General features: G+C 45.7%; 116 protein-coding genes, 1 tRNA gene, 1 other RNA gene and 12 pseudogenes (1 of these 130 cut by a window edge). 87 read left to right on the top strand and 43 right to left on the bottom strand.

What is annotated here, in order from left to right:
* The 5 genes from DXE33_RS01490 to DXE33_RS09575 form a co-directional block, all read left to right on the top strand.
* A protein-coding gene (locus DXE33_RS01490; protein ID WP_114638337.1) for a DMT family transporter crosses the window boundary here: on the top strand, nt 1-359 show its 3' end. Its footprint begins 556 nt before the window's first position; the window shows 359 of its 915 coding nt (coding positions 557-915); the start codon falls outside the window, past its left edge; its stop codon occupies nt 357-359.
* Nucleotides 360-424: 65 nt separating this feature from the next.
* Nucleotides 425-1,837 carry an FAD-dependent tricarballylate dehydrogenase TcuA gene (gene tcuA, locus DXE33_RS01495; protein ID WP_114638338.1) on the top strand — a complete coding sequence of 471 codons (1,413 nt, stop codon included), beginning with the start codon at nt 425-427 and terminating at the stop codon, nt 1,835-1,837.
* Complete coding sequence (gene tcuB, locus DXE33_RS01500) at nt 1,824-2,972, top strand: tricarballylate utilization 4Fe-4S protein TcuB (protein ID WP_114639684.1); 1,149 nt, start codon at nt 1,824-1,826, stop codon at nt 2,970-2,972. The genes tcuA and tcuB overlap by 14 nt, the downstream gene beginning before the upstream one ends.
* A gap of 121 nt (nt 2,973-3,093) precedes the next feature.
* Nucleotides 3,094-4,242: an aminotransferase class V-fold PLP-dependent enzyme gene (locus tag DXE33_RS01505; RefSeq protein WP_114638339.1), complete on the top strand. Its 1,149-nt coding sequence runs from the start codon at nt 3,094-3,096 to the stop codon at nt 4,240-4,242.
* A gap of 264 nt (nt 4,243-4,506) precedes the next feature.
* On the top strand, nt 4,507-4,758 hold the full coding sequence (locus DXE33_RS09575) for a protein tyrosine phosphatase (RefSeq protein WP_162785390.1): 252 nt from the start codon (nt 4,507-4,509) through the stop codon (nt 4,756-4,758).
* 24 nt (nt 4,759-4,782) lie between these two features.
* Here DXE33_RS09575 and DXE33_RS01510 read toward each other — a convergent pair whose 3' ends face one another.
* Both DXE33_RS01510 and DXE33_RS01515 read right to left on the bottom strand, forming a co-directional pair.
* Nucleotides 4,783-5,760, bottom strand: a complete 978-nt coding sequence (locus tag DXE33_RS01510) for a DMT family transporter (RefSeq protein WP_114638340.1) — start codon at nt 5,758-5,760, stop codon at nt 4,783-4,785.
* A gap of 6 nt (nt 5,761-5,766) precedes the next feature.
* Nucleotides 5,767-6,654: an NAD(P)H-hydrate dehydratase gene (locus DXE33_RS01515; protein WP_114638341.1), complete on the bottom strand. Its 888-nt coding sequence runs from the start codon at nt 6,652-6,654 to the stop codon at nt 5,767-5,769.
* 63 nt (nt 6,655-6,717) lie between these two features.
* Between DXE33_RS01515 and DXE33_RS01520 the strand changes: the two genes are divergently transcribed.
* Nucleotides 6,718-8,133, top strand: a complete 1,416-nt coding sequence (locus DXE33_RS01520; protein WP_114638342.1) for an MBL fold metallo-hydrolase RNA specificity domain-containing protein — start codon at nt 6,718-6,720, stop codon at nt 8,131-8,133.
* A gap of 18 nt (nt 8,134-8,151) precedes the next feature.
* Here DXE33_RS01520 and DXE33_RS01525 read toward each other — a convergent pair whose 3' ends face one another.
* Together DXE33_RS01525 and DXE33_RS01530 are read right to left on the bottom strand one after the other, a co-directional pair.
* Entirely contained in the window at nt 8,152-8,889 is a 738-nt protein-coding gene (locus DXE33_RS01525) for an ABC transporter substrate-binding protein (protein ID WP_231970301.1), read from the bottom strand.
* 126 nt (nt 8,890-9,015) lie between these two features.
* Nucleotides 9,016-9,201, bottom strand: coding sequence for a hypothetical protein (locus DXE33_RS01530; RefSeq protein ID WP_114638344.1), 186 nt, complete (start codon nt 9,199-9,201; stop codon nt 9,016-9,018).
* Between the two features lie 178 nt (nt 9,202-9,379).
* On the opposite strand from DXE33_RS01530, the gene DXE33_RS01535 reads away from it, so the two are divergent.
* The 3 genes and pseudogenes from DXE33_RS01535 to DXE33_RS01545 all read left to right on the top strand — a co-directional run bounded on the left by DXE33_RS01535 (nt 9,380) and on the right by DXE33_RS01545 (nt 12,007).
* A complete protein-coding gene (locus tag DXE33_RS01535; RefSeq protein ID WP_114638345.1) occupies nt 9,380-10,237 on the top strand; it encodes an LOG family protein in 858 nt (285 codons plus the stop codon).
* A gap of 34 nt (nt 10,238-10,271) precedes the next feature.
* Nucleotides 10,272-10,784: a hypothetical protein gene (locus DXE33_RS01540; protein WP_114639685.1), complete on the top strand. Its 513-nt coding sequence runs from the start codon at nt 10,272-10,274 to the stop codon at nt 10,782-10,784.
* Nucleotides 10,785-10,787: 3 nt separating this feature from the next.
* Nucleotides 10,788-12,007 (top strand): annotated as a pseudogene (locus tag DXE33_RS01545) (NAD(P)/FAD-dependent oxidoreductase).
* A gap of 9 nt (nt 12,008-12,016) precedes the next feature.
* Here the strand turns inward: DXE33_RS01545 and DXE33_RS01550 are convergent.
* The gene (locus DXE33_RS01550; protein ID WP_114638346.1) at nt 12,017-12,778 is read right to left on the bottom strand and encodes a TerC family protein; all 762 of its coding nucleotides are present in this window, start codon (nt 12,776-12,778) and stop codon (nt 12,017-12,019) included.
* A 101-nt stretch (nt 12,779-12,879) separates the two neighbouring features.
* Nucleotides 12,880-13,269: a group II truncated hemoglobin gene (locus DXE33_RS01555; RefSeq protein WP_114638347.1), complete on the bottom strand. Its 390-nt coding sequence runs from the start codon at nt 13,267-13,269 to the stop codon at nt 12,880-12,882.
* 118 nt (nt 13,270-13,387) lie between these two features.
* On the opposite strand from DXE33_RS01555, the gene DXE33_RS01560 reads away from it, so the two are divergent.
* A complete protein-coding gene (locus tag DXE33_RS01560; RefSeq protein WP_231970302.1) occupies nt 13,388-13,918 on the top strand; it encodes a phasin family protein in 531 nt (176 codons plus the stop codon).
* A 64-nt stretch (nt 13,919-13,982) separates the two neighbouring features.
* Here the strand turns inward: DXE33_RS01560 and DXE33_RS01565 are convergent, their stop codons facing one another.
* Entirely contained in the window at nt 13,983-14,204 is a 222-nt protein-coding gene (locus DXE33_RS01565; protein WP_114638349.1) for a TIGR02450 family Trp-rich protein, read from the bottom strand.
* Between the two features lie 616 nt (nt 14,205-14,820).
* On the opposite strand from DXE33_RS01565, the gene DXE33_RS09945 reads away from it, so the two are divergent.
* Nucleotides 14,821-15,039, top strand: a complete 219-nt coding sequence (locus DXE33_RS09945; RefSeq protein WP_231970303.1) for a hypothetical protein — start codon at nt 14,821-14,823, stop codon at nt 15,037-15,039.
* Complete coding sequence (locus tag DXE33_RS01575) at nt 15,029-15,730, top strand: fumarylacetoacetate hydrolase family protein (protein ID WP_231970304.1); 702 nt, start codon at nt 15,029-15,031, stop codon at nt 15,728-15,730. Before DXE33_RS09945 ends, DXE33_RS01575 begins: the two co-directional genes overlap by 11 nt.
* A 28-nt stretch (nt 15,731-15,758) precedes the next feature.
* Here DXE33_RS01575 and DXE33_RS01580 read toward each other — a convergent pair.
* The 3 genes and pseudogenes from DXE33_RS01580 to DXE33_RS01585 all read right to left on the bottom strand — a co-directional run bounded on the left by DXE33_RS01580 (nt 15,759) and on the right by DXE33_RS01585 (nt 18,383).
* Nucleotides 15,759-17,344 (bottom strand): annotated as a pseudogene (locus DXE33_RS01580) (rhodanese homology domain-containing protein).
* Between the two features lie 39 nt (nt 17,345-17,383).
* Nucleotides 17,384-17,554, bottom strand: coding sequence for a hypothetical protein (locus tag DXE33_RS09950; protein WP_231970305.1), 171 nt, complete (start codon nt 17,552-17,554; stop codon nt 17,384-17,386).
* Between the two features lie 4 nt (nt 17,555-17,558).
* Nucleotides 17,559-18,383: a Bug family tripartite tricarboxylate transporter substrate binding protein gene (locus DXE33_RS01585; protein WP_231970306.1), complete on the bottom strand. Its 825-nt coding sequence runs from the start codon at nt 18,381-18,383 to the stop codon at nt 17,559-17,561.
* A 152-nt stretch (nt 18,384-18,535) separates the two neighbouring features.
* On the opposite strand from DXE33_RS01585, the gene DXE33_RS01590 reads away from it, so the two are divergent.
* Nucleotides 18,536-18,724, top strand: a complete 189-nt coding sequence (locus DXE33_RS01590) for a hypothetical protein (RefSeq protein WP_114638351.1) — start codon at nt 18,536-18,538, stop codon at nt 18,722-18,724.
* A gap of 65 nt (nt 18,725-18,789) precedes the next feature.
* Here the strand turns inward: DXE33_RS01590 and DXE33_RS09955 are convergent, their stop codons facing one another.
* Nucleotides 18,790-18,912 carry a DUF1330 domain-containing protein gene (locus DXE33_RS09955; RefSeq protein ID WP_231970307.1) on the bottom strand — a complete coding sequence of 41 codons (123 nt, stop codon included), beginning with the start codon at nt 18,910-18,912 and terminating at the stop codon, nt 18,790-18,792.
* A 223-nt stretch (nt 18,913-19,135) separates the two neighbouring features.
* On the opposite strand from DXE33_RS09955, the gene DXE33_RS01600 reads away from it, so the two are divergent.
* Together DXE33_RS01600 and mmsB are read left to right on the top strand one after the other, a co-directional pair.
* Nucleotides 19,136-19,423: a cupin domain-containing protein gene (locus DXE33_RS01600; RefSeq protein WP_114638352.1), complete on the top strand. Its 288-nt coding sequence runs from the start codon at nt 19,136-19,138 to the stop codon at nt 19,421-19,423.
* A 26-nt stretch (nt 19,424-19,449) separates the two neighbouring features.
* On the top strand, nt 19,450-20,334 hold the full coding sequence (gene mmsB, locus DXE33_RS01605; RefSeq protein WP_174222280.1) for a 3-hydroxyisobutyrate dehydrogenase: 885 nt from the start codon (nt 19,450-19,452) through the stop codon (nt 20,332-20,334).
* 31 nt (nt 20,335-20,365) lie between these two features.
* Here mmsB and selD read toward each other — a convergent pair whose 3' ends face one another.
* The 8 genes and pseudogenes from selD to DXE33_RS09720 all read right to left on the bottom strand — a co-directional run bounded on the left by selD (nt 20,366) and on the right by DXE33_RS09720 (nt 26,034).
* Nucleotides 20,366-21,427, bottom strand: a complete 1,062-nt coding sequence (gene selD, locus DXE33_RS01610) for a selenide, water dikinase SelD (protein WP_114638354.1) — start codon at nt 21,425-21,427, stop codon at nt 20,366-20,368.
* Between the two features lies 1 nt (nt 21,428).
* A complete protein-coding gene (locus DXE33_RS01615; RefSeq protein WP_114638355.1) occupies nt 21,429-21,968 on the bottom strand; it encodes a TlpA family protein disulfide reductase in 540 nt (179 codons plus the stop codon).
* 17 nt (nt 21,969-21,985) lie between these two features.
* Nucleotides 21,986-23,086, bottom strand: a complete 1,101-nt coding sequence (locus DXE33_RS01620) for a transglutaminase-like domain-containing protein (RefSeq protein WP_114638356.1) — start codon at nt 23,084-23,086, stop codon at nt 21,986-21,988.
* 57 nt (nt 23,087-23,143) lie between these two features.
* On the bottom strand, nt 23,144-24,427 hold the full coding sequence (locus tag DXE33_RS01625; protein WP_114638357.1) for a DEAD/DEAH box helicase: 1,284 nt from the start codon (nt 24,425-24,427) through the stop codon (nt 23,144-23,146).
* 139 nt (nt 24,428-24,566) lie between these two features.
* Nucleotides 24,567-25,149, bottom strand: a pseudogene (locus DXE33_RS10625) (hypothetical protein).
* A gap of 17 nt (nt 25,150-25,166) precedes the next feature.
* Nucleotides 25,167-25,604, bottom strand: a complete 438-nt coding sequence (locus DXE33_RS01635) for a YbgC/FadM family acyl-CoA thioesterase (RefSeq protein WP_114638358.1) — start codon at nt 25,602-25,604, stop codon at nt 25,167-25,169.
* 5 nt (nt 25,605-25,609) lie between these two features.
* Nucleotides 25,610-25,735, bottom strand: coding sequence for a GNAT family N-acetyltransferase (locus DXE33_RS10630; protein ID WP_197711964.1), 126 nt, complete (start codon nt 25,733-25,735; stop codon nt 25,610-25,612).
* A 29-nt stretch (nt 25,736-25,764) separates the two neighbouring features.
* On the bottom strand, nt 25,765-26,034 hold the full coding sequence (locus tag DXE33_RS09720) for a GNAT family N-acetyltransferase (RefSeq protein ID WP_197711965.1): 270 nt from the start codon (nt 26,032-26,034) through the stop codon (nt 25,765-25,767).
* 164 nt (nt 26,035-26,198) lie between these two features.
* Between DXE33_RS09720 and DXE33_RS01645 the strand changes: the two genes are divergently transcribed.
* Nucleotides 26,199-26,780 carry a hypothetical protein gene (locus DXE33_RS01645; protein ID WP_114638359.1) on the top strand — a complete coding sequence of 194 codons (582 nt, stop codon included), beginning with the start codon at nt 26,199-26,201 and terminating at the stop codon, nt 26,778-26,780.
* A gap of 63 nt (nt 26,781-26,843) precedes the next feature.
* Here the strand turns inward: DXE33_RS01645 and DXE33_RS01650 are convergent, their stop codons facing one another.
* From DXE33_RS01650 to DXE33_RS01660, 3 genes are read right to left on the bottom strand one after another with little or no spacing between them, the layout of a single operon-like run.
* Nucleotides 26,844-27,068, bottom strand: coding sequence for a TOBE domain-containing protein (locus DXE33_RS01650; RefSeq protein WP_087909723.1), 225 nt, complete (start codon nt 27,066-27,068; stop codon nt 26,844-26,846).
* Between the two features lie 8 nt (nt 27,069-27,076).
* Complete coding sequence (locus tag DXE33_RS01655) at nt 27,077-27,907, bottom strand: substrate-binding domain-containing protein (RefSeq protein WP_197711966.1); 831 nt, start codon at nt 27,905-27,907, stop codon at nt 27,077-27,079.
* A 44-nt stretch (nt 27,908-27,951) separates the two neighbouring features.
* Complete coding sequence (locus DXE33_RS01660; RefSeq protein ID WP_114638361.1) at nt 27,952-28,725, bottom strand: substrate-binding domain-containing protein; 774 nt, start codon at nt 28,723-28,725, stop codon at nt 27,952-27,954.
* A gap of 130 nt (nt 28,726-28,855) precedes the next feature.
* Between DXE33_RS01660 and DXE33_RS09725 the strand changes: the two genes are divergently transcribed.
* The 4 genes and pseudogenes from DXE33_RS09725 to modA all read left to right on the top strand — a co-directional run bounded on the left by DXE33_RS09725 (nt 28,856) and on the right by modA (nt 32,536).
* A complete protein-coding gene (locus DXE33_RS09725) occupies nt 28,856-29,248 on the top strand; it encodes a hypothetical protein (RefSeq protein WP_197711968.1) in 393 nt (130 codons plus the stop codon).
* Nucleotides 29,232-29,887 (top strand): annotated as a pseudogene (locus tag DXE33_RS10505) (substrate-binding domain-containing protein). Before DXE33_RS09725 ends, DXE33_RS10505 begins: the two are co-directional and overlap by 17 nt.
* A 180-nt stretch (nt 29,888-30,067) precedes the next feature.
* Entirely contained in the window at nt 30,068-31,705 is a 1,638-nt protein-coding gene (locus DXE33_RS01670) for an OFA family MFS transporter (protein ID WP_114638362.1), read from the top strand.
* Between the two features lie 72 nt (nt 31,706-31,777).
* Nucleotides 31,778-32,536, top strand: coding sequence for a molybdate ABC transporter substrate-binding protein (gene modA, locus DXE33_RS01675; RefSeq protein WP_114638363.1), 759 nt, complete (start codon nt 31,778-31,780; stop codon nt 32,534-32,536).
* On the opposite strand, the gene DXE33_RS01680 is transcribed toward modA, so the two are convergent.
* Nucleotides 32,533-33,156 (bottom strand): FMN-binding negative transcriptional regulator, encoded by a 624-nt coding sequence (locus tag DXE33_RS01680; RefSeq protein WP_114638364.1) that lies wholly within the window; start codon nt 33,154-33,156, stop codon nt 32,533-32,535. The genes modA and DXE33_RS01680 overlap by 4 nt on opposite strands.
* Before the next feature lie 206 nt (nt 33,157-33,362).
* Between DXE33_RS01680 and DXE33_RS01685 the strand changes: the two genes are divergently transcribed.
* Genes DXE33_RS01685 through DXE33_RS01695 form a run of 3 tightly spaced genes read left to right on the top strand, consistent with a single transcriptional unit; the run spans nt 33,363 to nt 36,358 of the window.
* Nucleotides 33,363-33,608: a FeoA family protein gene (locus DXE33_RS01685; protein ID WP_114638365.1), complete on the top strand. Its 246-nt coding sequence runs from the start codon at nt 33,363-33,365 to the stop codon at nt 33,606-33,608.
* The gene (feoB, locus tag DXE33_RS01690) at nt 33,601-35,514 is read left to right on the top strand and encodes a ferrous iron transporter B (RefSeq protein ID WP_114638366.1); all 1,914 of its coding nucleotides are present in this window, start codon (nt 33,601-33,603) and stop codon (nt 35,512-35,514) included. Before DXE33_RS01685 ends, feoB begins: the two co-directional genes overlap by 8 nt.
* Before the next feature lie 46 nt (nt 35,515-35,560).
* Nucleotides 35,561-36,358 carry a hypothetical protein gene (locus DXE33_RS01695; protein WP_114638367.1) on the top strand — a complete coding sequence of 266 codons (798 nt, stop codon included), beginning with the start codon at nt 35,561-35,563 and terminating at the stop codon, nt 36,356-36,358.
* An 8-nt stretch (nt 36,359-36,366) separates the two neighbouring features.
* Here DXE33_RS01695 and DXE33_RS01700 read toward each other — a convergent pair whose 3' ends face one another.
* Genes DXE33_RS01700 through DXE33_RS01720 form a run of 5 tightly spaced genes read right to left on the bottom strand, consistent with a single transcriptional unit; the run spans nt 36,367 to nt 38,716 of the window.
* Nucleotides 36,367-36,816: a DUF6152 family protein gene (locus DXE33_RS01700; protein ID WP_114638368.1), complete on the bottom strand. Its 450-nt coding sequence runs from the start codon at nt 36,814-36,816 to the stop codon at nt 36,367-36,369.
* 33 nt (nt 36,817-36,849) lie between these two features.
* A complete protein-coding gene (locus DXE33_RS01705) occupies nt 36,850-37,095 on the bottom strand; it encodes a hypothetical protein (protein WP_162785391.1) in 246 nt (81 codons plus the stop codon).
* Nucleotides 37,064-37,678, bottom strand: a complete 615-nt coding sequence (locus DXE33_RS01710; RefSeq protein WP_114638370.1) for a hypothetical protein — start codon at nt 37,676-37,678, stop codon at nt 37,064-37,066. Before DXE33_RS01710 ends, DXE33_RS01705 begins: the two co-directional genes overlap by 32 nt.
* A gap of 15 nt (nt 37,679-37,693) precedes the next feature.
* On the bottom strand, nt 37,694-38,203 hold the full coding sequence (locus DXE33_RS01715) for a DUF6644 family protein (RefSeq protein ID WP_114638371.1): 510 nt from the start codon (nt 38,201-38,203) through the stop codon (nt 37,694-37,696).
* 27 nt (nt 38,204-38,230) lie between these two features.
* On the bottom strand, nt 38,231-38,716 hold the full coding sequence (locus DXE33_RS01720; protein WP_114638372.1) for a DUF6644 family protein: 486 nt from the start codon (nt 38,714-38,716) through the stop codon (nt 38,231-38,233).
* A 78-nt stretch (nt 38,717-38,794) separates the two neighbouring features.
* On the opposite strand from DXE33_RS01720, the gene DXE33_RS01725 reads away from it, so the two are divergent.
* Complete coding sequence (locus tag DXE33_RS01725) at nt 38,795-39,787, top strand: Bug family tripartite tricarboxylate transporter substrate binding protein (RefSeq protein ID WP_114638373.1); 993 nt, start codon at nt 38,795-38,797, stop codon at nt 39,785-39,787.
* On the top strand, nt 39,787-40,497 hold the full coding sequence (locus DXE33_RS01730; protein WP_114638374.1) for a haloacid dehalogenase type II: 711 nt from the start codon (nt 39,787-39,789) through the stop codon (nt 40,495-40,497). Before DXE33_RS01725 ends, DXE33_RS01730 begins: the two co-directional genes overlap by 1 nt.
* Here the strand turns inward: DXE33_RS01730 and DXE33_RS01735 are convergent.
* Nucleotides 40,494-41,492 carry a Bug family tripartite tricarboxylate transporter substrate binding protein gene (locus DXE33_RS01735; RefSeq protein WP_114638375.1) on the bottom strand — a complete coding sequence of 333 codons (999 nt, stop codon included), beginning with the start codon at nt 41,490-41,492 and terminating at the stop codon, nt 40,494-40,496. The two genes, DXE33_RS01730 and DXE33_RS01735, sit on opposite strands and share 4 nt — an antisense overlap.
* A gap of 107 nt (nt 41,493-41,599) precedes the next feature.
* Here DXE33_RS01735 and DXE33_RS01740 point away from each other — a divergent pair, with 107 nt between their 5' ends.
* Together DXE33_RS01740 and DXE33_RS01745 are read left to right on the top strand one after the other, a co-directional pair.
* On the top strand, nt 41,600-41,881 hold the full coding sequence (locus DXE33_RS01740; protein ID WP_114638376.1) for a SemiSWEET transporter: 282 nt from the start codon (nt 41,600-41,602) through the stop codon (nt 41,879-41,881).
* A 48-nt stretch (nt 41,882-41,929) separates the two neighbouring features.
* The gene (locus tag DXE33_RS01745; protein WP_114638377.1) at nt 41,930-42,622 is read left to right on the top strand and encodes a fumarylacetoacetate hydrolase family protein; all 693 of its coding nucleotides are present in this window, start codon (nt 41,930-41,932) and stop codon (nt 42,620-42,622) included.
* A gap of 34 nt (nt 42,623-42,656) precedes the next feature.
* On the opposite strand, the pseudogene DXE33_RS01750 reads toward DXE33_RS01745, so the two are convergent.
* Nucleotides 42,657-43,436, bottom strand: a pseudogene (locus DXE33_RS01750) (enoyl-CoA hydratase/isomerase family protein).
* A 112-nt stretch (nt 43,437-43,548) separates the two neighbouring features.
* Between DXE33_RS01750 and DXE33_RS09960 the strand changes: the two are divergent.
* From DXE33_RS09960 to DXE33_RS09970, 8 genes are all read left to right on the top strand, one after another.
* A complete protein-coding gene (locus DXE33_RS09960; protein ID WP_231970308.1) occupies nt 43,549-43,701 on the top strand; it encodes a DUF5993 family protein in 153 nt (50 codons plus the stop codon).
* Between the two features lie 6 nt (nt 43,702-43,707).
* On the top strand, nt 43,708-44,271 hold the full coding sequence (locus DXE33_RS01755; RefSeq protein WP_114638378.1) for a disulfide bond formation protein B: 564 nt from the start codon (nt 43,708-43,710) through the stop codon (nt 44,269-44,271).
* Between the two features lie 36 nt (nt 44,272-44,307).
* Complete coding sequence (locus DXE33_RS01760; RefSeq protein ID WP_114638379.1) at nt 44,308-45,312, top strand: tripartite tricarboxylate transporter substrate binding protein; 1,005 nt, start codon at nt 44,308-44,310, stop codon at nt 45,310-45,312.
* A gap of 190 nt (nt 45,313-45,502) precedes the next feature.
* Nucleotides 45,503-47,119, top strand: a complete 1,617-nt coding sequence (locus DXE33_RS01765) for a hypothetical protein (RefSeq protein ID WP_231970309.1) — start codon at nt 45,503-45,505, stop codon at nt 47,117-47,119.
* Nucleotides 47,116-47,472 carry a YcfL family protein gene (locus DXE33_RS01770; RefSeq protein WP_114638381.1) on the top strand — a complete coding sequence of 119 codons (357 nt, stop codon included), beginning with the start codon at nt 47,116-47,118 and terminating at the stop codon, nt 47,470-47,472. Before DXE33_RS01765 ends, DXE33_RS01770 begins: the two co-directional genes overlap by 4 nt.
* Nucleotides 47,473-47,486: 14 nt before the next feature.
* On the top strand, nt 47,487-48,077 hold the full coding sequence (gene lpoB, locus DXE33_RS01775) for a penicillin-binding protein activator LpoB (RefSeq protein ID WP_114638382.1): 591 nt from the start codon (nt 47,487-47,489) through the stop codon (nt 48,075-48,077).
* A 12-nt stretch (nt 48,078-48,089) separates the two neighbouring features.
* Complete coding sequence (locus DXE33_RS09965; RefSeq protein WP_231970310.1) at nt 48,090-48,698, top strand: hypothetical protein; 609 nt, start codon at nt 48,090-48,092, stop codon at nt 48,696-48,698.
* Between the two features lie 78 nt (nt 48,699-48,776).
* Nucleotides 48,777-49,139, top strand: coding sequence for a hypothetical protein (locus DXE33_RS09970; protein WP_231970311.1), 363 nt, complete (start codon nt 48,777-48,779; stop codon nt 49,137-49,139).
* 11 nt (nt 49,140-49,150) lie between these two features.
* Here DXE33_RS09970 and DXE33_RS01785 read toward each other — a convergent pair whose 3' ends face one another.
* From DXE33_RS01785 to trxA, 5 genes are all read right to left on the bottom strand, one after another.
* On the bottom strand, nt 49,151-50,542 hold the full coding sequence (locus DXE33_RS01785; RefSeq protein WP_114638383.1) for an MATE family efflux transporter: 1,392 nt from the start codon (nt 50,540-50,542) through the stop codon (nt 49,151-49,153).
* Nucleotides 50,543-50,545: 3 nt separating this feature from the next.
* On the bottom strand, nt 50,546-52,264 hold the full coding sequence (locus DXE33_RS01790) for an ArnT family glycosyltransferase (RefSeq protein WP_114638384.1): 1,719 nt from the start codon (nt 52,262-52,264) through the stop codon (nt 50,546-50,548).
* 100 nt (nt 52,265-52,364) lie between these two features.
* Nucleotides 52,365-52,709: a type B 50S ribosomal protein L31 gene (locus DXE33_RS01795; RefSeq protein ID WP_114638385.1), complete on the bottom strand. Its 345-nt coding sequence runs from the start codon at nt 52,707-52,709 to the stop codon at nt 52,365-52,367.
* A gap of 196 nt (nt 52,710-52,905) precedes the next feature.
* Entirely contained in the window at nt 52,906-54,168 is a 1,263-nt protein-coding gene (rho, locus tag DXE33_RS01800) for a transcription termination factor Rho (RefSeq protein ID WP_114638386.1), read from the bottom strand.
* Between the two features lie 265 nt (nt 54,169-54,433).
* The gene (gene trxA, locus DXE33_RS01805; protein WP_068948270.1) at nt 54,434-54,760 is read right to left on the bottom strand and encodes a thioredoxin TrxA; all 327 of its coding nucleotides are present in this window, start codon (nt 54,758-54,760) and stop codon (nt 54,434-54,436) included.
* 120 nt (nt 54,761-54,880) lie between these two features.
* Here trxA and DXE33_RS01810 point away from each other — a divergent pair, with 120 nt between their 5' ends.
* The 6 genes from DXE33_RS01810 (at nt 54,881) to DXE33_RS01835 (ending at nt 64,992) form a co-directional block, all read left to right on the top strand.
* Nucleotides 54,881-57,862, top strand: coding sequence for a PD-(D/E)XK nuclease family protein (locus DXE33_RS01810; RefSeq protein ID WP_114638387.1), 2,982 nt, complete (start codon nt 54,881-54,883; stop codon nt 57,860-57,862).
* An 8-nt stretch (nt 57,863-57,870) separates the two neighbouring features.
* Nucleotides 57,871-61,401 (top strand): UvrD-helicase domain-containing protein, encoded by a 3,531-nt coding sequence (locus DXE33_RS01815; RefSeq protein WP_114639687.1) that lies wholly within the window; start codon nt 57,871-57,873, stop codon nt 61,399-61,401.
* 130 nt (nt 61,402-61,531) lie between these two features.
* Entirely contained in the window at nt 61,532-62,353 is an 822-nt protein-coding gene (locus DXE33_RS01820) for a tetratricopeptide repeat protein (protein WP_114638388.1), read from the top strand.
* A 43-nt stretch (nt 62,354-62,396) separates the two neighbouring features.
* A complete protein-coding gene (locus DXE33_RS01825) occupies nt 62,397-62,900 on the top strand; it encodes a DUF1993 domain-containing protein (protein ID WP_114638389.1) in 504 nt (167 codons plus the stop codon).
* Between the two features lie 281 nt (nt 62,901-63,181).
* The gene (locus DXE33_RS01830; RefSeq protein ID WP_114638390.1) at nt 63,182-63,685 is read left to right on the top strand and encodes a LexA family protein; all 504 of its coding nucleotides are present in this window, start codon (nt 63,182-63,184) and stop codon (nt 63,683-63,685) included.
* Nucleotides 63,682-64,992 carry a Y-family DNA polymerase gene (locus DXE33_RS01835; protein ID WP_197711970.1) on the top strand — a complete coding sequence of 437 codons (1,311 nt, stop codon included), beginning with the start codon at nt 63,682-63,684 and terminating at the stop codon, nt 64,990-64,992. Before DXE33_RS01830 ends, DXE33_RS01835 begins: the two co-directional genes overlap by 4 nt.
* A gap of 423 nt (nt 64,993-65,415) precedes the next feature.
* Here the strand turns inward: DXE33_RS01835 and DXE33_RS09580 are convergent, their stop codons facing one another.
* Nucleotides 65,416-65,583 (bottom strand): hypothetical protein, encoded by a 168-nt coding sequence (locus DXE33_RS09580; protein ID WP_162785392.1) that lies wholly within the window; start codon nt 65,581-65,583, stop codon nt 65,416-65,418.
* A gap of 204 nt (nt 65,584-65,787) precedes the next feature.
* Here DXE33_RS09580 and DXE33_RS01840 point away from each other — a divergent pair, with 204 nt between their 5' ends.
* The 4 genes and pseudogenes from DXE33_RS01840 (at nt 65,788) to DXE33_RS01855 (ending at nt 67,991) form a co-directional block, all read left to right on the top strand.
* A complete protein-coding gene (locus tag DXE33_RS01840; RefSeq protein WP_114639688.1) occupies nt 65,788-66,231 on the top strand; it encodes a YkgJ family cysteine cluster protein in 444 nt (147 codons plus the stop codon).
* A pseudogene (locus tag DXE33_RS01845) lies at nt 66,218-67,172 on the top strand (Bug family tripartite tricarboxylate transporter substrate binding protein). Before DXE33_RS01840 ends, DXE33_RS01845 begins: the two are co-directional and overlap by 14 nt.
* Before the next feature lie 248 nt (nt 67,173-67,420).
* Nucleotides 67,421-67,720 carry a BrnT family toxin gene (locus tag DXE33_RS01850; RefSeq protein ID WP_231970313.1) on the top strand — a complete coding sequence of 100 codons (300 nt, stop codon included), beginning with the start codon at nt 67,421-67,423 and terminating at the stop codon, nt 67,718-67,720.
* Complete coding sequence (locus tag DXE33_RS01855; RefSeq protein ID WP_114638393.1) at nt 67,680-67,991, top strand: BrnA antitoxin family protein; 312 nt, start codon at nt 67,680-67,682, stop codon at nt 67,989-67,991. Before DXE33_RS01850 ends, DXE33_RS01855 begins: the two co-directional genes overlap by 41 nt.
* A gap of 26 nt (nt 67,992-68,017) precedes the next feature.
* On the opposite strand, the gene ffs is transcribed toward DXE33_RS01855, so the two are convergent.
* Nucleotides 68,018-68,116, bottom strand: an RNA gene (ffs, locus tag DXE33_RS01860) — signal recognition particle sRNA small type.
* A gap of 32 nt (nt 68,117-68,148) precedes the next feature.
* On the opposite strand from ffs, the gene dnaX reads away from it, so the two are divergent.
* The 19 genes and pseudogenes from dnaX to DXE33_RS01945 all read left to right on the top strand — a co-directional run bounded on the left by dnaX (nt 68,149) and on the right by DXE33_RS01945 (nt 84,979).
* A complete protein-coding gene (dnaX, locus tag DXE33_RS01865) occupies nt 68,149-69,828 on the top strand; it encodes a DNA polymerase III subunit gamma/tau (RefSeq protein ID WP_114638394.1) in 1,680 nt (559 codons plus the stop codon).
* Nucleotides 69,829-69,898: 70 nt separating this feature from the next.
* Nucleotides 69,899-70,222 (top strand): YbaB/EbfC family nucleoid-associated protein, encoded by a 324-nt coding sequence (locus DXE33_RS01870; RefSeq protein ID WP_114638395.1) that lies wholly within the window; start codon nt 69,899-69,901, stop codon nt 70,220-70,222.
* A gap of 30 nt (nt 70,223-70,252) precedes the next feature.
* The gene (gene recR / locus DXE33_RS01875; RefSeq protein ID WP_114638396.1) at nt 70,253-70,867 is read left to right on the top strand and encodes a recombination mediator RecR; all 615 of its coding nucleotides are present in this window, start codon (nt 70,253-70,255) and stop codon (nt 70,865-70,867) included.
* Nucleotides 70,868-70,974: 107 nt separating this feature from the next.
* Nucleotides 70,975-71,283, top strand: a complete 309-nt coding sequence (locus DXE33_RS09975; RefSeq protein WP_231970314.1) for a hypothetical protein — start codon at nt 70,975-70,977, stop codon at nt 71,281-71,283.
* Between the two features lies 1 nt (nt 71,284).
* Entirely contained in the window at nt 71,285-72,382 is a 1,098-nt protein-coding gene (locus DXE33_RS01880) for a carbohydrate porin (RefSeq protein WP_231970315.1), read from the top strand.
* 11 nt (nt 72,383-72,393) lie between these two features.
* Nucleotides 72,394-73,440, top strand: a complete 1,047-nt coding sequence (gene pstS / locus DXE33_RS01885) for a phosphate ABC transporter substrate-binding protein PstS (RefSeq protein ID WP_114638397.1) — start codon at nt 72,394-72,396, stop codon at nt 73,438-73,440.
* Nucleotides 73,440-73,856 (top strand): hypothetical protein, encoded by a 417-nt coding sequence (locus DXE33_RS01890; RefSeq protein ID WP_114638398.1) that lies wholly within the window; start codon nt 73,440-73,442, stop codon nt 73,854-73,856. The genes pstS and DXE33_RS01890 overlap by 1 nt, the downstream gene beginning before the upstream one ends.
* Nucleotides 73,857-74,294: 438 nt before the next feature.
* A complete protein-coding gene (locus tag DXE33_RS09980) occupies nt 74,295-74,999 on the top strand; it encodes a TolC family protein (protein WP_231970316.1) in 705 nt (234 codons plus the stop codon).
* 7 nt (nt 75,000-75,006) lie between these two features.
* Complete coding sequence (locus DXE33_RS09985) at nt 75,007-75,498, top strand: TolC family protein (protein WP_231970317.1); 492 nt, start codon at nt 75,007-75,009, stop codon at nt 75,496-75,498.
* 11 nt (nt 75,499-75,509) lie between these two features.
* Complete coding sequence (locus tag DXE33_RS01900; RefSeq protein ID WP_114638399.1) at nt 75,510-76,298, top strand: efflux RND transporter periplasmic adaptor subunit; 789 nt, start codon at nt 75,510-75,512, stop codon at nt 76,296-76,298.
* A gap of 28 nt (nt 76,299-76,326) precedes the next feature.
* Entirely contained in the window at nt 76,327-76,488 is a 162-nt protein-coding gene (locus DXE33_RS10635; protein WP_408634191.1) for a hypothetical protein, read from the top strand.
* Nucleotides 76,424-76,768: an efflux RND transporter periplasmic adaptor subunit gene (locus DXE33_RS01910; protein ID WP_162785373.1), complete on the top strand. Its 345-nt coding sequence runs from the start codon at nt 76,424-76,426 to the stop codon at nt 76,766-76,768. Before DXE33_RS10635 ends, DXE33_RS01910 begins: the two co-directional genes overlap by 65 nt.
* A gap of 8 nt (nt 76,769-76,776) precedes the next feature.
* Nucleotides 76,777-79,845 (top strand): annotated as a pseudogene (locus DXE33_RS01915) (efflux RND transporter permease subunit).
* Nucleotides 79,846-79,893: 48 nt separating this feature from the next.
* A pseudogene (gene surE, locus DXE33_RS01920) lies at nt 79,894-80,672 on the top strand (5'/3'-nucleotidase SurE).
* A 29-nt stretch (nt 80,673-80,701) separates the two neighbouring features.
* Nucleotides 80,702-81,326: pseudogene (locus DXE33_RS01925) on the top strand (protein-L-isoaspartate(D-aspartate) O-methyltransferase); the annotation flags it as partial.
* Between the two features lie 17 nt (nt 81,327-81,343).
* On the top strand, nt 81,344-82,117 hold the full coding sequence (locus DXE33_RS01930) for a peptidoglycan DD-metalloendopeptidase family protein (RefSeq protein WP_408634164.1): 774 nt from the start codon (nt 81,344-81,346) through the stop codon (nt 82,115-82,117).
* An 18-nt stretch (nt 82,118-82,135) separates the two neighbouring features.
* A complete protein-coding gene (locus tag DXE33_RS01935) occupies nt 82,136-82,957 on the top strand; it encodes a 3'-5' exonuclease (RefSeq protein WP_114638403.1) in 822 nt (273 codons plus the stop codon).
* A pseudogene (gene rlmD / locus DXE33_RS10640) lies at nt 82,950-84,368 on the top strand (23S rRNA (uracil(1939)-C(5))-methyltransferase RlmD). Before DXE33_RS01935 ends, rlmD begins: the two are co-directional and overlap by 8 nt.
* A gap of 53 nt (nt 84,369-84,421) precedes the next feature.
* A complete protein-coding gene (locus DXE33_RS01945; RefSeq protein WP_114638404.1) occupies nt 84,422-84,979 on the top strand; it encodes an outer membrane protein in 558 nt (185 codons plus the stop codon).
* Between the two features lie 336 nt (nt 84,980-85,315).
* Here the strand turns inward: DXE33_RS01945 and DXE33_RS01950 are convergent, their stop codons facing one another.
* Nucleotides 85,316-86,017: a Bax inhibitor-1 family protein gene (locus DXE33_RS01950; protein ID WP_114638405.1), complete on the bottom strand. Its 702-nt coding sequence runs from the start codon at nt 86,015-86,017 to the stop codon at nt 85,316-85,318.
* A gap of 278 nt (nt 86,018-86,295) precedes the next feature.
* On the opposite strand from DXE33_RS01950, the gene ndk reads away from it, so the two are divergent.
* The 16 genes and pseudogenes from ndk (at nt 86,296) to DXE33_RS02025 (ending at nt 102,680) form a co-directional block, all read left to right on the top strand.
* On the top strand, nt 86,296-86,721 hold the full coding sequence (ndk, locus tag DXE33_RS01955) for a nucleoside-diphosphate kinase (protein ID WP_114638406.1): 426 nt from the start codon (nt 86,296-86,298) through the stop codon (nt 86,719-86,721).
* 45 nt (nt 86,722-86,766) lie between these two features.
* A complete protein-coding gene (rlmN, locus tag DXE33_RS01960; protein WP_114638407.1) occupies nt 86,767-87,987 on the top strand; it encodes a 23S rRNA (adenine(2503)-C(2))-methyltransferase RlmN in 1,221 nt (406 codons plus the stop codon).
* A 97-nt stretch (nt 87,988-88,084) separates the two neighbouring features.
* Entirely contained in the window at nt 88,085-89,269 is a 1,185-nt protein-coding gene (ispG, locus tag DXE33_RS01965; protein ID WP_231970319.1) for a flavodoxin-dependent (E)-4-hydroxy-3-methylbut-2-enyl-diphosphate synthase, read from the top strand.
* Between the two features lie 16 nt (nt 89,270-89,285).
* Nucleotides 89,286-90,617, top strand: coding sequence for a histidine--tRNA ligase (hisS, locus tag DXE33_RS01970; RefSeq protein ID WP_114638409.1), 1,332 nt, complete (start codon nt 89,286-89,288; stop codon nt 90,615-90,617).
* A gap of 83 nt (nt 90,618-90,700) precedes the next feature.
* On the top strand, nt 90,701-91,360 hold the full coding sequence (locus DXE33_RS01975) for a YfgM family protein (protein ID WP_114638410.1): 660 nt from the start codon (nt 90,701-90,703) through the stop codon (nt 91,358-91,360).
* Nucleotides 91,360-92,517: an outer membrane protein assembly factor BamB gene (gene bamB / locus DXE33_RS01980; RefSeq protein ID WP_114638411.1), complete on the top strand. Its 1,158-nt coding sequence runs from the start codon at nt 91,360-91,362 to the stop codon at nt 92,515-92,517. The genes DXE33_RS01975 and bamB overlap by 1 nt, the downstream gene beginning before the upstream one ends.
* Nucleotides 92,514-93,878, top strand: coding sequence for a ribosome biogenesis GTPase Der (gene der, locus DXE33_RS01985; RefSeq protein WP_114638412.1), 1,365 nt, complete (start codon nt 92,514-92,516; stop codon nt 93,876-93,878). The genes bamB and der overlap by 4 nt, the downstream gene beginning before the upstream one ends.
* A 196-nt stretch (nt 93,879-94,074) precedes the next feature.
* On the top strand, nt 94,075-94,317 hold the full coding sequence (gene hfq / locus DXE33_RS01990; protein ID WP_114638413.1) for an RNA chaperone Hfq: 243 nt from the start codon (nt 94,075-94,077) through the stop codon (nt 94,315-94,317).
* Between the two features lie 70 nt (nt 94,318-94,387).
* Nucleotides 94,388-95,341 (top strand): annotated as a pseudogene (locus DXE33_RS01995) (HflX GTPase family protein).
* On the top strand, nt 95,331-95,843 hold the full coding sequence (locus DXE33_RS10645) for a hypothetical protein (RefSeq protein ID WP_408634165.1): 513 nt from the start codon (nt 95,331-95,333) through the stop codon (nt 95,841-95,843). The pseudogene DXE33_RS01995 and the gene DXE33_RS10645 overlap by 11 nt, the downstream one beginning before the upstream one ends.
* The gene (hflK, locus tag DXE33_RS10650; RefSeq protein ID WP_408634166.1) at nt 95,788-96,858 is read left to right on the top strand and encodes an FtsH protease activity modulator HflK; all 1,071 of its coding nucleotides are present in this window, start codon (nt 95,788-95,790) and stop codon (nt 96,856-96,858) included. Before DXE33_RS10645 ends, hflK begins: the two co-directional genes overlap by 56 nt.
* Nucleotides 96,848-97,720: a protease modulator HflC gene (gene hflC / locus DXE33_RS02005; RefSeq protein ID WP_114638414.1), complete on the top strand. Its 873-nt coding sequence runs from the start codon at nt 96,848-96,850 to the stop codon at nt 97,718-97,720. Before hflK ends, hflC begins: the two co-directional genes overlap by 11 nt.
* 16 nt (nt 97,721-97,736) lie before the next feature.
* Nucleotides 97,737-98,897, top strand: a complete 1,161-nt coding sequence (locus tag DXE33_RS02010) for an ATP phosphoribosyltransferase regulatory subunit (protein WP_114638415.1) — start codon at nt 97,737-97,739, stop codon at nt 98,895-98,897.
* 55 nt (nt 98,898-98,952) lie between these two features.
* Complete coding sequence (locus DXE33_RS02015) at nt 98,953-100,293, top strand: adenylosuccinate synthase (RefSeq protein WP_114638416.1); 1,341 nt, start codon at nt 98,953-98,955, stop codon at nt 100,291-100,293.
* 46 nt (nt 100,294-100,339) lie between these two features.
* A pseudogene (locus tag DXE33_RS02020) lies at nt 100,340-102,250 on the top strand (malate synthase G); the annotation flags it as partial.
* Between the two features lie 70 nt (nt 102,251-102,320).
* The gene (locus tag DXE33_RS02025; RefSeq protein ID WP_231970320.1) at nt 102,321-102,680 is read left to right on the top strand and encodes a hypothetical protein; all 360 of its coding nucleotides are present in this window, start codon (nt 102,321-102,323) and stop codon (nt 102,678-102,680) included.
* Nucleotides 102,681-102,782: 102 nt separating this feature from the next.
* Here the strand turns inward: DXE33_RS02025 and DXE33_RS02030 are convergent, their stop codons facing one another.
* Entirely contained in the window at nt 102,783-103,352 is a 570-nt protein-coding gene (locus tag DXE33_RS02030) for a hypothetical protein (RefSeq protein WP_231970321.1), read from the bottom strand.
* 27 nt (nt 103,353-103,379) lie between these two features.
* Here DXE33_RS02030 and DXE33_RS02035 point away from each other — a divergent pair, with 27 nt between their 5' ends.
* From DXE33_RS02035 to DXE33_RS02045, 3 genes are read left to right on the top strand one after another with little or no spacing between them, the layout of a single operon-like run.
* Complete coding sequence (locus DXE33_RS02035; RefSeq protein WP_114638417.1) at nt 103,380-104,627, top strand: MFS transporter; 1,248 nt, start codon at nt 103,380-103,382, stop codon at nt 104,625-104,627.
* 10 nt (nt 104,628-104,637) lie between these two features.
* Nucleotides 104,638-105,321 (top strand): dienelactone hydrolase family protein, encoded by a 684-nt coding sequence (locus DXE33_RS02040; protein WP_114638418.1) that lies wholly within the window; start codon nt 104,638-104,640, stop codon nt 105,319-105,321.
* A gap of 24 nt (nt 105,322-105,345) precedes the next feature.
* The gene (locus DXE33_RS02045) at nt 105,346-105,843 is read left to right on the top strand and encodes a hypothetical protein (RefSeq protein ID WP_114638419.1); all 498 of its coding nucleotides are present in this window, start codon (nt 105,346-105,348) and stop codon (nt 105,841-105,843) included.
* A 2-nt stretch (nt 105,844-105,845) separates the two neighbouring features.
* Here the strand turns inward: DXE33_RS02045 and DXE33_RS02050 are convergent, their stop codons facing one another.
* From DXE33_RS02050 to DXE33_RS02060, 3 genes are all read right to left on the bottom strand, one after another.
* Complete coding sequence (locus DXE33_RS02050; RefSeq protein ID WP_114638420.1) at nt 105,846-106,403, bottom strand: hypothetical protein; 558 nt, start codon at nt 106,401-106,403, stop codon at nt 105,846-105,848.
* On the bottom strand, nt 106,400-107,170 hold the full coding sequence (locus tag DXE33_RS02055; RefSeq protein WP_114638421.1) for an APC family permease: 771 nt from the start codon (nt 107,168-107,170) through the stop codon (nt 106,400-106,402). The genes DXE33_RS02050 and DXE33_RS02055 overlap by 4 nt, the downstream gene beginning before the upstream one ends.
* 69 nt (nt 107,171-107,239) lie before the next feature.
* A tRNA-Leu gene (locus DXE33_RS02060) sits at nt 107,240-107,325 on the bottom strand.
* Between the two features lie 156 nt (nt 107,326-107,481).
* Here DXE33_RS02060 and rnr point away from each other — a divergent pair.
* The 3 genes from rnr to DXE33_RS02075 are packed head-to-tail and all read left to right on the top strand — an operon-like array spanning nt 107,482 to nt 110,870.
* The gene (gene rnr / locus DXE33_RS02065; protein WP_114638422.1) at nt 107,482-109,857 is read left to right on the top strand and encodes a ribonuclease R; all 2,376 of its coding nucleotides are present in this window, start codon (nt 107,482-107,484) and stop codon (nt 109,855-109,857) included.
* Nucleotides 109,858-109,895: 38 nt separating this feature from the next.
* Nucleotides 109,896-110,651: a 23S rRNA (guanosine(2251)-2'-O)-methyltransferase RlmB gene (gene rlmB / locus DXE33_RS02070; protein ID WP_114638423.1), complete on the top strand. Its 756-nt coding sequence runs from the start codon at nt 109,896-109,898 to the stop codon at nt 110,649-110,651.
* 39 nt (nt 110,652-110,690) lie between these two features.
* Nucleotides 110,691-110,870, top strand: coding sequence for a YgaP family membrane protein (locus DXE33_RS02075; protein WP_114638424.1), 180 nt, complete (start codon nt 110,691-110,693; stop codon nt 110,868-110,870).
* A gap of 51 nt (nt 110,871-110,921) precedes the next feature.
* On the opposite strand, the gene tal is transcribed toward DXE33_RS02075, so the two are convergent.
* The gene (gene tal / locus DXE33_RS02080; RefSeq protein WP_114638425.1) at nt 110,922-111,899 is read right to left on the bottom strand and encodes a transaldolase; all 978 of its coding nucleotides are present in this window, start codon (nt 111,897-111,899) and stop codon (nt 110,922-110,924) included.
* A gap of 95 nt (nt 111,900-111,994) precedes the next feature.
* Here tal and rpiA point away from each other — a divergent pair, with 95 nt between their 5' ends.
* Entirely contained in the window at nt 111,995-112,705 is a 711-nt protein-coding gene (gene rpiA, locus DXE33_RS02085) for a ribose-5-phosphate isomerase RpiA (RefSeq protein WP_114638426.1), read from the top strand.
* The last annotated feature ends 205 nt before the right edge of the window (nt 112,706-112,910 follow it).

Raw genomic sequence — 112,910 nt, forward strand, 5'->3', positions numbered from 1 at the left:
CTTGGGCACATTTTTTAATGGCGCAGGTGTTAGTTGGCCTGCTATGGACCGGATTTTTTGATAGCTTTGAGATTGCTACTGGTAATGCTTTCTTGGACCTTAATCTATGGACAGGCTCTTTGATTCTGTTCGTGGCGGTAGGGCCATCTTTAATTGCTTACCGCTGCTGGGGCTTGGGTGTAAATGGTGCAGGCCCTACAGTAGCCGCGTTTTTCGCCAACTTCATTCCGTTATTTACCGCGCTTTTATCTGCAGCGATGCTGGGTGAGCCACCACAGTTATTTCATGTGTTGGCCTTTGCTCTCATTGTTGTCGGAATTTGGGTGTCCTCGAGTCAAAGTCGCTCAAGTACAGCTTGATCGGTCTCTCGGTAAAAAAGCTCAAAAAACAGTAAAGTATTTTCTTTTTCTACGAAGCTCTAGCCATGGTCGACGTTTTAGTAATTGGTGGTGGAAATGCCGCCTTATGTGCTGCCTTAATGGCTAGAGAGGCTGGCGCTAGCGTTTTACTGTTAGAGGCCGCCCCCAAAGACTGGCGCGGGGGCAACTCTTCTCACACTCGTAATATTCGGGCGATGCATGATGAGCCTCAAGATGTGATGCTCGGCACCTATCCCGAAGAAGAATATTGGCAAGACGTTCTGAAAGTCACTAGCGGTATTACAGATGAGTTCTTGGCCAGATTAGTTATTCGTGAAACTTCCCAGTGTCGCGATTGGATGCGTCAACATGGAGTGCACTTTCAGCCACCATTGTCTGGCACATTAAATCTCTCAAGGACTAATGCATTTTTTATGGGTGGCGGTAAAGCGCTTGTGAATGCCTATTATCGAGGCGCTGAAAAGCTGGGTGTACAGATACGCTATGACTCGCCAGTATCTTCAGTAGAGATCCGCGATGGCAAATTTGTTGTTGCCTATGTTGGTAACGAACGGATTGAGGCAGCAACTTGCGTTATGGCTGCCGGGGGATTTGAGTCTAATCGCGAATGGCTTAAAGAGGCTTGGGGTATTAATGAGTTTGGTGAATCTCCTGCAGATAACTTCTTGATTCGTGGAACACGATACAACAATGGTGTGCTACTCAAGCAGTTGATTAGAATGGGCGCAGATTCAGTCAGTGATCCCACCCAAGCCCACATGGTTGCCGTGGATGCAAGAGCTCCTTTATACGATGGGGGTATCTGTACTCGTATTGATGCCGTTTCTTTTGGAATTGTGGTGAATAAGAACGCGCAACGTTTTTCTGATGAAGGTGAAGATTTCTGGCCCAAGCGTTATGCATTTTGGGGTCGATTAGTAGCAGGGCAACCTGGCCAGATTGGTTATTCGATTATTGACTCAAAAGTATTGGGTCGTTTCATGCCTCCAGTGTTTCCTGGTGAAAAAGCCGACACTCTGGATGAGCTAGCCCCCAAGCTTGGGCTAGATCCGAATGCCTTGATGGAAACCATCAAAACCTATAACGCAGCTTGTCGTGTGGGAACTTTCGATCACACTATTTTGGATGACTGTTATACCGAGGGCTTAGTGCCAGCCAAAACTCACTGGGCGCTACCTATTGATACTGGGCCGTTTTATGGTTACACCGTTAGACCAGGAGTCACTTTTACTTATTTGGGTTTAAAGACTGATGAGACTGCAGCAGTGCGATTTAATGGCCAGCCGAGTGAAAACTTATTTGTTGCGGGAGAGATGATGGCGGGTAATGTTCTTGGCAAAGGATATGCTGCTGGTATCGGCATGGCAATTGGCACTGTCTTTGGAAGAATTGCAGGCACCCAAGCTGCGCGCGCAGCGAAAAATCAATTACAGAATGCTCAGCATGCAAGAACTTAAGTTACTCATTCAAGAAGCCAAAGTACTTTCTACTCCGACACCAGTATCGGAAGCAGATCGCATGTTACAAATCTGTAACGCCTGTCGCTATTGCGAAGGATTTTGTGCAGTCTTTCCAGCAATGACGCGCCGAATTGAATTTACGCCTACCGTTGTTGTTAATTACTTAGCTAACCTGTGCCACAACTGCGGTGCATGTCTGCATGCTTGTCAATACGCTCCTCCTCATGAATTTGGCGTCAATATTCCTAAGGTGATGGCCCAGATTCGCAAAGAGACTTACGTCAATTACGCTTGGCCTCAATCCTTTGGCGGCCTGTATCAACAGAATGGCTTGGTAGTAGCGATGGCAACATCTCTCTCCCTCGCATTCTTTTTGATTCTGAGCGCATATTTAAACGGCTCGCTTTTCTTGGGTCAGTTAAGTGGTAACTTTTACGCCATTTTTTCGCACAATACGCTTGCCCTCATGTTTGGCATCGTATTCGCTTATGCGGCCCTCTCCTTGGCTATCGGCTTTACTCGTTTTTGGAAGGGAATTGATGCAGGAGTGATCACGACAAGTGCTGCAGCAGAAGCAACTCATGATGCGCTCACTTTGAAATACTTAGGCGGCGGACATGGCGAAGGTTGTAATAACGAGGACGATGCTTTTTCTCTTTGGAGAAAGCGTCTGCATCATTTCATGTTTTATGGATTTATGCTTTGTTTTGCGGCTACGAGTGTTGCTACGATCTACCATTATTTCTTGAATTTACATGCACCGTATGCCCTTACTAGCTTGCCTGTTGTATTAGGGACGCTAGGCGGCATAGGTTTGCTAATTGGCCCTGCTGGACTTTTCTATCTCAATCTACAAAGAAACTCAGCTCATGGCGATGTGGCTCAAAGACCAATGGATAGAGCATTTATTGCACTCTTATTTTTGATTAGCCTCTCGGGTCTGTTGTTGTTGATCTACCGAGATAGCAGTGCTATGCCACTTTTGCTATCTATTCACCTTGGTTTTGTGATGGGATTGTTCCTGACAATGCCCTACGGAAAGTTTGCTCATGGCTTTTATCGCACCGCAGCATTACTAAAGAACGCTATCGAGAAACGTCAAAAAAATTCAGCCCAATTTGGTTCTGACTAGACGTGACCCTCTATCACCCCTCAAATTGGGTGATAGAGGGTCAATTTAGTAACTCAAGTACAAAAATTGCCCTAAATCGGTATCATTTAGGGCTAATCACAGAAACCCCTAGGAAATTACTATGCCAGGCTTACTTCCAAATGTTGATCCAGATGGATTGCTAGAGTTCTCGGTTGTTTATACCGACCGCTCCTTAAATCACATGTCCGAGGAATTTAAGCGCGTGATGGTCGATATCTCTAGCGTATTAAAAGATGCTTACAACGCGAGCTCTGCAGTCATTGTTCCGGGTAGCGGCACTTTTGGCATGGAAGCAGTTGCTCGCCAATTTGCTAATAAGCAAAAATGTTTAGTTTTGCGTAACGGTTGGTTTAGCTATCGCTGGACCCAGATTTTTGACTTAGACCATATTTCTGATGATGTGACGGTGATCAAAGGCCGTCAGCTAGAAGATTCTGCACAAGGAGTATTTGCTCCTGCGCCAATCGAAGAAGTGGTGGCTTTTATCAAGAAAGAAAAGCCAGCAGTAGTGTTTGCTCCTCATGTTGAAACTTCGGCTGGCATTATCTTGCCCGATGACTATCTCAAGGCAGTAGGTGAAGCAGTTCGCTCTGTCAATGGATTATTTGTTTTGGATTGCATTGCCTCTGGCGCAATGTGGGTAGACATGAAGGCCTGCAATGTAGATGTATTAATTACGGCGCCTCAAAAAGGTTGGAGTAGTTCGCCTTGCTGTGCTTTGATTGCCTTAGGCGATAGAGCGCGTGAGCGTATTGACACAACTCAAAGCTCCAGCTTTTCTATGGATTTGAAAAAATGGTTGCAGATCATGGAAGCATATGAAAAGGGCGGCCATGTCTATCACACGACGATGCCTACTGATGCGCTTAAGATCTTGCGCAATGTGATGAAAGAAACTCAATCTCTTGGCTTCGCTGCTTTAAAGGCTAAGCAAGTGGAGTTAGGTGGCAAAGTTCGCGAATTGTTGGTCTCCAAAGGCTACCACTCGGTTTCCGCTAAAGGCTTTCAGGCTCCTGGCGTAGTAGTCAGTTACACCAAGGATCCAGATATTCAGTCAGGCAAAAAGTTTATTGCGCTAGGTTTGCAAACAGCTGCTGGTGTTCCATTGCAATGTGATGAGCGTCCAGACTTCCGCACCTTCCGCATCGGTTTGTTTGGCCTTGAAAAATTAGGTCATGTTGATCGTACGGTTGGCCATTTAGCTGCTGCTCTGGAAAAAATTACCGAGGCAGAAGCTCAGCCTGCATAAAGCAGTACTGGCAATCAAAAAAGGCCATCAATTGATGGCCTTTTTACTGAGCGGTTCTTTGCGAGCCAAACCACGTACTCCCTCATAGGTACCTGCCATGCCAGTCAATCAGTCCAGATGATTTAGGGCATCCACTGGGTAGCCTTTGGGTTCGATAAAAATGCCACTAGGGAAATCATTCATGATGGTTCTTCTAAAAATAGGGCATTTATGACAAATTTTTGAGTATTATTAAATTACCCTCAAACCCTATTGGAGATTTGCATGATTTCTCATATCGCCCGCTTAAGCCTGGCAACTCTTATTTCAGCAGCAATTGGTATTGCGCCGATCTCGGTGATGGCTGCTGATCCAGCCCCAGCTCCTGCGCCTGCAGCAGCGCCAGCTTCCGCACCGGCAACTGCTCCAGCGGATCAAGCGGCTGAGAAAAAGGCCAAGAAAGAAAAGAAAGCTGAGAAAAAAGCAAAGAAAAAATCTAAGAAAAAAGCTAAAGCGGCAGACGCAGCGGCTCAGTAATTCTAGAGTTTATAAAACTCCCGATTAATTGAGAGTTTCTGTTTTATCGAGGTCATCAGATTTTTCTAAGTCTGATGACTTTTTTGTTGGCGCATCGTTGCGTACCAATAGCCACATTGCGGCAATCACAAGCATCATGCCGGCAATCTGCATCCACGTGATTGGTTCTCCCAAAATACAGTAGCCGAAAAAAATAGTCGATACTGGTCCCAGTATTCCAGCTTGGGCAACTAATGGTGAGCCAATACGATTGATCGAAATCATGATCAAGAGCATGGGGATCACGGTGCATAAGCTGGCATTTAGCAGACTAAGCCAGTAGATTTGCGGGATCTGGTCAAGAATTGCATTTGGGTTGTGAATGGATGATTGCAGAACACTCAGTACAGCAGATGCTGAGCTAGCAAAGACGACCAAGCGAACGCTCCCTATTCGTCTGACCATTTCACCGGAGCCAATCATATACATGGCATAGCTACAAGCACTGCTAAATACTAAGATCATTCCGAGCCACGCATGAATTCCGGCAGAGCTTGCATCTTGAATAAAGACAACAAATACGCCAAGGTAGCCGACGATGAGCGCATACCACTGCATTTTTGCAATCGGCTTATGCAGGGCAAAGTAGGAGATGAGCAAAACAATCGTTGGCGTGAGATACAAGACAATGCGCTCAAGGCCAACAGATATATATTGCAGTCCCAAGAAGTCGATATAGCTGGATAAAAAATATCCCAAGAAGCCCAGAAAAAATAACTTGCCTCGATCAAGCCAAGTAATTGGCTCCATGGGCTTTCTGCGGCATTCCCACCAATAGATACTCCAGAACATCGGTAATGCCATCAGCATGCGAAGCGCTAAGAGTGTTTCGGCATTAGCGCCATAGGCAAAGGCTAATTTGACGACGATAGCTTTGCCTGAGAAGAGCATAGCACCGACGCCGGCCATGAGAATGCCGTAAAGGTAGCGTCGATGATGATGGGCTGCACTTGCTGATTGCATAGGGTCTTATAGCAGCTGATTGAGCAAGCTTCTCATCTCCAGGATGGTTTCTGATGGAGTGAGCCCTAGAGGGCCAACGCCCTTGGTAACTAAGCTATCGGCTGCTAGGGCGTGTAGTTGAACTGCAATACCAGTGGACTCCCAAAGATTGAGGTGATGACGAATGCCTTGCGCAGCAATGGCAGCAATGCTTCCTGTTAAAACATCTCCCATGCCACCAGTGCCCATGCCGGGATTGCCGGCCTCGCACTGCGTAGTCACATAGTGTGGTGCGCTTATTAAAGTGTGCTGACCCTTGAGGACCACAATCGATTGAGTCAGAGCGGCTAATTCTTGGACAGATTCCAGGCGCGCAGACTGAATATCTGCAGCTGAGCAATGTAACAATCTCGACGCTTCGCCAGGGTGTGGTGTCAAAACAGTCTTCTCAGGATGTTGCTGGTTACGCATCTTCAACAGATTGAGTAAGTCAGAAGAGTCACTCAATAGGTTAAGTGCATCTGCATCCAAGATTAAGGGGGTTGTTTGTGGGTAAGTAAGGCAAGCCTCTAACCATTCGATTGCTAGGCTTGAGTTTCCAAGTCCCGGGCCAATGGCGAGAACATCGGCTTGAGTCTCTTGTAATACATTTTGCGCTTGATTCTGTGCAAGACGAATCATCAATTTTGGTTGATTGGTATCGGCGTGTGCTGATGCTGGGTCGAGCATTTGCAGGATGGTCCATCCTGCCCCAAGATGAAGGCAAGCATTACCAGCTAAGAGTAGGGCACCCGCCATGCCTGGTGCGCCGCCGATTAATAAGACTTTGCCGGCATCACCTTTGTGCTCGGCAGGACCACGCTTTAAGCGTGGCGCAAAAGCCAGGGCATTTAGTGGGGTCGGTAAAGAAGTCATATCAATAGTATTGCTTAAAAGATTGGGGTTTTAGCCCATTGTAAGAGAGAGCATGCTGGGAGGATGAAGATTCAATTTCTTGGTGCCGCTGGAGAAGTAACAGGGTCACGACATTCGGTAGAGGTGCTGTTGGCCGGAAGAATGAGGTATTTCCTAGTGGACTATGGAATGTTTCAAGGAGGTCGTGAGGCTAGCAATAAGAATCTTGAGCCGTTTCCATTTGCTCCTAAAGACCTTGAGTTTGTTGTGCTCACGCACGCACACATCGATCACAGTGGTTTGCTGCCACGCTTATGTGCGCAGGGCTTCAATGGCCCTATTTACTGCACATCTGCCACTTACGAATTACTCAAGATTCTACTGCCCGATAGTGCGCATTTACAGTTCGCTGACCTTGAGCGTGCACAAAGAAAAATGAAGCAAGGTAAGTGGCGGGGAGAGATGCCGGTTGCCCTTTATTCTAGAGAAGAAGTCGAAATGACGCTCAAGCAATTTGAAATTCTCGAATATGGCCAGAGTAAAGAGATTGCGCCAGGGGTGCAATTGGAGTTTCATAATGCTGGTCATATTTTGGGTTCTGCCATTGCTGTCTTAGATATTGCCGAGGATGGCTTACCCAAAAAGCGTTGTGTGTTTTCTGGTGATATTGGCATGAAGGGTAGGGTACTGATGCCCGATCCTGAATTGATTTCTTCTGCCGACGTATTGGTGGTGGAGTCTACTTATGGTGATCGTTTGCATCGTGGTCTACCTGAAACTGAGGCTGAGTTGGTGGAGGTGATTGGTACGACGATGGCTGCTGGAGGCAATGTCGTTATCCCCGCATTTGCAGTGGGTCGCACCCAAGAGATCTTATTTTTATTAATTGATTTGGTCAGAAAGGGGCGTTTGCCTCATTTGGCCATTTGGGTAGACTCACCGATGGCTACTGCAGCAACTCAATTGACCCAACATTTTTTTGATCAATTGGATCAACAGTCGCAAGAAACTTTTGCTTGGTTCAAAAAGAACCCAGGCGTTGTTGATCTGCGCTTCATTGCGGATGTAGAAGAATCAAAGTCGCTTAACAAAATCAAAGGTGGGGCAATCATCATTTCAGCAAGTGGTATGTGCGATGCGGGGCGTATTGTTCATCATTTGGCAAATAACTTACCGCGTGAACAAAACGCCATCATCATTACCGGCTTTCAGGCTTATGGAAGCTTGGGTCGACGCTTAGTAGATAAAGTCGATAAGGTTCGTTTATTTGGTGAAGAGATCTTGGTAAAGGCCTCCATTCATACTATAGGTGGCCTATCTGCCCATGCAGACCAGGCAGGTCTATTAAATTGGTTAAGTGGCTTTGAAAAACCACCTCAGTCCTGTTTTGTTGTCCATGGCGAACCTGAGTCAGCCTCCGTGTTTGCTAAATGCATTCGTGATGAGCTCAGTTGGTCTAATGTCATTATTCCTGAACGCATGCGTATCTATGAGTGCTAAGTAGTCGCATTCATCAAATTATTCAGCAACTTTAGCTCCTTGAATATTATGGCGTTGCATCGCTTGCGCTACAAATCCAGATTGCTTGAGATTGGTGATGAGCCCGCTTAGGTAAACGGTGGTTTTCTCATACTGTGGCCTCGCCTTGGGAGTGCCAATCGCCTGATTAATCACCATAAATCGGCCTGGTAACATTCGCAAACCTGCATATCTTTTGGCATCACTTTCTAGTTGTTGCTTAACACCTGCTGCAACATTTCCTTTGCCAGACATAAAGTCATCAATCACCGCCTGAGAGCTTGCCGCTCTGAGAATCGTGGCATTCTGAATTTCTCGAGTGAGGTAAAGGTCATAAGCACTACCTTTGCTCACGACAATTTCATTGCTACTAACATCTACTTGCTCATTGGCAGTAATTGGTGATTTTTCTTTGACCATATAAGCCCCTTCAATTTGAATATACGCCGGGGTGTAACTGATATCGGCACCACGAATAGGATCAATCGCAACAAAGACTAGATCAATTTCACCAGTCTTAATTGCATCCACGGTATTGCCTGCAGTTTTAAATGGAATCAGCTTGACAGGAAGGCCAGAGCATTGACCGATCTCATGAGCAATGTCAATTGTCACGCCACGTAACTCGTGCGTGGCTGGATCTTCATTTGCGAGTATGGGGTTCCCTAAATTGATACCAACTCGAAGGGTGCCTGTAGGAGCGAAAGAGGAAGTGATGGTGGGGTCAATATTTGTCATAGTGCAGATGGATTGGCCATAGCTTGCTTGATAAATCCAGCAAGTGGTCAAACACAATAGAATTTTTTTCATGGGTAGAAGGTAAAAAACCGCGGCGAACCGCGGTTTTTATTTGTTGATGCTAGATTACTTTTTTGCGTCAGCCGCAGGAGCTGCTGCAGGAGCATCTTTCTTAGCTTCTTCAACGTGAGTTGCTTCAGCACCATGTTTTTCGCCGCTCATATCAACGTTACCGTCGCCTTTGAGGAGTAGGTAGGCGGTGGCGCCAATTATTAATACCAGCACCATAATGATGATTGAACGATTGCTCATGGAGTTTCCTTCTGTTTGGTTGAAATTAAGGCAATATTAACGCTAGTTGGCTTGCTGGTAAATCCTTGGTAGACCTTAGTAATCCATAGCCTTATGCAAATCGGGGTGAACTAGGTATTAATACTGACTATTTCCTTATACGAGGTAAGATTGGGTAACTCGTTTTTAAGGTGACAATATGAGTCCCAAGCTTCCCATTAATAATGCTCAAACAATCACTGAGTATCTCAATCTTCATAAGCTACATCCATCTAAAGAAGACCTCGATTCCTCCTATAAATTTGCTTTTGATGATGAAGCTTTTTTGTCTCGTCGTGAAACGATCGGCATTCGATTTGAGTTGGAATTACTCAAGCCAGAAATACTTCTGAAGGAGCAAGGCATTGAGCACACCATTACTGTGTTCGGTTCTACCCGTTTTGTCAGTCAACAGCACGCACTAGAATTAGAAAAGAGCGCTAAAACTGAGCAAGAAAAGGCGCAGGCTAAGCAAGCCATGCTGCACAGTCGCTATTACGAGTCAGCCAGAGAGTTTGGTTCTCTTGTAGCTAGGTACAACACTAGCCAAAAGGAGAATGCCAATAAGTTGCACATCTGCACTGGAGGTGGTCCTGGAATTATGGAGGCCGCCAATCGAGGCGCATTTGAAGCAGGTGATCAAACGATTGGTTTTAATATCAGCCTTCCCAGAGAGCAACATCCCAATCCCTATATCAGTCCCGGTCTAGGTTTTCGGTTTCATTATTTTGCATTGCGCAAGATGCACTTCATGTTGAGGGCAAGAGCGATCGTCGCTTATCCCGGGGGTTTCGGATCTTTTGATGAGCTCTTTGAAGTACTCACCTTGATGCAGACTAAAAAAGTAGTGCCCATTCCGGTCATTTTGGTTGGCCAAAGTTTCTGGAATGAAATGGTGAACTTTAAGCAGATGATTGAGTTTGGAGTGATAGACCAAGAAGATATGCAGGCGATTCACTTTGCTGAGACTGCGCAAGATGCTTGGAACATTATTCGGGACTGGTATCAGTTGGCCTAAATGACTAGACTGTAAAATGGGTAAAGGTATTAATATGAATCCATCCCAAATGAGTATTGCAACCTCTTTTGATCTTCCTGGCTATCTATTTGGCGGGGTAATGCTATTACTTGTGATGGTTTTTCATGGGATGCTATTACTCCAAATTGCCAAGCGTTATGAAGTCAAAACCTTTCTTTATTTAGCAGAGAAAAAATATTCTTCTGTGGCACTATCCTTTTACCTGAGCGTTTTTGGCTTATTTCTGGTCCATATTGCAGAGATATTACTGTGGGGGTTGGCGCTATACAGCTTTCATTTAATCTCTGGTTTAGGTCAGAGCATTTTATTTAGCGGCAGTACCTACACAGCCATGGGCTTTATGGAAGATATTCTTCCTAATGGCTGGAAAATGTTGGCAGTCATTATTGCGTTTTTAGGTATGTTCTCTTTTGCCTGGACTGCTTCGGTCATGATTTCTATGACGAAAAACTTTCGACAAGCCTATACCAAATTGCACATGAGAAAGCTCAATATCGCCGCTGATATCGCTGATCGTTTTGAGTAAAACATGAGCAAAATATGGGATGCCATCATTATTGGTGGCGGTGCTGCTGGCTTATTTTGTGCGGGAGTGGCTGGCCAGCGAGGCAAGCGGGTATTAGTTTTGGACCATGCTCCAGTGTTGGGTGAGAAGATACGCATTAGTGGTGGCGGTCGTTGTAACTTTACGAATTTACATAGTAGCCCTGCTAACTTTTTGTCGCTAAACCCTCATTTTGTAAAAAGTGCTTTAGCGAGATATCCCTCTTTAGAATTTATTAAGCTCGTTTCCTCTCACGGCATTGCTTATCACGAGAAGCATCAAGGACAACTTTTTTGCGATGATTCTGCAAAACAAATTATCGACATGCTTTTTGCGGAGTGTGCAAAAGGAGGGGTGACTATCCGCAATCCTGTTACGGTCAAATCATTAGAGCAGGGTCCGCAGGATTGGCTAATTTATACATCTGAAGGTATAGAAAAATCAAAGTCAGTAGTCATGGCAACTGGAGGCCCTGCCAGTTCCAGCAATTGGCGCAACAGCCTTTTCATTGGATATTGCCAAGCAATTTGGCTTAGAAGTAGTTGAGCCAAGACCTGCTTTGGTGCCACTCTCATTTACAGCTGAAACTTTTGGAAACCTCAATGAATTAGCAGGCTTGAGCCTTCCCGTCAGAATTGCTTCGGGTTCGAAGGGTCGCCGCTATGGAGCATGCCGCTTTAACGAAGATTTACTATTAACCCACAAGGGCTTATCCGGGCCCGCAGTACTGCAGGCCAGTAGTTATTGGATAGAAGGCGAGCCGATTCATATTGATTGGTTGGGTGCACTAGAGCAGCCCGGTGGCTTTCAATTGCGATACGCTGTTTAATAATGAAGAGAATCGCTTAAAGTCGTCAGATACTATTCTGGCCTCGGTGTTGCCCCAACGTCTTGCAAAAGCTTTCGCTGAACAGAGAAACTTGATAGGTCGTAAGTGGGCTGAAGTCTCCAAAAAAGATCGTCAGTCACTCAAAGAGCTCATCACAAATTGGTCGGTCAAGCCTGCGGGTACTTTAGGCTGGAAAAAAGCAGAGGTGATGTTGGGCGGTGTCGATACTCAGCGGCTAGATAGTCAGACCATGATGTCACGAAAACATCTAGGTTTGTACTTCATTGGTGAATGCGTTGATGTGACCGGGCACTTAGGCGGCCATAACTTTCAATGGGCCTGGGCAAGCGGCTTTGCTTGTGCCAACGCTCTTTAAGTGAACCATTTAGCGAGCGGCTTTTTTCTTCTCGCGGGAGCGGATATTGAGTAATTCGACTCCCAGCGAGAATCCCATAGCAACATAAACATAGCCTTTCGGGATATGCATCCCCATACCCTCGGCAATGAGCACTACACCAACGACGGTAAGAAATGATAGTGCCAGCACTTTGATGGAGGGGTGGTGGTGCACAAAGTCTCCAATAGCTTTTGCAGCCATGAGCATGATGAGAATGGATGTAATGACCGCCGCAATCATGACGCTAATTTGATCCACCATGCCGACGGCAGTAATCACGCTATCGAGTGAGAAGATGATGTCGAGCAAGCCAATTTGAAGAACAGACCCAATGAATAAAGTAAGCATGGATTTGTTGGCGCTCTGGCTATGAGGGTTTTCATCAACAGAAGACTGCTCGCCAACCTCAACCTCAATGTAGATTTCTTTCGAAGCTTTCCAAATCAGAAAAAATCCACCCAGTAAAAGTATGAGATCTCTGCCGCTGATAGGGTGTTCAAAAATAGACAGGATGGGATTCGTTAATCCCATCACCCAGGATAGGCTGAGTAATAAAAGTACACGGGTTAGTAATGCAAAAATTAAACCTAAGCGGCGCACCTTCTCTCTGATTTCTGGCGGAAGTCGATTGGCGATGACACTAATGAAAATGATGTTATCGATACCCAAAATAATTTCTAGGGCAGAGAGGGTAAAAAAAGCGATCCAAGCATTTGGGTCGCTGACAAGCTGCAAGACGCTATCGATCATTCTCTATTTCGCTAAAGTGGCTTTACTGCTAAGTGTAGCCAACTCAGAGGTAAGGAAAAAAATCTAAACCCCATTCATTAGAGGGGGATAGCTTGTATGGATTAAATGGGCTGATTTCTCATCCAGTCAGCGGTATTAAAAAGGGATTCTTCCAGTTGGCTGACAATATTACCTTCAATGCCGCATTCCTCTAGCGCGCGGTACATGCAGGCGAGCCATTGGTTGCGTTCATGAATGCCGATTTTGAAGGGTAGATGCCGGGCGCGGAGCATGGGGTGCCCATATTTGGGGGAGTAAATATCCGGCCCACCCATCCAGCCCATCAGGAAGAATTTCAATTTTTCGCGTGAGCTCGATAAATCTTGGGGGTGCATAGCCCGTAAATCAGAAAAAATGGGCTCAAGTGCCATTAAATCGTAGAAACGATTCACTAACTCATCAATTTTATCGATGCCGCCGATGGATTCATAAATACTTTTTCTTTCAGTCATATTGTCATTTTAATGCCTTAAATTCGAGGGAATTGGCAGACTGCCAATTTGGGTATAGAGTTATCTTAAGAAGTAATTAAAAACATCGAGTTATCAAATCTACCAAGATAGGAGCAAAATGATGGAAGCAAAAGATTTGCAAAAATGGCAGCGTGAAAAAGCAAAAGAGTTGTTTGATTATTCACACACTCTTTTAGATGCAGCAAAAAAACTCAGCGATCACCATCTGGCTGAAATTGAGTGGGGCATGAAAAATGCGCTTGATAGCGCAAAGTCAGCTGCCAAGAATGATTTGAGCAAATTAAAAGATTTGCAAGAAGAGGCGGCTAAAGAGGCGGCTAAACGAGCTACGGCTTATCAGAAGAAAGTCAAAGCTGTTTTGAAAGAGCTAGGCGAAGGCGCTGCGGATGAGACCGAGAAGCATTTGGAAAAAGTGCGCAGCTCCTTAGTGTCTTGGTTGGGAGAGGCGGAAGCTAAGGTACCAGTCCAGGCGGATAAATTATCTCGGGTAGTCAACGAGATGTCTGAGGCAGGTCAGAAAATGTTCAAAGAAGGTCGTCGTATTGTTAATCAGGTTGCTGAAGCTGCTGAAAAGAATCTTGATGGTGTTGCGAAGAAAACACCTGCAGCAAAAAAGAAAGCGGAGTAAGCAATCTATAGATCAGTATTTATTTGCTACTGAAAAAACCGCCTGCAAGCTTGGGGCGGTTTTTTTATTTCCAACCCTGTATCCATAATGAGCTATCGCTTAGATCGCGCCAATGAATTTGCATTACTTTTTTACTGTAGACAGCCTCAATTTCAATAAGATCAAGCTTCTCATTTGGAAGCTCTGGTTCAATCACTTTACTAACTAAAAAGTGCTTTTGTTTAGCGATAGGCTTTACGGCTGTCCACTTGCTCAGTAGTAATTTTTTGGGGCTTAATCGATTCATCGGTTCTGGTCTTTATAAAGCCGTGCACTGATATTCTTGGTCAACGCTTTGGAGGGCTCCTGAGGTAGGAATAAAGATCGTGCGAGATTGGTCAGTTTGGTTGGGGCACTTGGTGTCAAAAAAGCTTTTATTCCCAAGACTACCGCAATAGTTGAGCTTCTCGTCTTTAAACTCCATTTGGGCTTTGCGCAAAACCATGGGAAGTTTGGATGCACTTGGGGATGAGCAGCTCCAGCTAGTGTAAGAGTCGCGCTCACAGGCGCATAGACACAGTAGCAAGACGATTCCTGCAATCTGGCGGAATAGGGCAGACTGATTGAAATGGGGCATATGTTTAAGCATAGCCAACTTTTGGATATCTTGCCTAGGATTGGCTATAGATCTGGATTGGCATTAATATTTAAGACAGATTATTTGGTAAACCAAATAAGACCAAGATAAGACTAAACAATAATATTCAATAAAGGAGATGATGTGGATACAAATCGAAGAGATGCTCTCAAGTTAGGGGCGTCAGCAGCCCTAAGTAGTATGTTGATTTCAAATGCGGTTGCCGCGTCCGAAAATCAACCACCAATCGTAGTTGAGCTGCTGTCGGGCAAAGCAGGCTTTCGTATTGCGAATTATTTGCCAAGGATGGGGTGCTACATCTCGATTAGGTTTAGTCACCAACGATGGCATGGTGATCGATATCCCTGCTGAGGCTGCCCGTCAGAAGGTCCAACTGTCATTTGATCCAACATCAATGATTTCATTGGCAGGCTCTGGGAATAAAGGCCTTTCCGAATTAGCGGCTTTATTTAAAAACCCGCAGTGCAAACCTAATGAATGTTAATCAAGTCATTTTGTTATCGCCCATTCCAAAACCACAAGCTAATATTTATTGCGTAGGCTGGAACTATTTAGACCATTTTGAAGAGGGTCTAAAGCATCGCGCTGATACTGCTGTAAAAGAGTATCCCAAGGTTCCTGTGTTCTTCTCTAAGGGAACTCAGACGATGAATGGCCCTTTTGACAACATTCCTTATGATGCTGGCGTGTCCTCCATGATTGACTGGGAAGCCGAGCTTGCAGTCGTGATTGGCAAAAAGGGGAAGAATATCTCCGAAGAAAACGCGATGGATTACGTATTTGGCTATTCAGCCTATAACGACACTACTGCGCGAGATATTCAGCAAAAGCGACATTCTGGTCAGTGGTTGAAGGGCAAGAGTCTCGATGGTCATGGTCCCATGGGGCCATGGGTGGTGACAGCGGGCGGCGTTAATTTGGAGGACACCAGAATCATCTGCCGCGTCAATGGTGTTGAAAAACAAAACGCTAGTTACAAGCAAATGTATTTCAAAATTCCAGTGATTATTTCTGAGCTCTCACGGGGTCTAACCTTATTGCCGGGTGACATTATTGCTACTGGTACTCCATCAGGCGTGGGTGCAGGCAGGACGCCGCAAGAGTTTATGAAACCCGGTGACATCATGGAAACTAATATCACGGGTATTGGCATTTTGCGCAATAAGATTACCTAGAGTCATTTCATCAAAACAACAGCAAGGATTAAAGCACCCAGAAGTGGTGGGTTCCATCCTTGCCTAGTTGTTCTACTAAACCAAATTCCCAATCTAAGTACGCTTGCATTGCAGCGGGATCTACGCTAGTGCCTTCATAAGGGCGTTTATAGCGATCTAGAGGAGGGGAGGCTAAGTGACTCGGCTCTTTCTCTAACTCTAAGCCAGCCTTACTCCAAGCTGCATTTCCACCAGATAGCACCATTACCTCAGCTTTGCTTAGCGTTGCAAACTCTTGCGCTACAAAAAGTGCCAACTCTGCAGGTGTGCTTGTGAGTACGTAGCGATCCACTCTGGGAATCTGTTTAAGTGCTTCTGCTAGCTGTGAGCGAAGGGCGTACCAACTGCCAGGTATATGACCTTTCATGTAATGAGCATGAGTGCTGAAATCTACCACAATCGTATTGCTATCAGTTTTGATCCATCCTGAGAGAGTGAGTGCGTCTACGCTGGCAATGATGGGCAAAGTTGGAAGAGGCGCCTTCCAAGGTCCCTTCTCAGATAAGTCTACGATCCGTATGCCATCCAGAACATAAACTTCCCAGGCCATTTGAGCTAGCCAAGAGGCAGGCATATCGGCTCTGACACCTGAGCTTGGATCAACTAACACGATCCTTGCGCCACGAACGGGGGCAACCATTTCTGTTTCTTGAACCAGTTGGCCACCAGGAACAGAACGAAAGCCAGGGAGGTGGCCTGCTTCATATTCTTCTGGAGTGCGGGTATCAAAAAATACGTAGTTCGATCGGCTTGAGATTTCCAGCGCTGCACATCTTGCAAGGTTGCGCGTTTAACACCGGCACGATCGGCTACTGAGCGTGCACGCATTGCCGCTTGGGTAGCGGTGGAATCGCTCACTTCTTTAAATTTCCGAGTTTGACCTTTGTCGAGTTCTTGGCCCGCAAGAGTCCAGCCAATGGTGCCATTGCGCAGTGCATTGACCTCATTTGGGATACCCGCATTAATGAGTGATTGGGTGCCAATGATGCTACGTGTTCTGCCAGCACAATTAACAGTAATTTTGGTTTGGGGATTAGGGGCAAGTTCCGGTAGACGCAGCACTAACTCGGCACCAGGAACACTAGTACCAGTTGGAATACTCATGGTGTTGTACTCATCAAAGCGGCGGACATCTACAACTACAACATCTGCTTGCTGATCAATCAGTTGTTTGACTTCTTGTGCAGATAAAGATGGAGTATGACGCTTGGATTCAACTAACTCACCAAATGATTTGCTGGGCACGTTGACATCTTTAAATAGCTCTCCGCCAGCGGCCTTCCAGCCCTGAATGCCGCCTTCAAAAACGGACACATCGCTAAACCCTAAATCGATCAAGCGTGTTGCCGCAAGCTCAGCATAGCCTTCGCCATCATCTAGAGTCACAATCGGAACATCCTTCTTGGGAAGTTTTCCGTAGGCATCAATCTCAATGCGAGATAAGGGAAGATTGGCAGCAAAAAGCGGATGCTCGCGCGCATGAGGATCTTCTTCACGAACATCTAAAAATGCAATTCCTTCTTTGTTTAGTAACTGGTTGCGAACAAAGGCATAGTTTTTGTTTGGAATACTCATGTTGTCTCTTTTTGCTATTTTTCTTAGAAATGATTTTGCTTAATCCAATTTTGCGCCAGACTTCTTAACGACTTCACGCCAGCGTGTGACTTCTTGATTGATGTAGTTATTTAATTCTGCTCTTGTCATCTTGGGTACGGTTGCGCCCATGGCGGCCCAGCGCTCTTTGATATCTGGAGAGGCTAAAGCAATTTGAGTTTCCGCACTCATTTTGTCAATAATGTCTTTTGGGTGTGCCTTTAATTGCCCACATGGCATACCAGCTTGAGACGATAAAGTTATTAATACCCAATTCTTGTGCAGTAGGAACATTCGGAAATGCTTCGCTACGCTTGGAGCTAGCTACGGCAACAGCTACTAGTTGACCGCTTTTAATAAAGGGCGCCGCTCCTGCGAGAGTGTCAAACATCATATCTACTTGTCCCGCAACGACATCCTGCAAGGCTGGGCCAGTGCCTCGATAGGGAATATGAGTAATAAATAATTTATTTTGCATCTTAAAGAGCTCGCCAGTTAAATGCTGCGAGGTACCGTTGCCGGTTGATGCATAGTTATATTTGCCTGGGTTTTTACGAATCTCCTCAATGATGGATTTCAAATCATTTTTAGGAAACTTATTTGGGTTAACAACGATGACATGTGGCACGCTTCCAATGATTGCGATTGGCTCAAAGTCTTTGGTGATGTCGTAAGGTAGGTTGGCGTACATACTTGGTGCAATGGAGTGATGCACTGCACCAAGAAGCCAGGTGTAACCATCGGGTGCCATTTTTGCTGCAGCTGCAGCACCAAGAGTTCCACCAGCCCCTCCACGGTTATCAACCACGATGGAATCATTTAGCTGGATTGATAATTGCTTGGCAAGAGGGCGCCCAAAAGCATCGACTGCCCCACCTGGGGGAAAGGGGTTAAGAAAGGGGTTAATAAAGGTGATTGGCTTATTTGATGCAGGCCAAGAGCTTCCTTGGGCAGCTACTGACCAGGAGAGAAGGCTTGCAAGTACAAAAAGTAGGATATTTCTGAGTATTTTGAACATCATGACTTGAACTGGGTTGGTTTGCTCTATTTTTTTTGGCTTAAGCAGAGTTTCTAAGAGTTATCCCTGATTTCAGGGGCGATTTTCTAGCGTTTTTATGGGGATATACTGACCTCGTAGTTGGTATGAATACTTTTTGATTAATGGGAGACGAGATGTCACAACACGATACATTGTTAGCTGCTTTTGAAACATATAAAGCTGAAAACGAAAAGTTTATTGAAAAAGGCATTAAGGCATCTGCAGCACGTGCTCGTAAGGCCTTACAAGAAATCGCTGGTGCATGTAAAGAGCGCCGTAAAGAAATTACAGCCGCAAAAGAAGCAATGGAAGCTAAGAGGTAATTCTTACCCCCAATGATCTAAAAGCCTAGCGTTGATCCGCTGGGCTTTTTCTTTATGTGGCCTAGTTAAACGGTAATACTGAAGAGGGTTAGCTTCATTGCTTGATTGCGTATCGCAACCAAAGACTGATATTCAGGGCTATAAACCCACAGATCTGCATCTGCTTGCGTGGGGAAGTGAAGTTCCACAAAAGCACTAAAGGCTTTGCAATCGAGTTCCAGTAGAACTGGGTCACCTGACCGCGAGCCTGGATGTTGCCTTTGTATAGCTCAACCGTTTGACCAACCTTGTCGCGGTATTGCTCAAAAGCATTTTGATCACGTAATTCAATTAATCCAATCACTTTGACTGCCATATATCCTCGCTAGATAGGTCTATGAAAACAGTGTATATCCGCGCTATAGTAAGAGCATGAATTCTGAGCAATTTCTACAGATGCTAGAGCAGGAGGGTTTCCCAAAGCCCGTGGAAGTGCATCAGCCTGCCAACAGCCATTTAGATGAGCATAGACATCCATTCGAAGTGAAAGCTCTTGTGACGAGTGGTCACATTGAGTTATTGGTTGACGGTCAGAAACAGCAGTTTGATGCAGGCGATGTATTTCATTTGGGGTATGAGCAAGCACATTGCGAAACTTATGGGCCGCAAGGCGTTTCTTACTTGGCCTCTCGAAAACAATCGAGCTCAACAAAAAACTAAACGGAACAAAATAAAACAGGATCATCATGAAAATCGGATTTATTGGTTTGGGTAATATGGGTTTGCCAATGGCACTCAATTTAATTAAAGCAGGACATTCGGTAATTGGATTTGATTTAGTCCAGAGTCAACTAGATGCTTTTGCAAGTGCTGGTGGTAAGGTTGCTGCTAGTGCAACTGCAGCAGCAAAAGAGCTTGATGTATTAATCACCATGTTGCCTGCTTCTAAACATGTTGAGGGCTTGTGTTTAGGTGACGCAGGTCTGCTAGCCAATGCTGACCCCAAAACCCTCCTGATTGATTGCTCAACGATTTCTCCTAAGGTGGCACAAGCCGTAGCTAATGTGGCCAAAGAAAAAGGCTTTGCCATGATAGACGCACCTGTTTCGGGTGGCACTGCAGGAGCACAAGCGGGAACGCTGACCTTTATGGTGGGTGGAGATGCCCAAGCTGTTGAATGCGCTCGTCCTGTACTCGAGAAAATGGGGAAGAATATTTTTCATGCAGGCGCTAATGGTGCTGGGCAGACCGTTAAAGTTTGTAACAACATGCTCTTGGGTATTCAGATGCTGGGCACTTGCGAGGTATTGCGTTTAGGCATTGCAAATGGCCTAGATCCTAAAGTGCTCTCAGACATCATGTCAAAAAGCTCTGGGCGAAATTGGGCGTTAGAGTTATACAATCCTTGTCCTGGTGTCATGGAAAACGTACCCGCCTCTAAAGGCTATGCTGGAGGCTTTGGCGTTGATTTGATGCTCAAAGATATGGGCTTGGCAACAGAAAATGCGCAAGCTTTAGAAACGAGCGTACCTTTGGCTCAATTAGCGCAACAATTGTACGAGGCTCACAGTAAAGCAGGTAATGGTCAACTGGATTTCTCAAGCGTCTTTAAAATGAAAGACACTCGGTAAAGAATTCAAAAACCAATCAATAAATAGGGTATTAAGAGACAACTAACGGTTTTTCTTGGCGCTTGCTCATTTGACCAATCACCCTTGCGCCTAAAAAGTGATGTTGGTTGAAGATATCCAATACTTCTCTAACGCAATCAGGGCTACACGAGACAAGTAAGCCACCGCTAGTTTGAGGATCGGTTAGTAGGGCGCGTTGGGCTGCGGTAAATTGAGCCGATAGACCAACATCATCACCATAACTTTGCCAATTGCGATCTGAAGCTCCCGTAATAATTCCTTCGTCAGCTAAGGTTTGCACATTAGAGAGTAGGGGGACTTGACTCCAGTCAATGTGTGCTGTGCAGTTTGATCCTCTGGCGAGTTCTAAAGTGTGACCAGCCAAACCAAAACCGGTGACATCAGTTAAAGCATGTACACCTGACAGCTTTGCTAAATCTGGACCTGCAGAATTGAGTTTAGTGGTATTCGAAATCATTTCCCGATAACCATCAGGGCCGAGTATGTCTTTTTTCAAAGCCGCAGATAGAATGCCGACACCTAATGGCTTGCCCAGAATCAGAACATCACCCGGTTTGGCGCTGGCGTTGCTTTTGACACGTTTCGGATCAACGATACCAATAGCTACCAATCCATAAATTGGTTCTACAGAATCAATCGTGTGGCCGCCTGCAATCGGAATGCCGGCGCCACGACAAGCCTCTGCACCACCTTCCAGGATACGTGCAATAGTTTTATTTGATAAGACTTTAATCGGCATCCCAACTAGGGCAAGTGCAAATAGAGGAGTGCCACCCATGGCATAGATATCGCTGATGGCGTTCGTAGCGGCAATCTTTCCAAAATCAAACGGATCATCTACGATGGGCATAAAAAAATCAGTGGTAGCCACAATCGCTTGTGAGTCATTAATTTGGTACACCGCTGCATCATCAGAGGTTTCAATGCCGATGAGCAATTCTTTTGGAAAGGGTAGTTGCGGTACGTTTTTCAGAATCTCAGAAAGCACGCCCGGAGCAATTTTGCAACCGCAACCTCCGCCATGGGATAGGGAAGTGAGGCGTGGTTCAGTCATGATCGGTTCTGTATTCATATTATTGGCGTAAAAGTGCTTCTACTTTACCTTTAACTTCATCGCTATCCACATTATCGATCGCCCCAATCCAGACACCCTCAATTTTTCCAGTTTTACCAACCAGGAAGGTCGTGGGGATGCCGCGAGCATGCCAGGTTTTATAAGTAATACTGTTGCGATCGAGCAGAATTTCAATGCCATTTTCAGGCAGACCATTACCTCTGAGAAATTGAATGATGCGCGGCTTCATTTCCGCAAGATTGACTGCTAGAACAATAAGCCCTTTGCTACGATAGTTTTCTTGGAGTTGGGTGAGCTCTTCAAATTCTTCACGACAGGGTTCGCACCAGCTAGCCCAAAAATTAACAACGATGACTTTGCCTTTAAAGTCGGTAATGTTCACGGTTTTGCCAGATAGGTTCTGAAGCTGCAGAGTGGGGGCCTGAGTTAACCCCACTTGCGTCGCTGGTCGCCATTGTGCAAAAGCGCTTTGATTGCCAAGTAGAGCAAAGACAAAAGCCAGCGCTAGAAAATTATTAAGAGCTGGCTTAATCCGCATCAGAGTCAATTTATCGATTAGCCGATAAGGCGGCTGGTAATTTTGTACTTGAAATGATCGGGATCTAATGCATCAAAACGTCCTTCGGCATTCTCAGCTTGTGGGTACATCAAGAAAGGAATGTCACCTTTCTTGCCTAGCTTAGATCCTGGTAGGGCAATATCGTGATCATAGTTATAAGCCATCCAGTTCATTTCCCAATTGCCAAATAGGTAATCACGAATCGCTAACACTTTAGGATCGTTGACTGCCAGGCCACCAGTTTCTTCTAGGATGACCTTGCGAACGTCGGCGGGATCTACTGGAACCCAGCCAAAACCAGAGGCATAAAACTCGGCACGGCAGTGCTGCGCCTTAGTGATATCACCAGATTTACCTAAGCTCTTATAGCCGCGGGCAGAATCGGCGATTCGAATACCGTAGACATCCCGCGCTGGAATACCAGCAGATCTGGCTAATGCTACAAATACCGCATTGATATCCGCGCATTTACCACCAAGATTATTCGTCTCAAGCATCAACTTCACGTCACCTTGCCCACATCCGCGCGTCTTAGGGTCGCGGTGAGTGTTACCCACCACCCAGTTGTAGATAGCTTTTGCTTTTTCTACATCGCTTGCATTCGCAGGAAGATTAGCAAGACACTCTTGTGCTTTGGTTTTCACAATGCCATCAGTTGGTAGATACTGGGTTGCACGAGTCCAAAATTGTTGCTCTTGCTTAGATAGTTTCAAGGCAGGATTTGGGCTGGACATCTCTAGATTGCGATTTTGTGTGCTCACTAACATTGATACTTTGACGGTATGGTTAGTGGCTGACTTGTCCCATTTTGTCCAGAGCATGCGCGCTTGTTTATCGGGCGTTTCATAGATTTGATTCACCGCTTTGGGATCGCTTGCTTCTGGTCTGATTGCTAATGTGCGGAAATAATCGGTATTTAAAATGAGTGGTAACGGAATCCAAGTTTCAGCAGCACCGTTTGGGGAATCTAAATTAATCTCCGTCACGATTTCATAGGTAGTCCAGTTGGGTGCTGATTGTGCAAATACAGGGCCAAAAGCTGGCAATGCAAAAGCACCGGCAATCGTTTTCAGGGCGGAGCGTCGTGATGTAGTCATAACTAAGAAAAATGAGATGGGAAAGTGGGTTAATAGAGCCCCATTTTAACGAATCGGTTAGTGCTTGAAGCTTCTTTTAGGTGGGTTTAAACGTTTGGCGGGCGCCTTTTTTGGTGCACCACTAGAGTGAGATCCATTAGGACGAGGCTTTCTCGCTTGTTGATGTTGCTGGCTGCGCAGTTGAATCGGTTGGGCAACGGCGTTCGGATCTGGCTCAAATCCAGCAATGACTTCTTGCGGTAATTTTTGCTTAATGAGTTTTTCGATATCTCTGAGCATTTGGTGTTCATCCACGCAAACTAGAGAGACAGCAACCCCATTAGACCCGGCGCGGCCAGTGCGTCCAATGCGATGCACGTAATCCTCGGGCACATTCGGTAAGTCATAGTTCACGACATGCGGTAACTGATCAATATCAATGCCACGTGCTGCAATATCAGTTGCTACGAGTGCAGTGAGTATGCCGGCTTTAAAATCTGCCAGGGCTTTAGTGCGTGCGGTCTGACTCTTATTACCATGAATAGCCATGCTAGTAATGCCATCTTTTTCTAATTGGGTCACTAGCTTATTGGCACCATGCTTGGTGCGAGTAAAGACGAGTACTTGCTTCCAGTTATTACTCTGAATCAGGCGGGCCAAGAGAGGATGTTTCTTATTTCTATCGACCGGGTGGATTAATTGGGCAATGGCCTCATTGGTGCTATTGCTGCGGGCGACTTCAATAAGTTCAGGAGTGTTGAGAAGCCCATCTGCCAAAGCCTTTATCTCAGTAGAAAAAGTTGCTGAGAATAATAAGTTTTGCCTTTGCTGAGGCAGGGCAGCCAAAATCTTTTTGATATCACGCAAGAAACCCATGTCGAGCATTCGATCGGCTTCATCAAGGACGAGTATTTCAATATCGTTGAGTGAAACGCATTTTTGTGACATCAAATCGAGTAAGCGTCCTGGTGTGGCAACCAAAATATCTAAGCCGGCAGTAATTGCTTTGATCTGTGGATTAGCGCCGACACCGCCAAAAATAACGGCGGATTTAAGGTCTGTGTATTTTCCATAGGTGACAACGGATTCTTGCACTTGCGCAGCAAGCTCTCTGGTCGGAGTCAGAATCAAGACGCGCAATACACGTTTGCTGTGATGGGATTTGGTGCTGCTCAAACGCTGCAAGATCGGTAGGGTAAAGCCTGCAGTTTTGCCAGTTCCAGTTTGTGCGGCAGCTAATAAATCACCCCCTTTTAATACGGCGGGAATTGACTTTGCCTGAATGGGTGTGGGGCTGGTATAGCCCTCTTCAGCAATGGCGCGAAGAATGGGTTCTGATAAACCAAGATCTGTAAATAACATAGGGGCCAATAAAAGTATTGACCCGTATTCAATGTATTTAAAAAATCGACTATCCCGGTCAATGGGGTAAGCTGCTTTGCAGATGCAATTGCAGTAAGAGGTTCTATTTTAAGTCATCCACTAATCAGAACCTAACTTATTAGCCTATGGTGCTCCACAGGTTGGGCACAACGGTATTGGCATAGCCTGAGATAAATGATTTTTCTGCGCCGGTGACGGGATCAAAGACAGATCGGGAGATTCTGCCGATATTGCCACCATAGACATGAATGCTAATTGAAGTCTGATCGCTTAAGTTGTTCTGAACCACATGAATATCGTGAGTATTGGGTGATACCGTATCGACATGACCGGGAGGGCAGATGCATGAGTGGCCTGCGCTAAAGCTGCCATCATCTTGTCGATAGAAGGGGATACCTTTTTCTTCACCACGTAATTGACCAACCATCCCCCAGACAGTGTGATTGTGAATTGGAGTTTTTTTGACCAGGACCCCAAACAAAACTCACGACCGAAAAGCAATCCAAGGGGTCGGCATAAAGAAGGTATTGTTGGTAGTACTGTGGGTGTGGTTTGGTAAATTCTGCAGGGAGCCAATCATCGACGGCGATTAAATTTTCTAGAAGCTGCTTGCTTTTGGTGAAAATAATTGCTTCGCTTGGGTTTTGAGCCAGCAAAAGACTCAGCTCTTTGACAAAGGTCAGTAATTTCCCATCAGACATGCTGTGCTCCATTGTATCTACTCTTCTGTTGTAAAAATCCCGTCAGGCCAAGCCTTTGGTTTGAGTGTGACGGTATCAACGCACACAATGTGCAATAGTGCACTAGCAATGACTTGTAGTTCATCACTATCGGGTGCTTTGCGCTGAGCAGTTTGTTTTACGGAAACTTGTGTGCGGCCCCGATGTTCAATGATTTGATCAATATGCAAAATGTCATCTAGACGACCGGGCTTATAGAAGTTCATGGTGAGCTCGCGCACCGGCATCACAATACCCAGTTCATTAATCAGCTTGGTGGGGCTCAAACCTCTCTGAGCAAGCCACTCTGCGCGACTACGCTCAAATATCTCTAGGTAACGTCCGTGATAAACGAATCCAGCAGCATCAGTATCTGAATAGCAGACACGATGAATATAAGGGTGCTTCAGGTGAGCTTGAGCGGGGCTAGTGGTCATAACATTCAGTTTTGTGGTGGCAATATGAGCATCATATTACGATGGGCAATACCAGCCTCATCATAAGTAGGTCCATTAGTGATAAAGCCCTGTTTTTCATAAAAGGGAATGGCGGTAATCTGGGAGTGCAAGATTAAACGCCGTATTTCTTTCTGCTGGGCTAAATCAAACTCAAAAGAATGCGCGTGCCAACTCCGCGGCCTCTAAAAGAGGGCAATATAGCCATTCGCCCAATTTGGCCTTCATCAGATCCCAGTAAAACTAGTCTGCCCGTTCCAATAGCTTTGTCACCTTGGTAGGCAAGCGCATGCCAAGCCAAGTCATCAAATTGATCAATTTCCATATCCTCGGGCACATCCTGCTCTTGGATAAAGACCTTCTCGCGAATGCGAAAGGCATCATGGTGAGCATGCTCCCAAGAATTAATCAAGATCTCTATGTTTTTCAATGGCTTAGAGTGGACTCGTGGGTTAATCAATATATATCGCCTTAATTTACCAAATTAGCGATCGTAATTAAATCTGTCGTGGTTACAATAAAACTGACGCTCCTCTTTGGGGTGCCGTCTCAACCATTATTCATTTAGGAGTTATCTTGAAGAAATCTTTACTAGCTAGTTTATTTGTTGCAGTTGGCATTACCTGCGCAAGTTCTGTTTTTGCTCAAGCCCCTGCAAAAATGTTGCCATTGGCAGCTGATGTAGTTGTGCTTACAGCAACAGTGGATTCTGTGGATGTGAAGAATCGCATTGTTGTATTGAAAGATGCTAATGGTAATTTGGCGCAAATGAATGTTGCTAAGTCAGTAAATGATTTAGATAAAGTTAAAAAGGGCGATGTGTTTGCTATTGAGCATGCACAGGCGATTGCCGTTGGTTTAACTGCTGCTTCAAAGGGTGCTAAGCCAGGCGTGTCTGGGGTCCGTTCTGTGACTATCGCTGGTAAAGGTTCTGCTAAGCCATTTGAAGAGACTACAGACACTATTTATGCGACAGTAAAAATTGGAACTATTGATCAAAAAACGCGTATTGTGACTTTCACATTGCCAAGTGGTGAAAAACAAAAAGTGAAGGTTGATCAATCTGTTCTCGGCCTTGAGAAATTCAAAGCAGGTGACGATGTTATTGTTGAATTCGTTGACGATACAGCTATTGGCTTCGTTACACCGAAGAAATAGGTTTTACTGATTTGATAAAAAAGCCCGCAAATGCGGGCTTTTTTGTTGAGCATTCAATGAATGCTAGGCGCTTTTAGCCACCATCACATCAGAGGCTTTAATTACTGCCCAAGCCTGATCGCCAACTTTCAGGTTAAGTTCATCTACCGCTTCGTTGGTGATAGAGGCAGTCACAATGTGTCCCCCACCGATATCGAGTTTTACATGAGAGGTGGTTTGACCCATCTTGAGTTCAACAACTTTTCCGCTCAAGGTGTTACGAGCGCTTAATTTCACTTTGAGCTCCATGGCTTCTCCTAGTAGGTATATTGCTTAGCGTATGCAGCATCATTATAAAGAGGCTCTGGATACGTCGACTTTCCATAGTTTCTAATTATGCTCTGACCCTCGCTAGAGGCTACAAACTGAATAAATTTCACAGCAAGCTCTCGATTTGCGCTTGCGCCGGCAGGGGCAGCAAGAGCATCGTAGGTATTGACTAAGAATTTATCGCCTCGATACAGAATTTGTAGCTTGGGCGCAATATTCTTCTCTGCAACCCAAGTGCTGCTGTCCGTCATGAAATAGGCATTTTCGGAATTAACCCTTTTTAGAGATGCGGTCATAAAGTCATTGGTGACTATGTACCAATTGCCAGTGGGTGTAATCCCGGCTTTTTTCCAGAGATCCATTTCTTTTTGATGTGTACCAGATTTATCGCCCCTCGATATGAATTTTGCTTCTGACTTTGCAATCTTGGTATAGGCATCGACTCCGCTGCCGGAGGAGCTGACATGCGCTGGGTCGCTCTTGGGTCCGACAATATAAAACTCATTTGAGCCAATTAAAGTTCTATTGCTTGCCCAACCTTCGACAACGGCTTTATTAACGGCATCGGGAGCATGAACCATGATCATATCCACCTGCTCACTTTTCAGAAGATTGAGTGAGGCGCCACTCCCAGCCTTAATCCAAATTAGGCGAGCACCTTCCTGTTGATCAAAAGCCTCACCTAGTGCCTGCAGGAGGCCGAGCTCGCCAGGGCTACCTGTCGCTAAGGTGAAACTTTGTTTACCTTTGCCATAGATTGCCTCGGGTGTTATCGGATTATTTTGTGCCATCACCACTTGGGTTCCAATGCTTGTCATTAGACCGAACAGTAGGGTGCGAAACACTTGAATTGACGACATGATTATTTTTTGGCATTTGGGAAGAAGAGTTGCTCGCCACCAATTTGATAGCTGGCAATTACATCCTGACCATTCTTAGAGATGAGCCAGTCAATAAATGCCTGTCCTTCAGCCCTTTTAACACTTGGAAATTTAGCTGGGTTCACAAGCATTACACCGTACTGATTGAAAAGTTTGGGATCGCCTTGCACCAAGATCGTAAGGTCGCCTCTATTTTTAAAGCTTAGCCAGGTAGCGCGATCAGCCAGAATATATGCATTCATGGCAGAAGCTGTGTTTAGGGCTGGACCCATTCCAGATCCTGTTTCTTTGTACCATGGCTGGCTTGGTGAAACCGCAATACCAGCGTCTTTCCAATAGCGTAATTCGGCTGCATGAGTGCCACTCTTGTCGCCGCGAGATATAAATGGTGATTGTGTTGTTGCAATCTTTTGTAGTGCAGCTTGAATATCTTTGCCGCCACCAATTTTCGCTGGATCAGATTTGGGGCCAATTAAAACAAAGTCGTTGTACATCACTTCATTGCGCTTAGTGGAATAACCTTCTTGAACAAAGAGTTCCTCGGCTGGCTTATCGTGAACAAAAACGACGTCAGCATCTCCGCGACGGCCAATATCCAAGGCCTGACCAGTGCCCACAGCAACCACTTTCACATCAATGCCAGTTTTCATTTTGAAAATTGGCAGGATGTAGCCAAACAGGCCAGATTGCTCTGTAGAAGTAGTGGAGGACACCACAATACTTTTCTCTTGTGCTGCTGCGGGTGATAAGTGCATCAGCAACGACAGGAAGAGGGCGCTTAAAAAGGGTTTCAGTAAGTATTTTTTCATATTGGTGCACCAAGTAAAGAATTAAGTTACTATCATCGCATATATTAAAACTATTTGAATATGCAAATATTTACATATGCAAATTGAGATTAGACCAACTCTGATTTTCGAGAATCGGGGCGAACGACCCCCTCCAATTGATTTGGTGTGGGTCTGTCATGTTTTAAAAGATATTGGTCGCGGCAGCTCATTAGTATCGGCAAGCAAAAAATCAGGGGCATCCTATAGAAGAAGCGTATGGGGCAAGATGAATGATGTTGAAGCTGCGCTAGGGGCACCGTTAATCACCAGAACTAAGGGACATGGTTCTAAGCTAACTGAGTTCGGCGAGTTTTTAATTCAATTTGTTGACGAAATGCAGTCAGCCTTTACAAAGTACGGTGACTCTTATCAGGAAGTTCTATCTAAAGAGATCAAGAAGATACAAAAATCCGAGAGCGTGAAGTGGAAGTTTGCATCTTGCATCTAGTAGCGATTCGATTATTCAGAGAGCTGCTGGAGAAATTAAAGGTTTTGATTTAAAGATTGCAGGATCTGGTGAATCTTTAGAAAGACTACTTAATTATGAGGCTCACGTTGCTGGATATCACGTATCTGACGAGAGGAGTTCTAGGGCAATTCATCATCGCTTATCAAAAAACGATATACAGATTTATCCAGTAATGAAGCGCACTCAAGGCTTTATTGTTAAAAAAGCAATCCTTTGCAGATTAAATCGATTGAGGATTTGCTCAATCGAAAAATCCGTTTCATTAACCGTCAAATTGGATCCGGCACTAGGCTTTTGTTTAATACTTTATTAATTGATGAGGGTATTGATCCCTCTGAAATAAGCGGTTATCTCCATGAAGAATTTACACATACTGCTATAGCTAACGCCATACTGGCCGGCAAGGCTGATGTTGGGCTGGGTGTAAAAAATATTGCTATAGAAAATGGTCTTGGTTTTGTGCCATTAAAAGACGAAGTCTTTTTTATTGCCATGCATAAGGAGATGACTGCTCAGGCAGAAGCTGCCAAATTAATTCGAAAAATACGAAGCTATTCTGGGGACACGCCTGGCTATAAGGCAGTTAGTTTAAATAGGCAAATTGAGGGTTGGCTTTAATTTCGCCTGGCGTTGATTAGGAGTGATGCTACCAACTTTTTATTTTTTACTACTTAAGTAGAGTTCATTCCCATGTGTATCTTTTGGTAAATTTTGGTAAGTTGTGGTGCAAGTGAAGTTTGAATTAATAATTATTAAAAACGTTGAAGATAAAAACGTTGAAGACAAAAGGGAGACAGAATGTTTCATTTATTAGATAAAGAAAGAACTATTGCGGGTCCAGGCTTTAATCGCTGGCTCGTACCACCGGCGGCATTGGCTATTCACCTCTGTATTGGTATGGCTTATGGCTTTTCAGTTTTCTGGTTGCCGCTATCCAAAGCTCTGGGGGTATCCCAAGGTGGGACTGAAGCGATTAAATGTGCGGCAGATGTTGGTTTCTTTGCGCAGTTATTCACCACCACTTGTGATTGGCAAATATCTACACTTGGCTGGATGTACACCATGTTCTTCGTATTACTCGGTTCATCTGCTGCTCTCTGGGGTGGTTGGTTGGAGCGTGCAGGCCCCCGTAAAGCTGGTGTAGTTGCCGCGTTTTGTTGGTGTGGCGGCATGCTCTTCTCAGCGCTAGGTGTCTATCTTCACCAATTTTGGATGATGATTCTGGGCTCTGGTGTAATTGGCGGCATTGGCTTGGGTCTTGGTTATATCTCGCCAGTTTCTACTTTGATTAAGTGGTTCCCCGATCGTCGCGGTATGGCGACGGGTATGGCGATTATGGGTTTTGGTGGTGGCGCGATGATTGGCTCACCATTGGCTGCAATTCTCATGAAATACTTTGCCACTCCAACGAGCGTTGGTGTTGCACAAACCTTTGTTGTGATGGCTCTTGGCTACTTTGTTTATATGATGGCTGGTGCCTTTGGTTATCGCATTCCTGCGAGTGACTGGAAACCAGCTGGCTGGACTCCACCCGCAAACCAAACTAATAATGCCATGATCACTACACGTAGTGTGAATGTCAAAAAAGTATGGGGTATCCCACAGTTCTGGTTGGTGTGGATGGTTCTGTGTATGAACGTTTCTGCTGGCATTGGTGTGATCGGCATGGCTTCTCCAATGCTACAAGAGGTGTTTGCAGGTAGCTTAATTGGCGTTCAACAAACATTCACAGAGTTGGATAAGACCCAGCTCACTGCCATTGCGGGCGTTGCTGCTGGCTTTACTGCGCTGTTAAGTCTCTTTAATATTGGTGGCCGCTTCTTTTGGGCCAGCTTGTCTGATAAGTTAGGCCGCAAGATGACATACATTGTCTTCTTTGTTTTAGGTGGTGCTCTGTATTTCAGTATTCCAAGTAGTGCTGCCGCGGGTAATTTGCACTTATTCGTTGGCGCTTTTTGCATCATCTTGAGTATGTATGGCGGTGGCTTTGCCACTGTTCCTGCATATTTAGCTGACCTATTTGGAACGCAGATGGTGGGCGCGATTCATGGTCGTTTATTAACTGCTTGGGCTACAGCTGGTATCTTGGGTCCAGTTGTCGTTAACTACATGCGCGACTATCAATTGAGTTTAGGTCTGCCGCGTGCTCAGGTTTACAACCAAACAATGTATATCTTGGTTGGTATGCTGGCAATTGGGCTGGTTTGTAATTTGATGGTTCGTCCAGTGGCTGATAAGTGGTTTATGACCGATGAAGAGTTGGCGCAAGAGAAGAAGCTGGCCCATGAAAAAGCCCTGAGCGCGATTGTTAAGGGTGAGGCAGGCCATGAGCATACTTCTGTAGCAACCGTTTACTTGGCTTGGGCTGCAGTAGGTGTTCCTCTTGCTTGGGGCGTCTATAAAACCTTCTTAAGTGCCTTGAAGTTGCTGGGATAACAAGCGATCTTTGTAGTTATTGACGACCCTTTTTTGGGGTCGTTTTTTATTTCCATCGGCTAGAATGAATTGATGAGATTGATTCGTTTTCCTCTATTGTTTTTACTGTTCATCCTTTGCGCAAACCTTGCAATTGCGCAAACGACAACAGTTGCAGTTGCCGCGAACATGAAGGATGCTTTTACTGAAGTTGTCTCTGCTTTTAAAGAAGGCGGAAAAGCTGAGATGCGTGTTGTTTATGGCTCATCAGGGAACTTTGCCACCCAGATCATGAATGGTGCGCCTTTTAATCTATTTATTGCAGCAGATGAGCGTTTTCCTTTAGAGCTTTACAAGAATGGCAAGGCGGTAAATGAGGGTGTTGTCTACGCGATTGGCAAGCTGGCTATCATCTCCAAGACCTCATCAGGTATTGCGCTTGTAGAGAGCAAAGTGGATATAGCTAAGGCTATCGCCAGGGCTAATAAGGTTGCCATTGCCAAGCCTGAATTAGCGCCATATGGTAAGGCGGCCGTTGAATATCTCAAGGCAGAAGGTCTCTGGGATCAAGCGAAGGATAGGTTGGTCTATGGAGATAACATTGGTGTGGCGACCACTTACGTGGTGACAGGCGCAGCGGATATTGGTTTTACTGCTTTGTCCTTAGCAAAATCCCCAGATGTTTCCAAAGAGACTAGTTTTATAGTCTTGAACAGTAATTCGTATGAACCAATTAAGCAAAGGATGGTACTGATTAAAGGTGCGCCAGCAGAGGCGGTAGATTTATATCAATTTATGCAAAGTGCACAAGCTAAATCAATACTGCGTAAATATGGTTACACCACGCCTTAATCTTTTTTCATGTACTCACGCATGGCTTGCAAGATCTCTTGTGGCGACTGCTCTAGTTTTTCTACCACTGCGTCATAGTCTTCGGGTGGGTGGTTTTGGCTGAGCTTAAACTTGCCTATCAGACTTTGAATATCAATCTCAATACCGATGATGGCTTTGAGCATCATCTGAACATACTCTTCAGGAGCGTCATCGAGCTTCCAGTCGGATCGGTAGGTTGGCTCATGAATATTAGTCATCTGCGCTACGTGACTTCGTAACCATTGCGCATCATCAATGAGTTTAATTTGGCCTTGAGCATGTACCACTGCGTAATTCCAAGTTGGCACTACCTTGCCTGTTTCTTTTTTAGAGGGGTACCATGTTGGTGTAATGTAGGCATTAGGGCCATTAAATATCGCTGTGACTGCAGTAGCGCCGCTGCCAGCAATTTTAATGAGGGGGTTGACCCTGGCAATGTGTCCATAGAGTTTACTGTTGTCGCTGCTTAACATAAGCGGGAGATGATTAATTTCAAGTTGACCATCTAAATTGCCTACTATCGTAGCTAGAGGATATTCAGCAATGAGTTGCGCTAGTAGTGTAGGGTCGTCAACCGAGAAGTGTTTTGGTAGGTACATAAGAAGGCTCTATAGCTCTATTGGATTGCATCTGCACATCTTACATCTCAATATGGGCTCTGAGACCATGGAAATTGACTGCGATGCATCCTCTGTATTCGCGGGATTAATGTTTGGCACTGATGCATTGTAAATGAGAACTATTCTCAATAATAAGGTATATAATGAGAATGGTTCCTATTAATTGATAAAAGTGACAAGCCTCCATGCAGCTGGATCAGGTAGAAATTGATCTTACCTACCGCGTGAACGCGGTAAACGCACCCAAGGGTGCCCCTCAAATTAAGGGGCAGTTGGAGGATATTGGCTTTTTGCCTGGCGAGCAGGTAACACTTTTACGCAAGGGGCTGCTCAAAAGAGGTCCGTATTTAGTGAGGGTTGGAGCATCAACTTTTGCCTTGCGTCAATCAGAGGCGCGAATGATTGAAGTTGAATTGTTAGTGCATGCCTGAATCCACCATCCATTTTTATCCAAGTGAGCCACTAGTAGCGCTATTGGGAAACCCCAACTGTGGCAAAACTGCTTTATTTAACCTGCTTACAGGTAGTCGCCAGAAGGTAGCTAATTACTCTGGCGTGACAGTTGAGCGCAAAGAAGGTCGACTTTCTCTGTCTTCCGGAAAAAATATTCGTATCCTCGATTTACCCGGTGCCTACAGCTTATATCCCCGATCTTTAGATGAGCGCGTAACTTGTAATGTATTGCTCGGGCGCGCAGAAGGGGAGAAGCGTCCTGATTTAGTATTGTGTGTCTTAAGTGCCATGAATCTACGCCGTAATCTGCGCTTAGTCTTGGCTGCTAAGCGTCTGGGTTTACCATGTATCGTCGTCTTAAATATGCTCGATATTGCTAAGCGTCATGGTTTGCGGATTGATACGGAAAAACTCTCCCAAGAATTAGGCTTGCCGGTTCTGACCAGTGTTGGCATCCAGAGCGACGGTGCCGATGAGATTAAATCATTTTTATCTCAATTAGATTGGCGCGATTTGAACTCATTGCGCACTGGTACCAGTGACGCTACCCTTGAAAACGTCGCCTCTCACATTGCGCATACCGAGTCTGATAACGTACAGGTTCAGCGTATTTTGCAAAATATGGGCTTGGATCAAATTATTCCAGATCAATTAAGCGATCGCCTTGATTCGGTATTGCTCCATCCTGTATTTGGACCCATCATTTTGGTAGTCTTATTGTTCTGTATCTTCCAAGCGGTTTTTAGTTGGGCGGTGCTACCGATGGAGTTGATTAAAAACGCCGTTGAATATTTGGGCGGTCAAATCGTAGAGCTCTTGCCGAATAATTGGTTACGCAGCCTGTTGATTAACGGTATCTTGGCTGGTCTCGGTGGAGTAGTTATTTTCTTGCCCCAAATTTTGATTTTGTTTTTCTTTATTTTGTTGCTTGAAGAATCTGGATACCTTCCAAGAGCTGCGTATTTATTAGATCGAGTCATGGGCTCGGTGGGTTTATCGGGGCGCTCGTTCATACCGCTTCTATCGAGCTTTGCTTGTGCGATTCCCGGTATTATGGCTACGCGAAGTATTTCAAATGCACGAGATCGATTGGTAACGATTTTAATTGCACCGATGATGACGTGCTCCGCTCGACTTCCGGTGTATGCCTTGTTAATTTCCGCGTTTATTCCCCAACAAAAATTAGGGGGAAATATCGACCTGCAGGGCTTAGTCTTATTTTTGCTTTATCTCGCCGGTATCTTGGGTGCTATGGCAGTAGCCTGGATCCTCAAGCGCTTTACTAGTGAGCAATTGAGGATGAATGCCTTAATGATGGAGTTGCCTAGTTATCACATGCCACGTTTCGGCAACCTTGCTATTAGTTTGTGGCAACGAGCTGAAATATTCTTGCGTCGAGTGGGCGGCATTATTTTGATAATGACTATTGGACTTTGGGTCTTATCGAGTTTTCCACTACCACCAGCGGGGGCTACAGAGGCGCCGATTCAGTATAGCTTTGCTGGAATGTTAGGTCAGGCCTTAAGCCATCTCTTTTCGCCAATCGGATTTAATTGGCAGATCAGTATTGCATTAGTGCCCGGTATGGCCGCGCGTGAAGTGGTGGTGAGCTCGCTGGCAACAGTCTATGCTTTATCTAGTTCTAGTGCTGATGCTGCAGAAGCACTTATACCCTTAATTTCTGGTGACTGGTCATTGGCGACTGCTTTATCGCTCCTGGCTTGGTTTGTTTTTGCGCCTCAGTGCCTCTCTACCATTGCCACTGTTAAGCGAGAGACTGGTGGCTGGAAAATCCCAGTCATTATGCTGACTTACCTTTTTGTCTTGGCATACATAGCCTCATTCATTACTTATCAAATTGCTCTGTATTTTGGTCTTGGATAGCTGGGCGCCAAACATAAATTCCCAACTCTAGTTAAACTCTTGCATCATGAAGATGCCAGCGACCTCCATTACTCGATTTATTTCCAAGCTCTCATTTTTGCTTGCGATTGCAGCCGCTCCCTCGGTCTCTATGGCTGTTTTACAGGACGAGATTCAGGTCTACGACGATGAAATCAATGCCAAGGGCGAGTCTAGCTTAGAGCTTCACGTTAACAGCACGCCGCGCGGATTACAGACGCCAACATATCCTGGTGAAGTTATGAATAACAATGGCGTGCGTATTACTCCAGAATTAGCTTATGGCCTTGGCCACGATCTAGAAGCAGGTCTATATATCTCATACGTTAATTACAACAATCAATTTCAGTATGCAGCTACAAAGGCTCGTTTAAAGTGGTTGCCGATTCGAGAAGATAAGGGCGACGATTTTTTTGCTGGCGTGAACTTTGAAGTTGCTAATGTGCAACCCCAGTTTGAAGAGTCCCGATATAACGGTGAAGCCCGCTTTATTATCGGTAAGCATTTTGATGAGTGGTTATTCTCATTTAACCCCATTATTGATATGCCGCTTTCACAGCCGTATGTACATCAAGCGCCTTATTTTTCGACGGCGACTCGCCTATCGCGAGAAGTGATTCCTGACTTGGCGCTAGGGGTGGAGTATTACTCGAACTTGAGGCAAATTAATCAGCCGATTGTTTACCCCAATACTCAGCAGTTGGGATTTCTGATGATGTACTACGACGGTAAGCCAATCGCCTTTCAGGCGGGGGTGGGGAAGGGGTTTACTAATAGCACTGACTCGTTAACGCTGAAAGCTATCTTCTCAATCCCGCTTCCCTGATCAATGTATTACTTCTGATCACGCTCCTCTAGGTTGGCACTTTCTTGAGCGCGGATATCGGCTGTATAGAACTTCCCGCTATCTGTCAGGGTGACTTTCTTCAAGTAGCCGCCTTTATTGCCATTGCGCAATGGATAGAAGTCCACAGATACTTTGTCACCAGCTTTTACAGAGTTTCTGGTCCAGCCGCCAGCGCGAGTCAGATTGCCTGGGCTAGAGACTTCCATAATCCACAGTGCTGGGGTATCGCCAGCCTTTGGGGTATCGCCAGCCTTGAGTGTGCCCTCAACAAAGATTCCAACGTGTGGATTAGTCCACTGTACTTCTTTAACAACACCAGTGATGGTCACGATCTTATCGCGATCAAACATAGTGGTGGCATGGTGAGCAATCGCTAAAGCCGATAGGGATACAGTAATTGCAAATGCCGCTAATTTGCTAATGAGAGGTAATTTCAAGATAGTTTCTCCTGGTAAGGTATTTGCAAAGAATTATTGCGGAGGAATGCGATTTCCGCCAACATCATATTGAACGGGCACAAAAATATCATTACCACGCGCATCTTTGCCTGGGGCAAATGAGCCTTCTAAGCACACACCCTCAACGATGTCGTATTTACGCGCGCGCTGACGAAAGTAAATGCGTGTAGTTTTCCAAGGCTTGGTAAGCACATTGGGGGCAATGATTTCAATATCATCATGCAACTCATCTTTGCCCACCAAGTGAATGCCGCTCAATGATGCGCATATCGCCATTGTTTGGAACGCCAGCTGCTTCACTGATTGCTATATAAGCTTGAGGTACAACACCAATGGTATCAACCACTAGGGTATCGCCATCCCATTTACCAATCGAGTGACCATGAAAGGTTGGATCCGGATCATCCGGATGGGGGCGTCCATCGGTGTAAATGCGACGTAAACGATTGCCATCAGACTCGCCAAGCAAAGTCACTCTGCCGGGTGTAAAGAGGATTTCCATTGCATTGTGGGTCACTAGCATCCAAGCTGGCATAGCTTCAGGCAAGCAATTGACGAATAGTGGAGGAGGTCTACCAGCCTTTTCTTCAGCAAGCTGAAATTGAATTAATTCATTGGCAGCAGGAGTCCAGGGCGGCATATTGGTTTTGGCCTGGCGATCTTGATCGGTAATTTTGGGATTCCAGACCCCGCTCCAGTCTGGAAGCTTAGCTAAGTTAGCCCAGTCCTTGGCTGTTGGCGGTGGATTAATAATGGGTTTAGTTGACTGCGCAGATGCGCTCTGAATGAAGCCGATACTTAAGCTGGATGCCATCATTAGGTAAAGCAATGTTTTTTTCATCATCCCCTCTTTTGATTATGAAACTGTAAAAAAAACTGGCTCTAAAGTGAAGCCGATCCAGCGACCGCAGACAATGATGCTGATCCAAAGCGCAAGCGAGAGCGCACCAGAAATGCGTGCAGGTAAAGGTAGTTGCTGATAGTGATTCCAGCTATCAAGATTTTTTCCAATGATGAACTGAAAGCACATCATGTTGATACCAGCCAGTCCAAGCAAAATAATCTTGGAAATGAAATACCAATTTTGGCTATAACTTAATGCATTGGATGTAAACAGAATTGCTCCAGTTACAGCGGCTACTAAAAAAGCCATCCAGGTAATGGGCAGCAATTCTTTGCTGATATTACTAATGGGGCGATTAATAGCGCGCACGCCAATGAGACGCAGGTCAACCAAGGCGATTGAGCCTAGAACAAGTGTTACTGCTAAGACATGCAAACTCTCAATCCAGGGAAAGAGTAATTCATTTTCACGAATGGTTTGGGCAATTGGATTGCCATGAATCAAAATCAGAATGTTATTCATAAGGTTGTAGTTTGTAGAGGTGGCTATTTAGGCGTAAGCGATCCAGCGTCCAGCCGCTACTATTCCAACCCACAAGGCAAGTGAGATCACTGCGAGAAGGCGAGTGGTGATATCGGCAGGTTGATCAGAAGTGTTATCGCGCCATTTTCTTTGTAGCCCAACAGTTATCGCAATCACTACGACCAACATCAACATTTTTTGCTGAAATGCAAGATTGGTTAAAGAGCGGGCTGGTTCGCCCACAATCATGATGCTGCCAGAGATAAGTAATACCGGCAGAGCGTACCAAATGAGATGTGAATAGCGATTGACTACTGTACTAATTGGCTCACGTTGACCATGAAGCCCTAAGGCTCGCAAGTTAATCATGAGAACGGTAATTAAGAGAGTGGCAATCGCCAATATATGAATCGATTGCAACGTTGGCACTATCCAAAAATAGTTTTGTATCGCCTCATTCAAGGTGGTGTGTTCTAGTGCAGTGCAAAAGGCGAGTAATTCAGATTGGGCCATGGTCTCTAATAATTTATTTATTATTTAGAAGATCAGTTTATATTACCTAAACAATTAAAAAATTGACTGGAGACAACTATGATTAGCATCCGAAAACCCTTGGGCAAATCCTTGGCAATTTTTGCTGCAGTTGCAGCATTTTTATCGCACCCGCTTAGTAGCTTGGCAGCAGATCCTTTTCCTAATAAACCTATTAAGATTATTGTGACAGCCTCTCCAGGTGGCACCACTGACATTTCTGCTCGCGCTTTATCCGATGTGTTGGGTAAGGAGCTTGGGCAAAGCGTCATCATTGAGAACAAAGCTGGTGGCGCAGGCATTATTGGTATCCAGGCACTCTTAGCAGCTCCTCCTGATGGTTACACGATTGCTATGGGCAATATTGGACCGAATGCCATCAATTACAGTCTCTACAAAAATCTGCCATATAAGATGGAGGATATGGAGCCCATCACCATTGTGATTGCCAACCCCAATGTCTTGGTTGTTAATCCAGAGGTGCCTGCAAAAACCGTTGCGGAGTTAGTTGCCCTAGCTAAAGCTAATCCAGGTAAATACTCTTTTGCATCTTCTGGACGTGGTCAGTCTATTCATATGTCTGGTGAGTTATTTAAGACTCAGGCTGGTATCGACATCATCCACGTTCCCTATAAAGGTGCTGGCCCAGCCTTAGCCGATCTTTTGGCGGGTCAGACTACGATGATGATTGATAACCTGCCCAGTTCCATGCAATACATCAAGTCTGGAAAGTTGCGCGCCTTAGCAGTGACCAGCAAGAATCGTGTAGCTGAGTTGCCAGATGTTCCAACGATGATTCAGTCGGGCTATCCGAATTTTGAAGTGACTGCTTGGTTTGGATTATTTGCTCCTGCTGGAACACCAAAGCCAGTGATTAATAAACTCTATGCCGCAGTTAAAAAAGCACTTGAGACCCCTGAGATTAAGCAGCGCTGGAAAGATTTGGGTGGATGGGCTGTTGGTGATACTCCTGCAAATACCAAGATTTTTATCGCTGCAGAAAAGAAAAAATGGGAGCAGGTTGCGCAGCAAGCCAAAATTGAGGCGGAATAATGTTGAAGGGGTCTAAGCCATTGCCCAAGGTTTTGGCCTTTGATGTCTTTGGCACGGTGGTAGATTGGCATGGCTCTATTGCGGCTGAGGCGGCTCGCCTTCAGTTACCAGTTGACCCGAATGCATTTGCTAGCGCATGGCGAGATGGCTATAAGCCGGCGATGGCTAGAGTGCGCTCCGGAGAATTGGGGTGGATCAAGATTGATGATCTACATCGTATGATTTTGGATCAAGTGCTGCTCGAGTTTGGGATTCATTTTTTAACCGAGCAGCAAAAGCATGATCTCAATTTGATCTGGCATCGCCTACGTCCTTGGGCTGATTCGGTAGAAGGGCTAAATCGCCTGAAAGAGCAATTCACGATCGTGACTTTATCAAACGGCAATCTCAGTCTCCTAACCAATATGGCCAAGAATGCGAGCTTGCCTTGGGATCTGATCTTGTCGGCCGAGGTCTTTCGACATTACAAGCCCGATCCAGAGACTTATTTGGGGGTTGCTGCGATTTTTGATGTTAAGCCAGAGGAGGTAATGCTGGTTGCAGCACATAAAGATGATTTAGCGGCTGCACATCGACATGGTTTGCAAACCGCTTTTATAGAGCGCCCCGCTGAATTTGGACCCACCCATCAGCGCGATGATTTAGACCCAGAAGAATGGGTGGACTATCATGCAAAAGACTTTAATGCGCTAGCAGATATTCTGGGTTAATCAGCTTTAACATTCGCATCTTTAATTACCTTGCTCCACATATTAAGTTCTCGGGTGATGCGTTTACTCGAGTCTGCTGGAGAAAGATAGTTCACGTAAACACCTGCTGCTAGCATACGCTCTTGCACATCAGGTCGCTGCAAGATGGTTTTGATATCAGCACTCAATTTATCAATGATGGGCTTAGGTGTTCCTGCTGGCGCTTGAATGCCAAACATGCTGACCACATCAAAATTAGGTAAGCCTGTGGCTTCGGTCACTGTTGGTGCATCCGGTAACTGACTAATACGTTTGGCGGTAGTCACCGCAAGAGGGCGTAATTGTCCGGCCTGAATAAACTGCAAAGCAGCTGGCACAGTCTCTGACATGCAGAGCACTTGACCGCCAACCAAGTCTGTCATGGCAGGACCGCTTCCCTTGTAAGGAACATGGAGCAAATCTAGGCCTAGCTGAAAGCGAAACATTTCCATAGCTAGTCGTTGTGGGGCGCCAGCGCCTGAGGAGGCGAAGGTGAGTTTTCCGGGATTGGCTTTAGCGTACGCAATGAACTCTTTCATATTCTTGACGGGAACTGAAGGGTTCACCACAAACACCAACGGCACAACGCCAACAACAGCAACCGGTGTGAAATCTTTTTCTAAGTTGTATTTAATGCGATCTTTATCTAGGTTGGCATTAATCGCATGGGAGGTTAATGCGCCCATCAATAGGGTATAGCCATCTGCCGGTGATTTGGCGACCATATCAGCGCCAATATTGCCGCTATCCCCGGCGCGGTTATCTGGAACCATTTGTTGCCCTAATGTTTTTGAGAGCTCTTGCGCCATGATGCGTCCAATGACATCAGTAGCTCCACCTGGGGGATAAGGAATGACTAATCGTATGGGCTTATCCGGATAATTTTTGCTGGACAAGTTGCTTTGGGCAAAGATCGGGCTTGTTAGAAATAGGGTGCAGAGAGCTGCGCCAAACCATATTGCTTGTGACTGTCTCATGATATCTTTTTCAGTATAGGGTTGAACTGCTTGCTGTCATTATCTACAGAAATGGAGTTTCTGCGCTAGGTCAATGAAATGCCGTGAACCCTAGATACAATCAAAACATGATCCTAGAGCCACACCATATTGAAATTATTGGCTACTGTGCGGCCTTTTTAACCACAGTGGCCTTTTTACCCCAGGCGATTCAATCCTGGCGCACTCGTGATTTATCTGGCATTTCCTTGGGAATGTATTCTTTATTTACGGCAGGGGTTGGTCTATGGCTGGTTTACGGTCTCATTATTGAAAAATGGCCCCTGATTTTGGCAAATAGTCTGACCTTTACGTTGGCGCTGAGCATTCTTCTTCTCAAATTACGTCATACTGCTAAACAAGAAAAATAAATTTAATCAGCAATAAATTTAATCAGTATTTCATAGAAAGGTTTTTTCATGAGTTCCGCTTACGTTATCGAACCACCGTCACAGATATCTTTGCCAGTGACTGGCGACACCCGTCGTTTTGCTGTCAATCGCATTTATTGTGTGGGCCGTAATTATGCTGATCATGCTCGTGAGATGGGTCATGATCCAGATCGAGAGCCACCATTCTTTTTTATGAAGCCTGCCAACTCGATAGTGGCTGATGGTAAAGATATGGCTTATCCCAAGCTATCAAATGATGTACATCATGAAATTGAGATGGTGGTTGCTATCGGTAAAGGCGGCGCCAATATTCCTGCAGATCATGCGCTTGATCACGTGTACGGATATGGTGTTGGTCTGGATATGACTAGACGTGATCTACAGGGTGAGGCAAAGAAGATGGGCCGTCCATGGGATACCGGCAAAGCTTTTGATCAATTTGCACCCTGTGGCGAGATTACGCCTGCAAGTCAATATGGCCATCCAAGCCAAGGAGAGATTAAGTTGTTGGTCAATGGCGAGGAGCGTCAGTCAGGTGATCTCAATCAATTGATTTGGAATGTTCCTGACACCATTGCTTATTTATCCACGCTATTTACTTTGGAGCCAGGCGATTTAATTTTCTCTGGCACACCAGCAGGTGTAGGTCCTGTGAAAAAAGGTGATGTATTAGAGGGAAGTGTTGCAGGATTGAAAAATCTCACAACCAAAATTGTCTAATAAATCCGTCGACCATCTGAGAACAATCAGTCGACTACTTGCCTACCCATTTGGGTGGGCGACCTTCGAGGAAGGCATTCACACCTTCTTTAAAGTCTTGGCTGTTATAAGTCTCACGCATGAGATCTGTGCAGTCAGGTAAGTTGTTCTGTAAAATGCGCGCCAAAACAATCTTGCTTGCTTTCTGGGTAATGGGAGCCAGGCTTGCTAACTTCTGCGCCAAAGTGTCTACGGCCCGATTGATTTCCTGCGCTTCACAAGTAGCATAGAGATAACCTAATGCCAATAATTCTGGTGCTTTAATCAGTTCGCTGGTTAAAAGCATTTTCTTGACCATCGGTATGCCAAGATGAGCGCTAATTCAAGCGAGGTTGCTTGGTGATAGACAATTTCCTAAGGTGCGCGCTACCGGAATGCCAAAGCGAGCCTCTGTTGTGGAGATGCGAAAATCACATGCGGTTGCAATTAATAGGCCACTGCCTACAGCAAGGCCCTCGATTAATGCAATTGTTGGTATTGGTAACTCTTGTAGTGATTTAAAAATATGATCAACGGCGACTTCATAAGCCTCATCTTTTGGTAAATCAATAAACTGTTGGATATCACTGCCAGAAACAAAAGCTTTATCACCAGCCCCTCTAAAAATAGCCACCCGAATTTCTGGTTTAGACGCCAAGGAGTCGCAGATATTTTTGAGCTCCTCGTACATCGGCCAGGTCATGGCATTGCGTGCTGCAGGATTGTTAAAGGTGATTCGCGCGATTGGCCCATCAATACTCAGGTCTAGGCAAGGAGGAGTGGGGCTGGTAGTCATGAGCCCATTCTAAACAAAAGCTTGCTTGCTCTAAAGAGACCCCTTTGGGGCTACAGATTTAGAGTTTTAACCGAGTTTCATATGTCCTGCGCTAGAATTTTGTTCTATGTACATGTTTCTACCATTTCTGACTGCTTTTATCGGACTTGTCTTTGTCTGGTTTGAGAAGCGCCTTGCCGGCCTTACGTTGTTGGCGATTACGGTCGCAATTCTGATGATTTGGTTCCGCTTTCATGCAACCTCACATCTCAACATTAGCCTGTAGGATCTCGTGAGTAAGCATTATTTCCCTTCACTAGCTGCGCTCGGTAATCAACTTGCTTTAATTGCGGTTATTGGCACTTTGTCTTATGCATTTGTGGATCAGCTCTATTTTGGTGAGCTGCCTTGTCCCCTTTGCTTGATGCAACGGGTGGGTTTTGTCATTATTGGTTTCGCCCTCGTTCTCAATATCCGTTTTGGGGCTCATTCCGCTCACTATGGTTGGGGCATTCTCGGCGGCCTAGTCGGTATGACGGTTTCTCTGCGCCAAGTACTGTTACACATTCTGCTGGGCGATAAAGGCTTTGGCGCAACTTTCTTAGAGCTTCATTTTTATACCTGGGCATTTGTTGGGTATATGGGTCTACTGGCAGGGCAGGCTATTTTATTGATGCTGCCTAATCGTGAAGTGCGCTCACGCTCTTGGTTTGCTAATGCCTTAATCCTAATTTTTATTTTGATCGTCCTTGCTAATCTGATTTCGACTCTGCTTGAGTGCGGTGTTGGTCCTTGCGCTGACGATCCCGTGAAGTATGACGGATGGCTTTGGTTGCGCGCTCGACTTGGATTTTAAGACTGTTCATCCGACCCAGTTTTGGGTAGACACATAATGTTTTTATCTCGCCTGGCCAAGGCTCTTGGCCTTTTTCTGTTTTTATGTTTCTGGGTAACGATTACTCATGCGCAAACGAGCGCTCCTACAAGTCCAAAGAATGTTTGGCCTAAACAAACCATTCGCATCGTTGTGAGCTTTACTCCTGGGGGTGCGCCAGATATCTTGGCGCGCGTTTTGGCAGAAAGTTGGCAGAAAAATTTAGGCGTTCCAGTCGTAGTAGAAAATCGGCCAGGTTATGGTGGCAATATTGGTGCTGACCTAGTGGCTAAGAGTGATCCTGATGGTTATACCTTGCTAATTGGTACAGTTGGTATTCATGCAATTAATGGCGCCTTGTATGAAAAGATGTCTTTTGATCCTGTAAAGGATTTCACGCCAATTAGTTTTTTAGCCAGCACGCCCAATGTGCTGATCGTGAATAAGAAATTGGGCGTAAATAATTTGCACGAATTAATTGAGTTAGCAAAGTCCAAGCCCAATGAATTAACCTTTGGATCCTCGGGTGTTGGCACTTCTTTGCATATGTCAGGTGAGCTCTTTAAAGAAATGGCTGGTATTCAGATTCGACACATTCCCTATAAAGGGCGCGCACAATCTTTGCCAGATTTAGTCAGCGGTCGGATTTCGATGCTATTTGATAACTTGTCATCTTCACTACCCCTAATCAAAGCAGGGGAGGTGCAGGCATTGGGTGTGACAACATTAAAGCGCTCCCATGCTGCACCTGATATTCCCACCTTTGCTGAGCAAGGACTTTCTGGTTTTGAGGCAGTGTCTTGGTTTTCTTTGATGGGGCCTGCACATTTGCCCCCCACCATTCAGAAGCACCTTAACCAGCTAACACGCAGAACATTCAATGACCCAGAGATCAGGGCTCGTCTATTGGCGGGCGGCTTAGAGCCCGCTCCTGGGAGTCCAGCAGATCTCTCTAAGTTGATTTCCCAAGAATCCACTAAGTGGAGTCGGGTGGTTCAGCAATCAGGCGCAAAGTTAGAGTAGTAAAGTAGATATAAGTCTGATAATCCTGTCAGCTTTGATTCTCAGTAAGCGTTGAATTGGTATGCGCGGCACCCTTTCCAGAAAACGACTTCATTTGCCTAAATTTTTAGCACATCATTTATTTCAATTTAGCCTCTTATTGGCTGTTTGCTTTTTAACTGGGTGCGCAACCCAAACCCAGCAATTGAAGATGAATGAAGCTAAAGAGCAGTTTAAAAATGGTGATCTACAAAATACCAATGCTGCGATTGCCAGCGCCTTTAAGGATAAGAACACGCTTTACTACCTAGAGATTGGAGAGGTACAGCGTCTGCAGGGGCCTTTACAAATACCAAACAGTACTGAAAATTTACTATTGGCCGACAGAAATGTAGAGCAGTGGAGTATTGATGTTAGCGACAAAATGAAGCGCTCCTTTTTTAATACCAGCGCTTATGTCTTATCTGAAGGATTTAGTAGTACCTATGATCCTAAGCCCTACGAGATCAGCTTGCTGAGTCAGACCTTAGCCCTGAACCACATTTCCCAAGGTCATTGGAACGATGCAATGGTTGAGGCTAAAAAAATGGCGCAACGTGAAAAAATTATTGAGCAACTGATTGAAACCAAGGTAGCTGCCGTTGCTAAAACTCAGCAAGATCAACAAGCTAACTTCAATACACGTGCTGCTACTAGTCATATTGAGGATATCAATGGCTATCCTGTCAATCTGCTGGATGATGAAGAAACTCGCAGTCTCAAAAATTCATATCAGAACCCCGCTGCATATTACCTATCGGGCTTTATTCATGAATCGCAAGGAGAGGCAAGTTTGGCTGCTCCAGGCTATCGCTTGGCAATTGAGTTGTGCCCCCAGGTCAGATTCTTTAAAACAAGCATTGCTAAATTAGATTCCAATATTGCTAATCAAGCGAAGAAAAATTTTGCTGATACCTTGATTATTGTAGATACAGGTTATATGCCTAAGATTAGCCCCTACAGAATTAGTCAGTCGATTCCTGTTGGCGCAAGTTCAAGGCTGGTAACCCTGACTTTCCCTGTTATTGAAAGATCGACCGAGCGCTACACCCCCAGCATGGTTCAGTTGGGTGATAAACCAGCTAATTTAGAGCTGGTCGCTAGCATTGATTCTATGGCCAGAAGAAATCTCAAAGATGAAATGCCTGGCTATGTATTAAGAGCGACAACGCGTGCCTTGGTATCTTTGGCGGCGCAATATGCAGCTGATCAGGCGGCACAACAGGCGGCCAATAAAAATAATCGTAATAATCAAAACAATAATGGCACTGCCGCAATTATTGGTGCCATTGCTTCTATGGTGACAGGCTATGGATTGCAGGCGATTAATGTGACTGATGTGCGTCATTGGTCGACCTTGCCAGCACAAACCTATATGGCCAGAATGGGCTTACCCATTGGCCCAGTGCAGTTGAGGTATGTCTTGCCATCGGGAGTTATGCAAACCCAGACAGTCAATCTAGTTGGTGGTTATAACGTCGTGTATATCCGCATGTTCCGCAATCGGGCAACAGTCCTGACCTCAAATGATCCATTTGCTCTACCGCAAAAGCACGTAGTCGTTCCGGCGACACTTTCAAACCCGGTATCAGTCTTGCCAGCAGTACATGAAACGCCACAGTCAGCGCCAACATCAACCCCAACTCCAGCTCCGGCTCCAGTAGTGCCTGCTGAAGATTCGACCTCAAAGCCTACAGGCGGTAGTATGGATAGGGCGAAAGAAACTTATGATCCGCCAAGCCTAGTGGATAGTATTGAGCAGTTATTTAAACAGAGAGACCTTGTATGAATAAGTATCTTGCAATCATTTTTACCTCATGGGCGCTATTTGCCTGCAGTTCTACGCCATCGATGAAAGACATGACAGTACGTATGGGTGATACAGACAGCATTCAGATTACCGATATGCGTAGTTTGATGCGAAATGGGGTATTGACAGCGCAAGTCACGATTCAAAACGACAGCAAATCGAATTTAGTAGCTTATCGCTTCAAATGGATAGGCAAGAATGGCATGACCGTAACCGATGAAGAGGCATGGAAGCCGGTGACAATAGGCAAGGGTCAATCGACCGTTATTATGGGCATCGCCCCAACACCAGATGCCACAGATTTTCGTTTTGAATTAAACCAATACAAATAATCTAAAGACTGATCATGAAACTACATACCAAAACTATCAACTTAAGTGCTCTCATACTTGCCGCAGCTTTATTGGCAGCTTGCTCTGGTCCACAGGTGCGATATGGCGACGCTAAAGAGGTTGAAACCATCAATGCTAATTACGGCTCTACCGATCTGCAAATGATTGCAGAGGCAATGACAAGATCCTTGCTCCAGTCAAAGGCGATTTCCGGCAGCAAAGATGCCCCGATTGTGACTTTGGCTGATGTCAAGAATAAAACCTCGGAATATATTGATACGCGTGTGATCACCGATAAAATTCGCACTCAATTGGTTAAGAGTGGACAGGTGCGTTTTGCAGTAAGCGTATCGGAAATGCAAAATCAAACCGATGAGCTTAAGCGTCAAAACCAGTCTGGTCTATACAAGAACAGTACGATAGCTAAAACTGGCAATATGCAAGGCGCTCAATACCGTATTGAAGGGTCGATTGCCTCTATTGTCAAAACCAATAAAGATGTTAAAGATGTTTATTACGTCTTTAACTTAAATCTCATCAACAATGAATCTGGTTTGCTTGAGTGGGCTGATGAAAAAGAGATTCGTAAGACGGCCACCCGTTAATAGCTGCTCAAGATGATTAAAGAGGTAAGCTCAATGCGTTTGAATAAATTCATTCTCCTGTGGTGTGTTGGTGCAAGCTTGCTTGTGCTTTCTGGTTGTGCTTCTAAAGCCCCCTTGGCAAAAGCAGAGCCTGAAGTGGTTGGCCAAGTTCCGGCTGACTCACCCAAAAACCCAGTCATCAGTGCTGATACCCTCAAGGCAGAATCAAAGTCGATTGCGGTAACCGATATCTACTTTAAGAAAGAGGGTAAAAACCTCACCTATATCGAAGAAACCAAGACTACCTCAGATAGCTCTAGTTCATCAGCAAGCTCTCCAAAAATGGTAGAAGTTGCTCAAGACAAAGCAAACGCATCCGCTCTGACTGGTGGCCCGAATTCTTCTGCGTTTCCAGTGAAATTCACCAACTTAGCCGATCAAAAATCCAATAGCTCTGATGTATCTGCAAATAACGCAGGTAGTGCAAATACGCAAAATACTCAAACACAGAAAAAATCTGGGTATCAGAGTAGCGTGGAGTATGGCGAGCTACGCTACCTTGCAAATCCAATTCGAGGTCTATTAATCAAGTCTGGCTATAAGGTAGTGCAAGCTAAATCATCGCTGCCTGCCGCAAATTAGGGTGATGAGTACTTTGATATCGTCAAACGTATTCAGGCGGGTGATTTTGGTGATGCCGGTTATGTACTCTATGGCGTTTTGACAGAAATTTCGATCACTGACAATGTAGACGATATTCCTGGAACCAAATCAAGCACTCAACAGATCGCCTTAGAAGTCACGGTTGACTTTAATCTGGTGGATACGCAAACCAATCAAATCGTTACCTCTTTTGTGGCTTCTGGTGAGGGAAAGGAAGTCAGAATTGATGGCAAGGACAATGGATTTAAAGCAAGTATGGCTAAGCTGATGAAGTTGGCTGCCAATGATTTGGCCGAAGATGTGCGTAAGAACTTAGCTGCGCAAAACTTTGTGACCAACCATCCTGGATCAGATGGTGAGAGGCGCAATCTCAAAAGACGTCTCGATGATGATGCCTCTACTCTAAAAGTCTATAAGTAAAAGTATTCGTTTTATAGCTCTATCGGCGGATGCGTTTTTTCATAGTGCTCCGCCGTTCTTCTAAATAGGTAGAGTAATAAAAGAGCGGCCAATCCAAGGCTAATGCTGTTCCCAGCCCAAAAGCCATTTGCGCCTTGTAGGAAGGTGGGCACATTCCCAAATACATTGAATCCCATCAAGTAGCCACCGCCAAGACCGACACCCCAAAGAGAGCCTGCATAGATCACCATAGGCCAAAAAGCGATCCGATACGCTCGCAGGATGAACGCTGCAGTCACTTGGAGTGCATCAAAGACTTGATAAAAAGCGATAAACAAAAAGAGGGGAATAGAAAATACTTTAACAGTTTGAGGTGGATCGTAAAGGTCGAGAAGTTGAGCTCTAAAAATCCACACTCCTATGCCTATCGTAATGCACAGAGTGGTTGTAAAAAAGACAGACGACCAGCCAATCTCTTCTGCGCGCTCTAGTTTGTTGGCGCCAATCGATTGAGAGACTAACGTCATGGTGGCGATAGACAGTGAGAGCGGAACCATATAAATCACTGTACCCATATTGGCCACAATCTGATGACCGGCTAACGCAGTAGTACCAAGACGCGCAATGAACAAGGACATGAAAGTGAATGAGGTTACTTCAATCAGATAGCTAAAGCCAATTGGTGTGCCTAGTTTCAGTAGAGTCCAAATACGGTGCCAGTCCGGAAGGCTAAAGCGTGCAAAGAGATGAAAGGGTTTATAAAAGCGATCAAATAATACAAACCCCAAAGTCATAAGAAGCCATGACCAGTTAATGATGACAGTGGCAACTGCACAACCAGGGCCGCCCATACCTTCAATCCCGAAGCCACCATAAATAAAAAGTAAGTTGAGTGGTAATTTGAGTGCTAAGCCAATTAACTGAATCACAGTAATCACGGCAGGGCGTGACACTGCATTATGCAGTGCCATTAATACACGCATACCCATGCTGGCAGGCAAGCCTAAGGCCAATATATTGAGATAGAGCTTAGCCTTGTTCTCAATGTCGTCGCTAACATGAGAAATCGCCAGTAAGTGATCGGCGTTGACCAAAATAAAGCACCCCAAAATGGTTAGGCCAAAAGCTAACCAAGTGGCTTGCCTGACTTCTTCGCCGATTTCATCGTGACGTTTGGCGCCAAAAAGTTGACCTGCAATAGGAGCGAGTGCTGATACCACGCCAGTTAAGCCAACATAGATGCTGATATAGATAGCAGAGGCCATGGCTAGCGCGGCAAGATCATCAGCAGAGTAGCGTGCCGTCATGGCAGTATCTAAAACACCAAATGCAATGACAGCTAATTGACCAATTAGCAAAGGGCCGGCTAGTTTGAGTATGGCGGGGACGTTCTCGCGCAAGCGCGATAACTTAAAGTGCAACACGTATTACTCCGGAATGACTTCGTAAAGACGCAGGCGTTCATCACGGTCAGCCGCACGACGGTCCTCCCAGAGGAGGTGCAGTTTTTTGTTATTGAGTTGTGCGTATGCCTTCGCTTCAGATTGATTGTGGGTAATCATCCAGGGGCAATCGGGATCGTCACGTAAGCTCAGCTTCGTGAAGTAATCAAAAGAGGCAAGTTGCGCCGCCCCAATATTACTAGTATTGATGCAGCCCGCCCTCGGAGGCACCACTTGCGATAAACGCGCAGCTACGTGTCGGTAAGTTTTTGCATAATTAATTGTTGGTAGCCATAAGGTCATCAACAATACCCACATCAAGGTAGTGCCAGAAGCTGAGATGATCAAGCAACGCCAGATTTCTTTGGGTGCCCGAGAAGTTCTCCAGCGCACGATCGCTAGCCATATGCCAGTAATGATGAGTGCCACCACAAATGCGAGAGCATTAAATTGACTTTCAAAGCCGGGAAGAAGGCGTGCAATATTAGCTGCGGTAGATTCTGGATAACCAGTCACCATGGCTAGCCAAATAATCCAAATCGCTAAGGCAATGAGCGTAAAGCTGAACATCGCGAACCAGTCAATAAAACTAATCATGCTGCGCTTGAGAATCGGAAGGCTAAAGGCGGCGATGATGGAAAGACTTGGAATCAGAATCATTAGGTCATGTTCATTTGATTCCTGGCGAAACAGAAGATAAATGAGGCTACCAATAAAAAGGCTGAGCGGAATACAAAGATGGGGCGCGCGCCATGCACCAGCCTCTTTGTTTCTACCCCAATGCGCAAGAGAAATCATGGCGAGCGGCCAAACTGGCCATGCATAGGCCCAAAAGTTGACCGTTAAAAAGCCGAGTGATTCGATCGATGGCCTAGCTTGCATTTCGGGGGCATCACGCCAACCAGTTTGTGCAATGTGACGCCACTCTGGAGAGAGGTCAAACACATACCAAAGTACTGGCCAAATCGCAAAACCGATTAATCCTAAAACCGTGCTTGTTAGTGTCCAGCGAAAACGCAATTTTGCATTGCTGGCAAGCACCGCCATGATGGTGGAGGCAACGATAATGAGGCTTAAGGCGAGGTTACTCGAGAGCGCCACAATCGCAATCCCTAGGCCAGTCCACAAACCACCTTGCCAAGGCTTGTCTAGGCCTCGTACAGTTCCATAAAGCGCGATACTGATGCCCATGAGTTGCGCCATCATCGGCGTAGTCTCATGAGCGCGTTGCGCAAGACCGACGCAAGCTAGAAAAATCAGTAAGGCCCCATCTGCCAGTGTCATGCCATAGCTCTTGAGATCTGGCTGACCACCAACAGCAAGTTTCATTGGCTGTACTTCGCGCCGACGACCTAGTAAGTAGGTGGCGTACCAAATAGCTAATGCAGCTGCGAAAAAGCAAATGGCTGAATACAAACGAGCCGCATTGGCTGCGCCAATAAAGCGACCAAATAATTCAATGAGAGTGGCGCCCATCCAGTAAGGTAGTGGCGTACCCAGTGAGATATTGCGTCCATCAAGATGGGGGACGATCCAGTCAATCGAATTACCGCGAAATAAAGTCCACATGCCACCAAAACCAATGGCGTCTTCATTTTTCCATGGGTCACGAAAAAAGAGACCAGCAAAACCATAAATGAGTGTCAGCGCAAAAATAATAATGCGCGGAATCGATTTAGTGGCAGCGGCGGTAAGTTTGACCATGAATTCTATTTAAAAAAACAATCAATAAAAAAGGCAGCTAACGCTGCCTTGATTATCTCGCAGAGAAGGGTATTGCCACACCCTGCGAATCAGAAATGATTTACTTCTTCTTAGCTGGCTTTTCGGCAGCTTTAGCTTCTGCAGCTGCCGCTTTTTTCTCGGCAGTTTTTGCAGCGCCATCACCAGTAGCTTTAGCAACAGCCTTGCTACCGAATTTCTGACGGAATTTCTCAACACGACCAGCGGTATCCATAATTTTTTGGGTGCCAGTGTAGAAAGGATGTGATTCAGAAGAAGTCTCGATCTTGGCCAATGGATATTCATTGCCGTCTTCCCACTTAATGGTCTCTTTAGTAGCCATAGTGGAGCGAGTCTTGAAGCTGAAGTTGTTTGAAACGTCTACGAAGACGATTTCACGATATTCGGGGTGAATGCCAGGTTTCATGTTGAGTCCTATAAGCGGGTAGCCGTTTAAGTTAAATCAGATTCTTAACCTAAATACTTTCCCAGGTTTTAAAAGCAGCTACAGAAGTAGCAAAAATGAAATTATGCCATGAAATCAATAACAAAGCGCTCTCTAGAGAAGCAAAAGGGGCAAAAAGCCCCTTTAATGTTTAAAAACGACCCCTATGGGGTCAAAATTAGCCTCCGCGACGCATTAGGTCGAAGAATTCACCATTATTTTTGGTGGATTTGAGTTTATCGACGATGAAGTTCATCGCTTCGATATCGTCCATATCGGCCAACAATTTACGTAACACCCAGATCTTCTGAAGGTTCTCAGCCTTAACCAAGAGCTCTTCACGGCGGGTTCCAGATTTATTGAGATTGATCGATGGGTAAACACGACGTTCAGCCAAGCGACGCTCCAGGTGAACCTCCATATTGCCGGTACCTTTGAACTCTTCATAAATCAGATCGTCCATACGACTACCAGTTTCGATGAGGGCGGTAGCGATGATGGTCAATGAGCCGCCTTCTTCAATGTTACGAGCTGCACCAAAGAAGCGTTTTGGACGTTGCAATGCATTGGCATCCACACCGCCAGAGAGCACCTTGCCTGATGAAGGAACTACGGTGTTGTATGCGCGTGCTAAGCGAGTAATCGAGTCGAGTAGGATGATCACATCTTTGCCCATCTCTACTAAACGCTTGGCTTTTTCAATGACCATTTCGGCAACTTGAACGTGACGCACAGCGGGTTCATCAAAAGTAGAGGCAACCACTTCACCGCGAACGGAGCGTTGCATCTCGGTAACTTCCTCAGGGCGCTCATCAACGAGCAAGACGATCAAAATAGCATCAGGATTGTTTGCAGAAATCGCATGGGCAATGTGCTGCATCATCACCGTCTTACCCGACTTAGGTGATGCCACAACCAAGCCACGCTGACCGTAACCAATTGGAGAGATCATGTCGATTATTCGACCAGTGAGATTTTCTTCAGCCTTGATATCACGCTCAAGCTGGATAACGCGATTGGGGTGTAAAGGCGTTAAGTTTTCAAACATGATGCGGTTCTTTAGGGCCTCAGGAGCCAAACCGTTGATCTTGTCTACCTTAACTAAAGCGAAGTAACGCTCACCATCTTTCGGGGTGCGCACTTCACCTTCTACGCTATCACCAGTGTGCAAGTTAAAACGACGAATCTGCGCGGGAGAGATATAAATGTCATCTGGTGAAGCCATGTACGAGGCTTCAGGAGAGCGCAAGAAACCAAAGCCGTCAGGTAACACTTCTAAGGTGCCATCGCCGAAAACAGTTTCACCAGCCTTCGCACGTTTTTTCAGAATCGCGAACATTAATTCTTGTTTGCGCATCCGTTGAGTATTTTCAATCTCTAAGCTAGCTGCCATCTCGAGTAGAGCGGATACATGGAGGCCTTTGAGTTCAGTTAATTGCATGTGGTTCTCGGGTATTGATAAAGATGAATGAGGGAAAGATGTTTTGGGGGATCACTGCGTTGATAGACATCACGCAGAAGTGGAAAACAGATTTTTGGGAAACTTGCTAAAAAATGGGAGAGGTAAATTGCTCGAAAGGGCGCGTACCGTGAAACATTCTCAGAAGCGCTGAACTGCTATTAGACTACACTAAAAGAGGTCTGACAAGTACTAGGAATTGAGAATAACCACAGGGTCAGCTGGTGATCCTGTGGTCTGAGACGATTTACAGATGACTATCAATAAATGCAGTCAACTGAGATTTAGCCAATGCGCCTACTTTTTGAGCAGCCACAGTGCCATTTTTAAACAGAATTAGAGTCGGAATGCCGCGAATATTGAACTGGGCAGGTACACCTTGGTTCTCATCCACATTCATTTTTGCGATTTGCAACTTATCCCCATACTCTCCAGAGAGTTCTTCGAGGATGGGGCCAATCATTTTGCAAGGACCACACCACTCAGCCCAGAAGTCGAGCAGAACAGGTTTATCAGACTTGAGGACGTCTTGTTCGAAAGAGGCGTCAGTTACATATTTAATGCCGGCACTCATGAAAATTCCTTATTTGGGCGTTTTTTAGTTTGTTTTGTTATAGCGTTACTACGCTTATATTAGCAATAAGCGAAACATCCTGCTCAAAAAAGATAATTTACTTCACTATCTACACCATTCATGCCCCAATCTTTTCCGACCATTTCCAAGCATAAGCAGGTGCAGTCTTGGGCAATTACGCCTGATGCTAGCGCGCTAGAGCAGTTAGCAAAAGGGATTTGGGATTGTGCACTGCAAACTGGGCAACGCCCATTAGTGGTGCTTAGTACTGCCGGCCCCTTGATTGGAGTGAGAGCGGCTCTCGAGAAATATCAACCCAAAGACAAAGACCTTCCCCCAGAAATTGCATTTTTGCCGCAAGTCATGAGTTTTGCTGATTGGTTGGAATCAGCGCCAGGCGCATGGAAGTTTCCAAAAAAGCAAAGTGATTTAGAGAGATGGTTAGGCGTTTATTCCACCTTGCGTAATCACAAAGAATTGCAGGCATGGTTTAAAGCTGAGAGTGAAACTGGTGCATGGGGTTTAGCACAAGCGATTGTGCAAGCATGCGATACCTTATCTAAAGCAGTGAGTCCACAAATACAAAAACAAATTCACAAAGTTATCAGCGAAGGTCAGCCTAAGCAGGGCAGCATTGGCGAGGTATCACTTGCTCAGGCGCAATCCTTGTTAGATGCGTCCGTAGCTCAAGTTTATTCAGGTATGGCGCGTAAGGTGGTAGATCAAGAGACTAAGGTCTTGTTGACCTTCTGGCGATATACCGCCAGCCTCAGTGATCCAGTATTTCGTGATCAATTTGCGATCGCGGCACATTTGAATGCCGTTGAAGTTGCTAGCAAGGCTAATCAAGCTAGGCCGCTGATATGGGTTGAGACTTCCGATCCCACGCCAATCGATCAAGAAATCATCGCTCCCTTACTGAATGAATATGTTCAGCAAGCCCCAGTAGTAGAGGTCAAGATGGATTGGCGCGATGTGGGCTTATGGGCAGAAGCAATAGGGGGCGAGGATGCACAAACTCAAGCGCTCGTAAATGCCAAGCAGGCTAAATGCAAGAATTGGCGCTTAATTTCAGCCAAACGTTTTGAGGAGCTCGCTTGGGCTGCGGCCAAAACGATTGAGCAGCATCTCATTGATCACAAAACCAATGTAGCGCTCGTTGCGCAAGATCGTTTAGTAGCAAGAAGGACGCGAGCTCTCCTCGCAAGGTTGGGTCCTGGCCTCAATATTCGAGATGAGACTGGTTGGAAGTTATCTACTACCCGTGCAGCTGCCGCATTTAATAGTTGGTTAGAAATCATTCGGGCACCAAAGGATGGTCCGAGCGCAAAAGCATTGCTTGAGTTTTTGCACAATCCCTTTTTAGATCTTGGAAAAGTTCTCCAGCGTGATCCTCAGGCTTGTATCAGACTGATTGCAGAGCTTGAGGATATTTTGCTAGCTAGTAAGGCAGAGTCTGGGTGGAAAACTTTTTACTTGGCTATTGAGGGTGCGCAAGATAATGCAGCCAGGACCTCTAGTAACTTACCAAGCACTGCTTTATTGGAGCTCTTACAGTTTGTCAGAGAGCGTCATCATGAGTGGCTAACATTAAAAGTGGATTGCAAAAAGGCTTATGCACTGCTGATTCACAATCTAGAAGTCACAGGCATGGCGCAAAACCTCGAACAGGATTCTGCGGGCAAGCAGTTACTGCAGGTGCTCAAGACATTTGATTTGAGTAAGACGGAATACAAAGAGGTGCCGATACGTCTGAGTGAGTGGCTTAGTTTGTTAAAAACGGTGATTGAAGGCGCAAGCTATCAAGAGGCCGGCAAGGAGGCAAAGGCGACGCTTAGCATCTTGCCGTTAAGCTCAACACGTTTGCGTGACTTTGATGCGGTTATCGTAGTTGGTTGTGATGAGCAACAGTTGCCGGCATATTCAGAGCCACCACTATTTTTCTCGGACGCATTAAACCAACTTCTTAAAACCTCTACTATTGCGACGCAATTTGTGCAGCAAGCAAGAGACTTATCGCAACTATTAGTGTCTTGCCCCAGTGTAGATTTGCTTTGGCAAAGCAAGAGCAATAATGGCGAGCCATTGAGGCCGTCGGCATGGATCCAGCGTTTGCAAAACCAAATTGGCTGGGAAGCAATACCAACGCAGTTGAAAAAACGCGCCTTCGAATCTCAACCTATGGATATGGCGGTTGCGCAATTTGAAGAAGACTTGCCGTTGCCTTTGTCGATGAGTCCAAGTGCCTATAAGGCTTTGCGGGATTGCCCATATCGTTATTACGTCCGCAGTCTGTTGGGTCTGCGCAAACACAAAGGCTTTGATGAGGGCTTTGATGCTTCATTGGCAGGGCAGACCTTGCATAAACTATTAAAAAGTTTTTATCAAGCACTCAAAACTCTGGAGCATATCAATCCAGCCATCAAAACCGATCCAGACCAAAGGCGCGCTTGGATGGAAAAGAGCCTATCGATTCTTTCAGAGCAAGAGTTCGCTAGTTTGATTGAGGGCGATGCTAGGGTGATGGGTACCTTGAGGGACTGGCAAAAGCAAATCCCGAGTTTTATAGATTGGCAACTGCAACGGGAACAAGCCGGGTGGGAATATTTTGATGGCGAGGTCAAAGTGGGCTTTGATCTGTCGTTTGAAGATTCACAGGGCGAGCAAAAAACGATTCGTATTGAGGGGTTTGCAGATCGCTATGACGTTAACCTACATCAAGAAAAGTTGGCTTCAGTCATTGATTACAAAAATCAACGTTTTGAGCGAGTAAAAGTACGCGCTGAGCATCTATTAGATGATCCGCAGTTATTGATATACGCTCGTGCGGCAAATGAGGCGCAAGAAAACCATAAACTTGCTGGCCATCAGGTTAAGCAGGCCGAGTGGGTAGCCTTGAAAGCAGATCTGTCCAAGGGAGTGCAAAAAGCTCAGCGCGGTCAAGAGGTGGTGGATATGCGTGCCATGATGCAGCAGTTCTCTGAGCAAATTACAGAAGACGTGGGGCAACTCTGGGCCAAGAAACCCATGCATGCATTTGCGCCTGAGGGTGTGTGTCAATATTGTGAAGCGCGCGGTATATGTAGAAAGGGGATTTGGTGAGCAATCCAATGAACCCGCTTATAGAAAAGCATCCCTATTCAGAAAAGCTTGCGTGTGATCCACGGCGATCAGTGATTGTTTCTGCTTGTGCGGGTAGCGGCAAGACTTGGTTGCTTGTTGCACGTATGGTGCGACTCTTGCTGGATGGCGTTAAGCCACAAGAAATCCTTGCCTTAACCTTTACTCGCAAAGCGGCGCAAGAAATGCGTGATCGCCTCTATGGTTTGCTGGAGCAATTTTCTAAAAGTGACGATGCCACGTTAATAAAAGAACTGATTTCAAGAGGCATGGAGGAGAAGCAGGTCGAGCAATATTTACCTAAAGCTAAGGGGCTCTATGAACAGGTACTAGCAAATCCGCAGCCGATTGTGATTGATACTTTCCATGGATGGTTTGGCAGGCTATTGGGTGCAGCACCAGTCTCTATGGGAATTCAGCCTGGGTTTATGTTGCGTGAAGACGCGAAACGTCTGCAAGAAGAATGTCTTGATGACTGGTGGGGCGATCTCACGCCAGAACTCAAGGCGCATTACGATGTTTTATTGAAGCATCTTGGTTCACACGAGACCCAAAAACTCCTCATGGGTAGAAGCAGTCTCTTTAAGCAAAGAGGCGCTTGGACATTTTTTGCAAAAGAGTGCAAACAAACTGGTATTAGTCCGATAGAGCGTCTCCAGAAAACATTGCACAAGCTTAATTTACCTAATCCATTGCTGGCGCAGTGGAATGCGCCCAATGCATTAGTTGACCTGGAGTTTTTAGAAAGATGTTTTGCAAATAGCAGCGCTAACGATCAAAAGCTTTTGCCAAATCTATTGCCAGCCATTGCATGTAAGAAGCGTGGTGGCGACGTAATGGATATCGCCGCTAGTTTGCAAAATGTCTTTTTAACAAAGGACCCAGTGCAATATAGAGCGGGGAACGATAGCGCTTTAGGTGCATTGCAAACGTTCTTAAAAAATGAAGGCATGGCAGACCGTATTCAGGAGTACATCGCCATCAAGCAGGCTTGGGGACACGCTTTTAATGACTATCTGCTTTGGCAAGCAGAACATGATGTCTTTGCAATCAACGAAGCTTGGTTTGTTTTGAATCAATCTATGATGGCTCATGCCAGTGCAGCAAAAGAGAGCATGCGTGTGCGGGATTTTGATGATCTAGAGATAGGTGTCAGTACGTTGATGAGTGATACCGCTAATGCAGCCTACCTTCAGTCACGCTTAGATGCTAAATACAAACAAATACTTATTGATGAGTTTCAGGATACTAATCCGTTGCAATGGCAAATCTTGCGTGCATGGTTAGCAGGCTATAGCGAGGGTGACGAAAAGCCTAGAGTCTTTATTGTGGGCGACCCCAAGCAATCCATTTACCGTTTCCGCCGCGCTGACCCAAGATTGTTTGTTAGTGCTAAGCAGTTTTTGCATGAAAACTTAGGCGCTAGTTACATTGAGCAAGATAAAACACGCCGCAATGCTGAGCAAATTAATCGAGCGGTTAATCAAATCTTTCAGGGCGAACAGATTCCTACGGAATATCCCTATACCGAGCAAGAAACCCTGTGGACGGGACCTGCATACCAAAAGCTCGCAGAGGCCTACGCTAATGAGGGAGAAATTTATTTGCTTCCCCTGATTCCGTATGCAGAAAAAGCAGAAGAAGTGCGAGAGGGTAGCGCTTTTGATAAGGCGATTGCAGACTCTAGCGAGACGGTTTCGGCAATTCAGCGAAAACAAGAAGGTGAATTAGTTGCGCGCCTGATTCAAGAAGTGATTGCTACACGAAAAGTGGCCGATAAAGAAGGTGGCAAAGAAATTTGGCGAGAGGCCAGGGCAAGTGATTTCTTATTGCTAGTGAAGCGTCGAAAATATTTACCTCAATATGAAAGAGCGCTGCGTGAAGCAGACCTTGCGTATGAGAGTTCACGATTAGGCGGGTTATTAAACACCTTAGAGATTGACGACTTAATTGCTTTATTAACGGTATTAGTCACGCCGCGTCATGATCTGCCATTGGCACAAGTGTTACGCAGCCCCATTTTTAGTTTTTCTGAAAAACAGATGCAGCGCTTAGCTATCGCCATGACTTCAGGGCGGTATCGGTCTTGGTGGGATGCGCTACAAGACAGCCAGGATGCAGGATTGCAGGTGGCCGCACGCTATCTCAAACACTGGCACCTCCTAGGCGAACGCTTGCCAGTACACGACTTACTGGATCGCATTTATCAAGAGGGTGATGTGCGCCTGAAATACGCCGCCATTTGCCAGGATATTGATCGCCCCCAAGTATTGGCAAACTTAGATGCATTTTTAGAGGTAGCCTTGAATCAAGATGGCGGTCAATACCCAAGCCTGAGCCGCTTTATTCAAGAAATTAATGCTCAGCGGCGCGGCGATGATGATGAGACTCCTGATGAAGGGGATGTGGATGCCGCGAGCGATGACAATCTTGTCAACGTTGATGAAGAAAATGAAATGTCGGAAGAGGAGCGTCATAAACGGGTGCGCTTGATGACGATTCACGGCGCAAAAGGACTGGAATCACCGTTTGTCATTATGTTAGATGCGAACAATACCGATACCAACGTTGATCACAGCGGAGTTTTAATTGATTGGTCGCCAGAGGCAGAAAGCCCTTCGCACCTCTCTTTATTTACTTCCAGAACATTGACCAACCCACGCGTTGAGATCAATGAAGAAGAGAAGCGTATTGGTGAAAATGAAAATTGGAACTTGTTGTATGTAGCCATGACCCGTGCTCGCCAAGGTCTCTGGATTAGTGGTGATGCCCAGAAGCCCACGAAGAACAATCCTGATGGCCTAGATAAAGCTTCTTGGTACGGTAAAGCCAGTGCTGCTCAGATAGCTGTTTATTCAGTGGCGCAAGAAAAAGCTAATAAATCCAAAGATAGTAAAGCTCAGTTAAAAAATACTTCAGATAGCGCGGTTGAGGATTTTGTCTTAGAGTGGAATCCCGCACAAGAAAGTCATGCTCAATTGCTGCGTGATATCGAAAGTGGCATCACGGTGGAGGTATTTGCTGGTGAGACTGAAAATGCAGCAGAACCTGATCCTGAGATTTTGGATGAGGGTACACATTTTCATAAATTGCTCGAGTTCTTGGTTCCAGATTCGGTCAACAAAGAAAAGCCGTCGATGCCAAATGAGCAAGAGGTAATGAATTGGCTTGGTGTTGATCATGCGCATGCTCAAAAGTTAATTGAGCGCGTCACTAAAGTATTGGAAGCCCCAGCTCTAGAGATTTACCTCAAGCCTGATCGGTGGATTGCTGCTTGGAATGAATTGGATATCGTTAGCGAAGCAGGCAAGAGCTACCGCATGGATCGTTTAGTAGAGTTGAGTGATTACTTGGCTATCATCGATTACAAACTGACCATTCCAGAAGTGGGTAGCGAGAAGTATGAAAAGTACCGTGCACAACTCAAGGCCTATCAGGTAGAGCTTGCTCGTATCCGCAAAGATAAGCCGAATAAGGCTTATCTAATCTCCTCAGAGGGCAAAATCCACGAACTCGGCTGAGCTCATGAACTCAGCCCCACTCTTGAATTTCTCCTAAAAGCCCCCATATAACTGGGGAATAGTAAAAATACCTAAACTAGCGATAATCAAAATTGAAGTAATACTTCCTACAGGGATTTAAGGAGCCATGATGAAGATCCGTAATGTACAAAAGTTATTAGTCGGTCTATTTGCAAGCGCGTTATTGCTCACCAGCAATCTAGCTTTTGCAGAGGCGACCCTACCTGAGGTTGCTCAAGCTATTCAGTCAGGGCAGTTGGCAAAAGCTGACGCCATGATGCAAGAAGTTTTAAGAAATCACCCCAATAGCGGGAAGGCACATTACATTGCTGCCGAACTCTATTTAAGAGAGGGTAAGTTAGACGCTGCTCGCCAAGCATTTGTACAAGCAGAAAATTTAGCGCCTGGCTTGCCTTTTGCTCAACCTGAGTCAGTGCAAAAATTACAAGCTGAGTTGCGTGCGGGCACAGTACCCGCTCACACGAATGCTGGAGCAGGTTCAATCTTTACCAGCACCATCTTTTGGATCTTGATGGCTATCTTGATCGCAGGCGTAGTGTTCTTTATGAGAAATCGCAATCGTCCAGAGCCAGTTCAGGTCTATAACGCACCAACAGCTAATGGGCCGTATCCAGGTATGCCAGGAGCGCCTGGCAGCTATCCTCCTGGATATCCTGGCGCACCAGCGTCTGGTATGGGTAGCGGTCTAATGGGTAGCTTGGCAACGGGCGCAGCCTTGGGCGCTGGTATGGTTGCTGGTGAAGCCTTGGCTAGTCACTTAATGGGCGGCAATCAACACGCCAATCCAAATATCAATAATGACTTTAATCAAGTTGGCGGTATTGCACCTGATGCCCCTAACTTCGGGGTCAATGATGCAAGCTCTTGGGATGATGGCGGCTCAAGCTCTTGGGATGACAGCGGTGGCGGCGACTTCATGAGTGACGTTTAAGCTGTTTCAATAACAATCAATAATACCTATAGAAAGAATCACGATGGCAATGTCAATGTACCAAATATCGATTCCTCAACTAACCAAGATGCTGGGCAATCTTTCCAACATTTTAAAGAAGGGTGAAGAGTTCGCCAAAGCTAAGAATATTGATAGTGCAGTATTGGTAGGTAGTCGTCTCGCCCCGGATATGTTCCCGCTTGCAAAGCAAGTACAGATTGCCTGTGATCAAGTCAAAAACGGGATGGCTCGCTTAGCTGGTGTAGAGCCACCGAAGTTTGATGACAATGCAACTACTTTTGCACAGTTGCAAGAGCGTATTGCGAAAACGATTGCTTTTGCTAATAGCATCAAGCCTGAGCAACTCGATGGTAGCGAGACGAAAGAGATTCAGTTCTCGATTAAAGAGTGGAACTTTGAGTTTGTGGGCGATCAATATTTGCTCACTTGGATTATTCCGAATTTTTACTTCCACGTAACGACTGCGTACAACATCTTGCGTCACAACGGTGTCGAAATCGGTAAGTCGGATTACTTGGGAGGCTAGGGGTCTATTACAATAGATCTATGGAATATTTTTCTGAAATCATTGAGGTGGTAAATCCCTGGCTCTTTCGAGCCAGTGTGTATCTCTCCAATGCTTTTTTAGATGACCCCGCTATTTTGGCGTTCGCTTTTTGTTGATCCTTTAATTAACGAAACTGCAGTCATCAAGCCACCTTCGGGTGGTTTTTTATTGCCTAAAATTGAAGCAATAATCTCAAAAACAACAAAAAGAGTTTCATTTTTGTAGTTTTTATATATACTGTATAAACATACAGTATATTAATGACTATGACGCAATACATGAACTCCCTAGAGGCAACCCTTAGTCAGGCGCCACAAGCCTTGGCAGGTCATTTTGCTGCTTATGAGCTCAAGCTTTTAAGCTACCGGATTTCAGCGGGATTTCCGAGTCCAGCAGCAGATTACGCCGAAGATGGCCTGGATCTAAACCATTACCTCGTCCAAAACAAGCCAGCCACTTTCATGTTCACTGTGAAGGGCGATTCTATGTTGGGCGCTGGCATTTGCGATGGCGATAAGGTGGTGGTCGATAAGGCGCTCAAGCCAAAACATCAAGACATTGTGGCGGCTGTAGTCGATGGTGAGTACACCATCAAACGTCTTTATCAATCCCGTGGCCGCATTGAGCTTCAACCAGAAAACCCGAATTACGAACCAATCACCTTCAGTGAAGGTAGTGAATTGCAAATCTGGGGTGTAGTAGTCGGTGTAGTGCGTAAGTACAGCAATGCCAGCTCAAGATATAGCAAAGGTGGAAAGCAATGAGTATGTATTCGTCATCCAATTCTCTATTCGCTTTGGTAGATGTGAACAACTTCTACGTTTCTTGTGAGCGCGTATTTCAGCCGAAGTTAGAGGCGGTACCGATGGTGGTGCTCTCCAATAACGACGGCTGTGCAGTAGCGAGAAGCGCTGAAGTTAAAGCTTTGGGCGTGAAGATGGGAACGCCTTGGTTCAAGATGCAAGATTTAGCAAAGAAGCATGGTATTGAAGCGTATTCATCAAACTACACCCTGTATGGTGATATGAGCAGCCGGGTAGTTCAGGTATTGCGTAGCTTTACACCTAACCTGGAGATCTACAGCATTGATGAAAGTTTCTTGCAAATTGAAACTGTCTTAAAACAATATCAAGACACGATTGAGTTAGGTCAAGGTATTAAACAGAAGGTCAAAGAGACTACTGGTTTGCCAGTATGTGTTGGTATTGGAGCCAGCAAGACCTTAGCCAAGTTTGCCAATCACCTCGCCAAGAAACACCAGCAATTTGCTGGGGTGTGCGACGTCAACGCCATGCCCAAAGAAGCGCTCTATCAATGGATGAGCGAGACCGAAGTATCGGAGGTCTGGGGGATTGGCAGGCAGTTGGCTAAAAAACTCAAGGCACAAGATATTCACAGCGTGTTTGATTTATTACAAGCTCCTCCACAAGTGATGCGCCAACAGTATGGCGTTGTGATGGAGCGCCTTTGCTATGAGTTGCGCGGAGTTTCTTGTCTTAAACTTGAGGAAGTGGCGCCAGCCAAACAGCAAATTATTGCTTCACGTAGTTTTGGTAAGCTGGTAACTAGCCAAGTAGAACTAGCCGAGTCTGTTGCAACTCACGCTGCAAGGGCGGCAGAGAAACTGCGCGGGCAGGCAAGTGTGACGGGCGCGCTGACAGTGTTTATTCAGACAAACCCTTTTAAACAAAACGAGCCACAGCATCATCAAAGTGTGACGATCCCGCTCGCTGATCCAACAGATAACACGCTGGCATTAACCAATGCGGCATTAGCAGGCTTGAAGCAAATCTATCAGCCCAATTTTCGTTACAAAAAAGCAGGCGTCATTCTGAATTTAATTGGCGATAAGCCAACGATGCAGCAATCCTTATTTGAGGATATGGAGTGCAAAGGGAAGTCAGCTAGTTTGATGAAGGCGGTAGATGCCATCAATACTCGCTTTGGGAATGCGGTGATTCGATCCGCGGCTACCGGAACGAATGGCACTAAACAAGCATGGCAAATGCGCTCAAGCAATAAATCCCCGAACTACACCACCAAGTGGGATGAGTTGCCAGTCGCTAGATAAGGAAAAAGCATGGAAAAAAACAACAAAACCCAACATTTTTTACTGGCTCAATTTGTGAGCTTTTCACCCACCATCTTTAAGAAATAGTAGTAAATCACACCCCTAAACCAGCAGAAGGAGCACATCAATGGACTTATTAAACAACTTTAACGGCATTTCATTGGCGATTGTCATGATTCTGTCTTATTGCGCCGTGTTGAAAAACACTAAGCGTCATGAAAGTGCCACATAAGAGGCATTAAATCGCAATTCCCATTAAGGGAATAGTTGAAAAAACAATAGTTGTAGCAGGTTTTTTTGAGGGAATAAGGAAATCACGGACTCCTTATTCCCTAATTCTTTTGTGCTTTGAATGCAGCGGTGTAGAAAGAATGTAGGTAATGCAGAACCACGGCTCTAGAAATAGAGAGCATGATGGTTACGTCAGAAATCAAAGTCGCAATCATCATCATAAAATCGATATTCCAATTGAATGTCTTTGCGTGCTTTATGTTGCCAATGTAGGCGGTCTTTTAACAGATCGTGTTTAACGGTATCGGCGTACTCGTTAAAGTAGTCATCTTCTTCGCTAAAGTAGTGGTGAAGTCGCATCATTACCTCCTAGGTGAATTAGGTTTTTGACCCAAAGACTGAGGAGTGATTCAAAAACAAGGGGTAACCAAGTTAGTGTTTCGCCCCGCAGAACAAATGCTTGAGCGAAGTGTGAGTAAACTGAGATGACATGTCTATCAAAAATGAAATTAATTTAAATAAACATTAAATTCATTGTTAAAAAACTACAGTAGTAAATACAAGATGGCTATTAAAAACGACCTAACTAAAAGTGCGAATCCGTGTTTTGAATGTGGCCAGTGTTGTCAACACTTTCGTGTGAGTTTTTATCATGGCGAAATCGAAGGGAATGGCGCAGGGATAGTACCCGCGCAGCTTACTAGTAAAGTGAATGCTCATCTTGCTTGTATGAAGGGTACCGAGAAGGGTGGCGCACCCTGTATAGCCCTCAAGTACAGTGAAGCAGAAGGTTGGCGCTGCTCAATCTATGAACGGCGTCCCAGCCCCTGTCGAGAATTTAATATCCTCAGCAAGGATGGAACGCCAAATCCTAAGTGTCAAAAATTACAAGAAAAGGCTAAGGCTACTCGTCAGGCAGCGTCAGCAGGAAAAACTAGTCCTTTGCAGCTAGGTGGGATTAATATGTTCATTAATCACTATTTGAATGAGAAAAATGAAGATATCTAAATCCTTATGGGCAGTGTTGCTAGCCTTGGTAGCACAGTTGGCATTTGCTGCAGATCCTTGGCCTAATCATCCCATCAAGTTTGTAGTGGGCTTTGGTCCAGGTGGCGCAAATGACTTGGTGGCTCGTGCGGTTGCAGAAGGAGTCAGTAAGCAATTAGGTCAGCCAGTCATTGTGGAGAACAAACCGGGTGCTGGTTCAGTGCTAGGTGCAGACTATGTGGCAAAGAGTACGCCTGATGGCTATACCTTTTATGTTTCTGCGGCCGGTGGGGTGGTAACTATTCCCATGCTTCGCAGCAATATGCCCTATAAGACTGATGATTTGGTGCCTGTCGGCATGATGGCGGTAAGCCCATCGATCATCGTGGTTAATGCTGATTCACCTATCAAGGACTTTAAAGAGTTACTGGCAAAAGCAAAAAACAAGCCAGGCGTAACATTTGCAACTGCAGGCTCTGGTAGTACGCCACACTTCGTCGCAGAAATGCTAAAGACTGATGCGGGGGGCGGCAATTATGAAATTATTCCTTATAAGTCTGGGTCAGAGGGTGTATTTGCAGTGGTCTCTAAACAAGTGGATGCCACATCAGAGGCTAGTGTGGTCGTGCTTCCACAAATTGAAGGTGGCAAACTCAGGCCTTTGGCATCTACTTGGAATAAACGTATTACCCGCTTACCCAATGTGCTGACAACAAAAGAGCTTGGCTACCCCAATATTTTCATTGGTCACTGGGCAGGTCTCTTTGCGCCCAAGGGTACTTCACCTGAAGTGGTCAAGAAGATGAATGGGGCGATTCAGGCGGCCTTAGATAAAATCTAGGCTGATCCCACAAGGCATTGAACCAGCACCAGGTTCACAAGCTGACTTCGTCAAATTCTTAAACGATGAAAGAAAGCGTTTACAACCAATTGTGAAGAGCGCCAATATGAAAGATGAGTAATGGCAGACCTTCAATTCATCTTTGGCTGATTTGATAAGACTATTTATATTGCTACGCTAAATCCTTCTGCATAGGAGGATTTAGTTTGAGACTGTCTATTGAGTGTTCCCATAAGCAGCTGCAGTTATTCAGAATCTCGCTAGACGCCCGAACTGTTCTGGTTCTGGTAATTATTTGGATAATTTGGGGAATTCTGCGCATCCTCCGCATTCTTTAATTGTTTGTAATTGCAAATAATTACTGGATTGTTGAATAATTTGTTACTACAATTAAATGAATTAATTGAGTTTGATCCGCAGAAGCGTCTTCAAACTCTGTTGCTGCGTGATCTCGATTTTGCACGAGCCGGTGAAATCTTTGCGGATGCTACGGCAACTTTTGTGGATGTCCGTTCACATTATGGCGAGTGTCGTTATGTTACCTACGGATTTTTAGATGATCGTCTTACTGTGCTTGTTTGGACTAGACGTGAAAAGAAAATTAGAGTGATCTCGATGAGGAGAGCAAATGAACGTGAAAATAAAAAATATTCCCAGCGAGTGGGTTGATCCAGACGATGCTCCCGAATTATCCGACGAAGATCTAGCGCGTGCGGTATGGAGAGTAGGGGGAGTAGCAGTTTCTGAAAAGGAAGGCCGAGAAGTATTTGCTAAGAGATTGCGAGGTAGGCCTGTTGGCAGTGTCAGTAAGTCACCCAAAAAACTGACCACGATTCGTTTGTCTGCTGAAGTGATAGAGCAATTCAAAGCAGCGGGCGCGGGTTGGCAAACAAAAATTGATTTAGCGCTTAAAGATTGGCTATTAACTCATCGACCCTAACTGAGTGATGGTTGAGATGGGTAAGGGTGGATGAGCCAAACCCCCGGCACTGACAGAAATTGGGTTTGGCTGCTTCGTTCCCGACCTGACCAGGTTATCCAACCCACCATGCGGGGAGGCCCATCCAATTCTATTTTAGCTTGTTAGAATGTAAGACATGACAGCATTGGCTTTAGCCCGTTCGTGGCGCCCTAAAACATTCTCCCAATTGGTAGGACAAGACCATGTGGTTAAGGCTTTAACCCTTGCCTTGGATCAGGGTCGTTTACACCATGCATGGCTCTTTACTGGTACTCGCGGGGTAGGTAAGACCACGATTTCCCGCATTATGGCCAAAGCCCTCAATTGCACGGGAGCTGACGGTTCAGGCAAGATGACTTCAGAGCCTTGCGGAAAATGTCCAGCCTGTATGGAAATTGATGCTGGCCGTTTTGTTGACTACATCGAAATGGATGCCGCTAGTAATCGTGGTGTTGACGATATCGCTGCTCTACTAGAAAAAGCAGCGTATGCACCTAGTTCTGGCCGTTATAAGGTCTACATGATTGACGAGGTGCATATGCTCACCAATCATGCTTTTAATGCCATGCTCAAAACATTAGAGGAGCCGCCAGAGCATGTCAAATTTATTCTAGCTACTACAGATCCACAAAAGATTCCGGTAACCATTTTGTCTCGTTGCTTGCAGTTCAATCTCAAGCAAATGCCGGTACCACTCATCGTGGAACATCTAGAAAAAGTACTCGCAGCAGAAACAGTGGAATATGAAGTCAATGCATTGCGCGTTCTGGCTAAAGCTGCCCAGGGCTCTATGCGTGATGCTTTGTCGCTTACCGATCAAGCCATTGCCTATGCAGCTGGCAAAGTGACTGAAGAGTCAGTGCGTGGCATGCTCGGCACATTAGATGATGCTTACCTGATTCGTATTCTGGATTGCTTGATTGCCAAAGATGGTGCAAATCTCTTGGCGGTTGCCAATGAGATGGGTGAGCGTAGCATGTCTTTCTCATTAGCATTGCAAGATTTATCTAGTCTGTTGCAAAAGATTGCTGCAGCCCAAGTGGTACCAGAATCGGTTTTAGATGATTGGCCTGAAGCAGTTGAGATTCGTCGTTTAGCTGGTCAACTCTCCAAAGAAGAGGCGCAACTCTTCTACCAAATCACCATTACTAGTCGTCCAGATTTATCGCTCGCACCAGATGAGCAAACTGGCTTTGCCATGACGCTATTGCGCATGCTTGCTTTTCGTCCGGGGAATGGTGGTGTCGGTGGCGGCGGAGGGAGCCTAGGTTCTGCAACACCTTCCACACCTTCAGTAGCTACTGCTCGTTCAGCTGCTATGCCAGCAAATCGATCTGCAGCGCCAATTCCAATGGCGGCTCCGGCAGCTACTCAAAGTACCACTCAAACCGCTAGTCCTGCTGCAGCCCCAGCACCAGCAGTAAGCTCTGCTGATCGTCCAGATTGGCATGCATTAATGCGTCAGTTACCAGTTCGTGGACTTGTGCAACAGTTAGCGTTTCAGACAGAGCTACAAGATTGGAATGATTCTGCTGCTGGTGTGCGCGCCACGATCGTGACACCAATGCCGCAGCTTGCCTCTGAAGCCTCTGTTGCTCGCCTAGCCGATGCATTGACTGCACACTTTGGTAAGCCGGTTAAGATCGTGATCGAGAAGGGTGAAGTGGAAGGTAAAACCGTTGCTAAGGTAGAAGCTCAAATTCATCAAGAGAAAAGAGTGAATGCCGAGCAAATGATTGCAACTGACCCTTTTATTCAGCAACTAGAGAAAGAGTTCGGTGCCAAAGTGGTCAGCGGTTCAGTAAAACCACTTTAATGTTCCTATTAGTACCCATTAATCAATTTAGTAATTCATAAGCACTCAGAATATTGAAGGAAAAAAAGAGATGATGAAAGGTGGACTTGCTGGCCTCATGAAACAGGCCCAGCAGATGCAAGAGAAAATGAAGCAAGCGCAAGAGCAATTAGCTGCGCTTGAGGTAACCGGTCAAGCCGCAGGTGGCTTAGTCAAGGTCACCATCTCAGGTAAGTACGAGCTCAAGCGCGTGCAAATTGATCCGGGTGCGATGGATGACCGTGAGATGTTGGAAGATTTGATCGTGACTGCCTATACAGAAGCCTTGAAACAAGTGGAGGCTGCTAGCGGTCAGTTAATGTCTGGCGCAACTGCGGGCATGCCAATGCCTCCGGGCTTTAAGTTGCCTTTCTAATGCATTCACCAGAAAAGTTCTGAAGACTGCATGGCGCGTCATGAAGCACCTCAAGATGCGCTCGGTCGCTTGATCGAGGCATTGCGTGTATTGCCTGGAGTGGGCCCTAAATCTGCTCAGCGCATGGCATTCTATTTATTGCAACATGATCGTAATGGCGCTGCAGTGCTTGCTCAATCCTTAGGTGAGGCGGTTGAGACCGTTGGTCACTGTGCTCGTTGTAATACCTTCTCAGAAACCCAGATTTGCAGTACTTGCTCTGATGATCGTCGCGATCCTTCTGTGCTTTGTATTGTGGAAACCCCAGCAGACCAGGTGATGGTGGAGCAAACGCTCAGTTTCAAAGGGAATTATTTTGTATTGATGGGCCGCATCTCCCCTTTAGATGGTATGGGTCCGAACGAAATTCATTTTGACCGCTTACTGGCTCGTATTGAAAGTCCCGATACTGACGTATCTATTCGAGAAGTGGTCTTGGCGACTAACTTCACTAGCGAAGGTGAAGCGACTGCGCACTACATCGGTGAAGTTCTCAAAGCCAAGGGTATTAAAGTGACTCGTATCGCCAGAGGTATCCCAGTGGGCGGTGAGCTGGAGTATGTCGATGCTGGCACTCTGGCGCGCGCTTTAATGGATCGCCGCTAGTGTGAATTCATCCGGCTCTTGAGGTTGGAAGAGCTGCTAATACACATTAGTGTCACATTGCTGTCATAAGCTCGAACAATTCTGCATTGCTGCTTTTCTGTAAGTTCATGGCCATTGTTTTCCGCGCTCTCCTGCTCATTCTTCTGATGCAAAGTCTGCCCATCATGGCGCAGAAAGCAGGCTCAGACGCGGACTCTTTTCAATTGGCACCAGAAGCCATTTCCGACATCCCTACAGAGGACAGTATTTGGGGGATGCCGGTCAATATTCATGGTCAAACGACCTATATCAATCAGCGATATAACAATTTCACATCGTCTTATTCTGGTCAGAATAGTTTGTCGGAATTAAAGTCCATGAGCTATACCTGGTCTGGCACCTTATTTTTTTGGAGCCCGTTTAGCGCCAAATACTGACGTGTATTTCAATCCCGAGGTCTTTTCAGGAATTCCTTTCTCAGGTCTCGTTGGGCTTGGTGGTTTTACCAACGGTGAAGCTAGTAAGGCTGTCGGCGCTCAAGCAAAGTTCTATTCGGCGCGCGCATTCATTCGTCAGACCATTAATCAGGAAGGTGAAAACGTCCTGCTAGAGAATGAAGCCAACCAAATTACCCAAACGGTAAGCAGTAATCGTGTTGTGCTAATCGGTGGGCAGTTTTCAACTTTAGATATTTTTGACGACAGTAGATACGCAAAAGATCCCCGTGTTCAATTTATGAACTGGGGCAATATGACATATTTGGCTTACGACTATTCAGCAGATGCTCGCGGATATAGCTGGGGTCTTGCTGGAGAGTGGTACCGGGATAATTGGGTTCTGAGGGCTTCGCGAATGTTGACGCCGAAAGACCCTAATGGACGAAACCTAAACTGGCAGACCTTTACAGCATACGGTGATCAAGTAGAGGTAGAGCGTCAACACAATATCGGCGATTTGCCTGGTAAGGTTGCAGTGCTGGGCTATCGTAATAAGATGATCTTGGCTCGCTTTCAAGACGCAACTAATTACATCCTGCAAAACAATGCACAGGGTACGCAGGCAATTAATAATGTTCGTAATAACTATCAATATAAAACCGGTATTGGTATTAATGCAGAGCAAGCATTAGCATCTGATATGAGTATTTGCTTGAGGGCAATGACCTCAGATGGTCACACGGAAACTATGTCGTTCACAGAAGCGGATAACTCGGTGTCTGTGGGATTTAGTATGGATGGAGTGCGCTGGAGTAGGCCTAAGGATACGATTGGTATCTCCATGATGCAAAATGGTTTATCGAGTTATCGCCGTAACTATCTCCAAGCTGGCGGAGTTTCATTTTTCATTGGAGATTATGCAAGCCCAACACAGACAATTTCCTACAAGCCCGAGCAAATTGCTGAGATCTACTACAACGCAATGGTTGTAAAGAATGTATTGCTTGGTGTCAATTACCAGCACGTGAATAACCCAGCCTATAACTCGGCACGGGGACCTGTCAGCATTTTCTCTTTCCGCGTTCATGCAGAGTTTTAAGGGGTGTGAAGATGAAATTACTAATTAAAATCGCCGCGATTGTATGTGCACTAATGACAGTGGGTGTGCACGCGCAGACTGAAATATCTGGAGCCGGTTCTTCCCTTGCTTATCCGGTAATAAAGGAACTGACTAAGTTGTATAAGGCTCAAACGAAGGTGGCGATCAATTACACCTCTGTTGGCTCAGGCGAGGGTATTGTTCAAATGGCTGCCCGTGTCGTGGACTTTTCTTTGTCCGATATTCCGCTGACTCAATATGAGTTAAATGACCAAAATTTAGTGCAATTTCCCGTATTCGCTAGTGCAATTGTCCCCGTTTTGAATTTACCTGGCGTTGAAAAGGGAAAGCTACAGCTAAACGGATCGGTCTTGGCTGATATTTATTTGGGCCGCATTACTCAATGGGATGATCCTGCTATACAAGCGCTCAACTCCGATTTGCAATTACCAAAATTGCCGATCAAGGTTGTGTATCGTTCAGATATATCAGGATCTAGCTATGTCTTTACAAGCTACCTCTCCAGATCCAGTGTTCACTGGAATACTCATTATGGTATTGGCTCCAAGCTCAATTGGCCGATAGGACAGGGCGTCAAGGGAAGCGCTGGAGTCGAGCAATTCGTTCTCAATAATGAGGGCGCAATTGGTTATCTTGAGTATGGTGCCGCCAGTTCAGCAGCCCTCGATATTCCTGGATTGTTATTGAATGGCAAGAAAGTAGTCGCAAATTACGCTAATTTTATTGGCGCTTTTAATGCCATGAGCCCTGTTCGTTCAAGCTTTTATCAATTTACCGCTCCAATTAGCATTCAAAATGCATGGCCGATTATTGCAATCACCTATGCCTTAGTATCTAAGCGTCCGACGGATGATGAAGAGGTTAGGGGTAGCCTGCAGTTTTTTTATTGGCTTTATCAGTCTGGCGGTACAACGATTCAATCATTTAATTTACTTCCGATTGATAACAAAAAAATGCTTCCCAAAATTGAAGCTCAATGGGCCAGTATTAGCAACCCAAAAGGTAAGCCTGTCTGGGTTGAGGGGGCTAAGAATTAATGAAGCATTTATTTGCAATCTTAGTACGCCTGCTACTTGTTGCCTCGCTAGGCTGTGCTTTCTCGCAAGCTTGGTCTAGCCCGGTGAGTACTAGGTTAAATAAAGTCTATAAAGAATTAATTATTCAGGGCGAGCGCCCTGAGGTTAGTTCATGCATGGCCTTAGCCTTTAAGGCCACTCGTGAGAATGCTCCTTATGAGCAAATTACCTATCCGGCTGATATGCAAGCTGCTGCATTGGTGCAAGAGAGGGTAGAGGGTGACCATTTAATCAAGCTAGTGAGCATGCAGGCTATGGGAGCGCCTAGAAAGTCTGGGTTTTATATCGTTAACCCACCACAAAAAATTGAGATCTATTGCACGCAAATGGATGAAGGGATTCCGGTGGTGAGCTTTAAAGCGTCTGAGGTCCAGTAAGGCGGTTGAGAAGGGGTGGGATCCCTGGGCCAAATCAAATCAATATTCCTTTAAAAATCAATAACATATCTGCTGTCAAAAAATTTACTTCTTATTGGAGTACCTTATAATCAATCGGCCTAACTATAAGTTTGCCGTTTTAAGTAATCAATACGCTATTACTGATTTGAGACACCTTTGATAAAAAGCAATAAAAACCGAGACTTCCGAGCGAACTGCACTGCGTGCTTTGCACTATTTTGTATTTCTACATTGTTAGTTAGGTTTAAATGTCTTCGCGCAGACGCCAAGTGGGTCGGTAGTGGTTGAAACAGGCGCAAATGTCACGACTGCACCCCCAAGTGTTGAGTCTTATGTCCCAAAATCGGCTGACAATCGGCGCGTGTACTGGCTGACTCAAAAGAATTTGAAAAGCAGGGTGGTCCTAATACATTTGATTTGCGTCAGCTGTGGCGAGAATTGCGTGCAAACAACCCTCAGTTGATTGCTGCTAGAGAGTCTTATCTTGCCGCTAAAGCAACTGTGCCTCAAATTAATGCACCCGACAATCCACAGCTTGGTTTGATATGGTCTGGTATGCCAGTGGGTTCGGCGGCTGCGCTTGGAACTGCCGGAACAAACCCTGCGGGTCAAAGCGGATTTAATTTTGCACAACCTTTCAAATTCCCCGGCAAAAAATCATTGGCTGCTGATATTGCTGATAAGGGAGCAGAAGCAATACTGGCGCAAAACGAAAATCTTTATTTACAACTGGGATCTCAGTTATCAACCCTGTATTTCAGTACCTTGGCTGCACAGCGCCAGTTGCAAGTATTGAATGACACTGTCATTCGCACAGAGTTGATCAAGAATATTGCGAAAGCGCGTTATAGCAATCATGCTGCCGCTTATGTCGAATACCTCAATGCGCAAGTTGCGCAAAGCGCAGCAGAATCCGATAAGTTCAATCTCGAAAAGCAGTTAATCGTCGCTTACAAAAATATCAATGCCTTAATCGGTCGCGATCCTCGCGAAAAAATTAAACTTGCCGCTGATCATGGTCTTCGCGCTTCTCAGGTTCCCACATTAGTAGAGTTAGAGAGTTATGCTGAAGGGGCGCACCCTGTTCTCAGGAGCTCCAAATCTACAGTTAGAAGCCGCTAAAAAAGGGGTGACACTTGCGAAGGCAGCCTACTTGCCAGACTTTCAGGCTATTGCAACTTCTTATACTCCTAGAGGGCCATTCACATCAAACAATGGTGCCTTGTATTACCAGTTTGAGCTTGACTTAATTATTCCGCTGTATTTCTTCACCAAAGAACGTTATGGCGTAGAACAAGCGCTGCGTAATCAATCTGCTGCAGAGGCTAGCGATATTTCGAATCGTCAACAGGTGATACTTGGTGTTGGTACGGCTTATGCGAACTATGAACAAGCTAAGCGCTACACCGAGTTTCTAAAAGATCGCCAAGTTCCTCAAGCTGAAGCAGCGTATCGCGTGGCTCTGGCTCAATATGCTTCTAATGGTGCAGGCTTTAGTGATTTGTTGACTGCCCAAGTACAACTGCGTGGTTTAGAAATACAGTTGGCGCTCGCTGAGAGTAGCTTGATGCAATCCAAAGCAAATCTATTTGCTTCCGCTGGTAAAGATCCCATTGAATAGGTCGTAGCTATATGTTGAAAAAATACTTAGACAAGTTAAAGTCCTACGCACAAAATTGGAAGCCATTGGCTCAGGCTTTATGGATGAAGCTAATGCACTTTTATCGCCATGCAGAAGAGCAATTGAAACAGTATTGGGCTAAACCTCGTTTTCGACTGTGTAGCTATTTATTGCTTGCCCTGATTGTTGGCGTTAATATCGGCAGACTCTTTGCGCCTGCTGCTGTTGACATGAGTGCTGCCAAGAAGGTAATCGATGTAGAGAAAAACGGCATTATTAATATCGACTTGCCTGGCGTCACTTTAGCTCCTGAAACCTTTGAATATATAAAAACTGCTGAAGGGGTTGCGCCAGTATATTTGTCGGTACCAGGACGCCTAGCCTTTAATGCAGAACGTCTCAAAGTGATTTCTGCTAGAGCCCCTGGAAGGGTGGAACGAATTTATGCATTTGATGGTGCCATTGTAAAAACCGGCCAAGCATTGGCTGATTACTTTAGTCCGGATTATGTATCTGCCCAGACTGAATACATCCTCTCATCAAAAATGGTTGCGGCCCTTCAAAAGAATCAGGTCGGTAGCTTGTACGAGGATGCTCAATCAACCGCGGAAGCAGCCGCAAATCATTTACGCGTACTTGGTGCGAGCAATGAAGACATTGCGCGGCTTCGTAATGGTGGTCAAGCCACACCAACATTCCCTATTCGTGCTCCGATTGACGGGGTTGTGATTAAGCGCGCAGTCGATCCTGGTGCTTATCTGAACACGGGCGATATTTTGGCTACGATTTACGATTGCTGATCCGAAGCATTTGTGGTTCTTGGGAAATGTGTATGAGCAAGATGTCAGCAAAATTAAAGTGGGTGATACATTTCGCTTAAAGGTTTCATCTTTCCCAGACCGCGAATTTATTGCCAAGGCTAATTATGTGGGCGCCGCCATTGACCCAGTTACTCATGCATGCCCTTGTCGTTCGTTGCGAAGTAGATAACAGCGAAGGACTGCTGAAGCCAGAAATGTTTGTCAGTGGTACATTGGAAGTGGGTAAAACACAAGCGGTCGTCATTCCAACCTCGGCTGTCATTCAAGGTAGAAATGTGCGGTACGCAATTATTAAGACTGGAGATACCACTTTTAGCCGCCGACCCATTTTTGGCTTTGCTTTAAATGCTTCAGAATTTGCGGTAACAGATGGTTTAGAAGCACATCAGACGGTTGTCATTAAGGGTGCTACCTTACTGAATCAGCGATTCTTGCGCGAAGAAGACTGAGGACATCAATGAACATCAATGCCGTTCTTCGCAGGCGTCTACTAATTATCCTGTTGGCAATTGGATTATTAGTAGCTGGTATTCATAGTTTTCTCAAGCTTCCTCTACAGGCTTATCCAGGCGTTGCACCGTTGACAGTTCAGGCCATTACACAATGGCCTGGTGCGAGTACTGCGCAGATTGAGCAACAAATTACTATTCCGGTTGAGAACTCCTTGGCGGGTATTGCAGGAGTTCAGGCGTTTCGATCAGTCTCTTTGTTTGGTTTGTCGGTTGTAACGGTAAAGTTTAAGGATGGCGAGGACAGTTTTAAGGCACGTCAACTTATTAACAGCTCGCTCAATAATTTAAACTTGCCTCCTGGTGCCAATATCGCGATGAGTCCTGACTCAGATGCCACTGGTGAGATCATGCGATACGTCTTGCTCAGTGACTATGCCTCTCCTATGGCATTAAAAACTTTACAAGATTATGAGGTTTATAAAGAGCTCAAGCACATTCCTGGGGTTCCTGATATTTCTTCTTTTGGTGGAAAAACCCGCTAATACCAAATCATTATTCACCCGGGTAGTTTGCAGGCTAAAAACGTTACTCTGGAACAATTGGTTAATGCAGTGACTAATTCCAATATCAACGTTGGTGGCGGTCTATTGCCTGTTGGTGAGCAGCAGTTAGTGGTTAGAGGCGTAGGATTACTGCAGTCGGTAGATGACATTAAGCGCATCGTGGTGGCTGTCAATAATGGAGTTGCCGTGCGGGTTGGTGATATTGGAGACGTAGTGGTTGGTCATGCCTTACGTCAAGGTATGTTCCAGTACCAAAACAACCCCGATGCAGTTGAGGGTGTGGTCTTACTCAAGCGTGGCGAAAACGCTTCTGAAGTTTTGGATCGTGTGAAGGAAAAAGTTCAGGAAATTAATACTTCCATCCTGCCGCCTGGAATTGATATTTTTCCATTCTATGATCGACAAGTACTGCTCGACATTACTTTGGAAACCGTCAAACACACTCTGTTTTTCGGGATTTCCCTTGTCCTTGTATTAATTATTCTGTATATCTTTTTGGGAAATTTCAAGGCTGCGGCTGTTGTGGCAGCTGTTATTCCATTGGCTTTGTGCGTTTTGTTTTTCAACATGGATCAATTTAAAGTCCCAGCTAACTTGATTTCTCTGGGAGCAATTGATTTTGGTGTTTTTGGTGTGATTGTTGATGCCGCAGTGATTGTGATGGAAAACGTCATGCGTCATTTGGAAGAAAGGCGCACCAAGCTCAATCAAAGTATCGTGTTAGGTACTAGTGAAGTGCAACGAGCCATGGTATTTTCAACGGGCATCATTATCACTGCATATTCACCACTCTTTTTGATGGGTGGTGTGGAGGGAATCATCTTCCGTCCAATGGCCTTCACTATGGGCTTTGCATTATTGGCTTCAATCATCTTGAGTCTGACTTTTGTCCCCACGATGATTTCCTATATATTTAAAGAGGGCGAAGAACACCACCCGCCTAAATTTGCCGACAAACTATTAGTGCGCTATAAAAGTTTATTGCGTTATCTGGTTGATAGACCAAAAAATGTATTGTTAACTGCCATCGGCGTGTTAATTTTTACTATCGTGAGCGCTACTCAACTGGGCACTGAATTTTTATCAACGCTTGAAGAGAATAATCTTTGGGTACGCGTGACCCTACCAAATACTGTGGATTTGAAGTATTCGGTCGAGTTGGCCAATTAACTTAGAGCGGAATTTAAAAACAACCCTGAAGTGAAGTATGTGTCAGTGCAGATTGGTCGTCCAGATGACGGTACTGATCCTACAGGCGTCTTTAATCAAGAGTACGGCATATATTTTAAGCCTCCGCAAGATATGCCAGCTGGAGCAAGTAAAAAACGGCTAATGAAGCACTTGGAGAATTACCTTGCTGGCATACCAGGGCTTGATTACACCTTCTCTCAATACATTCAAGATAACGTCAATGAAGCCTTGTCAGGGGTCAAGGGCGAGAACTCGGTCAAAATATTTGGTTCCGATCTTGAGATCTTGGATCAGCAGGCGCGCGATGTGATCAAGCAACTGCGAAAAGTACATGGTATTGTCGATGAAGGCATTTTTACAGAACTAGGACAACCCACATTAAATGTGGAAATTGATCGAGAGAAATGTGCTCGCTTTGGTATCAATGTCAGTGATATTCAGGCATTAGTGACTTATTCCATTGGTGGTGCCCCAATCACTAGCATCTTAGAAAATGAGAAAACCTTTGGTTTGGCTCTCCGCTTGGATAAAGAGAGCCGCAATACAGTTGATTCCATCGAGCAAATCTTAATTGACACCCCAGATGGAAGCAGAGTGCCGCTATCGATGGTCGCCAATGTGGCTGTATCTGATGGCCCATTCTATATTTATCGTGAATCTGGTCGTCGTTACATTGCAGTGAAATTTAGCGTCCGTGGAAGAGACTTGGGTAGCGCAGTTACCGAGGCGCAAAAGTTGGTGAAAGAAAATATTTCTTTACCGAATGGCTATCGAATTACTTGGGACGGCCAGTTTAATCAAATGAAAGTGGCCCAGAAGAAACTCATGGTGATCGTTCCATTGACCTTGTTGGCTATTTCATTGCTTCTTTACAGTGCCTTTGGCAATTTCCGTGATGCCTTAATCGTGTTGTTAAATGTCCCGTTCGCTGCCATTGGCGGAATACTCATCTTATTATTGACAGGTGAAACCTTTAGTATTTCAGCGGGCATTGGCTTCCTCTCGCTTTTTGGAATTGCCATTCAAGATGGTGTCATTTTGATTTCTTATATCAATAAGTTGGCTAAATCTGATCAACACGGTATTAAGGCAACCATCGTTGAGGGTGCGTCCCTGCGCATGAGACCCGTGTTAATGACTGCTCTGTTGGCTGGACTGGGATTGTTGCCGGCTGCTATGTCACACGCCATCGGATCAGAGGCTCAGCGTCCGCTTGCGCTAGTGGTTGTGGGCGGCATGGTCACCACTACTTTGCTGACCCTCCTGGTCTTGCCGGTTCTATATGTTTGGGTTCGGTCTAGGGAGCATCGTAGTCGCTAATATGGGGATCTTCTGTGGGTTTTGTCGAAAAAGTTGGATAATTCGATGATGCATATTTTGATCTCTAATGATGATGGCTACTTAGCCCCAGGCCTTCTGGCCTTAGTCAATGCGGTGCGCCCTTTGGGGCGCATTACGGTGATTGCTCCAGAACAAAATCATAGTGGCGCATCAAATTCCCTTACGCTATCTAGACCGTTGTCGATTCATCGGGTAGCTGGCGGTGAGCGTGATGGCTTTTTTCATTAACGGCACCCCAAACGGATTGTGTCCACGTTGCGATGACAGGTTTCTTAGATGAAAAACCAGATTTAGTGATCTCTGGAATTAATCAGGGTGAAAACATGGGTGAGGATGTGCTGTATTCCGGCACGGTAGCAGCGGCTATAGAGGGCGTCATGTTTGGCGTTCCTGGAATTGCCTTCTCACAAATTGATCGCGGCTGGAATCGGATTGAGGATGCGGCAAAGGCGGCTCATGATGTAGTCGCGCAAATGCTGGTATCTAGCCTGAATCAAAATCACACTGATGGCGCAGCTAGTTTGTTGAATGTGAACATTCCCAATCGTCCTTATGCGGACTTGTATCGTTGGCGTGTGACTCGCTTAGGTAACCGTCATCACTCACAACCCGTAGTGGTGCAAGATAGTCCGCGCGGCGAAAAGATCTATTGGATTGGAGCAGCAGGGGAAGTTAAAGAGGGCTCTGAAGGGACTGACTTTCATGCTATCAATGAAGGTTGTATTTCAATTACCCCGATGCAACTCGATTTAACTCACCACGCTCGTTTGGCTGCAATGCGTGCCAACGGTTGGGATCGCGGTTGAAGGCACCCATAGAGCGTCTCGCAGCCTATCGACAGGCATTAGCAGCAAAGGTTCATGCTGGTGGCGTTAAGCACGGAAAAACTTTAGAAGCCATTGCTACAGTTCCGCGACATGCATTTATGGATCCCGGTTTGCATGCACAGGCTTATGAAGACACTGCATTGCCCATTGGTCATGAGCAAACTATTTCAAAACCATCTGTAGTTGCTCGCATGATTGAGCTTTTACATAAACCAAGACATCGCTTGGGCAAAGTGTTAGAGATTGGGACGGGTTGCGGATATCAGGCAGCAGTATTGAGTCTCTTAGCAGAGGAGGTCTATTCCATTGAGCGTATTCGACCTTTGCATGACATGGCTAGAGCCAAGTTGCGTCCTTTCCGAATTAATAATCTGCGTTTAATTTATGGCGATGGTATTTTGGGATTACCCCAGGCTGCGCCATTTGACGGCATTATTTTGGCTGCTGCTGGCTTAGGTATACCCGACGCTTTAATGGATCAATTAGCAATTGGGGGGTCGTTTGGTTGCCCCAGTTGCCAAAAATGACAAAGAACAGCAATTGGTTGTAGTCGAGAGAATGAGCTCCCAACGCTATCAAAGAACTGTGCTGGACGAGGTCTTTTTTGTACCCTTACAATCAGGGGTAGTATGAGATCCATAACCCAGAACATGCCTATAGTGACGTCAAACACCTTACTGAAAAGCTTTTTGATTTTTCTGGCTGCTAGCGCTTTGTTAACGCTTGAGGGATGTTCTGTGCCACGCACAAAACCTGCGAGTGTCACCGATCGCTCTAGTGGATCATATGAGCCAACGCCTCTAGGTTACTATCGCGTGAAGAAAGGGGATACCTTAGCGCGTATTGCACTTGATAATGGCCAGGCGCCACGTGATGTTGCGCAGTGGAATAGCGCAGCTAATCCTAGCTTTAATCCAAACGTCATTGAAGTGGGCGATCTGATTTTGATTAAGCCACCTGCAGGTGTAAAAACTGCGAAAACAGTTGAGAAAAAATCAAGCCCAGCGACCGATAAGGCAGATGCACCTACTCCTGAATCAAGTAAGTCCGAGGTAGTTGCAGAGCCTGGCATTCGCTTATCTTGGCCTGCTAAAGGAAAAGTGACTGGTGAATTTAACGAAACCAATAAAGGTATCGATATTGCTGGCAAGGTAGGCGAACCCGTGCTTGCGGCATCGGATGGCAAAGTGGTTTATGCGGGTAATAGTTTGCGTGGCTATGGCAATTTGGTGATTGTGAAACATGACAACACTTATCTGACTGCATATGCGCATAACAGCAAGCTCTTAGTAAAAGAGGGCGACACGGTTCGCAAGGGTCAAAAAATTGCGGAGATGGGAGATACCGATGCTACCTCTCCGAAACTGCACTTTGAGCTGCGCGTCAACGGCAAGCCAGTCAATCCAACACCATACTTGCAGTAAGGTGCGCGCTCAGTATTTATGGCCACCGTTCTTGTATTTGATATTGAGACTATTCCAGATGTAGCGGGTTTACGCCGCGTGGAAGAATACCCTGACTCCATGAGTGATACTGAGGTTGCAGCTGCTGCCATGGCAGAGCGTGCCGCCAAAACCGGTAGCGAATTTTTGCCTTTGTTCTTGCAAAAGATTGTTGCGATCTCATGCGTAATTCGTAGAACAACAAAAGAAGGGGCGCCACAAATCAAAGTGGGTACCTTGGGTACCCCACAAGATGATGAGAAGGTGCTAGTTCAATCATTCTTTGATTTGATTGAAAAATATACTCCCCAACTGGTATCTTGGAACGGTAGCGGTTTTGATCTACCGGTCTTGCACTATCGCGCACTTGCTAATCATATTCAGGCGCCACGTTATTGGGAAATGGGTGAGAGCCAGGAAGCTGATAGCAGAGACTTTAAATGGAATAACTATATTAGTCGCTATCACATGCGTCATTTAGATATGATGGATTTGTTAGCCAAATTTAATGGCAGAGCCAATGCGCCATTAGATGGTTTGGCAAGGCTGTGTGGCTTTCCTGGCAAGATGGGGATGGATGGCAGTCAAGTCTGGCCAGCATATCAAGAGGGAAAGATCAACGATATTCGCCGTTATTGCGAAACCGATGTGGTCAATACCTATCTCATGTATTGCCGCTTCCAGCTATTGCGTGGCGGTTTCTCGCAAACTGAGTATGAAGAGGAAATTCAATTCGTTAGAGCGTATTTAGAAAAAGAATCTAAAGAGCCTAACGGCGAGCAATGGCAAGAATATCTCCAAGGTTTTGCTCCGAATGCGTAGAGGCGATAAGCCAGTCAATATTGAAGTGGCTGAGCCAGTCAAAATTGAAGCACTCGATTTAGATGCCCAAGGGATAGGCCGCTTGGCTCCCAGTCAAGCTGAGGCAGTAAGGTGCTTTTCATTAAAGGCGCTCTCCCAACTGAGTTGGTGACCTACACGATAACGAGTGATAAGGCGCGCTTTAGTAAAGCTAAAGTCCGCGAGATTCTCAAGCCCGCTGTTTTTAGAGCCGAGCCTAAGTGCGAAGCTTTTGGCGTTTGTGGTGGTTGCACTATGCAACACTTAGATATTCGCGCGCAGGTAGCGATGAAGCAGCGTGTGCTCGAAGATGACTTGCATCACATTGCCAAAGTTCAGCCAGAAGAAATTCTCAGGCCAATGGGTGGGCCCACTTGGGAATACCGGCATCGTGCCCGTTTAAGTGCAGTCAATCGTTCGATTAAAAAAGGTACGGTCCTGATTGGTTTTCATGAGGGTAAGAGTGGCTATGTTGCCGACATGCTTGCTTGTGAAATTTTGCCTAAGCATGTGTCTAATCTCTTGCCAGAAATGCGCAAGTTAGTGATGAGTCTTTCAATCGTCGATCGGATGCCACAAATCGAAATTGCTGTCGGCGAGCCTGAGGATCCCAACTCTGACGATCCCAAAAAACTCAAACCAGTCACCGCTTTGGTTTTTCGTAACCTTCAAGCTTTAACGGCTGCTGATGAGGCCTTGCTCAGAAACTTTGCCGATGAGCATCAAGTCTGGATTTGGTTGCAGCCCAAAGGTATCGAGACTGTGGCGCCTTTTTATCCAGAGATCGGCAAGCTATGCTATCGCTTGCCTGAATTTGAAATCGAAATGCCATTTAAGCCCGCTGACTTTACTCAAGTCAACCATATGATGAATCGATCATTAGTGAGTAGGGCGATTCGTTTGTTAGAGGTGCAACCGTCTGATCGAGTGATCGATTTATTTTGTGGCATTGGGAACTTCACATTGCCACTCGCCAGAAAACAGAAAAGCAAAACAAGTTTTGGGTATTGAAGGTTTAGCAACTTTAACGACCAGAACCAAATCCAATGCAGAACACAATGGTCTTGCTGATAAGGCTAGCTTTATGCAAAGCGATTTGTTTGAAGTCATGCCGGAAACTGTGGCATCCTGGAAAAAGGCAGACCGCTGGTTAATGGATCCACCGCGTGAGGGTGCAATGGAAATTTGCAAAGCCTTGGCGCAGTTGCATGACCAAGCAAGTAATTTATTGCCTAAGCGGATTGTCTATGTTTCTTGTAACCCCAAAACCTTAGCCAGGGATGTTGACATCTTGTGCCACCAAGCGGGCTATCACCTCAAAGGTGCTGGTATCGTGAACATGTTTCCACATACCTCCCACGTGGAATCGATAGCGGTTTTTGATAGGACTTGATAGTTTGATATAGTTTTCGTGGCTCATAAAAAATACAAGGTCTGGAGGGGTAGATGAGAAAAGTGGTAGCTTTGTTGTGCGGGTTTCTATTTATGCCCATCGCGTATAGTCAGTCACAAAATTTTGAGGGGTTTGGTATTTCATTTGATTATTCATTAAATTCGATTACTGATAAATCTACTCCTGGTGATTCCTTAACAAGCAATAGTGGAATTCCCAGCATTACTCTTGATGCATATAAAGCTATTGATGATCAATGGCTAGTCGGCGCCTATGGAACATATGATCTTGCTACAACTGATACCAGTGGTACCGATCCTGATGCAAAAAATCCTATTGAAGCGGGCGGAAAAATTGGCTTTGCATTTAGCGAAAAGCTGCTAGGCTACGCCAAGTTAGGTTGGTCGTGGTCAAAATTTTCTTCGCCAGGCTATTACCAGTGGATGAATGGACCTAGTTTCGGACTCGGTTTCGACTACCTTTTTACTAAAAATATTTTTACGAGAGCAGAGATTTCTCAGCAAAACTACAAAAGCGTCCAATGGAGTGATGGCAGTAGCGATAAAGTCACCATCAATTCCTATACGATCTCACTGGGCTATCGTTTTTAGATAACCCAACTCATATTGATGCACCAATTTAGAGCCAAATTGGTGCATTTTTGGTTTTTGCTTGCATCAATGGTGCATTGACGATTTTCCTAGGTCTTATAGAAGAGTAGATTGAAGATGTGCTGTGGGTTGGCACTGTTTGAAATTGATCCACCACTAGGAGAGCATCATGAAAACCGCTGATGGCATTACCCTTCTGCTTGTTTTAATTGCTTTGTCATTTGCTATAGATGCCCTAATGACCAATTAATTAGGTTTTTGGGTAGGAATGAAAAAGGCGCCCGTAGGCGCCTCTTGAGAACAGCACACTAAAAAATTAGTGTGGCATGGTTTCTCTTAATCTCGATTACCACCAACGATGCCTAAAAGGGCAAGTAAATTGGTGAAGACGTTGTACACATCCAAGTAAATTGCTAATGTCGCCATGATGTAGTTTGTCTCACCACCGTTGATCACACGTTGTACGTCAACCAAGATAAAGGCAGAGAAGATAGCGATGGCAAGCACCATCACTGTGAGCATCAAGGCAGGTAGCTGTAACCAGATGTTGGCTAATGAAGCCACAATCAATAGCAGTACGCCAACCATGAGCCATTTACCCAGGCCAGCAAAATCACTCTTGCTTACAGTAGCAATTGCTGCCATGGTTGCAAAGATTGCCGCTGTGCCACCAAAGGCAAGCATGATCAAGGTCGCGCCATTGCTATAGCTATTGAGCGTAAAGCCAATTAAGCGGGACATCATAATGCCCATGAAGAAGGTAAAGCCCAAGAGTAGGAGAACGCCCACGCCAGTGTTTTTATTCTTCTCGATTGCCCAGAAGAAGCCAAAAGCAACTGCCATGAACACGATGAATCCCATGAAGGGGCTTCCAGCGAATAAGCTGAGATTCATGGCAACGCCAAGCCATGCGCCAATAACAGTAGGCACCATTGAGAGGGCTAAAAGCGCATAGGTGTTGCGAAGTACGCGGTTGCGCACTTGTACGGTACTTACTGAGCCGGTTTGGCCAAAGCCGTAAGAGTTCAGATCACTCATTTTGACTCCTTCTTTTATAAAATCACATGAACCCACAATGGGTTGTTGACACTAAGTATAGACAAAACAGGTGAATTTCAAGACTTGGGCTAAAAAGACTACCGATTGAGGGGTTATGCCTTGTAAATTCAAGGGCTTAGCCCTACTTACGTAGGGGTAAATACGGTCAGGCAATGTATAATTCGGGGGTCGTTGAAATCGGGTTAGGCTTTTAGCCCTTTTCGGCTTTTGCTACCCCTATTTAAAAAATACCTTTGAAATCACTATTGGAGTCTTGAATGGCAATTGAACGCACCCTATCTATTATCAAACCTGATGCTGTCGCTAAAAACGTCATCGGAAAAATCTATGACCGTTTTGAATCTGCTGGTTTGAAGATTGTTGCTTCCAAAATGGCGCATTTGTCACAATCAGAAGCAGAGCAGTTCTACGCTGTTCACAAAGATCGTCCTTTCTTCAAAGATTTGGTGAGCTTCATGATTTCCGGTCCTGTCATGATTCAAGTATTGCAAGGCGAAGGCGCTATTGCTAGGAACCGTGATTTGATGGGCGCAACGGATCCTAAGAAAGCAGAAAAAGGCACTATCCGTGCTGATTTTGCTGACAGCATTGATGCCAATGCCGTGCATGGCTCTGACGCTCCTGAAACAGCTGCTGTGGAAGTTGCTTTCTTCTTCCCCGGCATGAATGTTTTCAATCGTTAATCAACGACTGTTAACAACAACCTATTTAATTGATAAGTAGGCGCATTGACCTCCCCGCGCGTAAATCTCTTAGATTTTGACGCTGACCAAATGGCGGCGTATGTCGCGGGGTTGAACGAAAAGCCCTTTAGGGCAAAGCAGCTCATGCAGTGGATACATCAACGCGGTGTATCAGACATTAACGAGATGAGCGATTTAGCAAAAAGCTTTAGAGCCACTTTGCTAGATAAGGCTGAAGTCCTCTCTCTTCCCGTAATCAAGGACGAGCATGCGCTCGATGGCACACGCAAGTGGCTGCTGGATGTGGGCGCTGGTAATGCGGTGGAGTCTGTTTATATTCCTGAGGATGATCGTGGCACTCTGTGTATCTCATCTCAAGCTGGTTGTGCAGTTAATTGCCGCTTTTGTTCAACAGGGCATCAGGGTTTCTCTCGCAACCTCACTTCCGGTGAAATCATTGGGCAGCTCTGGTTTGCTGAGCATCTCTTGCGTAATGACCCAGAAGCGGTGCGCAGAATTGAAAAATACCCAACTCCAGGCTGGGAGCACACCGGTCGCGTGATCTCCAATGTAGTGATGATGGGTATGGGTGAGCCTTTGCTGAACTATGACAACGTGGTGTCAGCATTGCGTCTCATGCTTGATGATCGCGCTTATGGTTTATCGCGTCGTCGCGTGACTGTCTCTACTTCAGGTGTACTGCCAATGATTGATCGGTTGGCGCAAGATTGCCCAGTCGCTTTAGCAGTATCGCTTCATGCTCCTAATGACGCGTTACGTGACCAGTTAGTGCCACTCAATCAGAAATACCCATTACGTGAATTGCTTGATGCCTGTGAGCGTTACTTACCCTTTGCGCCAAGAGACTTTTTAACGTTTGAATATTGTATGCTCGATGGTGTGAATGATTCGGATATTCAAGCAAAAGAATTAGTGCGCTTACTCAAAAACATCAAGTGCAAAATAAATCTCATTCCATTCAATCCTTTTCCAGAGTCCGGACTGAAGCGCTCGCCAGCTCAGCGCGTGAATACCTTTGCCGGCATTTTGTTAGATGCAGGGATGGTAGCGACAGTGCGCAAGACTCGCGGTGATGATATTGCCGCCGCCTGTGGTCAATTGGCTGGTGATGTGGTTGATCGCACACGGGTGCGCGAGCGAGCTGTTCATAAGGCCGAGATTGAAATTCAAGAGGTTCAATCTGACGACGATTTCGATATAGAGCCAAAAGAGCAGCCTATCGAGTGGCTCAAAAAGTTAAATTAATTAAATCCCTGTGAGCTCTCATCCTTCATCTTTACCAAACTTGCCTTTAGGTCCAGCACCGAAGCGAGCAACACGCCAAGCCAAAGTGGTTTGGAAAATGAACATCATTACTATTGGTGGTGATGCACCTGTGCGTGTGCAGTCTATGACCAACACTGATACTGCAGATGCAGTAGGCACGGCGATTCAGGTAAAAGAATTAGCTCGCGCTGGTTCAGAGATGGTACGTATTACCGTAAATACGCCTGAAGCCGCCGCCGCTGTTCCTTATATTCGGGAACAGCTGGACAAGATGGATATCTTGGTGCCATTGATTGGTGACTTTCATTACAACGGCCACACGCTGTTAAATGATTTTCCAGAGTGCGCTAAGGCGCTCTCGAAGTACCGTATTAATCCAGGTAATGTGGGCAAGGGCGCCAAGCGTGATCCACAATTTGCGCAGATGATCGAGGCGGCTTGTAAATACGATAAGCCTATTCGGATTGGTGTGAACTGGGGCAGCTTAGACCAAGATCTTTTGGCGACCATTATGGATAGCAATGCTGCTTTAGAAAATCCGAAGACAGCTCAAGAGGTCATGATTGAGGCCTTGATTCAGTCAGCCTTGCAGTCTGCAGAAAAAGCAGTGGAGTTGGGGATGAACCCTGATCAGATTTTGCTCTCTTGCAAAGTGAGCAATGTACAAGATTTGGTAGCGGTCTATCGCGACCTCTCACGTCGTTCTGACTATCCTTTGCACTTAGGCTTAACTGAAGCCGGTATGGGAAGCAAAGGTATTGTGTCTTCTACTGCCGCAATGGCTATTTTGTTGCAAGAGGGGATTGGTGACACAATTCGTGTTTCTTTAACGCCTGACCCTGGTGCGCCTCGAGAAAACGAAGTGATCGTAGCGCAAGAAATTTTACAAACTATGGGTTTGCGAAATTTCACACCCATGGTGATTGCTTGCCCAGGCTGTGGTCGCACGACGAGTACTACCTTTCAAGAGTTGGCTGCCAATATTCAGTCATACCTGCGTCAACAAATGCCCATTTGGAAGAAAACCCATCCTGGTGTTGAGAATATGAATGTGGCTGTGATGGGTTGCATTGTGAACGGTCCTGGTGAGAGTAAGCATGCCAATATCGGTATTTCTCTGCCGGGTACCGGTGAAACTCCAGCGGCCCCAGTATTTGTGGATGGCGTTAAAGTAAAGACCTTGCGCGGCGACAATATTGCGCAAGAGTTTCAGGTTATCGTGGATGACTATGTGAAGCAGAACTACGCAGCCAAGAATTAAACACATAATAATAAAAATGACCGATCAAACCAAAGACCAAAAATCTCAAACCAAAGTTCAAAAGATCAATGGCGTGCGCGGCATGAATGATTTGCTGCCAGCAGATGCTGCGCAGTGGGCTCATCTTGAGCATGTCTTGCGTGATTTGACTCGCGCTTATGGTTATGAGTTCTTGCGCACACCGATTGTGGAAGCAACAGCAGTATTTCAACGTGGTATTGGTGAGGTCACCGATATTGTTGAAAAAGAAATGTATTCCTTTGAGGATCGCTTAAATGGTGAACAACTTACCTTGCGCCCCGAAGGCACAGCTGCGCTAGTGCGCTCTGTCATTGAAAATAATTTACTCTACGAAGGACCTAAGCGTCTTTGGTACACCGGTCCGATGTTTCGTCATGAGCGTCCACAGCATGGCCGCTATCGCCAATTCCACCAGTTCGGTATTGAGGCTCTTGGTTTTGCGGGCCCCGATATCGATGCAGAAATTATTCTGATGGGGCAGCGTTTATGGGATGAGCTAGGCTTAAAGGGTGTCCGCCTGGAAATTAATTCCTTAGGTCAGGCTGATGAGCGAGCAAAACATCGCGCAGCATTAGTGACCTACTTCGAGAAACATCAATCGCAATTGGATGAAGATTCTCAACGTCGTTTGGTCAGTAATCCATTACGCATTTTGGATTCTAAAAATCCAGAGATGCAAGCATTAATCGAGGGCGCACCTAAGCTGTTGGATTTCTTGGGAGAGGAGTCGCTGAAGCATTTCAATACTGTTCAGGCTTTGCTCAAAGTAAATAACATACCATGCAAAATTAACCCACGTTTGGTTCGTGGTTTGGATTACTACAATCTGACTGTATTTGAGTGGATCACTGAAGAGTTGGGCGCTCAGGGCACAATTGCGGGGGGCGGTCGTTATGACCCATTAATTGAGCGCATGGGCGGCAAGTCTGCCCCTGCCTGTGGTTGGGCTATGGGGATGGAGCGCGTCCTGGAATTGATGAAAGTGTCCGGCTCCTTACCGGAGGCGCAGGCTCAGTGCGATATTTTTGTTTTGCATCAGGGTGGTGAAACCTTAACGGCGGCGATGATTATTGCTGAGCGTTTGCGTAGCGCTGGAATCGATACCATTCTGTTTTGCCCCCCAGATGGCCAATCTGCTAGCTTTAAGTCTCAAATGAAGCGGGCAGATGCGAGTGGAGCAGCCTTTGCTGTCATTATTGGGCCAGATGAGTTGGCTAACAATGAGGCTCAGCTAAAAGACCTTCGTGGCACGGGTGAGCAGAAAGCAGTTCCTTTAGAAGGCGTGCTAGAAGCTGCAATTGATGCTCTAGTAGGCACCTCCGAATAAAATAAAGCTATAAATAGGTAAATGAATTGACTCATTTCCGAAGAAAATAGCAATACAACATTTATACATCAGCTTGGATTGACATGCCTTTAGATCTAGAAGAACAAGAACAATTAGACCAACTCAAAGCGTTTTGGCAAAAATACCGTAATTTAATTACGAGTGTTGTCACTGTCGCTCTGTTTGCCTATGCATCCTACAGCGGATATCAATGGTGGCGTAATAGTCAGGCGCTTGAGGCCTCTAAGCTTTATGAAACGATGATTGGCGCTATTGCTAAGGGTGATAAAGAGCAGACCTTGCGTGCTGCCGATGATTTGCAAAAAGATTTTGCGCGTACCCCTTATGCGCCAATGTCCAGTTTAGTCGCGGCTCGCATCGCATCTGATGCAGGCGATAACGCTAAAGTATTAGATTATTTACGCTGGGCTGCGAAGAATGCCTCTAACGATGGGTACTTGGCTTTGGCCAAGATGCGTTTGGTTTCTCAATTGATTGAGCAGGGTAGCGAGAGGGATTTTGCAGAAGCTGATCAGTTTTTGAAAGATAAGCCGATTGCTGGCTTTGAAGCTTTATGGCTAGAGCGTCGAGGTGACTGGTACCTAGCCCAGAAGAAAAATGACCAGGCTAAAGAAAGCTATCAAGATGCTTGGAAAAAATTAGATCAAGCCAAAGAATTTCCTGAGGAGGCGCGCCGTCTCTTAAAGGTTAAATTGGATGCTGTTGGAGGAGTTGCTCAGTGATGGTATCAATCAAGCGTGTTGCAAAACTGGTAGGTTCGCTCATTACCGTTAGTGTATTGACGACAGCTCTGGTCGCGTGTTCTGGCAGTTCTCGCGTGCGTAAGCCTGCCGAGCTAGTGCCAGTTAAAAACCAGTTTGACTTACAAGAAGTATGGTCAGCCAGTGTGGGTTCTTCAGAAACATTTAATTTTCACCCCGCGGTGGCTGGTGACGCTGTCTATGTTACTTCTCACGGCGGTGATTTGGCAAAGATTGATTTAATGTCAGGTAAGAAAATTTGGGTTGCTGAAGTTCCTGAAAAAATTGTTGTGGGCCCCGGTTCTGATGGGCGTACAACTGTAGCTATCACGAATAAGGGTAATGTTTATGCCTTTGATGACAACGGCAAGCCGATTTGGAATGTCAGTGTTGGTAGCGAAGTCTTGAGTGAGCCAGTGGTAGCTGGAGGCCTTGTGGTCGTTCGCACTTTGGATAATCGTTTTATGGGTTTAGATACTCAAACTGGCGCTCGCAAGTGGATTTATCAGCGTCAACAGTCAGCACTTTCGCTGCGTGTTGGATACGGCATGTTGCCGATTAATAATGAAGTCATTGTTACGGGCTTTGCTGGTGGACGCTTTGGCATGATTGCAATTGCAAACGGAGGTTTGGTTTGGGAAACTCCAGTGTCATTTCCAAAAGGCTTCTCTGAGATCGAGCGTCTGAATGATGTGACTGCTAAACCCAGCATGATGGGAGAAATTCTTTGTGCAGTTTCTTATCAAGGTCGAATCGGTTGTGGTCAAGCGCGGACTGGTGCTCTGTTGTGGTTTAAAGATTACTCAAGTTACACCGGCACTGCCCAAAGTGCTGAGTTAGTGTTCTCGGCAAACGAAAAGTCACACGTCACTGCGTTTGCTACTAAAGATGGAACTCAAGTTTGGGAGAACACCCAACTGACTTTTCGCGATCTTGGTGAGCCAATGGCCATTGGTAGGGTGCTGCTGATAGGTGATGCTCAAGGATACGTTCATGCATTCTCACAGGCCAATGGCGAGATGATTGCTGCTCGTATTCGTCATGACAGCAGTCCAATCTCTGCCGCACCAATTGCAGTCGGTGGTCTCATCTTGATTCAATCTCAAGGTGGAAAAATCGCGGCGTACAGTCCAAAATGAATCCAGTCATCACTATCGTCGGTCGGCCCAATGTAGGCAAGTCGACTCTCTTTAATCGCCTGACTCGTTCGCGCGATGCCTTGGTTGCAGACTTTTCTGGTTTAACGAGGGATCGTCACTATGGCAAAGGTCGTATTGGTGATCGCGCCTTTATTTGCGTCGATACCGGTGGTTTCGAGCCAGTTGCCAAGACTGGCATTGTGGCTGAGATGGCTAAGCAAACCAAACAAGCGGTTGCTGAATCTGACATTGTGATTTTCTTGGTGGATGGCCGTTTGGGCATGGCACCACAAGATCGTGTGATAGCCGATTTCTTGCGCAAGACTGGCCGACCAGTGATCTTGGCTGTCAATAAAACCGAAGGTATGCAAGCTGGTGTTGTCACTGCAGACTTTCATGAGCTTGGTCTAGGAGAGCCATTCCCAATTTCTTCTGCTCATGGTGATGGTGTTCGTGGCTTGATTGATGATGCGCTAGATTCATTAGGCATTGCTGAGCCCGACGAAGAAGAATTGGCAAACGACCCAAATCGTCCAATGAAGATTGCCGTAGTAGGGCGTCCAAATGTCGGTAAATCTACCTTGATCAATAAATTGATCGGTGAAGAGCGTGTGATTGCCTTTGATATGCCAGGAACTACGCGCGATGCGATTGAGGTCCCTTTTGAGCGCAACGGTAAGCCATATATCTTGGTCGATACCGCGGGATTGCGTCGTCGTGGAAAAGTGTTTGAAGCCATTGAAAAGTTTTCTGTTGTGAAAACCTTGCAAGCAATTGCTGATTGCAATGTAGTGATCTTGATGCTTGATGCGCAGCAAGATATTTCTGAGCAAGACGCTCATATCGCTGGCTTTATTGTTGAAGCAGGGCGTGCTTTGGTAGTTGCTGTGAATAAGTGGGATGGTATTGATGCTTATGTCAAAGAGCGGGCACGTTTAGAGATTGCGCAAAAACTGCGTTTCTTGGATTTTGCAAACGTGCACCCCATCTCCGCCAAAAAAGGCACAGGCTTAAAAGAGCTCTTTAAGGATGTAGATGCTGCCTATGCAGCGGCTATGGCGAAATTGCCAACCCCACGTCTAACCCGTATCTTGCAAGAGGCTGTAGAGCACCAGCAACCAAAACGGGTCGGTATGGGTCGTCCAAAATTGCGATATGCACACCAAGGGGGCATGAATCCGCCTATTGTTGTGATTCATGGGACATCATTGAGCGGCGTAACAGATAGCTATAAGCGTTACCTAGAGGGTCGTTTTAGGGATGCCTTTAAATTACGCGGGACTCCTTTGCGGATTCAGATGAATACCGCCAAAAACCCCTATGTGGATGCTGATAAGGGCAAAAAGGGTAAAAAGCGTTAGTTTTGAGATAAGCTTTTACCCTGAGTTTGAATAAGGGCTTGATTTTTATAAAATTTAGCCCAATATAGAAACTTGATGGACTAGTTTTTAACCGGTAGCAAAAAGATGCAGCTCAAGCAAAAGAAGCAAATAAAGCTAATGAATTAAGACTCCAAAAAATAAAACTCAAATAATTAAAAAATAAGTCAGGAGCAGTATGAATAACAACAAAATCCAATTACTTCAGGATCCATTTCTCAATGCCTTACGCAAAGAGCATATTCCTGTTTCAATCTATCTCGTCAATGGTATTAAGCTGCAAGGCAATATTGAATCGTTTGATCAATATGTGGTGCTCTTGCGCAACACAGTGACGCAGATGGTTTACAAACATGCCATTTCCACGATTGTTCCTGCTCGTGCAATTGATTTCCGTGTAGAAGAAGGTAATTCTGTATAAAACTGGAGTAGATGCGGCACGCGCTGTCCTAGTTGGGGTTGATACTGGACGCGAAGATTTTGCAGATAGCATGGCTGAACCCAGTCTCTTGGCTGACAGTGCTGGCTCTATACCCACAGCTAGTGTGATTGCCCGCAAAGGCCGTACAGATCCAGCTTTATTCATTGGCTCTGGAAAGGCCAACGAGCTTAAACGGGTAATGGAAGACCAAGACGCTGAACTTGCTATCTTCAATCATCCACTTTCCCCAACCCAACAACGCAACCTAGAGCGTCATATCGGTCGACATGTCATGGGACCGTACGGGTTTGATTCTAGATATCTTTAGTCAAAGAGCGCAAAGTCATATTGGTAAGACGCAAGTAGAATTAGCTCAAGTGCGTTACCGCATGTCTCGCTTAGTGCGTGCATGGAGTCACTTAGTTAATGCCCTCACTAAAGCAGGGACTTATGCTGCTGATCAGCTCTTTGCTACCCTAGATACCACTTCTAGAAGGGTGCATCTGGAGGGAGTCGGCTCTATTGTGGTCTCTGATACGGTTGGGTTTATCCGCGATTTGCCCCACCAGTTGGTTGAGGCTTTTAGAGCTACTTTGGATGAAACTATTCATGCCGACCTGATTTTGCATGTGATCGACGCCTGTAGTCCGGTTGCACAGGAGCAAAAAGCCGAAGTAGAGGCCGTTTTAGAGGAAATTGGGGCCGATGACATCCCCCCCGAATTGAGGTCATGAATAAGATTGATTTAATGCCTCAAACCTTCACCCGTGGGGCTATTTTGGAGCGGGATGGGCAAGGCTTTCCGAGTCAGGTTTTCCTATCGGCCCAAACAGGCTTAGGCCTTGATTCGCTTAGGGGTGCTCTAGCTGAATGCTCTCAAATGACTGATAAAATGAGGAGTGAACGCAACCGTGCCAAGTCACAAATGGCCCCGGATGAGTTTTTAGCCCCTTTATCAGAACGACCAGAGTCATCCGAATTTAATCCGATTCCAAACAGAAGCTATTTCTCTAATGACGCGTAAATTTTCAGACCTGTTTTCGGTCAATGATCCAGGTTGGGGTAACAGCCACAACGGGGGATCGAAAGATGCCAAAGATGGGCAGGGAAATGAGCAAGTTCCAAAAATAGATCCACCAGCGGGCGAGTCAAATAAGCCGCCGGTAACTCAGCCAGGCAGTCAACCGAACAAGCCTGATGGACCTCCAGATTTGGATGAGCTTTGGCGCGACTTTAATGACAGAATTGCAGGGCTCTTTGATGGCAAGAAGAAGCCTGGGGTTGGCTCTAGCGCAAACGCTAATGCAAGCAGATCCAATAGCAGTGATATTCCTCCGCCATCGCAACGCAACAATGGCGGCGGTAATCAAGGCGGCTCGTCTGGGCCGAGTTTGAACTTTAACAATCCCTTAGGTCCAAAGAGTGGTCCATTGGCTGCTGCGGCAATCGTCTGCTTTATTTGGGTATGCAGTGGCTTTTTTATTATTCAAGAAGGACAGGCCTGGCGTCGTTCTAACTTTTGGTAAGTATGACTACACCGCTAAGCCCGGCATCAATTGGCACTTGCCTTGGCCTATTCAAACAGAGGAGACCGTCAATCTTTCTGGAGTGCGCTCTGTTGAGGTGGGTCGTCCTGTGTTAATTAAGGCAACCAATCAAAAAGATTCATTGATGTTGACTGAAGATGAAAACATTATTGATGTACGTTTTGCTGTTCAGTACCGTTTAAAAGATCCGACTGATTATTTATTTAATAATCGCGATCCCGATACAGCCGTGGTGCAAGCTGCAGAAACTGCCGTTCGTGAAATTGTTGCGCGCAGCAAGATGGATACGGTTTTATATGAAGGGCGCGAGAAAATTGGCGTCGACTTAGCTGCTTCAATCCAAAAAATTCTGGATAGCTATAAGGCAGGCATCTATGTGACGAGTGTTACCGTGCAAAACGTCCAGCCACCAGAACAAGTGCAGGCTGCGTTTGATGATGCTGTTAAAGCCGGTCAAGATCAAGAGCGCTTGAAGAGTGAGGGGGAGGCCTATGCTAATGACATCATCCCGCGCGCGAAGGGTACTGCTGCTCGCTTGATCCAAGAGGCAGAGGGTTACAAGGCGCGTGTGGTGGCTACGGCTGAAGGTGATGCCGCGCGCTTTAAACAAATTTTTGTCGAATACGCTAAGGCCCCTCAGGCTATGCGCGACCGTATGTACAACGACACTATGCGCGAGATGTATTCCAACGTCACCAAGGTTTTGGTCGACACCAATAAGAGCAATAGTCTGCTGTATTTACCTCTCGACAAGATTGTGGCGCAAGTTAGTGCGGAGAGTGCTCAAGTAAGCACGCAAGGCACGCAACAAAGTACTCAAAGCAATCAAACCAATGCCACAACAACAGGCTCTGTGAGCGCGGGTTCAGTAAGCTCTTCTGCTCCTGCGCGGTGCCTACTGCTACGTCAGCAGTTAATACCACCAATGAAAAGGCATCCGATAAACGCGATGCGCTGCGTAGCCGTGATCGGGATTCTCGATAATGAATGCTAATCGCCTGATTGCCGCCGGTATTGCTTTCATTGCATTAATGTATGTGCTGTCATCGAGCATTTTTATTGTCGATCAACGCAAGTTTGCAGTGGTCTTTTCATTCGGGCAGATTGTGCGCGTGATTGAGAAGCCTGGCCTGCAAGTGAAATGGCCTGCTCCATTTGAAAATGTACGCTTCTTTGATCGCCGCATTTTGACGATTGATAACCCAGAAGCTGAGCGCTTTATTACCGCTGAAAAGAAAAATCTCTTGGTGGACTCTTACGTCAAGTGGCGTATTGTTGACCCACGCAAATTCTTCATTAGCTTTAAAGGAGATGAGCGCTTAGCGCAAGACCGATTGACCCAGCTGGTTCGTTCTGCATTAAATGAAGAATTTACCAAGCGTACTGTTCGTGAGTTGATTTCTGATCAGCGCGAAGAGGTCATGCAAGGTATTCGCAAGAAGGTGGCTGATGATGCCTCTGATATCGGCGTTGAGATTGTAGATGTTCGCCTCAAACGGGTTGATCTTTTAGCGGAAATTAGTGACTCTGTGTATCGTCGCATGGAAGCAGAGCGTAAGCGGGTGGCCAATGAGTTACGCTCTACAGGGGCAGCAGAATCAGACAAGATTCGTGCGAATGCTGAACGTCAACGCGATACTATTTTGGCTGAGGCTTATCGTGAAGCGCAAAAGATTAAAGGGGCTGGAGATGCAAAAGCTGCTGCTCTATATGCTGAGGCGTTTGGTCGCGACCTAAATTTTGCTCAGTTCTATCAGAGCTTAGAAGCCTATCGCAGCGCTTTCAAAGATAAAAAAGACATCATGGTGGTCGAGCCCAATGGTGAGTTCTTCAAGTATCTTCACAAAAAACAATAGATGAATGGTCTAGATAATGAATCGTTGGTTACTTCCTGAAGATATTGCTGATGTATTGCCAGTACAGGCTCGTAAGGTAGAGACTTTGCGTCGTGCCATTTTGGATTTATATCAATCCTATGGTTACGAGTTGGTTGCTCCTCCGATTTTGGAATTTTTGGACTCTTTGCTGACGGGTACCGGTTCTGATTTGAATCTACAAACATTCAAGTTAGTCGATCAGTTGTCTGGCCGTACCTTGGGCTTGCGTGCTGATATCACCCCACAGGTTGCTCGTATTGACGCTCATCTGCTCAATCGTGCTGGTGTTACCCGTCTTTGCTACGCTGGCTCTGTAGCCCATGCTCGCACGCCTGTAGGCGGCTCTTCGCGCGAACAATTGCAGTTAGGCGCTGAGATTTATGGCTGCTCCAACTGGGAGGCTGATTTTGAGGCCATCACCTTACTAATTAAAACACTTGATGTTGCGGGCTTGAAAAATGTTTACCTGGATTTATCGCATGCCGGCATTTTGACTGGCATCTTGGCAGATCATCAGCTCGATAAAGAGACGATCGAAACCTTGTACGGCTTTTTGCAGAGCAAGGATCGTCCTCGACTGCGTCAGTGGGCCGCTTGTTTGCCTGCGCCAATAGCTCAAGCATTACTAACTTTGACTGAATTAAATGGCCCCTGTGCCGAAGTGTTGACTACAGCAAAAAAAGCTTTGCCCCATCATGCAGCAATTGATCAGGCCTTAGCTGATTTAGAAAGGGTTGTTTTCGCAGCCAATCAATTTAAAGGTGTTGAGTTCAGTATTGATTTGGCGGATTTGCGTGGCTATCAATATCACAGCGGCGTGATGTTTGCGGCGTATGTTGATGGCTTGCCACAACCGATTGCACGGGGTGGTCGTTATGATCAAGTGGGTCAGGCCTTTGGTCGATCACGTCCAGCGACAGGCTTCTCTTTAGACTTGTTAACGCTAGCCAGCTTGTCTCCGTTAAGTGTGCAAAAGCTGGCGATTCTAGCCCCTTGGGTTCAGGATGCTGCACTAGATAGAGCTATTGCTGATTTACGTAGCAAAGGCGAAGTGGTGATTCAAGTTCTTCCAGGGGAATTAGTTGAGGCTACCGAGTATGAATGTGATCGAGAGTTAATCAAGCAGGGCAACTCTTGGGAAGTAAAGCAGAAGTAAAGCGGGAATAAGTCACTCTTAAAATTATTTTGTCATTATCTTTTTGGATTTCAATATGTCTTCAAAGCAGCAAGCACATGGTCGTAACGTCGTTGTCATTGGCACCCAGTGGGGTGATGAAGGCAAAGGTAAAGCAGTTGACTGGTTAGCTGATCATGCTCAAGCAGTTGTTCGCTTTCAGGGTGGACATAATGCTGGTCACACCCTCATTATTGGCGACAAGAAGACCATTTTGCGTTTGATTCCTTCTGGAATCATGCATAAAGATGTAATTTGCTACATCGGTAATGGCGTAGTGCTTTCTCCTGAGGCTCTATTCAAAGAGATTGGTGAACTTGAAGCTGCTGGTCTGGATGTTCAATCTCGTTTGAAGATCTCCGAAGCAACCACTTTGATTCTTCCTTATCACGTAGCGATTGACCATGCGCGTGAGAAAAAACGCGGTGAAGCAAAGATCGGCACCACTGGTCGTGGTATCGGTCCAGCCTATGAAGATAAAGTAGCTCGCCGTGCTTTGCGTGTTCAGGATTTGTTCTATCCAGAAAAGTTTGCTGCGCAATTGCGTGAGAATTTGGAATATCACAATTTCATGCTCACAAATTACTATGGTGCAGAGCCGGTTAGTTATGAGAAAACGCTTACTGAAGCGATGTCTTACGCAGAGCGCATTAAGCCTATGGTGGTGGATGTCTCAAGCGCCCTCTATGCGGCTGAGCAATCTGGTCAGAACCTATTGTTCGAAGGTGCGCAAGGCACTTTACTTGATATTGATCATGGCACTTATCCCTATGTCACTTCAAGTAACTGCGTAGCGGGCAATGCAGCAGCAGGTTCTGGTGTTGGTCCTGATTCATTGCAATACATCTTAGGTATTACCAAAGCCTATTGCACTCGCGTTGGTGCAGGTCCTTTCCCGAGCGAACTGTATGACCACGATAACCCTGCAAAACAAGATCCGATTGGGGTGCGTCTGGTTGAAGTTGGTAAAGAGTTTGGTTCAGTCACTGGTCGTCCACGTCGAACTGGTTGGCTAGATGCCGCAGCACTCAAGCGCTCCATTCAAATCAACGGCTTATCTGGCCTATGTATTACCAAATTAGACGTACTCGATGGGATAGAGACTATTCGTTTGTGTGTTGGCTATACCCTCGACGGAAAGAAATTGGATGTCTTGCCGAGGGGTGCTGAATCAGTAGCCCGTTGTGAGCCAATTTATGAGGATTTCCCGGGCTGGAAGGGTAGCACTTTTGGAATCCGCGAGTGGGATAAATTGCCGGTAGAAGCGCAAAATTTCTTGCGTCGTATTGAGGAGGTGGCGGGTAAGCCTATCGCAATGGTCTCTACAGGCCCAGAGCGTGACGAAACCATCTTGCTTCAGCATCCTTTTAGGGATTGATGGAAAATGTTTTATTGAGTAATTTTTAACCTATTGACTAACATTTACGACCCAGAACGTTGTCGATGAGTTGGCATTGCAAGCTGGTCCTCAATTGGTGGTGCCAGTGTTAAATGCACGTTATGCTTTGAACGCAGCAAACGCTCGTTGGGGTTCTTTGTATGATGCTCTTTACGGCACTGATGTGCTCTCAGAAGAAGATGGCGCTACTAAGACAGGCGCATACAACCCCATTCGTGGCGCAAAGGTGGTTGCCTATGCACGCAACTTCTTAGATCAAGCTGCACCACTAGCTAAGGGGTCACACAAAGATGCGGTAGCTTATACAGTAGATGGCGATAAGCTGTCCGTGAAGCTTAAAGACGGTAGTGCTACTGGCCTGGCTGATGAAAAGCAATTCGTAGGATATCAAGGTGAGGCATCTGCACCTAGCTCAGTGCTTCTTCGCAACAATGGTGATTGATATTGAGATTGATAAAACCAAAACAATTGGCTCTGGCGATCCTGCCGGCATCAATGATGTGGTTTTGGAAGCTGCGCTGTCTACGATTTTGGATTTGGAAGATTCCATTGCTGCAGTGGATGGCGATGACAAGGTACTTGCTTATGAAAACTGGCTCGGTATTTTAAAAGGTACTTTAGTTGAAGAAGTGAGCAAGGGCGGCAAAACCTTTACTCGTACTCTGAATCCTGACCGCAAGTACAAGGCCGGAATTGGTGCAGTGAATGCAAAAGATGGCGTTGTGACATTGCATGGTCGCTCGCTCTTATTCCTACGCAATGTGGGTCACTTGATGACAAACCCAGCGATTATTACTGGTGAAGGCAAAGAGATTTACGAGGGTATCTTGGATGCAGTTGTAACTGTATTGATTGCTTTGTACGACATCAACCGTCCTGTAACTCAAGCCATTGGTAACACCCGCAAAGGTTCTGTTTACATCGTTAAGCCAAAAATGCACAGCCCTGAAGAAGTGGCTTTTGCTGCTGAATTGTTTGGTCGTGTGGAGAAGTTGCTGGGCTTGCCAGCAGATACCGTGAAGTTAGGCATCATGGATGAAGAGCGCCGCATGAGTGCCAACATCAAGGCGGCGATTGCTGCAGCTGGTGCGCGCGTTGCCTTTATTAATACTGGCTTCTTGGATCGTACTGGCGATGAAATGCATACCTCGATGTATGCAGGCCCAATGATTCGTAAGGTGATATGAAGACCAGTAAGTGGCTGTCAGCCTATGAGCGTCGTAATGTGTTTGCTGGTCTTGATTGCGGTTTACGTGGTCGCGCTCAAATCGGTAAGGGTATGTGGGCAATGCCTGACATGATGAAAGCCATGGTTGAGCAAAAGATTGTTCATCCAAAGGCGGGTGCGAATACCGCATGGGTTCCATCACCGACTGCAGCAACCTTGCATGCTTTGCACTACCACCAAGTAAATGTTGCTGAACTCCAAAAAGAAATGGAAAAGCTCGATACTGCTGCCCAGGCTGAAGCTTTAGTTGATGACCTATTAACCATTCCAGTGGCTGAGAAGCTAAACTGGTCTAAAGAAGAGATTGCTCAGGAATTAGATAACAATTGCCAGGGGATCTTGGGTTATGTAGTTCGCTGGATTGATCAGGGTGTTGGTTGCTCTAAGGTTCCAGATATTCATAATGTAGGCTTGATGGAAGACCGTGCTACTTTGCGTATCTCTAGTCAGCACATTGCCAACTGGTTATTGCACGGCATTGTTACTGCTGATCAAGTGAATGAGGCTTTGCAGCGTATGGCTAAAGTAGTTGATGGCCAAAATGCTGGAGATCCACTTTATAAGCCAATGATGCCAAACTACCAAGATTCATACGCTTATAAAGCGGCAAGCGATTTGATTTTCAAGGGTCTTGAGCAGCCTAATGGTTACACAGAGCCGCTCTTGCATGCATGGCGCTTGGAAGTTAAGAAAGCACAAGCCAAGTAAGTATCTGGCTAACGCCACTACAAATGGATTTGCCCACAAAGCAAATCCATTTTTTTATTGATCCGATGCTATGTTGAGTTTCTTTAATCTATTTTCTTCAGCACCCTCTGTGTTTCCATTGAAACAAAATGATGGGGGAAGGGCTGAGGCTGGGTTTAAAGGTGGAGCAGGGGATTGCGTAGTCAGATCGATTGCAATTGCTGCAAATCTGCCTTACCTGCAGGTGTATGAAGATCTGCGCGAGGCTAATGCACGATATGCACAGGAGCGAGATGACAAATTATCCCGCTTATTAAATCAGCGGGGCTCATCACCTCGCAATGGCAATCATCGCAACGTCTTTCATGATTACATTCTGGCGCACGGTTTTGAGTGGGTGCTGGCTGTCGGGTGCATCTCAGACCCAATGACTTACCCAAGGGAACGTTGATCGTGAAAGTCTCAAAGCACCTCACTACAGTGATCGATGGCGTCATTTACGATACGCATGATCCCTCTCGGGGTGGCAGTCGCTGCGTATATGGCTACTACATTAAGATGAGCTAAGGTCATCCTGACCGTATTTGAGATTCCAGGCTGCTTTGTATGTATTGGTCATCCCAATCATGACTGAAGTGGTCCATGCCAGGGAAAATAAGCCGGTAAATGCAATGAAGAAAGCAAGACTCTTCCAGCCAGCTGGCAATGTATCGGCCACAAAGCCAACAGTGGTGTAGCAGCTGCCAGCAAATAACAAGGCCTGAACAGCGTCATTCATTAGGCCAAGACCCAAAAGGAAGAGGCTCCATAAGAGAATTTCAAAGATGTGTACTAAGGCAATAAAGAAAAATGAAGTATAAAAATGTATAAATACACGGTTGTATTGACCATGCTCTAAATTCTTATTTGATTTTCTCTCAAAGCGCATGATGATGTGGTTAATGCCGCTCCCATGAAATATCAAAATAATGATTAGCCCCAAGATTCCAAAGAAAATGTCAGTGATCAATGGTATTGCTGGTATCCCCAAGACTGTAGTTTCTAAAATGGGCTGGGAGAAGGAAATCACTTCGGCGGTCATATGTGTCTGAGCAAAAATAAGTATCAAGAAGGATAATGTCATATTGATTAATACGTGTAAAGCAAACCCTTGACTCAAGCTCATTCTCAAAATCTATTTGAATCCCGCCAGCAAGAACGCTTCTTCTTGCTGGCATTGGCAGGCATTCAGTTCACGCATATTTTGGATTTCATGATCATGATGCCTTTAGGGCCTCAGTTCATTGCCGCTTTATCCATCAATACCCATCAATTTGGTTTGTTGCTGTCTTCTTATACTTTTGCTGCTGCAGTGGCGGGGGTCTTTGCCACCTATTACATCGATCGTTTTGAAAGACGCCAATTGCTCTTGGGTTTGTATATCTGCTTTATTGTTGCCACTGTAGCGTGTGGATTTGCGCCTAACTATCACACGCTGTTTATTGCTCGTGCTTGTGCCGGAGCTTTCGGCGGAATATTGGGGTCTTTAGTGCAGACTATTGTTGCAGACTCTATTCCGTTTGAGCGCCGAGGCAAGGCATTAGGAACAGTCATGGCTGCTTTTTCGGTATCGACTGTTGCTGGTGTCCCCCCGAGTTTATTTTTGGCAAGCCATATTAGTTTCTTGGGCTGGCGTGCACCGTTTATGTTTATTGGCTTGATCTCCGTCTTGATTCTCTTGGTGGGATATCGCAACATTCCCAAGATATCTGGGCATCTGCATCATGTACAAGAGGGTAGTCGCTTTAAGCAGATCTATGAAGTCCTAGTTGCCCATCACCATTTACGCGCATTCTTGTTCATTGGCTTAGTGATGGTGACGGGTTTCTCGGTCATTCCCTACATCGCTTTGTATTTAACTGCCAATGTGGGGGTAGCTAACTCTTACATTTCACTAATTTATCTTTGTGGCGGTATTGCCACGCTGATGAGTTCCAGATTTATTGGGCATATGGCCGATCTATATGGCAAGGTGCGGGTCTTTCGAGTGCTCGCAATCATTAGCTTAGTGCCGATACTGATTACAACCCACTTGACCCCTGTTCCCCTGTGGGTTGTGTTGGTGAACCAAGCAGCGTTTTTTATTCTGATCTCGGGGCGGATGATTCCGACGATGGCTATCGTGACGCAAATGGTTGAGCCCAAAATTCGCGGTACTTTTATGAGTCTGGTGGGTTCTATTCAAATGCTTTCATCAGGGATAGCCTCAGTAGTGGCTGGCTGGGTAGTGACGATTGCAGTAGACGGCCAAATGGAGCATTACAACCTAGTTGGCTATGGTGCCACTGTTTGTGGCTTGCTCACATTTTGGCTGGTAGGATATATTCATTCTGATAATAAAAACAAAGATAAACAATAAAGGGGTTTTGATGATTGAATTTAAAAGACCAGATGGTGGTGTAGTAAGTGCCTATTTAGCGGAGCCGGCAAATACAGTCGGTGCGCCTGGCGTTGTGGTCATCCAAGAATGGTGGGGCTTGGATTCTGAGGTGAAGGCAGTGGCTGATCGTCTTGCTAGTGCTGGCTATCGCGCTCTAGTTCCAGATTTATATCGTGGCAAGTTGGCTCTTGAGGCTGAGGAAGCAGAGCACTTAATGAGTGGCCTCAATTTTGGCGATGCTGCTAGTCAAGATATTCGTGGGGCAGTTCAGCATTTAAAAGCCACTGGTAGTAGTAAAGTTGCGGTCACTGGCTTTTGTATGGGTGGTGCCTTAACTGTATTGTCTGCATGCAACGTTCCTGAGCTAGATGGAACGGTGGTTTGGTATGGCTATCCTCCACTAGAGTATGTGGATGCCGGGGCCATTACTAAACCAATGTTGGCTCACTGGGCCATCCACGATGATTTCTTTGCGATCTCAGGAGTAGATCAGCTAGAAGCTAAGCTAAAAGATGCTGGCGTAGTTTTTGATTTTCAGCGCTACGACGCCAAGCATGCGTTTGCTAATCCGAAGTCGGATTCTCGGGGTATGCCGCCGCTGCAATACAACCAACAAGCTGAAGAGTTGGCCTGGGAGCGCACGATGGAATTCTTTAAAAAGCACTTAAGCTAATCATTTAATTGATGTGAAATTACTATGCATCTCTTTTCAGAAAATCTTGCTGTAGAAATTGCTACTTACTACCGTAATGTCGCTCTGGGCCATAGTGTTGTCCCAAAGGTATTTACCTTAGTTAACGGTAGCGGCAGTCAATACCTTTTCTTTATTGATGATCTGCAGATGGAAAGAGCCGATGAAGATCAATTTTTGGCCTATATTGTTCAAGAGCATGATGCCGTAAGCTATTCCCGCGGCACTTTGGTGATCGTGGAAAAAAACCAGCAATATATTGAGTTTGCCGTTGTCGATGAAGACGATAGTGAGGCTATTGTATGTTCGGCTGAACTGACGCGTGACATGGACGATAAGCCAATTGGCCTATCAGAGTTTGAGAAGATTCTCGTGAAAAGAGAATCTATCGTATTTGGTCATCTATATGATCCTGTAAAACTTTCAGAAGAAAAAATTGAAGATTTTGAAAGTCTTTGGGAAGAAATGAAACCCAAGATCTTGCATAGAACTATGGGTGTTTGACTTTAATCTTTTGTCAATAATTGAGCTCTGAGAAGTTTTCTTGAGAGGGCTTCCAGGCCAAATGATCCAAAAAGTGCTAGGCTTAAGGCAATCGCACTTCCTGGTGCCGTCTGAATAACATTAATAAATAGCGTTACAAATAAAGTCAGATTGACAACAATGGCAGACCAGAGCGGCCATAACTGAGCATGGGTTTGTTTACGAACCCTAATATGACCAAAAGTGATAGCAGCGTAAACCAGCAAAAACGCTAAGCTTGCCATCTTGCCAACAACATCAAGTGGAAAAATTAACACTAGAACGATTACGATTAATGCTGAGGCGCTCAGAGCGCGGGTCTGCGTCGTAAGGATGTTATCGCCTAATAGTTTGGAGATGGAGCTCTTGCTAGCCATATCGGCTGCAATATTAGAGGCGGCAAAGATGGTTGCATTTAATGCTGCCGCACAGGCAAGCAGGGCACACGAGGCAATCACAATAAAGCCTAGTTTTCCGGCGACGATCTGCGCTGCATTAGCAAGTACGTGGCCGCTATATTGAAGTATTTGCGCGGGGGTCATGAGCAAGATAGCTGCAGTATAGCTGCAGTACTTACTAGTACATAGGCAATCGTTACCAACACTAATGCGGAGAACATCGCGAGGGGCAATTCTTTTTGCGGCTCTTGCATCGCATTGGAGGAATTGGTCACCACGCCAAAGCCTTGATAGTTGATATACAGGATGCCTGTTGCAATCGCAATGCCATCAATTGACCAAGAAGACATTTTAAATTGATGAACATTAGCTATATGAATGCCGCCTGCAGAAAAGAGTAGTAGAGCAATGGTTACAAAACCAATAGCTAAGGTTTCTGCCCGCCCAACAATGTCGGCACCGAGTAAGTTAATGCCGGCGCAAGCCACCACAATGACTGCGCCCACCACTTTTACTTCTGTTGGAGATAGGCTGGAGCCCATCAAGGTGTTCGTATACTCTGAAAATCCAGCGGCATATAAGGCTGCTGCGATCAGGTACGCAATATATTGAAATACATTTAATCCGCCTGAAATGACTCCGGGTCCAAAACTCATCACAGTAAACGTGGCTGCGCCGCCGCTGCTAGGAAAGGTAGCGCCCAATTTGGCATAGGAGTAGACTGAAAAAGAGGCTGCAATTGCGCCTAGCAAAAACGCTAAAGGGATATGGGTGCCAGCATGCATGCTGGCGGTACCTAGTAAGGAGAATAGGCCCGCCCCCATCATGCCGCCAATACCCAGGGCGGTAGCTGAAAAGAGGCTAATTTTCGGAGCTTGTTTGCCTGATTTCTTGAGTAGAGCTAAATTCACGCGTTTTTCTCTCTAGGGTGGCCTTGCGTTTTGGTCATTTGACCCCATCTAAGGTTTATCAGAGGAGTTTGGTGCCCAGGAAGGGATCGAACCCCCACAACCTTACGATCGCCAGCACCTGAAGCTGGTGCGTCTACCAATTTCGCCACCTGGGCATGTCTCTATTGTAGGGGGATAGGCGTTTTAAGGCTTTTTAACCCCAATTTGGCTTTTTTCTTTCAGACTTGGTGGTTTGATACAGTAGCCTTATTCATAACAACAATCAATATCAGTAGATATATAGATAGGGCATGTATTGCCGAAGGAATTAAATGCGTAAAGCAAAAGACTTGGTGCCGCGTGAGGCTGACCGCTTAGGAACGGTACAAGGACATCGAGATGGATTTGTTATTCCTGATGACGCTGGTGAAGATATATTCCTCTCAGAGAGAGAAATGTCCCGTGTCATGCATGGCGATAGAGTCAATGTCAGAGTTCTAGGAACAGATCGACGCGGTCGCCCTGAGGGACAAATCGTAGAGGTAGTTTTGCACGCCAATAAGGTGGTGATTGGCCGCCTTTTAAATGAAAACGGTGTGCTGATTGTTGCCCCAGAAGATAAGCGTATTGGTCACGATATCTTGATTCCACCAAAAGGTCAGGGCCAAGCAAAGCTGGGTCAAGTCGTTAGCGTTGAAATTATTGATTACCCAGATAGCTATCGTCAGGCAGTAGGGCGCGTAGTTGAAGTCTTAGGGGAGATCGATGATCCCGGTATGGAGATCGAAATCGCTGTTCGCAAATACGGCGTTCCCCATGAGTTCTCAGTAGCGGCCATGAAAGAAGCAGCCGCACTGCCTGATAGCGTTCAGCAAGAGGATTTAGAAGGTCGCGTAGATTTGCGCGATGTACCATTAGTTACTATTGACGGTGCTGATGCCCGTGACTTTGATGATGCGGTTTACTGTGAGCCAGTCATGTATGGCAAGACTAAGGCTTGGCGTTTGATCGTAGCAATCGCAGACGTATCTCATTATGTAAAGCCAGGCCACCCATTGGATGATGAGGGACTTCTTCGTGCTACTTCGGTCTACTTCTCCAGAAGAGTTATTCCGATGCTGCCAGAGAAAATCTCTAACGGCCTATGCTCTCTGAACCCAGGTGTTGATCGTCTGTGTATGGTGTGCGACTCGGTGATTGATAACAATGGCGTAGTGCTCGCATATCAATTCTATCCAGCGGTCATGCACTCGGCACAGCGCTTTACTTACGATATTGTTTGGGAGATTCTTTCTAATAGCAAGGGGCCTGAAGCCGCGCGTTTTGCGCAATTCCGCCCTTTACTGACCAATCTGTATTCACTTTTTAAGATCCTACTATCAGCCCGAGAAAAACGGGGTGCCATTGAGTTCGAAACCACTGAAACCCAAATCATTAGCAATGAGCTCGGCAAGATTTTGCGTATTGAGCCTAGACTTCGCAACGACGCTCATCGATTGATTGAAGAGTGTATGTTGACAGCCAACGTCTGTGCTGCTGACTTTATTGATAAAAATAAGCATCTCAGTCTATACCGCGTACACGGTGAGCCATCTGAGGAAAAGCTTGTCACCTTACGTCAAGTCTTGCGCACCTCAGGCTTATCGCTCGGCGGCGGTGAAAAACCCAAGCCTCGTGACTTTGCTAAATTAATGCGTGAGATTAAAGATCGTCCTGATGCTAATATGTTGCAGTCTGTTGTTTTACGTTCTATGCAGCAAGCGATGTACCAACCTGATAACGAAGGACACTTTGGTTTAGCGTACCCAGCATATTCTCATTTCACAAGTCCAATTCGTCGTTATCCAGACCTGTTGACTCACCGCGTGATCAAGTCCATTTTGCAAAAGAAGCCGTATGCGCCTGTTTTGCCACCAAAAGTTCCCCTGAATTTAACTTTGCCTCGTAAGGGTAAGGGCAGAGAAAATGCTGTGAACGCGAAAAAATCACAAAGTGATGCTAAAGCTGTCGCAGCTAAGGGGGTCAGAGCACCAAAGGGCGCGAATGCCGCTCTCCCAATCTGGGGTCAACTCGGTGTGCACTGTTCTTCCAATGAACGGCGTGCTGATGAGGCCTCGCGTGATGTAGAGGCATGGCTCAAGTGTTACTACATGCGCGACCATTTGGGTCAAGAATACGCTGGTACGATTACCGGCGTTGCCAATTTTGGTTTATTTGTTCAGTTGGAAAATCTCTTTGTTGAGGGCATGGTTCATGTCACTGAGCTAGGAGGTGATTATTTTCAGTACGATGAAGCTCGCCAAGAATTACGCGGTGAGCGAACTGGTATTCGTTATCGCTTAGGTGATCGAGTCCATGTGTTAGTGAGTCGCGTCGACTTGGATGCTCGAAAAATTGAATTCAGTCTGGTCAAGAACTCTGGTGTAGAGGGTAGCAGTTCATCGAATCGTCGTCAGCTGATATTGGCGGCCGATACTGGTAGACCTAGCAAGAAGGCAGCCCCCAATCGGAGTCGCCCAGATCATAAGGCGCCGCAAAAACCAAGCGGCATTAATATCAATGCCGCAAAATCGGCGGGTATTTTAGGGGCTAATCAGTCTAAGAGTAAGGCGAGTCGCAAAAATGGCAAAGCTAAGCCTGGGAGATCTGTTGGTAAACCTGCCGGTACGAAGCCGCCAGTGCGCAATACTAAAGCGCGCCGTAAATAAGTGATAAGTCAAAATATATCATAAGAGTCAATAGCAGAATGAAACAAATATTAGTTGGATTTCATGCGGTTCAAGCGCGTTTGCGCGTTGATCCAGATAGCCTGAAATCGGTTTACTTTGATCCTAGTCGTCGAGATAGGCGGATGGGGGATTTCTTAAAGCAGGCAGAAGAGATATTGGGTGAACGCTTGCATGCAGCTGATGCTGAGCGTTTACATAAATTGACTGGTCACGATCGTCATCAGGGTGTTGTTGCCTTGGCTGAAAAAATGACGGTAGCTCGTACCATCACTGAAGTCATTGAGGATGTTGAAGAGACTCAGCAAAAGCCACTATTTCTAGTCTTGGATGGCGTAACGGATCCCCATAACTTTGGCGCATGTTTGCGAGTGGCTGATGGTGCTGGAGTGAACGCTGTTGTGATCCCAAAAGATCGTTCAGCCTCCATCAATGCCACAGTAAGCAAAGTATCTAGTGGCGCTTCCGAGGTGATACCGGTGATTACCGTTACCAACTTAGTACGCAGCATGAAAGAGATGCAAGAAGCGGGCGTCTGGCTCATTGGGACTGATGATGAGGCAGAAAAGTCTATCTACGATATTGATCTCAAGGGATCTATCGCTATCGTGATGGGTGCTGAAGGTGAGGGTATGCGTCGCCTCACAAAAGAAACCTGTGATGAGTTGGTGCACATTCCTATGCAAGGTGTAGTTTCTAGTTTGAATGTATCCGTTGCTAGTGGCGTATGTTTGTATGAGGCCCTGCGACAACGTCTTGCTAAAACCACTAAATAAGCCTAAGCTGAAATATCAAAACAAACTAAGGGGGTTTATATGAAATGCAATGTTGGCCACACTGATCGCGTTCTTCGTATGACAGTTGGCGTCACCCTGATGGGTTTGGCTGGATTCGGAATTACTGGCCCTTGGGCTTGGATCGGAATTGCTTTAACTGGGGCGCTTGGTTATTGCGGGGCTTATAGCTTGCTTGGCATCAATACTGCCAAAAAATAACTGGCACGACAAATCGAAAAGACCGCCTTGGGGCTGTTTTTCTTTTGAGATTTATTTTGAAAGCAAAGTCTCTAGCTTTTCTGTATCAATGCAGAAGTTACGAATGCCTTCAGCTAGTTTCTCCGTGGCCATTGCATCATTATTCAGTTGCAATCTAAAGCTAGATTCATCTAATTTGAGTGGCACAATCTTTTCAGTACTTAAGGCTGCTTTCGCGTTGGCTGCATCCAGCTTCTTGATCACAGTCATCGTTCCTGCGCTTAAATCAGCCAATAGCTCAGGACTAATTGTCAATAAATCACAGCCTGCAAGCTCTAAAATCTGAGTGGTATTGCGAAAGCTGGCGCCCATAATTTCAGTGGGGATGCCAAAGTGTTTGTAATAGTGAAATATTCGTTTAACGGAGCTTACGCCAGGATCATTTGCGCCACCATGATTGGCGTCACTCCAATTGGCTCCTAGCTTGGCCTTGTGCCAATCGGTAATTCGGCCTACAAATGGTGAAATCAATTTTGCATTTGCAGCGCCACAGGCCGCTGCTTGCACAAGCGAGAATAGCAAGGTCATATTGCAATGAATTCCTTCTGCCTCTAACTCTTTTGCGGCTGCAATGCCCTCCCAGGTGGCTGCCAACTTAATTAAGATGCGCTGACGATTGATGCCATGGGATTCATATAAACCAATTAAATGTTTTGCTTTAGTGATGGTTGCTTTGGTATCAAAAGATAGTCTGGCATCGACCTCTGTCGATACGCGGCCGGGAACAATTTTTAAGATTTCTAAACCAAATGCAACCAAGATGTAGTCAACTAGCTCGGTGGGGTTTAAATCTGGGTGAGCAGCTTTGACGGTATTAACCAAGGATTGGTAATTCGGTTGCTGGGCAGCCTTTAAAATGAGTGAGGGGTTGGTGGTGGCATCTTGGGGTTGAAACTCTTTCATGCGCTCAAAATCGCCGGTATCGGCGACTACCGTTGTCAATTGCTTGAGCTGCTCGAGTTTGCTTTGGGCTAAAGAGTTGCTATTCATGGCTAATTTAGTCTGCTTTAAAAGGTTTTTCTATCATATGATAGATGTATTAAATACTCAGTTCCAATAAAGGTATAAGGGCATTGCGCAGTTATATGAACCAGGATCAACTCAAGCAAATGGTAGGCGAGGCAGCTCGTGATGAGGTGCTCAAGCTTCCTGCAGGTCAGGTATTGGGCGTTGGTACGGGCTCTACTGCGAACTGCTTTATTGATGCCCTGGCGCTGCATAAAGATCATTTTGCGGGAACAATCTCTAGCTCAAATGCTACTACCGAGCGCCTACTAAAGTATGGCTTCAAAGTACTCGATCCAAATGATGTCCAAGGCCTGCCTGCTTACGTAGATGGTGCAGATGAGATTGATCCGTTGGGGAATATGATCAAAGGTGGGGGCGGAGCGCTGACACGCGAGAAGATTATTGCCTCTATGGCCAAGCAATTTATTTGCATTTGCGACTCTTCTAAGCAAGTGCCTGTCTTAGGTAAATTTGCGCTTCCCGTTGAGATTATTCCGCTAGCTAAAGGTGTAGTTAGCCGTGAGCTGGAGAAGTTTGGAGGTAAAGTCACTCTACGTTTAGCCAAAAGTACTAGAGCAGACTTAAATCAAACTCCAAGCGAGCCTTTTGTTACGGATAACGGCGGCTGGATTTTAGATATGTCGGGATTGCAAATCACAGATCCAATCAATTTGGAGGCGCAAATCAATCAAATTGCTGGCGTCATTACTGTTGGCCTCTTTGCAAAAGAAAAAGCCAATATCTTGTTGGTCAGTAATGCCTCTGAGGTTGAGCGTATTACTTTCTAACTGCTGCTCTAGAAGATTTATTTAGGGAATAAAAAACCCGACGGGGTATGCCCATCGGGTTGTTTGCCATGGTTTGCATGGCGCAGGCGCTCGGAAGGTATTTGGTTCCTTAGCCTATAAGCGCATAGATGCGCTTATTTTTATTGGCTTTCGCCAATGTAGCGGGGCACTCTCTCTGCCTCACCACGATTACATCCTATGCCTG

Origin of the sequence: Polynucleobacter necessarius (assembly GCF_900096765.1) — a bacterium.
GTDB lineage: Bacteria > Pseudomonadota > Gammaproteobacteria > Burkholderiales > Burkholderiaceae > Polynucleobacter > Polynucleobacter necessarius_F.

Coding starts and splice junctions, on each gene's coding strand:
- tcuA (WP_114638338.1), top strand. CDS start 425: ATGGTCGACGTTTTAGTAATTGGTGGTGGAAATGCCGCCTTATGTGCT.
- tcuB (WP_114639684.1), top strand. CDS start 1,824: ATGCAAGAACTTAAGTTACTCATTCAAGAAGCCAAAGTACTTTCTACT.
- DXE33_RS01505 (WP_114638339.1), top strand. CDS start 3,094: ATGCCAGGCTTACTTCCAAATGTTGATCCAGATGGATTGCTAGAGTTC.
- DXE33_RS09575 (WP_162785390.1), top strand. CDS start 4,507: ATGATTTCTCATATCGCCCGCTTAAGCCTGGCAACTCTTATTTCAGCA.
- DXE33_RS01510 (WP_114638340.1), bottom strand. CDS start 5,760: ATGCAATCAGCAAGTGCAGCCCATCATCATCGACGCTACCTTTACGGC.
- DXE33_RS01515 (WP_114638341.1), bottom strand. CDS start 6,654: ATGACTTCTTTACCGACCCCACTAAATGCCCTGGCTTTTGCGCCACGC.
- DXE33_RS01520 (WP_114638342.1), top strand. CDS start 6,718: ATGAAGATTCAATTTCTTGGTGCCGCTGGAGAAGTAACAGGGTCACGA.
- DXE33_RS01525 (WP_231970301.1), bottom strand. CDS start 8,889: ATGACAAATATTGACCCCACCATCACTTCCTCTTTCGCTCCTACAGGC.
- DXE33_RS01530 (WP_114638344.1), bottom strand. CDS start 9,201: ATGAGCAATCGTTCAATCATCATTATGGTGCTGGTATTAATAATTGGC.
- DXE33_RS01535 (WP_114638345.1), top strand. CDS start 9,380: ATGAGTCCCAAGCTTCCCATTAATAATGCTCAAACAATCACTGAGTAT.
- DXE33_RS01540 (WP_114639685.1), top strand. CDS start 10,272: ATGAATCCATCCCAAATGAGTATTGCAACCTCTTTTGATCTTCCTGGC.
- DXE33_RS01550 (WP_114638346.1), bottom strand. CDS start 12,778: ATGATCGATAGCGTCTTGCAGCTTGTCAGCGACCCAAATGCTTGGATC.
- DXE33_RS01555 (WP_114638347.1), bottom strand. CDS start 13,269: ATGACTGAAAGAAAAAGTATTTATGAATCCATCGGCGGCATCGATAAA.
- DXE33_RS01560 (WP_231970302.1), top strand. CDS start 13,388: ATGATGGAAGCAAAAGATTTGCAAAAATGGCAGCGTGAAAAAGCAAAA.
- DXE33_RS01565 (WP_114638349.1), bottom strand. CDS start 14,204: ATGAATCGATTAAGCCCCAAAAAATTACTACTGAGCAAGTGGACAGCC.
- DXE33_RS01575 (WP_231970304.1), top strand. CDS start 15,029: ATGAATGTTAATCAAGTCATTTTGTTATCGCCCATTCCAAAACCACAA.
- DXE33_RS09950 (WP_231970305.1), bottom strand. CDS start 17,554: ATGAGTGCGGAAACTCAAATTGCTTTAGCCTCTCCAGATATCAAAGAG.
- DXE33_RS01585 (WP_231970306.1), bottom strand. CDS start 18,383: ATGATGTTCAAAATACTCAGAAATATCCTACTTTTTGTACTTGCAAGC.
- DXE33_RS01590 (WP_114638351.1), top strand. CDS start 18,536: ATGTCACAACACGATACATTGTTAGCTGCTTTTGAAACATATAAAGCT.
- DXE33_RS01600 (WP_114638352.1), top strand. CDS start 19,136: ATGAATTCTGAGCAATTTCTACAGATGCTAGAGCAGGAGGGTTTCCCA.
- mmsB (WP_174222280.1), top strand. CDS start 19,450: ATGAAAATCGGATTTATTGGTTTGGGTAATATGGGTTTGCCAATGGCA.
- selD (WP_114638354.1), bottom strand. CDS start 21,427: ATGAATACAGAACCGATCATGACTGAACCACGCCTCACTTCCCTATCC.
- DXE33_RS01615 (WP_114638355.1), bottom strand. CDS start 21,968: ATGCGGATTAAGCCAGCTCTTAATAATTTTCTAGCGCTGGCTTTTGTC.
- DXE33_RS01620 (WP_114638356.1), bottom strand. CDS start 23,086: ATGACTACATCACGACGCTCCGCCCTGAAAACGATTGCCGGTGCTTTT.
- DXE33_RS01625 (WP_114638357.1), bottom strand. CDS start 24,427: ATGTTATTTACAGATCTTGGTTTATCAGAACCCATTCTTCGCGCCATT.
- DXE33_RS01635 (WP_114638358.1), bottom strand. CDS start 25,604: ATGACCACTAGCCCCGCTCAAGCTCACCTGAAGCACCCTTATATTCAT.
- DXE33_RS01650 (WP_087909723.1), bottom strand. CDS start 27,068: ATGGAGCTCAAAGTGAAATTAAGCGCTCGTAACACCTTGAGCGGAAAA.
- DXE33_RS01655 (WP_197711966.1), bottom strand. CDS start 27,907: ATGACAAGCATTGGAACCCAAGTGGTGATGGCACAAAATAATCCGATA.
- DXE33_RS01660 (WP_114638361.1), bottom strand. CDS start 28,725: ATGCACTTATCACCCGCAGCAGCACAAGAGAAAAGTATTGTGGTGTCC.
- DXE33_RS09725 (WP_197711968.1), top strand. CDS start 28,856: ATGCAAATTGAGATTAGACCAACTCTGATTTTCGAGAATCGGGGCGAA.
- DXE33_RS01670 (WP_114638362.1), top strand. CDS start 30,068: ATGTTTCATTTATTAGATAAAGAAAGAACTATTGCGGGTCCAGGCTTT.
- modA (WP_114638363.1), top strand. CDS start 31,778: ATGAGATTGATTCGTTTTCCTCTATTGTTTTTACTGTTCATCCTTTGC.
- DXE33_RS01680 (WP_114638364.1), bottom strand. CDS start 33,156: ATGTACCTACCAAAACACTTCTCGGTTGACGACCCTACACTACTAGCG.
- DXE33_RS01685 (WP_114638365.1), top strand. CDS start 33,363: ATGCAGCTGGATCAGGTAGAAATTGATCTTACCTACCGCGTGAACGCG.
- feoB (WP_114638366.1), top strand. CDS start 33,601: ATGCCTGAATCCACCATCCATTTTTATCCAAGTGAGCCACTAGTAGCG.
- DXE33_RS01695 (WP_114638367.1), top strand. CDS start 35,561: ATGAAGATGCCAGCGACCTCCATTACTCGATTTATTTCCAAGCTCTCA.
- DXE33_RS01710 (WP_114638370.1), bottom strand. CDS start 37,678: ATGAAAAAAACATTGCTTTACCTAATGATGGCATCCAGCTTAAGTATC.
- DXE33_RS01715 (WP_114638371.1), bottom strand. CDS start 38,203: ATGAATAACATTCTGATTTTGATTCATGGCAATCCAATTGCCCAAACC.
- DXE33_RS01720 (WP_114638372.1), bottom strand. CDS start 38,716: ATGGCCCAATCTGAATTACTCGCCTTTTGCACTGCACTAGAACACACC.
- DXE33_RS01725 (WP_114638373.1), top strand. CDS start 38,795: ATGATTAGCATCCGAAAACCCTTGGGCAAATCCTTGGCAATTTTTGCT.
- DXE33_RS01730 (WP_114638374.1), top strand. CDS start 39,787: ATGTTGAAGGGGTCTAAGCCATTGCCCAAGGTTTTGGCCTTTGATGTC.
- DXE33_RS01735 (WP_114638375.1), bottom strand. CDS start 41,492: ATGAGACAGTCACAAGCAATATGGTTTGGCGCAGCTCTCTGCACCCTA.
- DXE33_RS01740 (WP_114638376.1), top strand. CDS start 41,600: ATGATCCTAGAGCCACACCATATTGAAATTATTGGCTACTGTGCGGCC.
- DXE33_RS01745 (WP_114638377.1), top strand. CDS start 41,930: ATGAGTTCCGCTTACGTTATCGAACCACCGTCACAGATATCTTTGCCA.
- DXE33_RS09960 (WP_231970308.1), top strand. CDS start 43,549: ATGTTTCTACCATTTCTGACTGCTTTTATCGGACTTGTCTTTGTCTGG.
- DXE33_RS01760 (WP_114638379.1), top strand. CDS start 44,308: ATGTTTTTATCTCGCCTGGCCAAGGCTCTTGGCCTTTTTCTGTTTTTA.
- DXE33_RS01765 (WP_231970309.1), top strand. CDS start 45,503: ATGAATGAAGCTAAAGAGCAGTTTAAAAATGGTGATCTACAAAATACC.
- DXE33_RS01770 (WP_114638381.1), top strand. CDS start 47,116: ATGAATAAGTATCTTGCAATCATTTTTACCTCATGGGCGCTATTTGCC.
- lpoB (WP_114638382.1), top strand. CDS start 47,487: ATGAAACTACATACCAAAACTATCAACTTAAGTGCTCTCATACTTGCC.
- DXE33_RS09965 (WP_231970310.1), top strand. CDS start 48,090: ATGATTAAAGAGGTAAGCTCAATGCGTTTGAATAAATTCATTCTCCTG.
- DXE33_RS01790 (WP_114638384.1), bottom strand. CDS start 52,264: ATGGTCAAACTTACCGCCGCTGCCACTAAATCGATTCCGCGCATTATT.
- DXE33_RS01795 (WP_114638385.1), bottom strand. CDS start 52,709: ATGAAACCTGGCATTCACCCCGAATATCGTGAAATCGTCTTCGTAGAC.
- rho (WP_114638386.1), bottom strand. CDS start 54,168: ATGCAATTAACTGAACTCAAAGGCCTCCATGTATCCGCTCTACTCGAG.
- trxA (WP_068948270.1), bottom strand. CDS start 54,760: ATGAGTGCCGGCATTAAATATGTAACTGACGCCTCTTTCGAACAAGAC.
- DXE33_RS01810 (WP_114638387.1), top strand. CDS start 54,881: ATGCCCCAATCTTTTCCGACCATTTCCAAGCATAAGCAGGTGCAGTCT.
- DXE33_RS01815 (WP_114639687.1), top strand. CDS start 57,871: ATGAACCCGCTTATAGAAAAGCATCCCTATTCAGAAAAGCTTGCGTGT.
- DXE33_RS01820 (WP_114638388.1), top strand. CDS start 61,532: ATGAAGATCCGTAATGTACAAAAGTTATTAGTCGGTCTATTTGCAAGC.
- DXE33_RS01825 (WP_114638389.1), top strand. CDS start 62,397: ATGGCAATGTCAATGTACCAAATATCGATTCCTCAACTAACCAAGATG.
- DXE33_RS01830 (WP_114638390.1), top strand. CDS start 63,182: ATGACTATGACGCAATACATGAACTCCCTAGAGGCAACCCTTAGTCAG.
- DXE33_RS01835 (WP_197711970.1), top strand. CDS start 63,682: ATGAGTATGTATTCGTCATCCAATTCTCTATTCGCTTTGGTAGATGTG.
- DXE33_RS09580 (WP_162785392.1), bottom strand. CDS start 65,583: ATGCGACTTCACCACTACTTTAGCGAAGAAGATGACTACTTTAACGAG.
- DXE33_RS01840 (WP_114639688.1), top strand. CDS start 65,788: ATGGCTATTAAAAACGACCTAACTAAAAGTGCGAATCCGTGTTTTGAA.
- DXE33_RS01855 (WP_114638393.1), top strand. CDS start 67,680: ATGAACGTGAAAATAAAAAATATTCCCAGCGAGTGGGTTGATCCAGAC.
- dnaX (WP_114638394.1), top strand. CDS start 68,149: ATGACAGCATTGGCTTTAGCCCGTTCGTGGCGCCCTAAAACATTCTCC.
- DXE33_RS01870 (WP_114638395.1), top strand. CDS start 69,899: ATGATGAAAGGTGGACTTGCTGGCCTCATGAAACAGGCCCAGCAGATG.
- recR (WP_114638396.1), top strand. CDS start 70,253: ATGGCGCGTCATGAAGCACCTCAAGATGCGCTCGGTCGCTTGATCGAG.
- DXE33_RS09975 (WP_231970314.1), top strand. CDS start 70,975: ATGGCCATTGTTTTCCGCGCTCTCCTGCTCATTCTTCTGATGCAAAGT.
- pstS (WP_114638397.1), top strand. CDS start 72,394: ATGAAATTACTAATTAAAATCGCCGCGATTGTATGTGCACTAATGACA.
- DXE33_RS01890 (WP_114638398.1), top strand. CDS start 73,440: ATGAAGCATTTATTTGCAATCTTAGTACGCCTGCTACTTGTTGCCTCG.
- DXE33_RS01900 (WP_114638399.1), top strand. CDS start 75,510: ATGTTGAAAAAATACTTAGACAAGTTAAAGTCCTACGCACAAAATTGG.
- DXE33_RS01910 (WP_162785373.1), top strand. CDS start 76,424: ATGTGGGCGCCGCCATTGACCCAGTTACTCATGCATGCCCTTGTCGTT.
- DXE33_RS01930 (WP_408634164.1), top strand. CDS start 81,344: ATGCCTATAGTGACGTCAAACACCTTACTGAAAAGCTTTTTGATTTTT.
- DXE33_RS01935 (WP_114638403.1), top strand. CDS start 82,136: ATGGCCACCGTTCTTGTATTTGATATTGAGACTATTCCAGATGTAGCG.
- DXE33_RS01945 (WP_114638404.1), top strand. CDS start 84,422: ATGAGAAAAGTGGTAGCTTTGTTGTGCGGGTTTCTATTTATGCCCATC.
- DXE33_RS01950 (WP_114638405.1), bottom strand. CDS start 86,017: ATGAGTGATCTGAACTCTTACGGCTTTGGCCAAACCGGCTCAGTAAGT.
- ndk (WP_114638406.1), top strand. CDS start 86,296: ATGGCAATTGAACGCACCCTATCTATTATCAAACCTGATGCTGTCGCT.
- ispG (WP_231970319.1), top strand. CDS start 88,085: ATGAACATCATTACTATTGGTGGTGATGCACCTGTGCGTGTGCAGTCT.
- hisS (WP_114638409.1), top strand. CDS start 89,286: ATGACCGATCAAACCAAAGACCAAAAATCTCAAACCAAAGTTCAAAAG.
- DXE33_RS01975 (WP_114638410.1), top strand. CDS start 90,701: ATGCCTTTAGATCTAGAAGAACAAGAACAATTAGACCAACTCAAAGCG.
- bamB (WP_114638411.1), top strand. CDS start 91,360: ATGGTATCAATCAAGCGTGTTGCAAAACTGGTAGGTTCGCTCATTACC.
- der (WP_114638412.1), top strand. CDS start 92,514: ATGAATCCAGTCATCACTATCGTCGGTCGGCCCAATGTAGGCAAGTCG.
- hfq (WP_114638413.1), top strand. CDS start 94,075: ATGAATAACAACAAAATCCAATTACTTCAGGATCCATTTCTCAATGCC.
- DXE33_RS10645 (WP_408634165.1), top strand. CDS start 95,331: ATGACGCGTAAATTTTCAGACCTGTTTTCGGTCAATGATCCAGGTTGG.
- hflC (WP_114638414.1), top strand. CDS start 96,848: ATGAATGCTAATCGCCTGATTGCCGCCGGTATTGCTTTCATTGCATTA.
- DXE33_RS02010 (WP_114638415.1), top strand. CDS start 97,737: ATGAATCGTTGGTTACTTCCTGAAGATATTGCTGATGTATTGCCAGTA.
- DXE33_RS02015 (WP_114638416.1), top strand. CDS start 98,953: ATGTCTTCAAAGCAGCAAGCACATGGTCGTAACGTCGTTGTCATTGGC.
- DXE33_RS02025 (WP_231970320.1), top strand. CDS start 102,321: ATGTTGAGTTTCTTTAATCTATTTTCTTCAGCACCCTCTGTGTTTCCA.
- DXE33_RS02030 (WP_231970321.1), bottom strand. CDS start 103,352: ATGACATTATCCTTCTTGATACTTATTTTTGCTCAGACACATATGACC.
- DXE33_RS02040 (WP_114638418.1), top strand. CDS start 104,638: ATGATTGAATTTAAAAGACCAGATGGTGGTGTAGTAAGTGCCTATTTA.
- DXE33_RS02045 (WP_114638419.1), top strand. CDS start 105,346: ATGCATCTCTTTTCAGAAAATCTTGCTGTAGAAATTGCTACTTACTAC.
- DXE33_RS02050 (WP_114638420.1), bottom strand. CDS start 106,403: ATGACCCCCGCGCAAATACTTCAATATAGCGGCCACGTACTTGCTAAT.
- rnr (WP_114638422.1), top strand. CDS start 107,482: ATGCGTAAAGCAAAAGACTTGGTGCCGCGTGAGGCTGACCGCTTAGGA.
- rlmB (WP_114638423.1), top strand. CDS start 109,896: ATGAAACAAATATTAGTTGGATTTCATGCGGTTCAAGCGCGTTTGCGC.
- DXE33_RS02075 (WP_114638424.1), top strand. CDS start 110,691: ATGAAATGCAATGTTGGCCACACTGATCGCGTTCTTCGTATGACAGTT.
- tal (WP_114638425.1), bottom strand. CDS start 111,899: ATGAATAGCAACTCTTTAGCCCAAAGCAAACTCGAGCAGCTCAAGCAA.
- rpiA (WP_114638426.1), top strand. CDS start 111,995: ATGAACCAGGATCAACTCAAGCAAATGGTAGGCGAGGCAGCTCGTGAT.